This is a genomic window from Bradyrhizobium tropiciagri (genome assembly GCF_018130505.1).
GTDB lineage: Bacteria > Pseudomonadota > Alphaproteobacteria > Rhizobiales > Xanthobacteraceae > Bradyrhizobium > Bradyrhizobium tropiciagri_B.
Genome location: NZ_JAFCKH010000001.1, coordinates 854,177 through 948,180, shown reverse-complemented (window position 1 = coordinate 948,180; position 94,004 = coordinate 854,177). Strand labels below are relative to the sequence as shown.

Sequence of the window (94,004 nt, the reverse complement as noted above, 5' to 3'; positions counted from 1 at the left end):
GGCTCCGGCACCAACACGCTCTACGGACAGGACGGCAACGATACCCTGACCGCAGGCAGCGGGTCGAATACCCTGGTCGGCGGCATCGGCAATGACATCTACTACAGCAACAACACCTCCAACACGCTGGTCGAGCAGCCGAACGAAGGTTACGACACGCTGTACACCAGCGCGACCTACGTCCTGCTCGCAGCCAATATCGAAAAACTGGTGTTCACGGGGACCGCGGATTTCATCGGCATGGGCAATGCCGGCGACAACTGGATCCAGGGCGGCATCGGCAACGACTACCTGATCGGCTTTGGCGGCAACGACATCCTCTATGGCGCCGGCGGCCTGGGCAATGCGCTTCAAGGCGGCACCGGAGACGACACCTACATCGTCGAGAATCCTGGCGACACGCTGATCGAATTCGCCAACGAGGGTCACGACACGGTCCTGACCACGCTCACGCAGATGACGCTGCGCGACAATATCGAGGATCTGCGATATTCGGGGACCGGCAATTTCAGCGGGACCGGCAACGACCTCGACAATTTCATTCAGGGAAATGTCGGCAACGATCACCTCGTCGGCCTCGGCGGCAACGACAGGCTCGACGACGGCGGCGACGGGACGAACCTCCTGGAAGGCGGCACCGGCGACGATGTGTACATCGTCAAGAGCTCGGCCACCACCGTCATCGAACAGGCCAATGAAGGCCACGACACGGTGCAGACCACGCTGGACGTATTCGTGCTGCCCGCCAATGTCGAAGACCTCGACATCCAGCGCGGCTACGGATCGTTCACCGGCAACGATCTCGCCAACGTCATCCGTGTCCTCGGCACCGGGTCGACGGTGTACGCCGCCGGCGGCAACGACACGGTGATCGGCGGCGCCGGCAACGACATCCTCGCAGGCGGTGCCGGCAACGATACGCTGACCGGCGGGCTCGGCGGCGATGAGCTGGCCGGCGGTACCGGCGCCGATCGTTTCGTCTTCACGACCGCGAACGATGGCCAGGATCTCATCCACGACTTCAGCCACGCCGAGGGCGACAAGATCGACGTCTCGCAATTGCTAGCCGGGCTCGGGCCGATCGGCGCCGATCCCTTCACCAACGGCGTGCTGACGTTTCAGCCGATCGCGGCCTTCGGCAGCACCGGCGTGCCGGCGACGCGTGTCACGTTCGATGCCGACGGATCGGCCGGCGCGGCGGCACCGACCTCACTCTTCATCGCAGCCGGCAGCACCGCGATGTTCGACCACAGCGATTTCATCCTCGTTTAATTGCAGGCTCCGCCCCCTCCGCTGATTTGGAGAAGTGAATGTATATTGAAGGCACCGACGGTCCCGACAATCTCAACGGGACCGATTCGGATGATCAGGTCGTCGGCAAGAAGGGCGACGACTATCTGTTCGGCTTCGGCGGCAACGACCTCTTCACCTTCTACGGCGGACACGGAACAACCAGCCCCGGCGGCCCCATTGACGGTGGCATGGGAGTTGGCGATGGCGCCGACGTCGTCGATGGAGGAGCGGGCAACGATACGTTCCAGGTCAACGCCGACTATCTCGCGACCTTGAACGGACGAAATAGCGACACCTACGTCATGGCCTATGAGCTGCATGCCGGCAGCGACGGGTCCGCGTTGTTCACACGCTCGCAAGGTTGGGACAACTATGGCGCGCCAGTTATCAGCGGCACCGAGTATTCGACGGTCACGCTGAAGTCGGTTGAAAATTTCAACTTCATTGCCACCCGTGCGGAAGCGCCTCAATCCTTCTACCCCATCTCCTATTTCACAGTAGATCTGGTGACGATCGGGGATCTGTCATCGACCGGCCTGACCGGCCAGGTCTATGTCGATACCGGATCCGGGAACGATGTCGTGGACGCACATGCGGCGACAACCCCGATCCTCGTGTTGGGCGGCACGGGCAATGACACGCTGACCGGCGGCTCCGGCACCAACACGCTCTACGGACAGGACGGCAACGATACCCTGACCGCAGGCAGCGGGTCGAATACCCTGGTCGGCGGCATCGGCAATGACATCTACTACAGCAACAACACCTCCAACACGCTGGTCGAGCAGCCGAACGAAGGTTACGACACGCTGTACACCAGCGCGACCTACGTCCTGCTCGCAGCCAATATCGAAAAACTGGTGTTCACGGGGACCGCGGATTTCATCGGCATGGGCAATGCCGGCGACAACTGGATCCAGGGCGGCATCGGCAACGACTACCTGATCGGCTTTGGCGGCAACGACATCCTCTATGGCGCCGGCGGCCTGGGCAATGCGCTTCAAGGCGGCACCGGAGACGACACCTACATCGTCGAGAATCCTGGCGACACGCTGATCGAATTCGCCAACGAGGGTCACGACACGGTCCTGACCACGCTCACGCAGATGACGCTGCGCGACAACATCGAGGATCTGCGATATTCCGGCAGCGGCAATTTCAACGGGACCGGCAACGACCTCGACAATTTCATTCAGGGAAATGTCGGCAACGATCACCTCGTCGGCCTCGGCGGCAACGACAGGCTCGATGACGGCGGCGACGGGACGAACCTCCTGGAAGGCGGCACGGGAGACGATGTGTACATCGTCAAGAGTTCAGCCACCACCATCATCGAACAACCCAACGAAGGCCACGACACGGTGCAGACCACGCTGGACGTGTTCTTGCTGCCCGCCAATGTCGAAGACCTCGACATCCAGCGCGGCTACGGATCGTTCACCGGCAACGATCTCGCCAACGTCATCCGTGTCCTCGGCACCGGGTCGACGGTGTACGCCGCCGGCGGCAACGACACGGTGATCGGCGGCGCCGGCAACGACATCCTCGCAGGCGGTGCCGGCAACGATACGCTGACCGGCGGGCTCGGCGGCGATGAGCTGGCCGGCGGTACCGGCGCCGATCGTTTCGTCTTCACGACCGCGAACGATGGCCAGGATCTCATCCACGACTTCAGCCACGCCGAGGGCGACAAGATCGACGTCTCGCAATTGCTTGCCGGGCTCGGGCCAATCGGCGCCGATCCCTTCACCAACGGCGTGCTGACGTTTCAGCCGATCGCGGCCTTCGGCAGCACCGGCGTGCCGGCGACGCGTGTCATGTTCGATGCCGACGGATCGGCCGGCGCGGCGGCACCGACCTCACTCTTCATCGCCGCCGGCAGCACCACGATGTTCGACCACAGCGATTTCATCCTCGTGTAGTCTGGAACGCGGCGCGCGACATCACGCGTGATGGCCACGGCCGTCAAACGCGGAAGATGCGCGTGTAGCGTGCCTTGATCTGCTCGCCTTCCCGCTCCACCGCGGCGGCGTCGTCCTTCATCGTCTTGATCTCCTTCAGCGGCCTGCGTCCCGCTTTTTCCTGGGCCTGCGCGTGCACCGAACGCAGGCCGCCGAAATCGATGTTGAGCTGCTGTCCCTCGCGCCCGAGCGCGAACGACTGAAACAGCCGCGCGGCATTCGGGTGCGGGCAATCCTTGAAGATGCCGTTCGGGCCGACGATGATCGGAGAGCCTTCGCTGGCATAGACCGGCTCGACCGGGCGGCCCGCCTCCTTCATCTGGAAGATGTTGTATTCGTTGCCGTCCGCCATCACCGCGCGCTCGCCGAGATCGAGCTTCTTCGGCGGATCGGTCGAGGACTGCACCTGCATGATGTTCTGCTTCGCCAGCTTCTCGAAATAGCCCCAGCCGAGATCGCGCTGCATCTGATAGGTCGCGGTCATGATGGTGCCGCTGTAGCCGGGATGCGCCTTGACGATCTTGCCCTTCCATTTGGGATCGAGCAGATCGGCAAAGCTCTTCGGCGCCTCCTCGGCCTTCACCAGGCTGGTGTTGTAGGCGATGATCGACAGCCAGACGCGGAAGCTCGCGAACTGGCCGTCGGCGTCGCGATGCTCGTCCGGATAGAATTTGGCGACATCCTCTGGAACGTAGGGCGCCAGGATGCCGTCGCGTTTCCACACGATGAAATGCGCCGCGTCCGACGAGTTGACGACATCGACCGCGTGAATGTTGCTGGAATACTCCTGGCCGATCCGCTGGAACACGCGCTCCGCGCCGGTGCGCTCGACGCGCACGGCAATTCCCGGATATTTCGCCTCGAACGCCCTCGCCAGCTTCTCGGCGACCGGCAGGTCGGTCGAGGTATAATAAACGACCTGCCCTTCTTTCTTCGCGGCGTCGATCAGCGCCGGCGTGACCGGTTCGGCCGCGGGCGCAGCGGCCATGACGCGGGTCGACAGCGCGGCGCCTGCCAGCACCGCGCCGGTGCCCTTCAGCAGATCGCGGCGCGACAGCCCTGAAGGTTTCGCTGGATGTTTCCTCATCTTGTTCCCCGCACGTGGTGGCGAAGTTGGATACACCGCCCACCCGACCTTATTCCGATGCGGGAAACGGAGTTCTGTCGTCGACAGCGGCTTGAGGTTGCCGCTAGACTTCGCGGCAAGAAACAAGACTTAAGTCGGGGGAGACGATCCATGACGAGCTTGCAATGACGGGCTTGAGGCATGCCTTGGCGCTCGTCGCAGCGCTGCTGATCGGCACGATCACGGATTTGCGTGCCGAGGATTATCCTGCGCGCCCGGTCAGGATCGTCGTTCCGTTCGGCCCCGGCGGCCCGGCCGATGTCGTCGCGCGACAGATCGGCAGCATCCTGCAGGAGAACCTCGGCCAGCCCTTCGTGGTCGAGAACCGCACCGGCGCCGGCGGCGTGATCGGCACGCTCGAGGTCGCGAAGGCGCCGCCCGACGGCTACACCCTTCTCATGATGTCGAATACCCAGACCGCGAATGAATCGCTGGTGCCGCAGCGCAAATATGAGCTGATGCGGGACCTGACACCGATCGCGCCGCTGAACTCGTCCGATCTGGTGATCGTGATTCACCCGGCGGTGCCGGCGAAGACCCTGCAGGAATTCATCGCGCTGGCGAAATCCCAGCCCGGCAAGCTGAACTATGCCTCGTCCGGCCAGGGCACGCCGTATCACATGGCCGGCGAGCTGTTCAAAGCCATGGCCGGGATAGATCTCGTCCACGTGCCCTACCGCAACAGCGGCGAAGCCCGCAGCGGTGTCATCGGCGGACAGGTCCAGATGATGATCGATGCCGTTCCGGCCATGGCGCCGAACATCGCCGAGAATCAAGTCCGCGCGCTCGCCACCACCGGCACGACCCGCTCGAACGTGCTGTCCGCCGTTCCGACGGTCATCGAGGCCGGCGTTGGCGGCTACGAGGCCACGATCTGGCTCGGCCTGATGGCGCCGGCGGGAACGCCGAAGCCGATCATCGACAAGCTCAACAAGGCGGTGAACGCGGCGATCAAACGCCCGGACGTCGAAAAGCTCTGGGCGATGCAGGGCGCAGTGCCGATGGCGATGACGCCGGAACAGTTCGACAAATACCTGCGCGACGACATCGTGAAGTGGGCCGACGTCGTCAAGCGGCTCGACAAGACCCAATAGATAAGCCGGCGACAAGACCGTGACGATGGAACAATGTGCATGACGAGCCTGAAGATCCTCAGCGGCGGCGCGGCGCAAGGCCTGGTGGGCAGCCTCGCCGCCGACTTCAAGGCCGAAATCGGCTTTGACATTTCCGGCGAGTTCGGCGCGGTCGGCGCCATGGCGGACAAACTGCGCGCCGGCCTTGCGACCGACATCGTCATCCTCACCGCCGCCCTGATCACCAGGCTCGCCGACGAAGGACTGGTGCTGCGCGGTTCGACCTCCGATATCGGCCGCGTCGAAACCGCCCTCGCGGTTCGCGCGGGCGATCCGCCGGCGAGCGCCGGCGATGCCGCCGGCTTGCGCGCGGTGCTGCTCGCCGCGGATGCGATCTTCGTGCCCGACATCAAGGCATCGACCGCCGGCATTCACGTCGCCAAAGTGCTCGCACAGCTTGGCATTGCCGACGACGTCGCCGACCGGCTGCGCGTGTTTCCGAACGGCGCCACAGCCATGCGGCATCTGGCCGAGTCCGATGCCCGTCGGCCGATCGGCTGCACGCAATCGACCGAGATCATCAGCACCAAGGGCGTGGTGCTGTCGGGGGCCCTGCCGCCGGGATGCGAGCTCGCGACCATGTACTCCGCCGCCGTTGCGACCCATGCATCAGCCGCCGCGCAGGCGGAGCGGCTGATCGCATTGCTGACGTCGCCCGAGACATCGGAGCTCCGCAAGCGGGCTGGCTTCGTGTCGGAACGGGCGTAGGGACGCGCCAACTGCGTGAGGCCGGTCGACGGTCCATCGACCTCATCGGCGCTGCGCCAACGGTTGAACACCGACAGCTTGCGATCATCGGTCACGCGAAATCTCCATTCGGCAGCAGATGCGATCCAACTCTTCGCGATTGCCGTCGGGGCTTGCTTCATATACTAATATATCAATCACGGGAGCAGAGATGCCCGCGCGCGTGCCGAAGACATCCGAGTTTCGCGCCCCGGCCGGCCACAGGCGCGGCGGCCGGCCCCGCACGGCGACGGCCGCCGGGCGGATTTACGCCGAGCTGCGCGCCGAACTGGTGTCGCTGCAGCGCCGGCCCGGTGATCCGATCCTCGAAGCCGAGATCGCCATCTCCTACGGCGTCAGCCGCACGCCGGTGCGCGAGGCCATTCTGCGATTGGCAGATGAAGGCCTGATCGAGATCTTCCCGCAATCGGGCATCTTCGTCTCGCGCATCCCGCTCGCCTCGCTTCCGGAGGCGATCATCATCCGCCGCTCGCTCGAGGAAACCACGACGCGCATGGCGTCCGGACGCGCCAGCGCCAGCCAGATCCTCGGGCTGCATGCCATCATCGAGCGCCAGCGCGAGGCCGATAGGGCCGGAGATCGCGAGGCATTCCATCAGGCCGACGAGGCCTTCCACGCCGCCATCGCTGACATCGCCGGACATCCAGGCATCTGGAAGCTGATCCTGCAGGTGAAGATTCACGTCGACCGCTTCCGGCAGCTCACCCTGCCGCAGCGCGGGCGGATGGCGGAGGTGATCGCCGAGCACGAGGCCATCATGTCCGCGATCGAGGCCCGCGATCCGGCCGCGGCTGGAGCCGCGATGGCGCGGCACCTCGAGCGACTGCTGGCTGACATCTGCGCCACCCGGCACAACAATCCGGAGTTCTTCGACCAGCCGAACTAGCCGACATAACGGTCGACAAAAACGTCGACCAGGCAATCAGGGAAGGAAACGACATGAACGCACGCCGATCGCAGCGCCCTGCGGGGATCAGCCGTCGCGACCTCATCGGCATCGGCGCCGGCCTCTGCGCGGCAGCCGCGACCTCGACGCCGGCGAACGCGCAGTCGAAAGCGGTGTTCAAGGCATCCGACGTCCAGCCTCCCGGCTATCCGACCGTGGTCGCCACCGAAAACCTCGGCAAGAAGCTTTCGGCTGCTACCAATGGCCGTCTGTCGGTGCAGATGTTCCCGTCGATGCAGCTCGGCGGCGAGAAGGAGACCATCGAGCAGACCCAGATCGGCGCGATCCAGATGCTGCGTGTCAGCGCGGGATCGATCGGCCCGATCGTCGACGACATCAACGTCGTCAACATGCCCTTCCTGTTCAAGAACATGGCGCACGCCGAACGGATGATGGACGGCCCGATCGGGCAGGAACTGCTGGACAAGATCACGGCCAATGCCAATGCCGGCCTGGTCGCGCTGTGCTGGATGAATTCCGGCGCGCGCAGCCTCTACAACACCAAGCGGACGATCAAGGCGATCGCCGACATCAAGGGCCTCAAGTTCCGGGTGATCGGCAATCCGATCTTCGTCGACATGATGAACGCGCTTGGCGGCAACGGTGTCGCGATGGGCTACGACCAGGTGTTCAGCGCGCTGCAGACCGGCGTGATCGATGGCGCGGAGAACAATCCGCCGAGCTACGTCTTCAGCAATCACTATACGGCGGCCAAGCACTTCACCCTCACCGAGCACCTGATCGTTCCCGAGGTGCTGGTGTTCTCGAAGCGCACGTGGTCCGCGCTTTCGCCCGACGATCAGGCGCTGATCAAGACGTCTGCGCGGGAAGCGCAGATGGAGGAGCGCGTGCTCTGGAACAAGTATGAGCAGGAGGCGATGGAGAAGGCCAGGGCCGCCGGTTGCGAGATCGTCGAGATCGCCGACAAGGCGCCGTTCCAGGCCGCGGTGAAACCGGTCTGGGACAAATACGGGCCGAAATACCAGAGCATGATCGCGCGTATCCAGTCGGTCTGATCCGACCCAGCACGGGACATCGACATGGCCGGACCCTATCGCCGCGCGATGGATTATCTGTACCTTGCCTGCGTCGTCACGGGATGCGTGGCGCTGATCCTGATTTCGGCCGTGATCCCCTGGGCGGTGTTCACGCGCTATGTGCTGAACAGTGCCGCGTCCTGGCCCGAACCGCTCGCGGTGCTCCTCACCATCGTCGTGACGTTCATCGGCGCGGCGGCGGGGTATCGGCTCAACCTGCACATGAATGTCGGCTATTTCGTCGGCAAGCTGCCGGACCGGCTGCAGTCCCTCGCCGACCTGATCGTCCAGCTGATGATGGGTGCGATCGCGCTGTTCATGATCATCTGGGGCTGGCGGCTCGTCGAAGTGACCTGGCACAACACGATCGCCGACTTTCCCTTTCTCTCCGTCGGCGTCACCTATCTTCCGATCCCGGTCGGCGGCCTCTGCCTGCTGCTGTTCATCATCGAGCGGATTTTCCTCGGCGCGCCACCCGACCCGATCGCGCAGCATCGCGATGTGCCGATCGACTGATTGGGAGGGCCACGATGGATATCTTCATTCTTCTCGCGACGATGCTGATCTGCTTTCTGATCGGAATGCCGATCGCCTATTCGCTGGCGATGGCGGCGATCGTCGGCGCGCTGTCGATCGGCATCCCGCTCGAGGCGGTGATGCTGAAGATTTCCGACGGCGTCAGCAAGGTCGCGATGCTGACGATCCCGTTCTTCGTGCTGGCCGGCGCGATCATGGCGGAAGGCGGCATGGCGCGGCGGCTGGTGGCGTTCGCCGACGTGCTGGTCGGCCTCACCCGCCTGCGCGGCGGGCTCTCGATCGTCAACGTGCTTGCGACGACGTTCCTGAGCGGCATATCGGGCTCGGCCGTCGCCGATACCTCCGCTATCGGCTCGGTGATGATCCCGCAGATGGAGAAGAACGGCTATCCGCGGGTGTTCGCGACCAACCTGACCATCACCTCGTCCGTGCAGGCGCTGCTGGTTCCACCGAGCCATAACGCCGTGCTCTATTCGCTCGCCACCGGCGGGACGATCTCGATCAGCGCGTTGTTCATGGCCGGCGTGTTTCCCGGGCTGCTGCTCGGCTTCGCGCTGATCGTGCTGTGCCTTGCCATCGCCTATCGCGAGAAGCACCCGCACGGCCAGGCCGTGCCGGCCAAGGACGCGGTGCGGATCGCAATCGATGCGGCGTGGGGATTGATCACACTCGTCATCATCCTCGGCGGCATCCTGGGCGGCATCTTCACCGCCATCGAGGCCGGCGCCGTCGCCTGCATCTGGGCCTTCTTCGTGACCATGTTCATCTATCGCGACTATCGCTGGCGCGACCTGCCGGTGCTCTTGCACCGCACGTTGCGGACGGTCGCGATGGTGATGACGCTGATCGCCTGCGCCTCCAGCGTCGGCTACATCATGGCGCTGACGCAGATGCCGGCCAAGATGACCGCCTTCTTCCTGTCGATCTCCGACAACAAATACGTCATCCTGTTCCTGATCAACGTCCTGCTGCTGGTGCTCGGCACGCTCGTCGACATGGCGCCGTCGATCCTGATCGCAACGCCGATCCTGTTGCCGGTGATGAAGAATTTCGGTGTCGACCCGGTGCATTTCGGCATGATCATGCTGCTCAATCTCGGCATCGGCCTGTGCCATCCGCCGGTCGGCGCGATCCTGTTCGTCGGCTGCGCGGTCGGCAAGGTCACGATCGAGCAGGTCATGCGCAAGATCTGGCCATTCTACGCCGTGATGTTCTTTGTCCTGATGTGCGTGACCTATTTGCCGGAAATCTCGCTGTGGCTGCCGCGGCAGCTTCAACTCTTGCACTAAATGCTCCGGCATCTTGCGGAAGCGCGGTAAACACGTCAGCATTGCCGCCAGAAGCGCGCCTGCGCCAGCTCCGTCAAGAAAGGGCACCCATCGTGAGGATCGTCGACCTGAGCCGAGAGCTCTATCACCGCACCCCGAGCTATCCCGGCCATCCCCCCATCATGCATGGGATGTGGAAGAACCACGAAGAGGCCCTCGCGGAGTCCAGAAACGTCTACGGTCTGTCCTCGATGTTCATCTCGATGCCCGATCACGGCGGCACCCACATTGATGCCCCCCGGCATTTCGGCCCGAGCGGCATACCGATCAATGAATATCCGCTGGAGAAATGCATCGTGCCGGGGATCTGTCTCGATCTCAGGCATATCGCGCCGCGTGCCGAGATCACGGCCGGCGATCTCGAAGCCGCGGTGAAGACAACCGGGCTGCCGGTACCGAAGGGCGGCACGGTGCTGCTCTGCACCGGCCATCATGCGCGGACGTTTCCCCGCAAGGAATATTCCACCGACAATTCAGGCGTGAACGTCGCGGCGACCGAATGGCTCGCCGCGCAGGGCATCGTTCATTTCGGCATCGACTCGATGCGGCCCGGTCCCGATAGCGACGTGAACCTGCTGGTGCACAAGGCCTGTCTCGATCTCGACATCACCCACATCGAAAGCCTGTGCAATCTCGAGGCGCTGCTCGGCCAGGGACAATTCACCTTCATCGGCCTGCCGATGAAGTGGCGCGAGGGAACGGCGTCGCCGATCCGCGCGGTCGCGGTGTTCGACCTGTAAGGTCACGATATGGTGGGGGAAATCGGAATGACGGGCAGCAGAACAAAGCCATCGCGCCGCGCAATCCTGGCTGCCGCCGGCGCATTTGCGATCAGCGGATTCGCCGGGCGGGCCAGGGCGGCCGGCTATCCGGAGCGTCCGATCAAGGTCATCGTGCCGTTCGCACCGGGCGGGCCGACCGACAGCATGGCCCGCATTCTCGGCACTCACCTCGGCGAGGCGCTCGGCGGCACGATCGTGGTCGAGAACCGGGCCGGCGGCGGCGGCAACATCGGGATCGGCATAGCCGCCCATGCCGAGCCTGACGGCTATACGCTTCTGATCACGTCGAGCGCCTATGTCGTCAATCCCGGCCTCTACAGCAAGATTCCGTACGATCCCGACAAGGATTTTGTGCCGATTGCGGAGCTCGGCACCTCGCCCAATGTGATCCTGGTCAATCCGAAGCTCGGCATCAATTCGGTTGCCGACCTGATCGCGCGCGCCAAGGCCAATCCGGACGAGTTGAACTACGCCAGTCCCGGCTTAGGGACGACGCCGCATCTGGCGGGCGAATTGTTCAAGATCGTCGGCAACATCCAGATGACACATGTGCCGTTCCCCGGCGCCGGGCCCGCCATCCAGGCGATCCTGGCCGGAACGACCCAGGTCGCCTTTGCGGCGCTTCCTCCCGCGCACCCGCACATCGAGTCCGGCGCGCTGAAGGCGCTCGCGGTCACCGGAGCCCATCGATGGTTCGACCTGGCCGATGTCCCGACCATGGTCGAACTCGGCTACAAGGACTTCATCTCCGACACCTTCCAGGGCTTTCTCGCCCCGGCGCGCACCGCGCCCGCCGTCATCGAGCTACTGGCGGCGAAATCGATCGAGATCCTGAAGGCGCCGAAGATCGCCGAGCAACTGCGCAACAACGGCTTCGAGGTGCTCGCCAACGGTCCCGACGGCATGCGCAAGCGCATCGCCGATGAAGTGCCGAAGTGGCGCGAGATCATCGCGAAGGCGGGGATCAAGCCGGTCTGATCAGAGGTCAGGATTGCGCGACACGCACAGCGTGTCGCTTGCGACAAGTTCGCCGCCTCCTTACGCTGCCCCCACAACAAGACAAAGAACAGGGAGGCGATCGTCATGACGACAAGGCGGGATTTCCTGAAAACGGGAGCGACGGCAGCGGCGGGCATCGTGTTCTGCGGCTGCGGATTGGTCCACAACGCACATGCGCAGCAGCCGCGCCAGAAACTGCCGGTCTCGATCAACGGCAAGCGCGTCAAGACCATCGACATCCATTCGCATTGCCACTTTCGTGAAGCGGGGGCCCTGCTCGGCACTGACGCCGCCAAGGTCCAGCTGCCGCCGGTCAACGGCGCGGCCGAAGCCTTCGTCGAGATCGACAAGCGTCTCGCCGCGATGGATGCGCAAGCCGTCGATATGGAGGTGCTGTCGATCAATCCGTTCTGGTACGACCGGGATCGCGATCTCGCCGGGCAGATCGTGAAGATCCAGAACGAGAAGCTGGCCGAGCTCTGCGCGTCCAAGCCCGACCGCTTTGCGGCCTTCGCATCGCTGACGCTGCAGGCGCCGGACCTTGCGGTCCAGGAGCTGGAAACCGCAGTCAAGAAGCAAGGCCTCAAAGGCGCCGCGATCGGCGGCGTCGTCAACGGTGTCGAATTCTCTGATCCGAAATTCCATCCCGTCTGGGCCAAGGCCGAGGAGCTCGGCGTTCCCCTCTTCATCCATCCGCAGGGCGTGGCTGAGCTGAACAAGCGGCTCTCGGGCAATGGCTGGCTCGGCAATACGATCGGCAATCCGCTCGAGACCACGATCGCCCTCTCCCATCTGATCTTCGAGGGCACCTTCGACCGCTTCCCGGGGCTCAAGGTCATCGCCGCGCATGGCGGCGGCTATCTCGGCTCCTATGCCGACCGCTCGGACCATGCCTGCCTGGTCGGACCAAAGGGATGCAATCCCGAGACCAAGCTCAAGAAGGCGCCGACGGAATATCTCAAGCAGATCTATTTCGACTCGCTGATCTTCACGCCCGAGGCGATCCGGCATCTCGCGGCCCAGGTCGGCGCCAGCCAGATCGTGCTGGGGAGCGACTATCCCTATCCCTGGCAACTGGCGCCGGTCGATCACATCTTCGCATGTTCATCGCTGAGCGACGACGACAAGGCCAACATCCTCGGCCGGACGGCGGCACGGCTGCTCGGCGTTGCCGCCTAGCGCGGTCGCCGACAGGTGAGCGACATGAAACTCCGTCGTCGCGCGAGAGAGCGCGACGACCTCAAGCGGTCGATCGGCTTTCACCGTCCGGATTTCGTTGCGTGCTCGGCCATTTGAGCCTGCGGCGCAACGTCAGGCACGAGATCGGTACCAATGAACTCCGCCTCTGCGGCATCCGAAATCCATTGGACCGCGGCCGGACGACTGACCAGCACCGCAATCATCGCAACAATGACGAGGACAGGCAGGGCGATCAGCTTGATGCTGAAGCTCTGATAATTGTGCTGCTGGTCCTGATGTCGCTTGTCGAAAGAGCCATGCATGGATTCCTCCACATTGCAGGTCCCCCGAAGCGCTGCTTACCGCAGCGCACGCGCGGCCGTTGTGAATGGCTTCACAAACCCGTCCAGCTCACCCTTTCGTGAGGTAGCCGACTGGCACCGTGGGCAATGCGGCTATTCGCCGACATTCGCCCCGGCTTCGACCAATGCCTGGAGCGTTTCCGGCTTCAGCACGACGATCGCGCCGTGTTCCAGCCTGACCCAGCCGCGTGCGGCCCAGGCGCGAAGCTGCTTGTTGATGCTCTCGCGCGTCATCCCGACCATCTCGCTGATCTCCTGCTGGGTGATCGAGATGGTGCGCCCCTGCGGCTCCTGCTTGTGCTTGTCGCTCAAACGCAGCAGAGCGCTGGCCAGGCGGCCCGGCAGGTCCTGCAGGATGACCTGCTCGACCTGGTCGCTGGTCCGGCGCAGCCGCGTGCAAAGCAGTTCGATGAATTTCATCGCGAGCGCCGGTTGGCTGCGCACGAACGGGATGAATTCGCGCCGGTCGATGACGAACAGCTCGCAATTGTTGTTGGCGATGGCGTCGGCGGTCCGCGACAGGCCGTCAAGCAGCGCGATCTCGCCGAAGATCTCTCCCGCCTCGATCAGGTTCAGGATCGCATTGCGGCCTTCCGGGGAGGAGATGCTGATCTTCACCGTGCCGGAGATCACCGCGATCAGACTGTTGCCGGGATCGCCCTTGGAGAAGATCGTCGTTCCGCGCTTCAGCGTGACGTGCTTGGCGTAGCGGCAGAGCTGATCGAAAGCGTCAGGTTCGAGGTCGGCGAAATAGGGATGCTTGCGCAGCACCGCGAGCTTGCTGCTCGAAAACGGCGGCGCACCGGCAGTTCTTTCTATGGACGGCGCACCGGTCATCGTGATCCAAACAGATTGTGTTGCGCACCAGCGACCCACCATCTTGGGCGGACGCCGACAACGCCAACGATCAATGAAAACACAGGTAAGTATAGCCCTGCCGGTGGCCCACAGCAACAAAGGCAGCCGTCTTCGCCACCATCGGGAACCGCTCAAAATGCATTTCTTTAATAAAAATAGCTGAGTAGCAAAACCATCGATTGCAGCCGCCTTCATCCCGATCCGGAAACGCGAGACGAGTCGCCGGTAATTTCGTCAGATGAAATGGTCTTTCACGCTCAAGAGCCTGTGAGATTTGCTTTCTCCGTGTGAGGTTGCCTACACGATCAGCAAGCGGACGGCCGAACGGCCCACTCTCGCAGTTTTATCCGATCGAATTGGCAATTCGCTTACCGAGAACGCGGCTGTGCGTGCCGTCAGCACCGGGAATCAGGCGCGGCAACCCGCCGTTCATCAACGGCACCCTATTCCCTCTTCAAAAGAGGGAGAGCAAAAAACAATGCCGCAGATCTGGATGACCTATCACGAGATCGCCGACATGCTCGGCTGCGAGCCGGAGATGGCGCGCGTAACGAGCATCCAACGCGCACTCGACAGGAAAAAGAGCCGGGATGGATTGACCCGCGTCAAGCTCGACTCCGAGTTGACGGCGCGATTCATTACAGAGCTCCGCAGTGCGGATGCGGCGCTGGACCAGGCGGTTCGCGCCCTGCTCGAGACGCATCAGGCGATGGCGCGCGCGGATCGCACGGGGTTTGCACGACCTTCGATCGAGCGTGATGCTGGAATCGCCGCCGCGGGGTGAAGCGGCCTTGCGATCTCACAGCAGTTTGCCGTCGGCTCCGAAGAACGGATGGGGCCCGTCGAACTGACCGATCGGCACCTGGTGTGTGACCAGCTGACCGAATTCCTGCCCCGGAAACCAGGCGTGGAGATGAAACGCCGGCGGTTCCACCCTGAACGACGGCTCCCGAAGCTGGGCAAGGTCCAGATCGACGGCATGGTTCGGCGCTGGACATATCGTCACAGGAATCCCGGCAAACGTTGTCAGCATGGCACGATGGACGTGCCCGCACGCGATCAGCCGGGTGCGAGGATGGCTGCGGACGATCCTCGCCAACTCGTCGGCATTGAAAAGGTCCTGCCGATCCATGTGCCAGATGCCGCCCTTGAACGGCGGGTGATGCAGGAAGATCAGCGCCGGCCGATCGCTCGCCGCCGCCAACGTCGCGTCCAGCCATTGCAACGTCGACGTTTCGAGCATGCCGTGCGGCTTGCCTGGCACGCTTGAATCGAGCAGCAGCAGATCGAGACCGCCGACCTCGATCTTTTGATCGAGCGGACCCGTCGCGTGAGCAAATGACGCGGCCGGCAGAGCGGCGCGCATCAATTCACGCGAGTCGTGATTGCCGGGAACGCCGGCAAACGGCAGGCGGAGCGGCGCCAGCAATTGCTTGAGATGATCGTATTCCTCGGCAGTCGGCGTATCCACCAGATCACCCGAGATGACGACGAAATCGGGTGCCGGCTCGAATGCGTTCAGCGCCGCCACGCAGCGTTCCAGCGCCATCGCCGTGTCGACACGGCCGTAGGCGAGCGCCCCCGGCAGCTTGATGTGCAGATCGGATATCTGGGCGATCAGGATCGGTTTCGACGACATCGATTTTGCTCAATCTTCGGATGGCAGGATGCGTAGCGCTTCGGGCGGGATCGAAAGTCCAATCCGGTCGCCGGCCTTGGCCTGGATCGTATTGGGCGCATCGACATTGAGAGGCTTGGTCGACGCACCGCTGACGACCAGCCGCTGCCGGTCGCCGACGAAGCTGACGGCGTCGATGATCCCGGCGAGCGATCCGGCTCCGGTATCGACTACGCGAATGCTTTCAGGGCGAATCATGAGCGTCGCACGAGCAGTGGTGGTCTCGCCTCCGACCGGCAGTCGTCCACCCGGCAGGATCAACTCACCTTTCTCCATCGGAGCTTCGACGATGTTGGCCGCGCCGACGAACTCCGCCACGAAGCGATCCTTTGGCGCAAAGTAGATCTCGCGAGGGCTGCCGATCTGCGCAATCCCGCCCTTGCGCATCACCACGATGCGGTCGCCCAACTCCATCGCCTCGGCCTGGTCGTGCGTGACATAGATCGTGGTGATCCCGAGCGCGCGCAGCAGCCGGTTGAGCTCGCCTCGCAACCGGTCGCGCAAGGCGGCGTCGAGCGCCGTCAAAGGCTCGTCCAGCAGCAGGATGCCCGGCCGGATCGCGACCGCACGCGCCAGTGCGACGCGCTGACGCTGGCCGCCGGAGAGCTGATCGATGCGCCGGTTCTCCAGCCCCGTGATGTTGGTCAGCGCCACCAATTCCGCGACGCGCGCGGCGCGCTCGTCCCGGGCGACACCGCGGATCTTCAGGCCGTAGCCGATATTGTCCGCGACCGTCATGTTGGGAAACAGGGCGTAGGATTGAAACACCATCCCGACATTGCGCCGCTCAATCGGCAGAGACGTGACATCCTTGCCGTCGAACAGGACACTGCCGCCGGGATCCGGCGCTTCGAGGCCGGCGATGATGCGCAGCATCGTGGTCTTGCCGCAACCGGACGGACCGAGCAGCACCAGCGTTTCGCCGCGCGCGATGTCGAGGGTGGCGGGGTCGAGCGCCCGCGTGCCGTCGGCAAAGGTCTTGCCGCAGCCGTCAATCCGCACCGATACGCCGTGGCTCGCCGGGCTCATCGCTTGTGTCCCCTGTCGGCCAGCAATTGCATCGCGACCAGGAGGGGAATGATCATCACGAAGAAGATCAATGTGTAGGCAGAAGCCACTTCGAGCCGCATCGAGGCGTAGCTGTCCGCAAGCCCGACCGGCAAGGTCTTGGTCAGCGGCGTATGCAGCATCCAGGTCAGGTTGAACTCGCCGAGCGACAACGTGACCACCATCAGCGCGCCCGCCAGAATGCCCGGCACGGCATTGGGCACGATCACGTCGCGGAAGCGCCGCCACGGCGACGCGCCCAGCGAGGCCGCACCTTCGTCAAGCGTCCTGATGTCGACAGTGGCAAACACCGCCATGACCGAGCGCACCATGAACGGCATCGTGAAGACGACATGCCCGACCAGGATGAAGAGCCAGGAGCGGCGGAAGCTGCCGAAGCCGCCATAGGCGAGCAGCAGCGCCAGCGCGATCGCAAGCCCGGGGATCGCCAGCGGCAGCGTGATGATCTCCTCGACGATCCGCGCCAGCCGCCCGCCGCGGACATGCAGCGCGTAAGCCGCGGGAACGCCGACGACGAGTGTGACCGCAAGCGTCACGAACGCGATCACGAAGGAGAGCAGGATCGTGCCGGCATAGAGCTCCCAGACCTGCGCGACCCATTGCAGGGTCACGCCGGATTGGATGCCGCGGAAATAGTTGACGGTCACACCCGCCGAAATGGAGAGCCCCGCGGGCACCACCAGAAATGCCGCGACGAGCAGCGTGAAGATGAACTGGCCGGTGAAGATCAGGCGATCGCGCATGCTTCACCCGGCCGCGGCGACCGCGCTGCCGCTGAACGAGCGGGCAAGCGCGAGGATGAGCCAGGTGATCAGGCCGAGCCCCACCGAGAGCGCCGCCGAGGTCGCGAAGTTGGCGGCCAGCGTGAACTCGGTATAGATCAGCATCGGCAGCACATCGATGTTGGTCGCCAGCGTGAACGCGGTGCCGAAGGCGCCCATCGCCGTCGCAAAGGCGATCGCACCCGACGCCACGAAAGCCGGCGCCAGCGCTGGCAGCACGACGTCGCGCTGCACGGCCCACGGGCCGGCACCGAGCGAACGTGCGGCTTCCTCAAGGCTGACATCGAGCTTCTGCACCGCCGCCATGATGGTGAGGATCACGCGCGGGATCGAGAAATAGAGATAGCCGAGGAACAGCCCGTAGATCGAATAAGCGAACACGATCTTTTCGCCGAACAGGCGGTTCGACAGATCGCCGATCAGGCCTTGCCGTCCGGCCAGCAGAATGATCATGAAGCCGACGACCACGCCGGGAAAGGCCAGCGGAAAGGTCAGCATCGCGATCAACACGGCGCGCCCGGGAAAGCGGTGGCGTTGCAGAAACATTCCGGCAATCGTCGCCACGAGCAGTGTGACGATCGTCGTCGCCGCCGCCAGCAGCACCGTGTTGATCAACGTCGCGCGATAGCGGGATTCGGTAAGGATGGCGAGGTATCCGGCGAACCCGTGCGGGCCTTCGGCGCCGGCGATGACCAGCCGGCCCATCGGCAGCAGGAAGAACGCCGTCGTCACGACCGCAAGCGGCAGCAGGCAGAGCCAGACGAAGGATTTTTGCGACATCGAGAGAATGGTGCCCCGGCGAGGGGCACCATATTGCCTCAGCGGACCTCGGCGAGATAGCGGTCGACGAAGGCTTTTTGCACGTTTTCCATCTCGCCCCAGTCGACGCTCTTGGCGCGGGCGTAGTCGCTGTCGGGCAGGAATTTGCTCTTGACCGCAGCCGGCAGCTCGATCGGGCGTGCCGGACGCAGATAGGCATTGGTCCAGATCGCCTGCCCCTTGTCGGACAACAGATAGTCCATGACCTTCTTGGCCTTCTCCTTGTCCGGCGCGTTCTTCACGAGGCCGACGACATAGGGAAACACCACCGATCCCTCACAGGGAATGACGAATTCGAAGTTGCCCTTCTCGGAATATTTCGCGCGGTAGGCGTTGAAATCGTAATCGAACAGGATCGGCATCTCGCCCGAGACGACGCGGGCATACGACGTCTGCTTCGGCACGATCGGATCGTTCTTGCGCAATTCCTTGAAGAAGCTGATGGCCGGATCGAAATTGGTCGGCGAGCCGCCCAGCGCCAGGTTGACCGCCACGGCGCCGACATAGCCGACCGCCGCCGACGACGGGTCGAGATAGCCGACCATGCCCTTGTAGTCGGGCTTCAAGAGGTCCTTCCAGCAGGCCGGCACCGGCTTGCCGCCAAGCGCGTCCTTGTTCACGAACAGGCCGAGCGTGCCGGAATGGATCGTGGTCCAGTAGCCGTCCGGATCCTTCAGCCCGGCGGGCACCTGATCCCAATGGGCAGGCTTGTAGGGCTCGAGCGCATCCTGCGCCTTGGCCTTCATGCCGAAGGTGACGCCGAAATAGCCGATATCGCCGACCGGATTGCTCTTCTCGGCGAGGATCTGCGCCAGCGCCTGACCGGAATTCTTGTTGTCGTGCGGGATGTCGTAGTTGAGATCCGCCTTGATCGCCTTCAGCATCGAGGCCCAGTCGGCCCATTCCGGCGGGCAATTGTAGCAGATCACGTCGGCCGCCTTGGCGGATTGCCAGGGCGCAATCAGCGTCAGCGCCAGCAAGGCAAGGACAAGGCGGACGGTCTTCATGGGAGGCTCCCGGTCTGGCAAGGGGGATGCAATACGGATTTCAACATCAACCGGGCGACCAAGTATAGGCCGCGTATGAAGCTTTTGCGACGCGAATGCTGCCGTGCAGCAATGGGAAAACGCCGACAGCGGCGATGCGAATGCTCGCGATGAGCGACTGGTTTGCGTTAGGCTGCCGATCAAACAGGAAGTGCTCATGTATCAGCCCGCCGGCGTCACGACCTCGCCCGATCTGCCCATTCCCGATCTGATGAAGGCCTGGGTGCTTGGCGACCCCGAGCAGCTTTCGCTGCGCGAGAAGCCGACGCCGGTCCCCTCGCGCGCCGAAGTGCTGGTCCGCATCGACGCGGTCGCAATCTGTGCGACTGACCTGGAGATCATCCATGCTGGCTCGCCGGCGAGCATCCAGGGCGGCCTGCCCTTCAACAAGAATTTTACGCCGGGCCACGAATACATGGGCACGGTGGCCGCGCTCGGACCCGATGTCGACGAGTTCAGGATCGGCGAACGGGTCAGCGTCGAGATCCACGCCGGCTGCGGCCAGTGCAAGCGCTGCCGTCAGGGCATGTACACGTCCTGCTTGAACTACGGAAAGCCCGAGAAGGGTCACCGGGCCAACGGCTTCACGACCGACGGCGGGTTCGCCGAATACGCGGTCAATCACATCAACACGCTGGCGCGCGTGCCCGACACCATGAGCGACGCCGAAGCGACGCTGGTGGTGACGGCGGGGACGTCGATGTATGGCTTGACGGAATTGGGGGGATTGGTTGCCGGGGAGAGCGTCGTTGTGATCGGGCCTGGCCCGATCGGACTGCTCGCGGTCGCCGTGGCAAAGGCGTTGGGGGCAAGCCCGGTGATCCTGACCGGCACGCGCAACAAGCGGCTGGCGATCGGTCAGGAATTGGGCGCCGATCGCGTCATCAATATCAATGATGAAGACGCGGTTGCAGTCGTAAAGCAGCTGACAGGCGGGATCGGCGCGGACTATGTCGTCGAATGCGCCGGCACCGAGGCGACGCTCAACCAGGCCATTCACATGACCAACCGCGGCGGCAAGATCTGCCTTGCCGCCTTCCCTCACGAGGCCGCGACGCTGGACATTGCGCATCTCGTACGGAACAACATCTACGCCTACGGCATCCGTGGCGAAGGCCGCAGCGCGACGCGCCGCGCCATGGAATTGATGGCCGCAAAGCGGTTCGACGCGACCAGGATCCACACCCACACATTTCCGCTCGCCGATCTGCCGACCGCGCTCAGATATGCGCGGGACCGCGTGGATGATGCGATCAAGGTCGTCGTCACCAACAGGAGCGCCGAGGCGATCGCGAGCGCAGCGGAATAGAGGACGCTCCCCGTTGCGCAGCGCGAACGGCGGCAATGTCACACCGAGCAGTAGCGCTCCTTGATTTCGCTGTCGGCGAGTAGCGCCTGCGCCGATGCCTGGTGCACCACGGACCCTTGATCCAACACATAGGCCCGATCGGCGATATCGAGCGCGAGCTCGACATTCTGCTCGACCAGCAGCACCGTCGTCCCCTGGGCTTTCATGCTGCGGAACAGTTCAAACATCTCGTCGACCAGCACCGGCATGATGCCCTCGGACGGCTCGTCGAGCATGATCAGGTCGGGTTTTGCGATCATCGCACGCGCGATCGCCAGCATTTGCTGCTCGCCGCCGGACATCGTGACGGCTTCCTGGTCCATGCGCTCCGCCAGCCGCGGAAAGATGCCAGCGATCTCGCCGATCAACTCGGTCTCGCGCTTCTTCTCGGGCGACGCGACGAGACCGAGCCGCAGGTTCTCCCGCACCGACAACCCCTGCACGATCCGCCGCTCCTCCGGCACATAGGCCAGTCCTAGCGCGAAACGAGCGTGCGCCGGCTGCTGCAGCAGCTCCTGGCCCTTGAAGATCACCGAGCCGCGCGCTCGATCCATCAGACCCATGATCGATTTCAGCGTGGTGGTCTTGCCGGCGCCGTTGCGCCCGATCAGGCAGACGATCTCGCCCCTGCCGACCTCCAGACTGATGTCCTGCAGCGCGTGGCTTGCTCCGTACCAGGCATTGAGCTGGCTGATCTGCAGCATCCGTTCAATGCTCCCGCTGGCCGAGATAGACGCGCTTCACCGCCTCGTTCTGCCGGACCTCTTGCGGCGTTCCCTCGGCGAGAAGCTCGCCGTGATGCAGCACGAGGATGCGGTCGCTGATCCCCAGCACCAGCTTCATCTTGTGCTCGACGAGGATCACCGTGCGCTCCTGCGCGAGCTTGACGATCAGATCCATCATGGTCCGGGTTTCTTCCGGGCTCATGCCCGCCGTCGGCTCATCCAGCAATAGCAAGCGAGGGTGGCTGGCAAGCGCCATGCCGATCTCCAGCGCCCGCTGTTCGCCGTGCGCCAGCGTCTTGGCTGCACGCTCCCGGGACTCCCATAGTCCGACCAGAGCCAACAATTGATCCGCTCGATCGACCAGTTCGCCGAGACGGGCGCGCGGCCGCCAGATGTCATATCTCGACACCAACGCCTGCAGGCCGACCCTGATGTTCTCGCGCGTGGTGAGTTGCGGAAACACACTGGTGATCTGAAACGACTTTGCGATCCCCATATGCGCAAAGCGATGCTGCGGCAAACCCGTGACATCCCTGCCCTCGAACTCGACACGGCCATTCGAGGGCGGGAAAGCGCCGCAGAGCAGATTGAAATAGGTGCTCTTTCCAGCCCCGTTCGGGCCGATGATCGATGTGATCTTGCCCTTGGAGAACTCGGCCGAGATATTGTTCAGCGCGACGAATTTGCCGAACGTCTTGCCGACGCCTCTGGTGCGCAGGATGACGTCGCTTGAATGTTCTGCTCCGGTCGTCATCGGCGGCCTCGCGCAATCAGCGTGCCCCAGATGCCGGCCGGGAAGAACAGCACGCACGCGATGAAGATGGCGCCGACGATGAGCTGCCAATGTACGGTCCACACCGAGACCACGTTCTCCAGAATCAGGAACACCGCCGCGCCGATCATCGGCCCGAAGAACGTCCCCATGCCACCGAGCAGCGCAATCATCACCACGAGGCCCGATGTCTCGTAGTGCAATATCTCGATCGGCACGATCGAGAGATGAAGCGCCTGCAACGCGCCCGCGAGGCCGCAGAAGCCGCCCGACAGAACGAACGTCAGCAGACGGGTCAGGGTGACGTCATAGCCCGAAGCGCGTGCGCGCATCTCGTTTTCCCGCACCGCCTCAATGACCGCCCCGAATGGCGAGGCGAGGATGCGGGACATCACGAAGAATGCCGCGATCACGAACGCTGCGATGACGTAGTATCGGATCATCGGATTGATGAAATCGAGCCGCAAGCCGAACAGATCGATGGTACGGACATTGATGCCGCGCAGGCCGTTCTCGCCTCCGGTCCAGTCCACGGCCTGGTAGAACAGGTAGTAGGCGCATTGCGAGAGCGCCATCGTGACCATGGCGAAGTAGATGCCGCGGGTCCTGATCGCGAGCACGCCGATCACCAGCGCCATCACCAGGCCGCCGACGACGCCCGCCGCGATTGCTGCGTACCACGGCCAGCCGAAATGCACGATCGCGATGCCACAGAAATAGGCCCCGGTCCCCAGCAGCGCTGCATGACCGAACGACAGCAGGCCGAGATAGCCGAACACCAGGTTGAAGCCGAGGGCATAGAGCCCATAGATCAGGATGTTCACCGCCAAGGCGGTGAACGGCATCACCAGCGGAAAAATCAGGATCACCGCGGCTGCGAGACTGGCGCGATGTCGCGTCGCGAAATCGTACCAGCTGAAGGTCGCGGTGCGGGACTTATCCAAGGAGTCGGTGGCTTCGGTCATAGCCAGCTCAACTCAGCAGTCCGGCACGGCCGAAGAAGCCCTGAGGACGGACGATCAGGACAATCGCCATCAAGGCAAAGATCGACACCTTGGCCATCTCAGGCGCGAACAGCGACGTCATGCTGACGACCACGCCGACCAGAAGACCTGCCAGCACCGCACCGCCGATCGACCCCATGCCGCCGATCACCGTCACCACGAAGGCTTCGGCAAGGATGGTTCCGCCCATCTCGGGAATGACGCCTTGCAGCGGCGCGGCCAGAAGTCCGGCGAAGCCCGCAATCGCAGTTCCGATCCCGAACACGATGAGCCAGACCCGGGAGACATCGACCCCGAGGACGCGGACGATCTGCGGATCGCGCGCACCCGCACGGATGATGAGCCCGAAGCTGGTCTTCTCCAGGAACAGCCAGAGCGCCAGCAGCACCGCGGCGGTCGCGCCGATGACGAACAGGCGGTAGAGCGGGAAGTATCCAACGCCGATATTCACGGCGCCCTGCAGAACCTCGGGGGTGTCGAAGGGATAACCGGTCTTGCCGAAAGCGATGCGCACGCATTCGACCATCACATAGCTGAGCCCGAAGGTCAGCAGCAGCGGATAGTCGATACCGCGGCCATAGAGCGGCCGGATCAGCACGCGCTCGACGGCGAGGCCAAACAGCCCGATCAGGAGCGGCACCGCCACCAGACAGAGCCAGAAATTGCCACCGAGCGAGATCAAATAGAGACCGACATAGGCGCCAACCATGTAGAATGCCCCATGGGCGAAGTTGACGACGGTCAGCATCCCGAAGATCAGAGAAAGTCCGATTGCAAACAGCACATAGATCGCGCCGAGCGCCAGCCCGGCGAACAATTGCAGCGCGATCAGGTCAAAGCTCAGGCCCGCCATTCATCCTCCCAGCGTGGCGCGCGCCGCCCGCAGCGCGCGCCATCTCACGTGCTCAGCTCTTGTGGCCCAGCGCTTCGCAGGTGCGCAGGTTCTTCTCGTCGGGGTCCTCGGTTGCAAGAACCTCGAACACGTCGGATTCGTTCTTCATGTCCTTGGACTTCGACTTGATCACAAGGACGGATTGCACCGACTGATGATCGCATTTGCGATAGTATTGCGGGCCCTTGTAGTAGTCGTACTTCAAGGCTTCCATTGCGGCGACCACCTTGTCGGTCTCGACGCTGCCCGCGGCCTTGACCGCTTCGAGCACGGTCCGAACGCCGCCATAGCCGAGCGCGCCGTAGTCGGTCGGCAGCTTGCCGTCATACATCTTGCGGAAGGCATCGTTGAACGCCTTGGTGGAGGCGAACTTGTCCTCGATCCCCCAATAGAATGAGCAGCCGCCGACGACGCCCTCGAACGCCTGCGCGCCCGCCGCGACGCGGCTGGCGTGCGAGAGCAGCGGCGCAATGATCTGGATCGATTTCTTGACGCCGAAGTCGGTTGCCTGTTTCAGCACGATTTGCTGATCCCGGCCGAAATTGCTGATGCACAGGATATCGGGCTTCAACGCCTGAAGCCGCGGCAGCAGGGTCGAGAAGTCGCTCGTTCCGAGCGGATGGCGGATATCGCCGAGGTTCTCGATATTGAACTGCTTGCCGACCTCGAGGAAGCCGCGAACCATCTCGTGGCCGTAGGCGTAGTCCGCAGTCAGGAACGCGACTTTCTTGCCAAATTTTGAGAAGGCGTAGCGGCCGACCGCGCCCGACGTCATGTGCGGATTGAGCGCCTCGTGGAACGTATACTTGCTGAAATCAGCGGCTTCGTTGATGGCGTCGGACTGGCTGATCGAATTGAAGATGATGCCGCGCTCTTTGGTGACATTGTTGATCGCGAGTTGGACCGCCGCGGAAAGGCTGCCGACGACGAAATTGACCTTCTCCTTCTCGACGAGCTCCAGGGTCCGCGTCGCAGCCTCTCCGGGATTCAGCTTGTCATCGCGCACGACCAACTCGGCCTTGCGACCGTTGAGACCGCCGGCATCGTTGAACTGGGCAACAGCGAGTTGACCCGCACGCACCTGGTCCTGCGCCTCCGCACCGTAGGGCCCCGTCAGCGGAACCGGGAAGCCGATCTTGATCGGCGCTTCCTGCGCCTGCAGCAGATTGATGCGAAAGGGCGAGGCGGCGAGAACGGCGCCGGCACTTGCTGTCGTCAGGAGCCGGCGGCGCGATATCCACCCGGCCTTGGTCACCTTCGTCATTGACTATTCCTCCCCAAGAATTGTCTGTCTGGCTTATCGAGTTTGTCGTTGTCCGGAACGTCCCTGCTTCAGATCCGTCCCAGAGCCGTCAGGATAACCTGAGGCGTGAGCGGAATCTCGGTAATTATGGTACCAAATGGTCTAAGCGCATCGTTGACTGCATTGGCGACCGCGGCCGACGCGCCGGCTGTGCCGGCCTCTCCTGCTCCCTTGGCCCCCAGTTCCGATTCCAGCGTCGGCGACACCACGTGCCCGATGTCGATGTCGGGCATCTCCCCGGACATCGGCACAAGGTAATCAGCCATGTTTGCGTTGGTCAGCTGACCGCGCTCGTCATAGATGCATTTCTCGAACAGCGCGGCGCCCAGCCCCTGCACGACGCCGCCCCGGATCTGCTCGTCAACCAATTGCGGATTGATGATGGTGCCGCAGTCCTCGACGACCCAATGTTTCAGCAGCTTGACGAAACCGGTCTCGGTGTCGACCTCGAGCCAGGACGCCTGAATGCCGTTGGTGAAGGCGAACGGATACTGGCGCGGGACAAAGTGTCGGGTCGCCATCAATTCCGGCTGGATGCCCGGCGGCAGTGTGTCCGGCCGGAAATAAACGATCCGCGCCAGCTCGCTCAGCTCGATCCGCGGCGTGCCGTCGGTGGCGTCGACGACATTGTCGCCGGCGATGTCGAGTTCCGCCGGCGTCGCTTGCAGAATGGCCGCCGCCACATCCAGGATATTCTTGCGCAGAACCTTGGCGGCCTGCAGTGCGGCCTCGCCGCCAATGCCGGCCCCGCGAGAAGCCCAGGTGCCTCCGCCGTAGGGCGTGTTGTCCGTGTCGCCAAGGATCACGCGAACCCGATCCATCGAAACGCCGAGCACGCTGCCTACGATCTGGGCGGTCAGCGATTCCGATCCCTGTCCCTGCTCCGTGATGCTGGTCTGGCAGATCACCGAGCCTTGCGCGTCGAGCCGCACCGCGACGCCGTCCTGTGACGAAATCTTGGCGCCGCCAACGCCGTAAAAGGCCGCGCTCGGATTGGTCACCTCGATGAAGCTGGCGATGCCGATGCCCCGGTGGATGTTCCGGCCTCGCAAGGCCGCCTGATCCGCGCGCAGTGCGTCGTAGTCCATCATCTGAAGCAGCTTCGCCAATGAGGCATGATGCGAAAGCTGCTCGAACTTCATGCCCGAGGGCGACGCGCAGGGGTAGGCATCGTCGGCGATCAGATTGCGCCGGCGGATGTCGGCCGGATCCATGCCGATCTTCGCGGCGGCCAGATCGACCAGGCCCTCGGTCACCGAGCAGGCGATTGGATGCCCGACCGCGCGGTACTGACACATCACATTCTTGTTCTGGAACACGACCCGGGCGCGAGCCCGGTAGTTCTGCGTGAGATATGGGCCGCCGACCAGATTGACCACCTGATTGGCCTCGACGGCGCTGGTCCGCGGATACATCGAATAGGGACCGATCCCCGTCAGATCGTCGATCTCGAAGGCGGTGATTGTCCCATCCTGCTTGACACCGATCCGGCCCCTGCAGTGATGATCGCGGGCATGAATGTCGGTGTTGAAGCTCTCGACGCGGTCCGCAACAAACTTGATCGGCCGGCGCAGCAGTTTCGACAGCGCGTAAGTCGCCATCTCATCCGCATAAATATGGACCTTGATGCCGAAGGATCCGCCTACATCCTTGCAGACCACGCGCACCTGGGTTTCCTTGAGCCCCAGATGCAGCGCCGCAATATTCTGCACCATGTGAGGCGCCTGCGTTCCCTGATAGATCGTCAGTCGCGCCTCTGCCGCATTCCAGTCGGCAACCACCGCGCGCGGTTCAAGCGTCACTCCGGTGTGGCGGCCGAAGACAAACTCGGCTTCGACGACGGCATCGGACTCGGACAGCGCGCGATCGACGTCGCCGGCATGGAGAGCCCGCTCAAAGGCAAGATTATCGCCGAGCGACGCATGAATAACCGCTGTCGACGGATCGAGCGCGGTCTGCATATCGGTGACCGCATCGAGTTCTTCGTAGTCGACGGCGATCTGCTCCAGCGCATCCTCGGCGGCCGCCCTGCTGGTCGCCACGATCGCCGCAACTGCCTCCCCCTGCCAGCAGACCCGGTCGACCGCGATCGCCCGCTGCGGCGCCGACTTCAGTCCCTTCATGTGTGAAAGCACGCCGACCCAAGGCGTTATGACGGCCTCGAGTTCGCGACCGGAGACCACCGAGATCACGCCCGGCATCCGCCTCGCCGCGTCGGCATCGATCGAGACGATCCCGGCATGCGCATGTGGTGATCGCAGAAAAACCACATGCGCCATCCGCGGCAATTCCAGGTCGCTGACATATTGTCCGCGGCCCTGCAGCAACCTGTCGAGGTTCGGCCGCGGCACTGTCTTGCCGATATAGGAATTCGGGCGATCAAGCACCGAAAGCGCGTCCTTCGCCGAGCCGGTCATGCGGATCGCTCCGCGCGTTCCTTGGCCGTTGCCTCGACGGCGTCGACGATCGCCTGATAGCCGGTGCAACGGCAGTAATTGCCGGAGAGATGTTCGCGGATCGCCGTGCGGTCTGGGCTCGGCGATTGCTTCAGCAAGTCCTGCGCTGTGATCAGCATTCCCGGCGTGCAGTAGCCGCACTGCAACGCGTTGCGCTGCCGGAATGCCGCCTGCAGATCAGCAACCTCCCCGCTGTCGGACAGCCCTTCGATCGTCTCGACTGATGCGCCCAGCGCCTGCACCGCCAGCATCAGGCATGAGCGAACGATCTCGCCGTCGACACGGACCGTGCAGGCTCCACAGACCCCGTGCTCGCAACCGACATGCGTTCCCGTCAGCTTCAGGCTTTCACGAAGGAAATCGGCCAGGTTGAGCCGCGGCGACACGACCGCATCCACGGGCTCACCGTTGACCAGAAGCGAGACCGGGATCTGCGCAATCACTGGACCGCCCCCGGCTCGAGGTCGGGATGCGCAAGCAGCGACGCTACACAACGCCGCAACAGGACCGTTGCCAGGTGTCGGCGCATCGCCGGGGAGGCCTGCTGATCCTCGTGTGGATCGAGCTCATTAGCCAGCGCCGCCGCGGCATCTGCGAGCACGGTTGTCGTCACGGGAACATTGATCAGCTTGCCCGCGGCCGCAGCAAGCAGTGGCCGGTCGCCGACGGCAAAAAAGCCGAGCCGCAGATCCGAGAAGCTGTCACCTTCGACAGTGGCGCGAGCGGCAAGACCGGCGATGGCGTAGTCGCCGTGACGCCGGGCATACTCCTGAAAGAAGAACGCCGAGCATTTGCCCGCGGCCGGCAGTTCGACCGCAATGAGCAACTCCTGCGGCAGCAACGCGGTCTCGTAGATTCCCTTGAAAAACTCGGTTGCTGCGATTCGCCGCTCGCCGCTTGGAGCACGAACGACAATGGTCGCATCCAGCGCGACCATGCAGGCCGGCAGTTCCGAGGCGGGATCGGCATGCGCGAGGCTTCCGCCGAGTGTTCCACGATTGCGAATGGCCGGGTGGGCAATGTGAGCGGCGGCCTCCTGCAACAGCGGCGCATGCAGCGCAAGCTCCGGAGACCTGAGCAGGTCGACGTGGCGGGTGAGCGCACCGATGACCAGCGCGTCGCCCTTCACCGCGATGCCGTGCAATTCGGCAAGGCCGCCGATATCGATCACAAGGTCCGGGGAAACAAGCCGCAGGTTCATGGCCGGCATCAGGCTCTGTCCGCCGGACAGCACCTTTGCCTTGTCACCATGCGCAGCCAACAGCTCCAGCGCGTTCACGACGCTGGTCGCACGGGCGTACGCGAAAGCCGCGGCTTTCATGTGGGCGTGGCCTCCCGGGCCGAATTTTTCGCTTTCCGGGATTAGAGGGGCCCGCCGGCCAAAGGTCAAGCTTATTTATCGACCGATTATTTATTCGATTGGGCTTGTCTTCGCAGCGCGAAGGCCGCAGGTTTCCATACAAAGCAAGAAGACCCGCCGCAGGGAGCAGCAGATCATGAAGCTCGGGTTCTTTACGATGCCGATCCATCCTCTCGACAAGGATTGGCGGCAGTCGCTCCGGGAGGATCGTGAGGCCTTTCTGCTCGCCGACGAACTCGGCTTCACCGAGGCCTATGTCGGCGAGCATGTCACCGACCGCGCCGAGAACATCACCTCGAGCATAGCCTTCATTGCCTGGCTCGCTGCCGCCACCAAGCAGATCAAGCTTGGAACCGGCACGATCAACATGCCGAACACGCATCCGGCAGCGGTCGCGGCATCTGTCGCGATGCTTGATCACATGCTCGACGGCCGCTTCATTCTCGGCATCAGCCCGGGCGGATTGCTTTCCGACGCGGAGGTCTTCGGCAATCTCGACGCCGATCGCAACGCGATGTTTCTCGAGGCCATCAACCAGGTTCTTGATATCTGGGCCGGCAAGCCGCCTTATGATCTACAGGGCAAATACTGGAATGTCTCGGTGAGCAAAACGCTGATCGAGGACATCGGCCAGGGGTTCATTGCCCGGCCGCTGCAGACCCCTCATCCACCGATCGTCGTGACTGCGGTTGCTCCGTTCTCGAAGGGCGTCACAGAGGCGGCAGCGCGTGGATGGGATCCGATCTCGGCGAACTTCCTGATGCCGGCCTGGGTGAAGAGCCACTGGCCGAAATATGTCGAAGGCTGCAACCGCGTGAACCGGGCGGCTGACGCCGCGAACTGGCGTGTCGCCAAGAGCGTGTTCGTTGCAAAGGACGCAGCGACCGCGAAGGCCTATGCCATGGCCCCCGACGGCCCCTATGTCTACTACTACCATCAGCTGTTCACGAAGCTGAAGCGCAGCGGCCGGCTCGAACTGTTCAAGACGCGGCGGGACCAACCGGACTCCGAGGTTACGCTGCAATCGATCTGCGACAGTCTCATCATCCACGGTACGCCCGAAAGCGTCGCGGATCAGTTGCTTGCGTTCCAGGAAGAGGTCGGCACCTTCGGAACCCTGCTTTATGCCGGCAAGGACTGGAAGGACCGCGAACTCGGCCGTCAATCAATGATCCTGACGGCCGAGAAGGTCTTGCCGCGGATCAATTCCGCGGCAGCCCGATGAACGGTGTAATCAAGGAGTTCGAAGTGGCATTCACCGATCGCATTCCCTACCAGGCACAGGTCGATCGACCGAAGCTCACGCTGCCGGCCGGCAAGAAACTTGCCGTGTGGGTCATCCTCAACGTGGAAGAATGGCGCATCGAGAACGCGATGCCGCGGAGCGTGCTGAGCCCGCCGATGGGTCAACCCCTGTTGCCCGACGTGCCGAACTGGTCATGGCACGAGTACGGCATGCGCGCCGGGTTCTGGCGGCAGTTCAAGGCGCTCACGGACCGAAACATACCCGTGACGCTCGCCCTGAACGCCAATGTCTGCAACAGCTATCCGCGCGTAGCATCAGCAGCGCTCGAGGCCGGTTTCGAATTCATGGGACATGGCTTCGTCCAGGGACCCATGCACAAGCTCACAGACCAGGCGGATGCGATCAAGCGTTCCGTCGAAACCATCGCGAGGTTCACCGGGAAGCCGCCGCGATCGTGGGAAAGCCCAGGGCTGACCGAGACTGAAGATACGCTCGATCTGCTCCGCCTCAACGGGATCGAGTATGTGGCCGACTGGGTGATCGACGATCTTCCCCAGGACATCGCCACGCCGCACGGGACCGTGACGACGATCCCGTATTCCGTCGAAACCAACGACATCGTGATTCATGCACTGCAGCATCTTCCGTCCGATCAATTCCTACAGCGCTGCACTGACCAGTTCGATCGGCTCTACCTGGAAGGCGCCGAGAATGCGCGGGTCATGGCCATCTCCGTGCACCCCTACATCACCGGGGTGCCGCATCGAATCAAGTATCTGGAGGCTCTGCTCGACTACGTGATCAGCCACGACGGCGTGGCGCTGATGACCGCGAGCGAGATTGGAGATTGGTATCGGGCCGAGATGGCGAAATAATTCGGCTCAACCAGCGACCTTGACCGGCGCCCGCCGGCGATCAGCCGCGTTCTCCGCGATCCTCTCAAATCCCGCGAGAAAGATATCAAGTGCGTCACTGATCATCTGCGCCTTATCTTCAAGAACAGGCGCGTCATAGATGTATTTCCGTACGCCGTAGTAGAAGATGCCGCCGTGAAACACCCAAGCCAGCTCCAGCTCGGCGGCACTCGGTTTGCTCACCGCAAGTCCGGCCTCGTGCCGGCATTCCCTGATGATGCGGGTCAGGATCTTGTCCTTGACCATGCCGACGTACCAGCGATTGATATCGAGGCCCTTCAGACCCGAATAGAGATAGATCCGCAGCCATTTTCGGGTGAAGATCGCATCCGTATAGGTTTGGTAGAAGTCCTGCAATCGCGGGCGAAGCGGACGGGAACGGTCGGAGAGCAGCTTGTCCCAACCGGGCTCGAGGGGACCGAGATATACCCTGCGGTAGACCTCCTTGATGAGATCGTCCTTGCTCGGAAAGTAGCGGTAAAGCAGCGGCTGCGTGACGCCGAGTTTGCGCGCCAACGCGCGGGTGCCGCCACCGAATCCTTCCTCGGCGAAAAGCTCTGTCGCCCTGGTGACAAATTCGCTGCGGCGATCGTCAGCCGACAAACGTTTCTGCTTGGCGCGCGCCGGCTTCACTGGCGTCTTTCGGCTCATGGCGTCTTGCCGCCCGTGTCAGGCAGAAACCGGCCAAAACCGCCCCGTGCGAACAGGAGTGGCTCGTTTCCAGTATAGGCGTACGCTTCAACCGCCCCCAGAAATATGACGTGATCTCCACCGTAATAACGATTGGCAGCGCGGCACTGAAAATTGGCAATCGCATCGGCGAGCACGGGCGCATTCCCAAAACCTGGTGTCCAGCTCACGCCCGCGAACTTGTCGGCAGACGATCTCGCGAATTGCGAGGCCAGCGCCTGCTGAGCCGCGCTGAGAACATTGACCGCAAAATGGCTGGCGTTCTGGAAGATGGGAAGCCCCTGCGAAAACATTCCGAGACTCCACAACACCAGCGGCGGATTGAGCGACACGGACGCGAAGGAATTGCATGTGATCCCGTACGGCCTTCCATCGGCCGACATCGCAGTGACAATCGTCACGCCGGTGGCGAATGTGCCAAGTGCATTGCGGAAATCACGAGGATCAATCGCCGAATTGTCGCTTGCCAACTCGTTGGCTGGATCAGCCGGATGTTTGGGTGAGTCGGACATCCAGCCAGCCTCAAAGCGTCAGATTGTCGGACGGCAACCCGAGCGCGACCCGCCCGTAGTTGGTTCCCGCGGCATCGGTATTGAATGCAAAATGTGAGTTCACCGCGTGGGCATCGCGGAATTGACGCTGCAGGGTTCCGGAGGTGAACAGGCTGCGGGCTCCGCTCGCCGCAAACAGAAGGGACACCGCCTCGGTGCACAGATTGACGGAGAACGCGCCATCGCGGCGCAATTTCGTCTTCGCTGCGATATCGGGAATTCGGCCACGTCGGACGTCTGCGAGCACATCAATGCAGCTGGTGCGCATGACGAGGCGCGCGGCATCGACCTTCGCCGACGCCTCCGCGATTTTGATCTGCGTGCTCTGCAAGTCGCCGATCTTGGCCCTGTTGTACGTCGAGGCGCGATCTCGTGCGATCTCGACGTAATCATCAAGGCAAGCCTGGGCATTCCCCAGCCCGACGCCCGACAGTACATATGGGAACAGCGAGAACACCGGGAGCGCGTAGAGCGCATTCGGATTGACCACGCTGCCCGGCGTTGGGCCGCCGGCGACGTCCCGGACCGCAACGGTCATATGCTCAGGGACAAACGCATTCGTCACCTGAACATCGTTAGAGCCCGTCCCACGCAACCCGGCCGCGTTCCAGGTATCCTTGATGCGGTAGTCCTGCTTGTTCAGCAGGAACAGCCGGTATTCGACGCCATCTGCCTCATCATCGGATTCCACGACGCTGGCAAGCATGTTCCACTCGCTTGCCTCGACGCCGGACGAGAACGGCCAATGTCCGTTCAGGACATATCCGCCATCAGCCTTGGTCGCGCGACCGGCGGGAAACACGAAGGAGGATGCGATCAGCGCGCCCGGATCCTTGTCCCACACCGCATTCTGCGCCTCGGGAGCGAACATTGCCAGCATCCAGTGATGGCTCGCCAGATTGGCAAAATTCCACGAGACCGATGCATCGGCTTGCGCCAGGACGTCGGCGCAATCGACCAGCGCCACGTAATCGAGCTCGCTCCCGCCGACCCGTGCCGGCTGCAGGATCCGAAACAGCCCGCTGTCATGGAGATCCCGCTCGGTCTCCGGCGGCAATCGCCGCAGTTCCTCGGTCCGGGCAGCGCGTTCGCGCAATGCGGGAACGAGGGCTTTGGCCCGCGCGACCATGACCGAATAGCCGTCCGAACCGGGACCCCTCGGCATAGCTGCCTCACGCCTGCGGCCAATATCAACCATCGAAAAACCTTCGGTTCGATCCCATGGCATCGGGATGCGATCAAACCCATGAGCCAGTTTATCGAGTGATCACCAGAGATCAAGACATGTGAGGCCGGTGGCACTGCACAAAGGGTGGTTCGGCCAGCAGGACGGATAGGCTAGAAAACACCACAGCGCCCGGCAGCCGTTCAGCCACCGGGGCGCTACGCGCAAAATCGATCCGGCAGGGCCTATAGCTTCCTTCGCCAATACAGCGAATGCGGCCATGCCCAAGGCGAAGGTGGCTCAAAGAGCCTGTACCCCAGCCGGATAAAGTTGTTCGCAGAGATCCGATTATCCGTCGTATCCGACACGATCGCGGTCCAGCCGACTCGCCGAGCTCGCAGCTCCAGCGCGCGAGTGAGCCGCATCTGCAAGCCGTGGCCGCAATGCTGCATCAAAACACCAACACGGCAGAGATATCCCGCGTCGGCGACGTGGGTTGACGGAACGACGCCGGCGAACGCAACCGGCTCTGCTCGATGGAACGCAATCCACCAGTGTCCCTGTTCGAAATCAGGAGGCCGGGTGCCGTCGCGGAAAGTCAATTGATGCAACTCGCCGAGCGTATCCGCATACTCATCGTCTCCTGCGTCAACCTCGCGTATCCGATACATGGTCGAGCCTCAAAACTCCAATTGTTCAGCATCCGTGTATGCGCGATACTAGTCACCTCCCGAGCGTCGCTTTGATGCCGAGCCAAATGGCTCCGATCAATCCTGTCGCTATGACGGTAATCGCGGCCTTGAAAGTGTAATTTTGCGCCTGCTCGACGCTTTTTCGCCACCTGCGCAAGTGTTGGAAATCCGCTCGCAACTCGTTGCGATCGCCTTCCTCGATGCCAAACGAAGTCAGGATCGTCGCAACGGTCTTGACCACAACGGCATCGATGTCACTTCGGCGGACGCGCTCCTGTTCAATCAGCGTCTCCATGACGATTGCTCTAACGTCCGCTTCGTTCATTGCATCACCGCCTGATCACGCATCCCGCGAAAGATGACAACCCCGTCCCCCGGCGTCGCGATCCTGTCGGAGTAGAGCTTGAAACCGGCGCCGATGCCGAGCGAAGCGATCTTGCTCTCGACCAGCCGCTTCGAGGATTGCGCCAGCGTCCGCTGCGCCTCGCGGATGCAAACCGCCAGCGTGCCGCGCTCGGCCTGGCACATCTCGACCAGCAACTCGCCGAAGAAATGGGATTTTCCTGACCCCCTCCCCCCGAATGCTCCCTTGTACCGCGCCGGCTGCAGCAACGGCTCGAACACTTTCGCGGTTGGAATTTTCAGAATCGACAAGGCTGCTCTCGATACAACATTCGGCCCCGCACGTCCGCTTGCCGTCGAGGGAGGTGTCGGGCTAAAGCGGTCGTCGACGGGCGCGCGGCGCTTGGCGCCGCCGATGGAAGAAATGTGCGGCAGACCGCGCAATCGGCTGCGATCTTTGGGGCGCGAACCTTATCCCTGACGACGGGGCCGCGGGCGGCGCCGGCTTTCGCCGCGCCGCAGGACCGGTGCGTTCGCGCGCGCCGGCCAATTGGTGGTTGTTGTGAAGAGTTCGGACGGCGGCACGCTGACGACGCTCGGACGACGGGGGAGGATGTGGCGTCGTGACGTTGCGGCCGCCGTCCGATCGGTGAAGCGGCAAACAAAAAGCCCGCTGCGGATGTCTCCGCGCGGGCCTTTGACAATTTCGGAATGATGGAATTATGCCGGTGAGTTGCCCGACGTGTCAACCGTTTTTCCGAAACTTGACGAAAACGGTAAAATTGGAAGGTTCGGCTTCGACAGCGGGAAACCGCCTTCGACGAAAATTCGTGTCAAATCCGTAGTCGCCAACAAGAAATTTCCGCCGGCGACCGTATGCTTGTTGCGATGATGTCATTGTGCCGGTGAGTTGCCCGACGCGTCAAGCTCATCAATTGAAATCGACATCGGGACAGTTTGGTTGGCGCCGGTCGCAGGATCCGCGCCTCACTCGCATCGCAAGGAGGCGTCGATGTATTTCGTTGCTGCCGCGCTCGCGGTCCTGTCAGGCCTGTTCTATGCCGCCGGTCATCATCAGATCGGCTCGGTCGGCAATACGATGTGCCAGTACGGCGGCATGTTCTGCGAAAATCCGGCCCTGGTGCTGGTCGGCGCTGGCCTTGCCGCGGCCTGGGGCACGTTCGTCAGCATTCGCTGAACGCCATTTCGATATCCGCGATAACTCCGAAGGATATCGACGGACACTATTGCGCTGGGTTCGGGTTCGCCGGATGAACCGGCTTTGGTCCCGCAGGATCCGGCTCGAGCGGCGCCTTGGGTTCGGTCGGCGTGACCGTTGCGCCGACGGCTCGCGCGGCCTCCCCGGTCGTCGAATAGTTGGCCGAGGCCGCCGGTTGCAGCCTTGGCTTATTCCAGGGGCCGTGATCGACGATCAGCATGCCCAGCACGCTGAAGGTCGCGACGACCGCAGCCACCACGAGTGGCGTGCCGCCGTGCCGTTTTCTCTCACTGACCGTGTGAGCATTCGTCATGCCGTGATCTTCCTCCGCAGATGTCGTTGCCGAAACAAGCCCCGGCGCGCGCGGAAGTTTCCGGTTCCTTGACCGCGAAAGTGCGCCATGACTTCGGAACCAATTCGCGGCTACGGCATTTGCCCGCATGGCCGTTATCCGCCGCGACGGCCCATCTGTCGCGGACGGGGTGCGGGCAGTTGTCCTTCAGCAAATTGCGGCACGGCACATGAGCTTCGAAACGCCCGAATCCCCGCTGCAACCCACGCTCGGCGAGCGCGCGATCGACGCCGCGACGGACGTCTCGCGCACGATCACGGACGTCTCGGACGGTCTGCGCGCTGCCGTGGACCGGCTCAGCAGCGCCATCGCAGCTTCGCGCCGACCCGGTGGCACGCTCGCGACCGTGAGCGCGGTGACGCGCGAGGCGCCGCTTGCCAGCCTGTTCGTCGCCTTCCTGCTCGGCGTAGCGGTTGCTCGCCGGCGCTGAGGAGGCCGCCGCCCGGGCAGCCTAGAACTTGCCTTTCGCCGCATCCTTGGTGGCGGACATCACGTTCCCCGTGATCTGCCGCATATGCTCGCCGGCATTGGTGAACTGGCTGCGCAGGAATTCCGACTGGATCTGCATCGCCTCCTGCAGATCGGTCGCGTGCACCAGCTTGCGCGCGTGCTCGAACGCGGCCTTCATATTCTGCTCGGTGAACGACAGGGCCTGCTTGGAGATGTCCGTTCCGGCGCCCGGCATCGTTGTCATGGACTTGCTGGCGGCATCGAAGAACAGGCTGAAGGCCTTCTCGGCCTGGTCGATGGTCTTTTCCGCGAGGTCGCGGAGTTCGGCAGGAACTTCAAGCTTCGGCTCGATCATGATCGCCCCCTGAATTAAGACGTGCGGCAAGGTTAGCATAGATCGCGACCGCGTCAGCGTCACCTGATCGATCATCATTGCGAGAGCGGTTCCGGGGCAGCCGAGGAGGTCGCCAAGGAATATTGACCTAGCTGCCCGATGCCCCCTCGCCGGCCCGCAGTTCGGACGGCGAAACACCGTAGCGGCCGCGGAAGCTACGGTTGAAGTACGGTTGGCTGCTGAAGCCGGCCTCGGAGGCGATCGCACTGATCGGCAGGTCCGCAAAGCGCCGATCCGTCAGCATCCGATGCACCCAGGCGAGCCGCCTGGCGAGCACGAATTCGGTGAACGTCACTCCGTCGACCTCGAACAGGCGCTGGATATAGCGGACCGGCAACCGATGTCGTGCCGAAAGCCGGTCGATCGAAATCTCGTCGCGGCCGATCGCCTGCTCGATATCGGCCTTGATCTCGCGCAGGCGTGCCGCGCGGCCACCACCCAGCCTGGCCACGACGGCCGCATCGCGCGAGGCGCCAAGCGCCAGCACGACCAGGTCGTGAACGTGCTTCACCACGGTGGGCTGCAACTGGGGAATCGCCAATTCACCGGACTCCTCGAGGAATCCGACATAGCGCGCCAGCATGCGAAGCGGCGGGCTGGCGGCCGGAATGGACCGGCCGAACATGGCATCGAGCCCAGGGACCATCGGGGCAATGGTGCGCGCGGGCATCGACAATGTCAGCGAGCGGCACCCTGCCGAAACCTGGCTGACCAGCGGCTCGGCCCCGGTGCCGACGAACCCGTCCCCGACCCGCACAAGTGCATCGCGGCCGAGCTGCTCGACCTCGAAACTGCCGGCCAATCCGATCGTGAGAAACAGCCGGTCGCTCTCGACCTGACAGGGCTTGCGTCGATACAGGGCCTGGAAGAGATCGCCGCGCATCGTGGCAAGGCCCGGCAGCCGGCGAAACATCACATTGGCGTCGAGCCGGTCTCGGCTCATCGGCTCGATATCCTGCTTGCACAGGGTCTTTCCATAGACCTCGCGCCACGCCTCGAGCCGATCGGCCGGCGCGTAGTCTGCCGTTGTAAATCGGAAGATCGACGGGTCCGGTCCAGCAGCTTCAGCTCGCCGGCTCTCCGCCATCGTCCCATCCCCTCAGCCGCCTGCGAATATTGGTCGCAGGCCGGATCATTGGGTTCAACTCCCGCGGGAAATCAGCCCGAAGCGAGACCAGTCAGGACGCCAAACGCCGTCTCGCCTTTTCGCTGGCGCGGACCTCCGAGGGAGACGCGCCGTAGCGGCGGCGGAAGCAACGGTTGAAATAGGGGTGGTCGGTGAAGCCGACCTCGAAGGCCACGCTGCTGATCGGCAGCCCATCATTTCGCCCGTCGGCAAGCATGGCATGGGCTTTCGCCAGCCGCCGGCCGGTGACGTATTCGGTCAGGGTGGTGCCCTCGGCCTCGAACAGGCGCTGGATGTAGCGGACCTGCAGGCGGTGACGCGCAGAGAGCGCCCCCACCGATACGTCCTCCGTACCGATCGCCCGCTCGATATCGGCCTTGATCTCGCGCAGTCGTGCGGCCCGTCCACCGCCGAGCCCGGCCGCCACGGCCCCATCCGGCGACGCGCCAAGAGTGAGCGCAAGCAGATCGTAGACGTGTCTCACGACGCTCGGCTGCAGCTCGGGCTCGGCGAGTTCGTCGGCGGTTTCCAGCAGGTTCAGATAGCGGGTCAGGAGCCGTAGTTGCGGAGTCTCGGCCCGGATCGACAGGCCGAACTTCCGGTCGAGCCTGGGCACCATGGTGGCGATCATGGACAACGGCACCGACAAGGTCAGCGACCCGCATCCCCTGGAGAGGCGCTTGAAGACAGGCTCCGCAGCGGTGCCGATGAACGCCTCGCCCGGCCGTATCTCGCACTCGCGACCCAGTTGAACGGCCGAGAACCCACCGGCCAATCCCACCGTGAACAAGAGATTGTCGCCCTCTATCTGCGACGGCCTGCGCTCATAGGAAGCTTCGAACCGGTCGGCCTGCATGATGGTGAGGCCGGGCAGCTTGCGGAAGGTGACGTCTGCAAGCATGTCGTCCGGGTCGATCGGCTCGATCACCTGCTTGCACAGCGTCCTTTCGTAAATGTCGCACCAGGCATCGAACCGGTCCTTCAACGGAAACTGTGCCGTCGAGAACCGAACAACGAACGGGTCCGGCCGCGTCCCGGCCGAGTATCCCGGCATTGCGCCATTAGCCACGTCTGAGCCCCTCACCTGCCTGAACGGTTAGTCCGGTCTGGCTAGCTTTGGTTCAAGGCGAACCGGCCTCGATTGTCGTTTCCCGACAGGAGATCGGTCGCGCAAATCCAAGGCCGGCATCCCGCCGGCGAGACAGACCCCTCGAAGGCGCATCGGAACATCCCGGGGATGACCCCCAAGCCGCATGCACAGCATCGATGGAGCGCGCTATGGCGACCTATACCCATTACGAGGCGACACCCCCGGCAGCCGACATCTACGGCACACCCAAGAAGTGGGTCGAAACGATGGGTTCGGCCTACACCGCGACCCTCAATACCATCAACATCTTCAACGGCGACGGCACCCGGACCGTGGCACACGGTTCATTCGTCGTGATCGGTGGCGATCTTTTCGGCGGCGTCGTCACCTCGCTCGATCGCATCAGCGGCGACGGCAGTATCTTGTACGAGAAGATCAACGGCACCGCGATCGACGCGCTTCAATTCGTCGGCGCGACGGCGGACGGCAAGCTCGGCCTCGCTCTGGCCAACGCCGACACGATGACGGGCTACTCGGGAGCCGACTGGCTCAACGGCTATGGCGGTCCCGACCAGATGGCGGGCGGCAAAGGTGACGACGTCTATGTTGTCGAATCCGCCAACGAGACAATCACAGAGCTCGCGAACCAGGGTTATGACACGGTCCAGACGACCCTGGCGAACTACACGCTGGCCGCGAATGTCGAGGGTCTCTGGTTCTCCGACACCGGATCGCATAATGGATTCGGCAATGAGCTCGGTAATTCCATCAGCGGCAACACCGGCAACGACATCCTGTACGGAATGGGCGGCGACGACACCCTCGACGGCCATGGCGGCATCGATACGCTGATCGGCGGCACCGGCAATGACCACTACATCCTGCGCGCAGCCACCGATACCCTGATCGAGCAGGCGAATGAAGGCATCGACAGCATCTCTACCTCCTTCGCGAACTATACACTTCCTGACAACTTCGAAAATCTCTTCGTAGATATCCCTGCCGCCGGCTTCGCGAAGGGCAACTCCGCCGACAACCGCATCTCCATCAATGGCGGGTCCGGTGTGACCGTCTACGGGTATGACGGCGCCGACATGCTGATGAGCAGCGGCGGCAGCGATACGCTGATCGGGGGATCGGGCAATGACAAGCTCGTTGCATCAGGCGGCCATGACATCCTGACCGGTGGAGCTGATAGCGATACCTTCATCATCCATGGCGGCAATCACGTCATCACCGACTTTGCAACTGGTCTCGGCACACGCGATCGCATCGATCTCGATTCGTTCAAGCCGGGCGCACTCGACTTTGGTCAGAACATGTTTCGCACCTTTGCCGACGTGCTGGCGCACGCCACGCAGGACGGTACGGATGTCGTCATCGATCTCGGGAAAGGCAACACGCTCACCTTGCAGGATGTCCAGAAGTCGACTCTCACTGCCGGCGATTTCGTTTGGTCACAAACATCGAGCGACCTGAACGGCGATTACAGAAGTGACGTGGTCTGGGTCAACGACGACGGCAAAGTGTCGATCTGGGACAGCGGCGATATGGCGCAAGCACACATCATCGCTCCAGCCGGCACGATTTCGAACGGATGGCATTTCGCCGGCACCGCCGACTTCGGCGGCGGCGGCGTCAGCGACATTCTGTGGGTCAACGACGACGGCAAGGCTTCGATCTGGGAAAGCGGCCAGATCGGCGGCGCGCACATCATCGCACCGGCCGGCACCATTTCGAACGGATGGCATTTCGCCGGCACCGGCGACTTCGACTACAACGGCCGCAGCGACATTCTGTGGGTCAACGACGACGGCAAGGTCTCGATCTGGGATAATGGATCCATCGGCAACGCCCATATCGTCGCGTCCGCCGGCACCATCTCGAACGGGTGGCACTTCGCCGGCAACGGCGACTTCGACGGCAACGGCTACAGCGATATCCTGTGGGTCAACGATAACGGCAAGGCCTCGATCTGGGACAACGGCCAGCTCGGCAACGCCCATATCATCGCCCCGGCCGGCACGCTTTCGAGCGGATGGAAATTCGCCGATACCGGCGACTTCGACGGCAACGGCCAGAGCGACATCCTGTGGGTCAACCAGGACGGCAAGGCCTCGATCTGGGACAACGGTCAGATCGGCGGCGCCCATATCATCGCCCCGGCCGGCACGATCTCCAACGGATGGAGCTTCGCCGATAGCGGCGACTATGACGGCAACGGCACCGCCGATATCCTCTGGCGCAACGACAATGGTGCAATGTCGGTCTGGAACGACGGCAACATCGACAATGCGCACATCATTGTCAGCGCAGGCGCCGCCCCGCAGGACAGCTGGCACATCGTCTGAACATTGATCTGGCCGCCGCCGCGCGCATCGCGGCCGGCGGCGGCACCGATCAATGCAGGATCAGACCAAGTTGCGTAGACGGAACTCCCAGACTCCGCGAGCGCCCGGATTCCAATCGTGTCAGCACTGTGGCATAAGTGATTCGGGCTTTCGTTCGGTGGCGTTTGCGTCTCTTTGGGGACATGGGGACATTCGATGCTGCGCACCTTTCGGCCGACGCCGACCTGTACGCGATTCAAGACCAGCATAGAGATGCCGTGCATGAAATGCGGCGCGCAGATGCGGCTCGCCCTGATCGAGCCGCGCGACCAAGTTTACGACGTGCTGACCTATCAGTGCACGCCCTGCAATTCCGGCGAAAGCTTTTTGAAGGCACGCTAGACCGATCCGGCGCAATCCGGCTTAGCCGTTCAGCACAGCCGTTCCCAACGGCGTCAACGCCGGCCCGTCATCGTGCAGCTCGATCAGATCGAGTTCGGCGAGGATGTGGAGATCCTCATCGCTGACCGGCGATAGCTTGAGCCGGCCGGCCTGGATATCCCGCAGCGCCCAGCGCAAACCGATCGCTCGCTCCAGAGGAAATTCCGCGAATGGATGATCTGCCATTCGCTTCGACTAGTACGCCATTTCGCTGAGACTTTGTCATCGCCGCGGCGTCATTATGGACGCACGGCATGACCCCAGCCAGGCCGCGATCAAAGCCCGCACGGGCCTCGATCGCGCCTCGCCCTGCAGCGGCTCAGTAGCGATAGGGCTCGATATCCAGTAGCGGGTATGCGCTGAATACGCTCGGCAGATTGGTCGGCATGGCCGGATGCAGATAGGACTTGTCCAATTCCGCAAAGCTGGTGGCGCCGAGCAGCCCGAGGCAGCGGACCACCTCGTCCTCGAGCAATTCGAGCATGCGCACGATTCCGGCCTCGCCCGCGGCGGCGAGCGCCCAGCATTGCAGGCGTCCGATACCGACGAGATCGGCGCCCGAGACGATCGCCTTCACGATGTCGGTGCCGCGGCAGACCGCGCCATCGACCATGATCTTGGCGCGGCCGGCGACCGCATCAACGATCTCGGGCAGCACGTGCATCGAACCGCGGCCGTGGTCGAGCTGCCGTCCGCCATGATTCGACACATAAATCCAGTCGACGCCGTGATCGATCGCGATCCTGGCGTCTTCCGCGGTCGCGATCCCCTTGAGGATGAGCGGAATCTTGAACTTGTCCTTGATCAATTTCACCGTCCGCCATTCCAGGCCCTTCTGGAAATCGCCGCCGGTGGCACGGATGCGGCTTTCGCGGACGTAGCGCTTGGCGATGTCGCGCTCGCGCCTGCTGTAATGGGCGGTATCCACGGTGAGACAGAACGCGGCGTAGCCGTTGTCGATGGTGCGGCTGACGACGTCCTCGACGAACGCGTCGTCACCGCGCACATAGAGCTGATAGATGCGCAGCGCATCCGGCGCCGCCTTGGCGGTTTTCTCTAGCCCCGGCTCCGACACCGAGCTCAGCATATGAGCTGCACCGAAGGTGCCCACTCCGCGCGCGACGGCCGCGCCGGCATCGGGATCGAAGATTTCGAGCGCGCCGACCGGGGCGATCATCACGGGAAGCCGGAGTTTGCGTCCGAACAACTCGGTTGAGGGATCGACGTTGATGACGTTGCGCAGGACACGCGGCCGGAACGCGATCTCGTCGAGCGCCATCCTGTTACGGCGCATCGTGGTCTCGCTTTCCGAGGCGCCGACGATGTAGTCCCAGGCATTCTGGTTCAGTCTGGCGCGGGCCTTCCGCACGAATTCGTGCAGGTTCTGGTATTCCTCGCCGCTGGCGCCGAGCTCGACATTGCGCGCAGGTCGCATGGGGGTCCCGTCATTCATGGTGTTTCTTCTCCCGATTTGGCCGGCACATTAGCCGCAGACAAACCGGAAAAGCTACCGCCTTGAACCATGAATCCGTCCAGCGAAGGCCTGCTATTCGCGTGCGAGATGGATCGACCTCGACAAGAGGATGTCCGTACCTGAATCGCCCCTCAGCTATCCGCCCGAAAAGCGGTTTCGGTACTCGGTCGGCGACACGCCGAGGTGGCGCAGGAAAGCCCGGCGCATCCGTTCGTCATCGCCGAACCCTGCGCGCTTGGCCACCTCGACCACACCGCCGATCTGCTGGCTCTCGAGCAGCAGGCGCGCCGTCTCCACGCGCAAGGCCTCGACGCCGCTCGCGGGCGTCATGCCGGTGCGGCTGACATAGGTCCGGGCGAATGTGCGCGGCGTCATCCCGGCCTTCTCGGCCAGCGTCTCGACCTTCAGATCGCTCGTGATGTTCTCGATGATCCAGGCATGCAGCGCGCTGAAGCGTCCCTCGACGTCAGATGCCTGCGCCGCAAGAACGGTCGAAAACTGGCTCTGACCGCCCGGGCGCTTAAGGAACACGACGAGCCGGCGCGCGACGTCGAGCGCGGTGGTATGGCCGAAATCCTCCTCGATCATGGCAAGCGCCAGATCGATGCCGGCGCTGACGCCGGCCGATGACCAGACCCGTCCATCCTTGACGAAGATCGCATTGGGCTCGACGCGGATGCTGGGGAAGCTGTCCTGCAGGCGCGGGCAATAGCGCCAGTGCGTCGCAGCACGTTTGCCGTCCAGTATCCCGGTCCAGGCCAGCGCGAATGCGCCGAGGCATACGGATGCAATCCGGCGGGCATTCGGCAGCGCCGCCCCGATCCAATTCATCAGATTGGCGTCGTCGCGGATCTTCCAGATGCCCGGCCCTCCGGGGACCACCAGCGTGTCGACCTCGTCGGGCCGCACACTGTCGATCGAAGCGGTGTCGACCTGCATGCCGACGTCGGTCGGCACCAACCCACCGGAAGCCGAGAGATACGACAGCGCATAGCCCGGTCCAGGCAGCTCGATCGCCTCCAGTTCGGCGAACACCTGCGCGGGCCCCGAGATGTCGAGCAAGGTCACGCCCGGAAAGGCGACCATCGCGATCCGCCGCGTGGCTGTCTTGTTCGCCGGCTCAAATCGGGACGGTTTGGCAGTTTTCGAGGGCATATTGTCCTTTAAGCCATTCGAGGCTCCCCTGTATAGCTCGCGATGGAATACTGGAGTTCTGCCATGTCGCGAAATCTGGGCAGCCGATACGGAGCGATCAAATCGCCCTGGACGGATTACGCGATTTATAGCTTTCCCGACGCGTCCCGAATTGAACCATGCGACCGTCAGCCGCTGATGGACGCGATGAACGGTATCATTGCCGTCAATTGGCAGGCCAGCGAGCCGCACTGGACGCAGGCGTCCTCGCCGTTCGACCGCAAGTACAGCCTTATCCTGGTCTATGACGACGCCGGCCTGGTCGCCTTTTCGGTGTACCGCGTCCTGCAGATGTCGGCCGGGCTCGGAATCTACCGCAGCGGCACCGAAGTGCTGCCGGCGCACCAGGGCCGCGGCCTTTACGGTTTCTTCACATCCGAGGTCCTGAAATCCTCAGGCGCCGCCGAGCGGGCCGAAGGCGAGGTGCTCTACGGCTGGCGAACCCGCAATCCGATCGTGTGGGCCGCCAACGCCAAGATCTGCGAGAAGGTAACGCCTTCGCTGCTCGACGACACGCAGGATCCCGCGTTGCAGGCCGCGTGCGTCGAGATGTGCACGTCGCTGTATCCGGGCAAGGCGCTTGAGGTGCCCGATATGATCATGCGCGGTGCCTACGGTCACATCAAACACCATCGGCAGGCCTATCATGGCGTGGCGTCGCTGGTCGACGCCGCGATGCTGCGCAAGATCCCCGATACAGCGGACGCCCTGTTCTCCGTCGGTTACGCGAGGCTCTGATGGCGATGCTCGACCAACAGGCCGTCTACGCCCCGACGTCGCGGCTGACGGATCGTGCCTATCTGGCCTGGGCTGCGGTCGCGATCGCCTATGCCATCGCGTTCCTGCAGCGCGTGTCGCCGCAGTCGATCACCGGAAGTTTCATGCACGACTTCAACACCGACGCGGCCGGTGTTGCGATGCTCGCCTCCAGCTATTTCTGGGGCTACACGCTGATGCAGATCCCGGCGGGTCTGTTGGTCGACCGCTACGGCGTCAAGCACGTCGTGCTGACCAGCATGGTCGCCTCCTCGCTCGGCAGCGCCGCGTTCGCGCTGGCGCCGAACCTCGTGGACGTCTTTGCCGCGCGCCTGATCGTCGCCTGCGGCGATGCGCTGGTCTTCACCGCGCTCCTGAAGCTGGTCGCGCAGAGCTTTGCCGACGAACGGTTCGGCATGATGTCGGGAATCTCGCAGGTCTCCGGCTATGTCGGCGGCGTGATCGCGACGACGCCGCTCGCCGCCGCGGTTTCGGGCTTTGGCTGGCGATCCTGCTTCCTCTTTATCGCCTGCATCGGTCTTGCGAACCTCGCTTTCGCGAAGGTCGCGCTCAAGCCTGATCCGGTCTCACACAGCAACAAGACCCTGAAGGGCGTCGTCGTCGCGGCACGGCAGGCGCTCGGTCATCTCGCCAACTGGGGCTGCGCAATGACCTTTGCGTCGCACTTCGCCGTCGTGACCACGCTGTCGGGCGTGTGGGGTATTCCGATGGTCGCGCATTTCTTCAATATCTCGCCGACGGCCGCCGGCACGCCGCTGCTCGCCTTCATGATCGGCAACGCCCTTGGTTCGATCTTCCTGGGTCACGCCGCCGACCGTGCCGCGGGGGCGCTCGACCGTGCGCTGATCGGCATTTGCGTGTTGCGCATGCTTCTGATCGCGATGCTGGTGCCGGCAATCGCGCATGCGTTCGGCTTGGTCTACGTCACCGTCATCTTCACCGCATTGGGCCTCGTCGCCGGCGGCACCGTCCCGCTGGTGCTGAAATGCGTCAAGAAACTCTACACCGCCGACCTGATCGGCGTCGGTGCGTCCGTGAACACCACGGCTGCCGGCATCTTCGCCGGCGCCGCGCAACCGGTCATTGGCTTCGCGATGCTTGCCGCCAGCCAACTCTCTGGAACCGACGCCGTACACAGCGCTGCCGCGATCGATGACGCCGGTTACGTCGCCTTGATCGTCATTCTGCTCCTGATGTCGCTGCCCGGCATTGCCGGTCCGCTGCTGATGCGGAGCAAGTTGATAGCTCGTTAGTCTCATTGTGAGTGAAGGGGATGTTATGGAGCGCTTGTTTTTGAGAAGAGGCGACGTCGCCGCAAAATTTCCGGTGAGCAGCTGGCAAAGCGTGATGTTTTCCGAGTTCGAAGCGCAGATGAGCAGCGAAGCAAGGCCGTTCCCCTGCGTGTTCGGCGTGACCGGGCATCGCCAGGATCAACTGCGCTACCTTTTTCTCGATCCCTACGACGTCGACGTGCTCGGCGAACAACTCGCACAGTATGTGGCGCAGTCCCGCTCGTTCGGCCCTAACACGTCGCTGATCGTATTCACCCGGCCCCGCCCGGTTCAGACGCTCGACGCCTATTACCGCAAGATGTGGCTGACGCTCGATCAGCTGGCGCGCCTCGACAAGACGCCGTGGCCTACCGAGATCCCGGAACAGGTCGACCATCCGATGTGGGAGTTCTCGTTCGCGGGCGAGCCGATTTTCGTGGTGTGCACGACGCCCGCGCATGTGATGCGCCAGAGCCGCCGGTCCAGCGCCTTCATGCTCACCTTCCAGCCGCGCTGGGTGTTCGAGAAGATCCTCGGGACGGACAAGGCGGCGAACGCCGCGTTCGGCGAGGTGCGCAAGCGCCTGCTCCCCTACGACAGCGCAAGCCCGTCGCCGATGCTCGGCCGCTACGGCGCAGCCGACGGGCGCGAGTACCAGCAGTATTTCCTCTACGACGACAACAACGCGAGCACGGGCTGTCCCTTCGCCAAGCTCGCACAGAACAAGACGCCCCCCATCGAGGACAAGGAGCAGGCCGCATGACCCAGATCATCGCCGGCGCGAAAACCGAATTTGCCATCGATCAGGAGATCCTGAACCTGTTGCCCGCGCAAGGCTCTGTGGAGCTGCAGCACGACGCCGCCGGCAAGGTGCATCACTTCCACACCCACCCCGTCGATGAGATCCTGATGATCATCAGCGGACGGCTGAACTTCACCTGGGATAACGGCGAGCGCGTCGTCGGTGCCGGCGACACCATCCTGTTGCCTGCCGGCACCCGCCATCAATCCGAGGCGCTCGAAGGCGGCGCGATCTATGTGATCGCAACGCAGCCGCCGGCCGGGCCGATCGGCAACTGACGTTCAATGAAGACACGAAGCCCTCAGGACAATGAGGGATCGACCGGCGGCAAAACCGCCAAACGTTCGACCAGCTCGATGCCCTCGGAACGCTGGTCGGGCGCAAGCCGAAGGAGGGTCTCGACACTCGCAGGCCTTCCAATGTTTCGCTCGATGGAGCTCCGAGCCTGTTCTGCAGCTCTGCAACATGAACGGGATTTTTCGTCCCGCATCTGAAGTGAGGATTACGAATGGCATATCCAGGCAAACGTGAAGGCTTGGCCCAGAAAGTCGAGAACGCGGCTCAGGAAGCCGAGCGCCTCGGTCTGACGACGGCAACGCTGATACTCCGAATGGCACGCCTCGAAATTGATCGGGCGGAGCCTGAAGAAATTGAAACGATGCCAAGGACCAATTTGCGCAGCAAGCCGAACTGAGCTCCGGCAACGGACCGGTATCGGCGGCGGCGGCGCCGATAGGCGCCGCGGCATCGCGCGGGGCGTAGCACGAGATGGCAGCGAGCGGTTCGGCTCGCTGGTTATCGAGTCGTACTACGGCGCCTCGGTTGAAGGCGCCTCGTTTTCGGGCTGACCGGCCTTGGTTTCCTTGCCGAACGCGCCAGCCTCGGCCAACGCCGCGATGCGCCGGTCGTCATAGCCCAGCGTCTTGTGCAACACGTCCTTGGTGTGCTGCGCGAGCAATGGGGCGGCGACCGGATCGATCACCGGCGTGAACCCCATATGGATCGGCGGCTCGATGTTGGGGACCGAGCCGGCGGTCGGATGCGGGATTTGGCTGAGGCGGTCCCGGTCGCGCACCTCGGGTGCATTGAACCCCTCTTCGACCGTGCGCAGATAGCCTACCGGAATGTTGGCCTTCTTCATCTTCGCCATCCAGTGCTCGAGCGTGTCGGTGGCGAACACGCTGGCAATGATGGCGCGCAGCTTCTCCCGGTTCGCCGTCCGATTCTTGCGGTGAGCGAATTCGGGATCGGTGATGAGGTCGGGACGCTCCAGCACCTCGGTGACAAGCCGGCGGTACAGGCGATCGTTGGCGCAAGCCATGTAGAGCGGCCCGTCCGACGCGCGATAGACGCCGACGGTCGGCGACCCGTTCGGCGAGTTGCCGAAACGGCCGGGATTATTGCCGCTGATCAGATAGGCCATCCCGTAGAAGCCGGTCATCGCCACCGCGGTGTCGATCAAGGCGACCTCGACCTGCTGGCCGCGGCCAAGCCGGTCGCGCGCAATCAGCGCCATCAGAATGGCATTGCACGCCGACATGCCGGTTGCCATGTCGACGATCGGAGAACCGGTACGCACCGGCTCGCCATCCGGAAAACCGTTGAGCGACATGAAGCCGCTCTCGGCCTGGGTGATCGGGTCGAAGCCGGGGCGCAGTGCGAACTCGCCCTTGCGGCCGTAGGCCGAGATCGAGCAATAGATCAGCCGCGGGTTGGTCGGCGCCACCGACGCGTAGTCGAGGCCGAACTTCCTCATCACGCCGCCGGAAAAGTTCTCGACGACGACGTCGGCCTTGGCAATCAACTCGCGCGCCACTTCGAGCGCCGCCGGATTGTTGAAATCGAGCGCAATGCCGCGCTTGTTGCGGTTGAGGCTGAGAAACGCCGCGCTCTCACCGCCGATCTCGGCATGTTCGTAGTGGCGTGTATCGTCGCCGCCGTCCGGGTTCTCGATCTTGATGACCTCGGCCCCGAAGTCCGCCAGCGTCTGCGTGCAGGCGGGGCCGGCCACGACACGGGTGAAATCGACAACCAGCAGGCCATCGAGCGCCGTCGGGATCCCGTCTCCACGCGATGCGCGCGCCGGCAATTCTGGTCTGCTCATGATCGGAGGTTTCCTCGACTTGTTTTATCAGGCGGAATTCGGCAGCCGTCGCTGGAGGCGGCGCAACCGCCTTTTAGCGGAAGCCCCCCGCCGAAACCAATTCCCAGATTTTGCAGGGCGGGACCTTCGCCTGACATGGCTGGTGCGAACCGTCAGGTAGGCGGGTGATGAGACCATCACCCGATCGCCGAAGAAAACCCGCCAATCAACCGACCGAGCGCAGCTCAGCCGCGCGACGAGCTACAACAGGAACACGAGATGACGGCGTGGCGATGCCGTCGCCACGCCGTTTGCATTGAACTTCCGTCGGCTATTCGGCGACCATTTCGCCGGAGCCACCGAACTCAGCCGGGAAATCCTTCAGCTTGGGCAGACCGTCGCGGATCGGCAGGACAGCCTCGGCGTAATTGACATGAACGCCGGGCGCGAACGCGAGCGTCGGGAGCGTTGCCGAGAACACGTCGACGAGCCCGAGCGTCGGATGGTTGGTCATCAGATGACCGCCGCACTTGGCGCAGTATTTGCGCTGGCTCATCGCCGTCTTCTCGAACGTCGCGATATGCTCGGCGCCCTTGGTGATCTCAACCGCCTCAGGCTTCCAGAGGCTGAACGCATTCACCGGACCGCCCGACCAGGAACGGCATGAGCGGCAATGACAATATCCCATGGCCTCCGGCTCGCCGGTGGCCTGCAGCTCGACGGCGCCGCAAAAGCAGTTTCCGGTGTGCTTCATTGGTCGGTTCTCCCTCTGTGATTTGATTAGGCTTCTTCTTGCGCGGCACCGGCATCGGCGCCCGCTGGCGGAGCGAACGATGGTCGGCACCGGGGAAGGTTACATGAGAGGCTGCGCCGCTGTCGACCGCCTCGGTGCTGCCGTGCCCGGCCCGGCCGCCGCGCCGGATCATGGCGCGGCAAGGGCGCACACAAACGCGTGACCTCAGCTTGAGCAGCGATGGTGCTTCACGGGAACCTGTTGCGGCGTAGCCAATCCGTAGATCAGCGCCAGACGATCGAGGCATTCCTTGAGACGGCGCGCAAAATAGTCCTGCCAGCGCTGCGTGCGCAGTCCGCGTCGCTCCCCGACCTGCTGCATGGTCATGCCGAGGATCAGGACCTCGTGCACGAGAAGCGAACCGTCGGCACCGAGCTCATGCTCGGCCCGGTTCAACCGAAGGCTCGCCTGCCGTTGTCCCTCCGTGATCGGCTCACGCCGCTGGCCTCCATCGACGTATTCGCGCGTGGTGTCCACGGCCCGCGGACCGCGCTCCGCCTTTTCCCAGTCGCCCTGGAAGGCGCGGCCGCTGCGGTACTGTGTATCGTCGATCTGGCGGTGGGCATGCAGCCGGCCGAGCGGATCGTTGCGAATCGAGCGCAGCGCGACGATCTTGTCACCCCACTGCAGCGCGAGGGGGTCGTCGACCTCGACGGCTGCCACCTCCGCATTGCAGGGCAGATCCTGGGCACGACGGTCGTGCAGTCTGGCCGGATCGTACGGCTTCCGGCGTTTGGCTCGCGACATTGATGTTCTCCGTGAATGTCCGGGACGGACGCGCGGGCGCACCCGCGCGCTTGCGGTTCGGGACCAGGGTCCGGTGGGAGCTGAACCGGGTCAGCCTGCCCCGACTGCGCGGAGCCAATCGGCGCTCAGCACCGGCTTCGCCGACGCCACAGCATCGCGGCTCAGGTGGAAATGCGGCGCGCAATAGCTCGAGCCCGGCCGGCACGGATGGCCGCAAAACGTCATCATCTCGCCCTCGCTGTCGCCGCCATAGGGATATCGACAGTCCCCGGACTGGAGTTCGAGCAGCGACAGATGACGCGGCATGACCTCAGCGCAGCGGAGCTCCGGCAAGTCCAGCCTCGCCGAGAAGACCTGCGGCCAGCGGACCAGGTCGGCTCTCGGCTCGGTGCGGACCTCACGGGGGTGGTCGATCCGGGGGTGCGCCTTCGGGGGCGGCTCGGGCCCATTGTCGGGCCAATCGGGCAGGTCCGGCAAAGACGGCTCGAGACGATCGAGGTAGCCCAGCCCCATGCGCTGGCCCCGGCTGAGGGCCGCATAGCGGGTATAGGCGGTGTTGAACCTTGCGTTGATCGTGTCAGCAATCTGCGAATAGGACATGCCGCGGATCCGCAGATCGCGCAGCGCCGCCGAATGCTCGGGCAGCCAGCTCGTCGCTTCCATTCCAAATTTCCCATTTCTGTCATTCCACTGGCGCCACAATCATCTTCGGATATTCGGAAGGAAAAGTCAAGCTTGAATTCCGATTATCGGAACGGCTATAATGCCGCCAGATTCGGGAGAGGATGAATCATGCTGGATGCGACACTGATCGAGCGGGCATTGGAGAGAACCGGGAAGTCCAAGGGCGGACTTGCCGAGGCGATGGGTGTTCGGGCCGGGGCGGTGTCGGAGATCCTCGCGGGAATCCGGCTGATCAAGGCATCCGAGATCGACGCCATCGTCGAGTATCTCGAGCTGAACCTGATACCGGTCATGGGCCGGGTCGGCGCCGGCGCCTCGATCGAGCCGGAATACGAGCAGGTGCCGCCCGAGGGCCTCGGCGAGGTCGAGCTTCCATTCCCGATCTGGGAGGAGACCATTGCGTTCGAGGTCTCGGGCGATTCGATGCTGCCGAAATACGAGAATGGCGACGTCATCGTGGTGTACCGCGAGCAGCGTCACCCGCTGTCGAGCTTTTACGGCGAGGAAGCTGCCGTTCGGCTGAAGAGCGGCGAGCGCTATCTGAAGACAATCGAGCGCGGCAGTTCCACCGGCGTCGTCAATCTCAAGAGCTTCAACGCCAAGCCGATCAACGGCGTGAAGCTCGAATGGATCGGCGAGATCGCCCTCACCCTGCCGCGCGGTCAAATCTCACGGCTGCGCGGCAAGGCGTCGAAGAACCGCAAAGCCGGGCGGAGCGGGCGCAATTCCGAGAAGTAGCGCTCGCAAGATCGGCCCGGGCAGCAGGTGGCCGGGTCCGCGGCATTCAAATACTGATTATCAGAATTTTCCTTGACATCGATACTGTCGCCGGAGATAATCACCGGCGACAGTCAAGGCATAGATTTCCAATCATGCAGTATTTCGTCGTGATGATCGACTACGGCCGCCGTGGCCGAGAGGCCATCGTCGACCCCGAACTGACACGGCGCGAGGTCATCGCGCGGGTCGCATCGGGGGAATACGCAAACATCAGCTTCATCCATGAGATCGAACAGTCGACTGTGCACGACGTCACGGACGACATCCTGGCCGAGGCTGCCCTGCCAGATCTCGGCGTGACCGCCGCGGACTTGCAGGCCAACACGTTCGACCACGCCCGCGACCTGCGCAAACACGAGCCGGTGTGAGCGCGACTCCACTTCACGCGGCGATTTCGAAAACGTGATCTTTTGCAGCCCGGCACCCTTGGCGCGAACCGAAAGCTGACTAAATAAGGTTCACGCAAAGTCTATTCGGACTGAGCGGGGGTTACCGTTAAGCTGGCGACTGGTATCCCGGGCCGGAAAGATTTTTGCTTTCAATGAATCCAACAACGACGGCCGAGGTCGCCACGCGCGAAGGCGATCTCAGGATTGCGCTGCTGCTCGGCCTCGCGAACTGGTTCCTGTTCCTCGACCACATTCCCCACAATGCGGTGAGCGAGCTGACGTTGCGCAACTTCGGATTCAGCGGCGCGACCGACCTGTTCGTGTTCGTCGGCGGCTATGCGGCAACCTTGATCTGCGCAAGACTGACATTGGAGCGCGGCTTCCTGGTCGCGGCAACCCGCATCTTCAAGCGGGTGTGGCAGCTTTATGCCGCCTATATCGTCCTGTTCGTGATCTATATCGAGCTGATCAGCTATGTCGCGGCGCGGACTGCCGCGCCCGAAATCATCAGCGAATTCAACATCACCGGCTTCATCGATCATCCGATCCGGACGCTGATCTACGGCCTGTTCCTGCAGGCCAAGCCGCTCAACCTCGACGTCCTGCAACTCTTCATCGTCCTGATGGCGGTCCAGCCGATTGTCGTGCTCGGACTGCTGCGTCTGCCGAACCTGACGCTTGCGGCGTCGGTGGCGGTTTATGCGGCCGCACACATATTTGACTGGAACCTGTCGGCCTATCCGGACGGCCGATGGTATTTCAATCCGTTCTGCTGGCAGCTGCTGTTCGTGATGGGCGGCTGGTGCGGCCTCGTCGGCAAGCGATATGAGCGCCTGATCGGCGCGATGCAGCGCATGCCGGCGCTGCGCGCCGCGGCCCTGCTCTATCTGCTGTTCGCCCTGACGATCGTCTCCAGCGGCAATATTCCGGCCCTTGCCCGGATCATGCCGGAATCCCTCGTCGATACATTCCTCGCTGACGACAGAGAGCACATCGCGCCACACCGCATCCTGCATTTCCTGGCGCTGGCGTTTCTGTTCACGCTGCTGGTGCCGCGTGACTGGCCGCGCCTGCGGTCTTACGCATTGCAGCCGATCATCAAGTGCGGCGAGGAATGGCTGGCGGTGTTCTGCGCAGGCGTGTTCCTCTCCTTTGCCGCCCATCTCGTGCTGATCACCGGCCCCAACTCGCTGGCCATGCAGGTCGTCGTCAGCGTCGCCGGCATCCTGGCGATGACGGCAGTGGCCTACTACGTGTCGTGGTCGAAGCAGCAGGACTACAAGTCGGCGGTCGGCGCCCAATCCTAATCGATCATGAGGCTGCGCTTGAGCCGCGCCTCGCTGTCACCCAGTATCGCGGCATCCAGCGCGCCCCGGCTCGACGCGGCGGACGCGCAGGCGAACATGCGGTAGAACTGTGCGCCGTCATAGGCGACCAGCAGCAGATCGACCCCTGCGTTCAGCGCCTCCACGACCGCGGTGCAGACATCGTGCTGATAGATCGCCCCCATCACCAGATCGTCGGTCATGACGATCCCCTGGTAGTTCCAGGTCTTGCGGATCAGCCCGTCGATGACGGCCTTCGAGTGCGAGGCGGGCCGGCCGGGATCGATGGCGCTGACCGCCACGTGTCCAACCATCAGCCGCGCATTGGTCGTCGACAGCACGTCGCGGAACGGACGCCAGTCGGTCGCCTCCAGTTCCGCAACCGGCGTGTCGAGGTCGGCGTTGAAATGATGCGTGTCGGCGCGTACCCGGCCCAGTCCCGGAAAATGCTTGACGGTGGCGCTAACGCCAGCCGACTCCAGCCCGCGGACATAGGCGCCGGCGATCGCGCTGACCTTGGCCGGATCGTCCGAAATCGCGCGCCGGCTGATCAGCGTGTTGAAATCGAACCGGTTGCGCTTGGCTTCCGGCCGCAGGTCCAGCACCGGAGCGAAATTGAGGTTGATACCGAGCGACGCCAACTCTTGGCCGTGAATGCGCCCGAACTCCTCCGCCTTCGCCTTCTGCTCGGCGGGCGCAAGCTGCTCGAGCGAAGCAAGCGACGGCAGTCGCGTCAGCGGCGGCCCGAGGTGGGAGACGATGCCGCCCTCCTGATCCGTCGCGACGACGAGCGGCGGCAGCCCGGCCATCCGGCGCCGGTCCTGCAGCGCTGCGATCTCCGCCTTCAATGCCTCGGCCGTCCTGCCGCCAACATTGTGCCGCGTGACATAGATGCCCGCGATCAATCCCTTCTCGGCGAGGCGCGCCACTTCGTCGAATGACGAGTAGCCGACGATGAAGTGCTGCCCGAGGAAACGCGCAAGCGCGGGTGGGGTCTGCAGGACCCAATGCTTTCGCAGCTCAAACGCAGCGGACGAGATCAGCATCCCGAGCAGCGGCAGGCACCATGTTGCGACGAGCAGCTTGCCGCTCCAGCCACGTGCACGCCAGAAACTGCAGCGGATCAGCACGACCGGGACGACGATGCTTGTTATCACGAGCAGCAGATTGCCCGTGCCGCGCAGCGGGACCAGATAGGGATCGTTGTTGTTGATCGCCGCAAAGGCGAAGATGAGCCCCGCGATCCAGAGAAGGGCGATGCCGATGCGCTTGCCGATTTGCATGGGATGATGCTGCACCAAACGGGAACGGCACCGTCCGTATCAGACGGGATTCAGCGGCGCGAGCGGATAAGACGCATCTGCACACAATCTGCATAAGAATCCTGAGCTCCTGCTGATCGCGCTCCCACCATCTGCACGCGCGCTCTTCAAAGCTTGTCCCACTGCACGCCGGACCGCGTCCGCATGCGCGGACGGGCGAACGCACCATGGCAGATCAAGCGTCCTTCACAGAGGTCATGATGACAATCCTTGCACGACCGGAGACCCCCGCCCCATCGATCGATAGCAGCCTGCCGCCGGCCAAGGGCGCGGCCGCGCTTGCGCTCGCGGTGCTCGCCGACTGGTTGTTCTATGATCAGCGGCTCGGAATATCCGTCACGATCTTTGCTGCCACGCTGGCCTGCGCGTCACTCGCCGCCAACCTGCAATCTCTCGATCGGCGTCGGTTACTGCTTGCCGGATCAATCCTGCTGGCGGGACTGCTGCCCGCTATGGAGGACGTCAACGCCATCTCGCTGACCTTGCTTGTCCTTGCGCTCGGCGTCGCGCTCACCTTGACCACTAATCCCTATATTACCGGTCTCGCCCGGGGCGCCGCCTCGCTACTCGATCTGTTTCTGGTCGGCCCATTCAGATTGGGCCGGGACTTCGTCAGCGCCTTCAATCTGCCAGCCGTCACCAGGGGCTTTGCCCTCTGGCTGGTCCCATTGGTGCTCGGCAGCCTCTTTGTCGTTCTCTTCGTCGCAGCCAATCCGCTGCTCGAGAAATGGATCAGCCAGCTCAATCCGGGCAATCCCGCGTCCTATCTCAGCATCGGCCGTACGCTGTTCTGGATTGTTTCGCTCGCGCTGGTCTGGCCCTTCATCCATGCGCGGTGGCGGCGCAGCCCGATCGCCATGGCCGGCGAGAGCCTCTCCCCAGCGAACCATCAGGCCGAACCCGCAAGCGCGATGGACTTTTTCGGCACCGGAACCATCCTTCGCTCGCTGATCCTGTTCAACCTGCTGTTCGCAGTCCAGACGATCCTCGATGCCGTCTATCTCTGGGGCAATGTGGCGCTACCGGCCGACATCACTTATGCCGCCTATGCCCATCGTGGCGCCTACCCGCTGATCGTGACCGCGCTGCTGGCCGCCGGCTTCGTCCTTGTCGCCATGCGGCCGGGCGGCCCCGCGGAGCAATCGCGGGTGATACGCCCGCTCGTCTACGTCTGGGTCGGACAGAACCTGTTGCTGGTGATCTCCTCGATGCTCCGGCTCGATCTCTACGTCCAGTTCTACCTCCTCACCTACTGGCGAATAGCGGCCTTCGTCTGGATGCTGCTCGTCGCGGTCGGGCTGGTCCTGATCCTGGCACGCATCGCCTTGCGGCGCCCGAACCAATGGCTGATCCATGCCAACCTGCTCGCATTGACGATGGTGCTCTACGTCTGCTCGCTGATCAATTTCGCCGCCATCATCGCCGATTATAATGTCAGCCACAGCCGCGAAGCCGCGGGCAGCGGGGTCAACCTGGACATCAACTACCTGTTTCGGCTCGGCCCCCAAGCCCTCCCGGCCATCGACCGGGCGATCCGGCTTCGCTACGTCAATCCCGTCCTTGTCTCCCGGCGCGATTGCCTAGTAGAACAGCAGCGCCAGCAGATGGCGTCATGGCGCGGCTGGGGCTTTCGCGCCTGGCGCCTTCAGCGCTTCCTGGATGGACGCGAGACGCGCGCCGCCGCGAGCTAGCCGGGAGGCCGGATTCGGAGAGCCGATTGACCCACCGTATCCTCATTGTCGACGACGACCTGCACATCCGCGAGGTCATCCGCGTCGCCCTCAAGAAGGCCGGCATGAGCGTGACCGAGGCGCGCGACGGCAAGGAGGCATTGGCCCGGTTCGCCGCCGACCGGCCGGACCTGATCGTGCTCGATATCGGCATGCCGGAATTCGACGGCCTCGACGTCTGTCGTGAGATCCGCAAATCATCCGACGTGCCGATCCTGTTCCTGTCGGCGCGGGACGACGAGATCGACCGCGTGCTCGGGCTCGAGATCGGCGGCGACGACTACGTGACCAAGCCATTCAGCCCGCGCGAGCTCGTCGCGCGGGTCAACGTCATCCTGCGGCGCCTGATGCCGCGCGCGAACGGTGCGAAACCAGAGACGAGCGTGCTCGCGCGAGGACAGCTCTCGGTCGATCCGGAACAGCACGTCGCGACGTTCTCGGGCGCGCCGCTTCGCCTGACCGCGATCGAGTTCGGCATCCTGCGCGCGTTCCTGACGCGGCCGACCGCGGTGTTCAACCGCGAGCAGATCATGAGTGCGGCCTACCAGCTCAACATCCAGGTTTCCGATCGCACCATCGACAGTCATATCCGCAATATCCGCGCCAAGCTCGCCGCCGCGAACTGCGACAATGTCATCGAAACCGTCCATGGCGTCGGCTTCAAGCTCGGCCGGTGCGAGCCGCAGGCATGACATCGTTCCGCGCCCGCCAGAAGTGGCGCCCCTCGCTCAGCCTCGTGATTTTCACCGTGCTCGCTTTGGTCGCGGTGCTGCCGCTGATGGGATTGTTCTTCTTTCGTCTCTACGACAACCAGCTCATCCACCAGACCCAGGCCGAGCTGATCGCGCAAAGCCGGGTGCTGGCGGCGATCTATGCCCAGGAGGTGCAGGCGCGGCTCGGCAATGGCATCCCGCTCGGCGCCGCCGTGCCGCCGGAGGCGCTGCCCGATCCTGGCGATCAGGTGACACCGATCCGGCCCGCGCTCGATCTCGCCGGCAATGACCTGCTGCGGCGCCGGCCCGACGCTCTGCCGGCCGCAAAGCCGGCGGATCCGGCCTATGTCGAGATCGGCACCCGGCTGACGCCGATCATCCGCGAGACCCAGAAGGTGACGCTTGCGGGCTTCCGGATCCTCGATCCGCAGGGCGTGGTGATCGCCGGTCGCCAGGAGGTCGGGCAGTCGCTCGCCCATATCGAGGAGGTGGCGACCGCGCTGCGCGGCCAGTACAGCGCCGCATTGCGCATCCGCATGCCCGACAAGCCGCCGCCGCCGATCTATTCGATCAGCCGCGGCGTCGGGGTCCACGTCTTCTCGGCGATGCCCATCCTCGTCAACGATCACGTCGCCGGGGTGATCTACACCTCGCGGACGCCAAGCAACATCTTCGATCATCTCTATCAGGAGCGCGGCAAGTTCCTGCTCGCGGGACTGGCCGTGCTGCTGGCGACGATCGCGATCGGGCTGGTGTTCTCCCGCACGGTCACGCGCCCGATGCGCGAGCTGGTCGATCGCGCCGTGCGGATCGGCCGCGGTGACCGCCAGGCGTTTCAGCCGCTGGAGCACTATGGCACGCGCGAGCTCGCCCAACTCTCGGACAGCTTTCTCGACATGGCCCATCAACTGTCGCGCCGCTCCGATTACATCGCGACCTTCTCGGCGCACCTGACACACGAGTTGAAATCACCGCTGACATCGATCAGGGGCGCGGCCGAGCTGCTGCACGACTCGCTGCAGAGCAAGTCGGACGCGCTGACCCGGGAGGAGCAGAAGACCTTCATCTCGAACATCCTCGGCGACGTCGAGCGGCTGGACGCGATGAGCCATCGTTTGCGCGAGCTGGCCCGCGCGGAAAGCGCGCCGCAGAACGAGCAGACCCAACTCGCTCCCGTCATTGACGCTCTGAAGAGCCGCTTTCCGAAACAGACGATCACCGCCGGCGGCGATCTCGATCGTTCGATCGGCATGTCCGGCGAGAAGGCACTGATCGTGCTGGCGCACCTCGCCGACAACGCCTTCCGTCACAACGCGACGTCAATGCAGATTGACGTAGCCGGCGAAGCATCGACCGTCAGGATGACGGTGAGCAATGACGGCGACCCGATCTCGGACGCCAATCGCGACAAGGTCTTCGACGCCTTCTTCACCACCCGCCGCGACAGCGGCGGCACCGGCATGGGGCTCGCGATCGCGCAGGCCGTGATGATCAGCCATGGCGGCTCGATCGGTCTCGCGCCGTCCGGCCGCGGTGTCGCCTTCGAGCTGCGGTTTCCTGCGGTCTAGACCCGCTCGATGATGATCGCCGGCGCCATGCCGCCGGCCGCGCACATCGTGACCAGACCGCGCTTGAGGTCGCGCCGCTCGAGCTCATCCAGTACCGTCCCGATCAGGATCGAACCGGTGGCCCCGATCGGATGGCCGAGCGCGATCGAACCGCCGTTGACGTTGACCTTGTCGCGATCGAGCTTGAGGTCGCGGATGTATTTCTCCGCGACCACCGCGAACGCCTCGTTGATCTCGAACAGATCGATGTCGTCGAGCGTGAGTCCGGCCTTGGCCAGCACCTTGCGCGTCGCCGGCACCGGCGCGTTGAGCATCAGCGTCGGCGAGTCCCCCATATTGGCGGTCGCAACCACCCGGGCGCGCGGCTTCAGTCCGTGCTTGCGGGCATAGTCCGGCGACGCCAGCAGGATCGCCGCGGCACCGTCGACCACGCCCGAGGAATTTCCTGCGTGATGGACGAAGTTGATATCGAGATCGGGGTACTTATCCAGGATCAATTTCCGGTAGGTCGTTCCCTTGTCGTCGAGCGCATAGTCGGCAATCGCGGGGAATGCCGGCTTCAGCGCGGCGAGACCTTCCAGCGTCGTCTGCGGCCGCGGATACTCCTCGCGGTCGAGCGCCAGCGTGCCGTCCTCGCGATGGACCGCAACCAGGCTCTTGTCGAAGTGTCCGCCCTTGATCGCAGCCGCCGCGCGCTTCTGGCTCTCGAGGCCGAGCGCGTCGACGTCCTCGCGGGTAATCCCCTCCATCGTCGCGATGGCATCGGCGCAGACGCCCTGATGCGATTGCGGATGGCGGGCGCGCAGACGGAGATTGCCATTGTCCATCATGAACGGCCCCTCGCCGCGGCGGCCTTCCATCGACATCATCTCCGTGCCGCCGGCGATCATCAGATCCTCGGCGCCGGCCATGATGGCATTCGCGGCCATGTTGACGCTGGTGATGCCGGAGCCGCAGAAGCGATCGAGCGTCACGCCTGAGGCGCGCACATCATAGCCGGCGTCGAGCGCCGACATCCGGCCGAGATCGCCGCTCTGCGGACCGCGCTGCGAGCTGGTGCCCCAGATGATGTCGTCGACATCGGCGGTGTTGATGCCGGTACGATCGGCCAGCGCCCGCAGCACGGTGGCGCCGATCTGCTGCGGATGAATCCCCGACAGCGCGCCCTTGCCGGCCTTGCCGATGCCCCGCGGCGTCCTGCATGCATCGATGATCAGCGCGTCGGCCATGATGGTTTCCTCTCGACAGTATTGGTTTGCGCCATTTGCCGCCGATCCCGCACCAATGTCAATTCGCGGCGCCGACTGCGCAGGGCTACTGCGGACGCCCGTCCGCTCGCCATATTCCGTGCGGCGGCCACGCCGTTCTATCGCCCCTTGTAGTTGGGCGTCCGCTTCTCGACGAACGCATTCAGCCCTTCCTGGCAATCCTCGGTCGATGCGACCACCACGAAACTTTCCGCCGTATTCTCCACCGAGCGGCGGAAATCCGCGTCGACCGCGCGCATGAAGGCATCGCGGCCGATCTTCATCACGATCGGCGACTTCGCGGCGAGCTTGCGTGCGATCTCGCGCGCCCGGTCGAGAGCGGTGCCCTTCGGCACCACTTCGCTGAGCAGGCCCATGCGGAAAGCGGTCGCCGCATCGAACGGCTCGCCGAGGAACAGCGGGCCGAACGCCTGGTGCTTGCCCACCAGCCGCGGCAATTGCACGAAGTGGATCGCCGGGATCAGGCCGACATCGATCTCGGGATAGCCGAACGTCGAGCCGTCACCCGCGACGATCATGTCGCAGGAAATCGCGATCGTCATGCCGCCGGCCCGCACCGCGCCGTCGATCGCCGCGATGGTCGGCTTGCCCATACGGTACTGCGTGTCGTTCAGGGCGAAGTAGAGCTTCTCGAGGAACGCCTTGACCTCGATCGCGGGCTTGCCCCTGACAATGTCGAGATCGAGGCCGGCGCAAAACACCTTGTGGGCGCTGCGGATGATCACGGCGCGCACCGCCGCATCATCTCGCGCCTTCGCCAGCGCCGCCAGCAGCGCGTCGATCAAGGGGATGCTGAGCGCATTGACCGGTGCGCGATCCAGCACGATCTCGGCGATCTGGTCGGCAACCTCGTAACGAACGAGCTCCGTCATGATGTCCTCCCGCTATCTCCTGGCTTGCCGCACGGCGCCGGACTGCAGCAGGCCGTCGATCTCCGCGTCCGCAAATCCGGCCTCTGCAAGCACCGCGCGGCTGTCCTGCCCGACATCAGGCGCGGGACACAGCCGGTCCTCGGACAGGCTTGCGATGCCCGGCGTCCGCGGTGTGTAGACCGCACCAACGCCGGGCGTGTCCTGGCGCACCGACGCCCTGGTCGCCTCGACATGGGCGTTGTGCAGCCATTCGCCGGGATTGAGGATCCGCTCGGCGATGATATCGGCAGCGTGCAGCCGCGCCAGCCAGGCCTCGGTCGGCTGGGTCAAAAACACCTCGCGCAGCTGCGGGATCAGTGCATCGGCAGCGTCGGCGCGCCGGGCGAAGTCGGCGAAGCGCGGATCGTTGGCGAGATCCTCACGGTCGATCGCACCGCACAGCCGTTTGTACTGCGGCTCGTTCACCAGCGTCACCATCATCCAGCCGTCCTGGGTCTGATAGGTGCCAGCGGGCACGTTGAGCGCACGAGGTGCGCCACCTTCGAGGACGAACTCCGCCACCTTGTGGCCGAGCAGCGCCGCCGTCGACTGGCAGAGATTGACGTCGATCCAGCGCCCGGTGCCGACGGTCGCGCGCGCGAACAGTGTCGTCGCAATGGCCTGGAACGCATAGACGCCGGTGACAACGTCGGAGATCGTGGTACCGACCCGGTGCGGCACGCCGTCAGTGCCGAGATTGACGGAAACCAGTCCGGAGAAGGCCTGCGCCACCGAATCCGAACCGGGCCGCTTTGCATATGGCCCAGTCTGCCCGAAGCCGCTGACCGAGAGATACACCAGGCCGGGATTGTCGCGCGACAGGCTTTCATAGCCGAGCCCGAGCCGCTCGGCGACGCCGGGACGGAAGCCCTCGATCAGCACATCGGCTTCCTTCGCGAGACGCTGCGCGATCGCGATCCCGTCCTTGTGCTTCATGTCGAGACACAGGCTGCGCTTGCCGCGGTTATAGACCGCCGACAGCGTCGTATGACTGCCGTAGGTGGTCCCGAGATAGCGCGACCAGTCACCTTCCGGCGGCTCGATCTTGATGACGTCGGCGCCGTAGACCCCGAGCAGCATCGCGCAATAGGGCGACGCGATGCCCTGCCCGAGATCCAGCACCTTGAGGCCGCGATACGGCGCCTCGTGCGTCGGCGTCAGTCTGCCCGCCATATGTCCTCCCGTGTGAAGAGCCTACAACGCCAGATAACGCTGGCGGATGTTGTCGTTGGCCTTCAGCTCTTCGATGGAGGATGTGTAGACGATCTGGCCCTTGTCGATAACCGTCGCGTGGCTCGCAAGGCCAAGGCAAAAATGCATGTTCTGCTCGGCGATCAGTACCGTGGCGCCAGTGCCGCGAAGCTGCCGCAGCAGTTCGCCGATGCGTTGCACGATGATCGGCGCCAGCCCTTCGCTCGGCTCGTCCAGCAGCAGCAGCACCGGATTGCCCATCAGTGTGCGGGCGATCGCCAGCATCTGCTGCTCGCCGCCGGAGAGCCGCCCGGCGATCCGCTGCCGCAGCGGCTCCAGCAATGGAAACACGTCATAGACGCGGCGGATCGACCATTCGTCCTCGCCGTTCGGTCCCTTCTTCTGGCCGATCACGAGATTGTCCTCGACGGTATGCTCGGGGAAGATCTGCCGGTCCTCCGGCACGAAGCCGAGCCCGGCCCGCGCGATGCGATGCGGCTTCATCCCCGACACGACGTTGCCCCGCAACGTCACCTTGCCGCGGCGCGCCGGCGCCAGCCCCATGATCGCCTTCATCGTCGTCGACTTGCCGGCGCCGTTGCGGCCGAGCAGTGCCATGGTTTCACCCTGGCGCACCGACAGGCCGACGCCGAACAATATCTGGCTGGTGCCGTAGTAGACGTCGAGGTCCTCGACCTGCACCACCGGCTGCGCGCTCATGCCACGGCTCCCGCATGATCTTCGCTGCCGAGATAGGCCTCGATCACGGCATCGTTCCTGCGGATCGCGTCGGGCGTGCCGGTCGCGAGGATGCGGCCATAGCACAGCACGACGATCTGCGGCGCGATCTTGAACACGATGTCCATGTCGTGCTCGATGAACACCACCGTGATCTTCTGCTTCTCCCAGAGCTCGCGCACCTTGTCGATCATGCGCCAACGCTCCTCGGTACCCATGCCGGCGGTCGGCTCGTCGAGCAGCAGGACTCTCGGATCGAGCACCAGCGCGAGCGCAATATCGAGCAGTTTCTGGTCGCCATGCGATAGTGTCGCCGCAGTCCGGTTGCGCTTGTTGGCGAGGCCGAGCAGTTCCATGGCATGCTCGGCGCGGTCGCGCGTCTCGGCCAGTGGAAAGCGGCGATGCATCACGCCGGCGCGGCGCTGATCGGCGCAGACCGTGGCGAGCATCGTCTCCTCCACCGTCAGCGAGGGGAAGATGCTCGCGACCTGAAAGGCGCGGCCGATGCCGTGACCCACGATCTCAGGGGGCGTCTTGCCCGCCATGTCGACGCCGTTGAGCAGGATCTGGCCGGCATCCGGTCGCAGCGCCCCCGTGATCAGGTTGAAGAACGTGCTTTTGCCGGCGCCGTTGGGGCCGATCACCGCCGTGAGCGAACCGTCGGCGAAGTCGAGCGAGACATTGTCCGTCGCCTTGACGCCGCCAAAGGATTTCGAGAGTCCGCGGATCTCCAGCATGGCTAGCCGTTCGCCTTCTCGCGACGCTGCGCGACCCACTCGACGACGAAATCCATCAGGCCCTTGCGCAGGCCGATGGCGAAGAACAGGATCACGATGCCGAGTACGATGCCGTGATACTCGGTCAGGCGCGTCACGGTGTCGTTGAGGATCAGCAGCAGCACCGTGCCGACCATCGGCCCGAGGAAAGTGGTGACGCCGCCGAGCATGTTGATGAAGATGCCCTCGCCCGAGATCGTCCAGTAGGCGAATTCCGGATAGGCGCCGGAGACGAACAGCGCCATGATCATGCCGCCGGTGGAGGCGAACAGTGCCGCCAGCACGAAGATGGTCAGCTTGGCGCGCCAGACGTCGATGCCGATGAAGCTCGCCCGGGTGGCGTTGTCACGGATCATGCGCAGCGTGTAGCCGAACGGCGACTGCGCGATCTGGCGCATCAAGAGCAGCCCGATCACCAGCAGCGCGCAGCTCATGATGTAGAGATGCAGATGGTTCGACAGGTCGATGCCGAGGAGCGGCGGCCGCGGAATGCCGCCGCGCAGCCCCTGGTCGCCGCCGGTCAGCGACTGCCACGACAGGATGGTCGAGTGGATCAGCATCTGGAACGCCAGCGTAACGAACGCGAAGTAGATTTCCTTCAGCCGCACGCAGATCGCGCCGATCACGGCGGCCACCACCGTGGTGATCACCAGCGTGGCGACGAAGGCAACCGGGATCGGCACGCCGGTCTTCTGCATCATCAGGCCGAAGCCGTAGGCGCCGAGGCCGAAGAACATGCCGTGACCGAACGAGATCAACCCGGTGTAGCCGACCAGGAGATTGAGCGAGGTGGCGAACAGCCCATAAGCCGAGCAACGGATCACGAAGTCGAGCAGCGACTTGCTGCCGAAGATCATCGGCAGCAGCGCCAGCACGGCGAACGCCACCAGCGCGATCAGGACATCGCGGTAGCGCTGCGGGCGCGCGTCGATCCGCGGAACCTCGAGGGGTTGCGTTCCCTGCCCGGCCTGCAATTCGGTCATGCGACCTCCTTGCCGAACAGGCCGGTCGGGCGCGACACCAGCACGATCACCATGAAGAGGTACATCAACCCTTCGGTGAACAGCGGGAAGCCGAGCGAGCCGAACGAGCGGATCAGACCGATCAGGAGCGCGCCGATCAGCGCACCGAGGATCGAGCCCATGCCGCCGATCACGGTGACGATGAAGGATTCGATCAGCACCGAGAACCCCATGCCCGGCGTCAGCGAGCGCACTGGCGCGGCCAGCGCACCCGCGAGGCCGGCCAGCATGCCGCCGAGCGCGAACACACCGCCATAGATCAGCCCGGTGTTGATGCCGAGCGCGGAGACCATCCCGGGGTTATGCGCGGCGGCGCGGATCACCTTGCCGATCCTGGAGCGTGCCAGCCCGAGCCCGAGGATCACGGCGGCGGCCAGCGCCACGCCGATCAGCAGCAGATAATACGGCGGCACCACGCCGCCGGCGATGAACAGCGGCGGCACCTGAAACGCCGACGGCATACCCATCGACTTGAATTCCGGTCCCCAGATCATGCGGACGACATCGTCGAAGATCAGCACGAAGGCGTAGCAGACCAAAAGCTGCATCAGCACGTCGGCACCGTAGACCCGACTCATGAAGGCCCGCTCGAAGATCAGGCCGAGCAGCGCGGTGCCCGCCGCGCCGCACAGCATCGCCAGCGCGAAGCTGCCGGTGAGCTGGTAGGCAGTCATCGCGAAATAGGCGCCGAACATATAGAAGGCGCCGTGGCTGAAATTGACGACCTTCAGCACGCCGAAGATCAAGGTCAGCCCCACGGCGACCAGGAAGAGCAGCATGCCGATGATCAGGCCGCTGGTGGTTTGCGTCACCAGGCAGGCTGGACTGGCGAGACAGCTGGCAAGCGCGTCGAGGTCCACGGGAAGCCATCCATTACGGCGCGCAACTGCAGCGCGCCCGATGAGAATGTCGACGGCGTGAGGCAGCCGTTTGCCGCCTCGCGCCGCGTGTGCAGGTCAGGTGTAACCCTTGCTCTTCTTCCACTCGGCCTCGAGCTCGAAGATCGTCTTCCAGTCGCCGGCCTTCACGTCGGGCACATAAGGCTCCTGCGGGATCGTGGTGCCCCAGCCAATCGCGTAGCCGACCAGCGTGCGGTCCTCGGCGCGCATCGTCACGGTGCCATCGGCGCCGAACGGGCACTTGATGGTCAGCCCGGTGAGCGCTTCCGCGACCTTCTTGCCGTCGGTCGAGTTTGCCTTCTTGACGGCCGCGTCGAGGAACATCACCGCGGTCGCGTTCTGCCACGACCAGTTGGTCGGATACTCGTTGTACTTCGCCTTGTAGGCATCGCCCCACGCCGCATTCTCCGGCGTCGGCGGGAAGGTCTTGATGTAGCGGTCGCCGGAATGGATGCCCTTGGGCAGGTTCTTCACCACGGTGAGCGCGGTGTAGTCGGCCATGTTGACCGCGAACACCTCCATCTGGCTGAACATCGCGTAGATGTTGGCCTGGTCGATGTAGGAGGTGAGATCGCCGCCCCACAGACACGAATACAGCGCCTGCGGCTTTGCCTGCAGGATCTTGGTGACAACCTCGGTGTAGTCGGGCTGGAACAGCTTCGGCCAGGACTCGCTGATGATCTCGACGTCGGGCGCGAACTTCTTCAGGTACAGCACGAACTCGCCGGTGGTGTCGCGGCCATAGGCATAGTCGGGCGAGCAGGTCGCCCACGTCTTCAGGCCCTTCGCCTTCGAGATCTGCGCCGCGTAGCTGGCGCCGACGATCGAGTCGTGAATGCCCTGCCGCACGCAGCGGAATGCGTTCGGGATGTGCTGCTTGGGATCGGCCGTCAGCGACGAGGCTTCCGAGCAGGTGTGGATGCAGAGCACGCCGAGATCGCGCGCCACCTCGTGAACCGCGAACGATCCCGACGACGCCTCGCCATCGAACAGCATCTCGCAGCCGTCGGTGTTGACCAGTTCGCGGGCGATGCGCGCGGCTTCCTGCGGCTGTCCCTTGGAGTCGCGGATCACCATCTCGATCTGCCGGCCGGCAAGGCCACCGGCGGCATTGACCTTCTCGACTTCCAGCATCACCGCGTTGCGCGAGGATGTGCCGAGCTGCGCGACGCGGCCGGACAGGATGGTCGGCATGCCAATCTTGATGGTCTTGGCCTGTGCGCGCGCCACCCATGGCGCTGCGACGCTCGCCGCACCGGCGCCCATCAGCGCAAGAGTCGCACGTCGGCTGATGCCCGGTTTACGGGTTCTCGTCATCTTCCCCTCCCTGTCGGGTTGGCGTTTCCCAAATCCCTCTCGGAGATCGTTTCGTCTCCGTGGCCACAATGTTTTCAGAGCAAGGGGGGTGACGTCAAGCCAAAGATGAATTACGAGTCATAATTCATCCAGGGAGAAACGGCGCCGGAAATCGGCCCATGGACGGCGAATGATCAATCTTTCCAGCTTCATCGCGTTTCATGCCAGGCGGACGCCGGATCGCTGTGCGCTGAAATATCGCGGCGAGGACATCGCCTACGCGGATTTCGACCTGCGGATCCGTCAGGCCGGCGGCTGGCTTGCCGCGCGCGGCATCGGCCCCGGTGATGTCGTCGCCGTCCTGATGAAGAACAGCACGGCCTTCCTCGAACTGGTGTTCGCGGCCAGCCACATCGGCGCGGTGTTCCTGCCGATCAACTACCGCCTGTCGGCCGACGAGGTCGGCTACATCGTCGGCAACTCCGGCGCGCGCCTTCTGATCGCCGACGAGGAATTCGCGGCGATCGCAGCCGGCGGCGCGCCGGTGGTGCTGCTCGACGAGGTCGCGCAATCCGGCGTCACCAATCTCGCGCCGGATATCGCGCGCGCCCCGATGCATGTGCGCCAGCCCCGCGACCTGATGCGGCTGATGTACACGTCCGGCACCACCGACCGCCCCAAGGGCGTGATGCTCAGCTACGAGAACATCTACTGGAAGTCGGCCGACCAGACGCTGGTGCTCGGGCTCAATGCCGACACGCGGCTGCTCGTCGTCGGTCCGCTCTATCACGTCGGCGCGCTCGACCTGCCCGGCATCGCGGTGCTCTGGCACGGCGGCATGCTGTGCATCCATCGCAGCTTCGAACCGGAGCCGGCGCTGGCCGCGATCGAACGTGAGAAGCTGAACGCCGCGTGGTTCGCGCCCGTCATGACGACGGCGCTGCTCACTTGCCCGAACCGCGAGCGCTACGACGTCTCCAGCCTGCAATGGGCGATCGGCGGCGGCGAGAAGACGCCCGAGGTGCGCATCCGCGCCTTCTCCGACTACTTCAAGGGCGCGCGCTACATCGATGCCTATGGGCTCACCGAAAGCTGCGGCGGCGACACCTTCATGGAGCCGGGCCGCGAGATCGAGAAGATCGGCTCGACCGGCCGCGCCATCGCCCATGTCGAGATCGAGATCCGCGACGATGCCGGCAAGCGCCTGCCCGCCGGGCAGAACGGCGAGATCTGCCTGCGCGGCCCGAAGGTCACTCAAGGCTACTGGAAGGATCCGGAGAAGACCGCGTCCGCCTTCTTCGGCGACTGGTTCCGCACCGGCGACATCGGCTATCTCGACGCCGACGGCTTCCTGTACCTCACCGACCGCAAGAAGGACATGATCATCTCCGGCGGCGAGAACATCGCCTCCTCTGAGGTCGAGCGCGTCATCTATGAGATGTCCGAAGTGCGCGAGGTCGCGATGATCGGCCTGCCCGACCCGCGCTGGGGCGAGAAGCCCGTCGCCGTCGTGGTGCTCGCGGATCATGCACAACTCGATTTGTCCGATCTCGCCGATCACTGCCGCACCCGCCTCGCCGGCTTCAAGGTGCCGAAACAGCTCATCATCCGCGACAGCCTGCCGCGCAATCCATCCGGCAAGGTGCTCAAGCGCGTGCTCCGCGCCGAACTCGAGGCCAAAGCATGAGGCAAGCTGAAACCACCAAGGTGACGAAGCTCAATCGTGTCGAGCGCAACGCCTGGACCAAGCAGAAGATCTTCGACGCCGCGACCAAGATCGTCGGCAAATACGGCTACGCCGAAGCCTCGGTCGCCCGCATCACCGAGGCCGCCGGCGTCGCCCAGGGCACCTTCTACAATCACTTCGAGAACCGCCAGGAGTTGCTCGACCAGCTGCTGCCGAAGATCGGCCTCGATATGGTCCGTTTCATCCGCGCCCGGACCGGCACCGCCAGTGAGGCCCGGCAGGAAATCGAGCGCTTCGGCGCGTTCTTCGATTTCATCCGCGAGGTGCCGGAGTTCCTGCGCATCCTCAACGAGGCCGAGTTCTTTGCGCCGATCGGCTACCAGAAGCACTTCGACAACATCTCGAGCGCCTATGTGCGGATCCTGCAGCGCGCGCGATCGGCGGGAGCCACCAACACGTTCAGCGACGAAGAGTTCGAGGCCATCGTCCAGGTGTTGATGGGTGCGCGCGGCTATCTCAGCCGCCGCTACTCCTATTCGGAGCACGGCGTCACGGCAGTGCCCGACTACGTCATCTCGGCTTACCGGAAGCTGGTCACGCAGGGCCTGTTCTCCGCTAGCGGCAAGGAACGAAAGTCATGAGCGCAGGCGGCACCATCCTCGTCACCGGCGGCAGCCGCGGCATCGGCGCCGCGACCGCTACCCTGCTCGCCGATCAAGGGCATCGCGTCGTGATCGTCGACATCGCGCCGGAGCCGCTGGCCGGAACCTCCGCCATCCTCTGGCCGGCGCCGTTCGACGTCGCGAGCGAAAGCGCCGTCGTGGCCGGCATCGCCGAGATCGAGAAGGCGCACGGCCCGATCACCGGCCTCGTCAATGCCGCCGGCGTGTTCGGCAAGATGCACTCGATCGAGCGGGTTCGGATGGAGCAATGGGACCGCGAGGTCAATATCGACCTGCGCGGTACCTTCCTGGTCGCGCGCAGCGTCGGTGTCGCGATGGCGAAGCGACGACATGGCGCGATCGTCAACGTTGCCTCGGTGGCCGGCATGACCTCCGGGCCGATCCACGCCTACACGGCGGCGAAGGCCGGCGTCATCCAGATCACGCAAACGCTCGCCGCCGAATGGGGCCGCGCCGGCGTTCGCGTCAACGCGGTGTCGCCCGGCTTCACCCGCACCGCGATGCTCGAGGCCGGCATCGCCTCGGGCGCGCTCGACAAGGAGTTGCTCGCGCGCCCGACCGCGATGAACCGGTTGGTCGAGCCCATCGAGGTGGCGCAGGCAATCGCCTGGCTGCTATCGCCGCAGAGCAGCGGCGTCACCGGCATCAACCTGCCGGTCGATGCCGGCTACATCGCGGGCACCACCTGGGCCGCCTATGGCGGGCTGCCGGACGCGCCGACCAACTGAGGACGAACGCCCCATGAACATCGAGCTCTCGCGCAAGCCCCTCGATCTGTCCTCCGCGATCGCGGAAGGCGACATCCGCGTGCTGCTGATGGTGCTGGTGCACATGACCGGCGACGAGAAGTGGCTGGAGCCGCCCTACAAGCCGAAGCGCGACGTCCGCCTGATCCCCGATCCGGATGCCGGCGTGCCGCAGCAGATCCAGGATGAGATCCGCGCAGCGGTGCTGAACCTGTTCGCGAACGGCACGCCGAACCCCGTCATCACCGATCCCGGCGATGAGCTGATGCTGCGGATGATGCGCGCGACGCTCGGTGAGAATGTCACGCCGGAATATGCGCCGCTGATGCGCGAGGAGATGGGTTTCATCCCGCGCGAGGCGCGCTGGCACAATCGCCCCTCCAGCGCGGCGCTGGCGCAGCAGCACGTGCTGATCATCGGCGCCGGCGTTTGCGCGATCGCGCTCGGCGTCGCGCTCGGGCGGCTCGGCATCCCCTACACGATCGTCGAGAAGAACGACGAGATCGGTGGCACCTGGTACGTCAACCGCTATCCCGGCTGCGGCGTCGATACGCCGAACCACTCCTATTCGTTCTCGTTCGGCGAGCGCAATCCATGGACGCGCTATTTCGCGCAGCGTCAGGAGCTGCTGGATTATCTGCTCAAGGTTGTCCGCGAGCACGACATTCGCCGGAACGTCCGGCTCAACACCGAGCTGGTCGCATCGCACTGGGACGAGGCAAAGCGGCGATGGGTCTCGACGCTCAGGACCGGCGATGGTGAAGAGACCTTCGAGTCGACCGCGCTGGTCAGCGCGATCGGCCAGCTCAACGATCCCTCGCCTGCCCGCTTCAGCGACGATGAGGATTTCAGAGGCTTGAAGGTGCATTCGGCGCTGTGGTCCGACGACATCAAGCTCGACGGCAAGCATGTCGCGGTGATCGGCACCGGCGCGACCGCGATGCAGCTGGTGCCGTCGATCGCCGATCGCGTCGCCTCGGTCACGGTCTACCAGCGCACCGCGCAATGGGCGCGGCCGGTGAAGGGCTACTCCGACCCGATCACCGAAGGCGCGCAATGGCTGCTCGCGCATCTGCCGTTCTATGTGCAGTGGTATCGCTTCAACATGTTCTGGCGTTACGGCGACGGCCTGCTGCCGTTCCTGCGCAAGGACCCAGCGTGGCCGCATCCGGACCGCGCCGTCAACAAGGGCAATGACCGGCATCGCCAGGAGCTGACCGAGTTCATTCTGTCCGAATTGAAGGACCGCCCCGACCTGATCGAGAAATGCGTGCCGACCTATCCGCCCTACGGCAAGCGCATCCTGCTCGACAACAACTGGTTCAGGACGCTGACCAAGCCGAATGTCGAGCTCGTAACCGAGCCAATCGACCGTTTCGCGCCGGAAGGAATCGTAACGGCTGATGGCAAGCTACGGCCGCACGACATCGTCGTGATCTCGACCGGCTTCAAGGTCTCGGAGATGGCGGCGCGGCTCAACATCACCGGGCGTGACGGCAACAACCTCAAGCAGGCTTGGCGCGATGACAATCCGACCGCCTATCTCGGCCTCACCGTGCCGAACTTTCCAAATCTCTTCCTGATGCTCGGACCGAACTCCGGACCCGCGCATGGCGGCAGCGTAATCTTCCAGTCGGAATGCCAGAGCCGTTACATCTCGGCTTGCCTCGTCGCGATGATCGAGAACGGCATCGCCGCGATCGACGTGCATCCCGATGCGCATGATCGATACATCAAGAGCGTCGATGCCGAGCATGAGCAACTGATCTGGACGCATCCGGGAATGACGACGTATTACCGCAACAAACTCGGGCGCGTGTTCTCGGCGATGCCGTGGCGCTTCGTCGACTACTGGCAGATGACCCACGATCCGGATTTCAGCCACTACCGACAGACCAGGTCCGGACAGCAAGCCTGACCTGAATAGCCTTCTCGTTAACTTGACAGACCGCGATATCTGCCGCAGCATTTCGCTGACTGCACCTGTAGGGGTGAAGGGAGCGCGGCTCCCCGCATCGCAGGAATTGACGGACGATTACAGGATCGGCCGCCAGGCAGAAGAAGCGGACAGATGTCCGTCGGCCCACCCTTGGAGAGGAGCATGACGCCACCGGCGCAAGCCAGCGACCTTGCTCAGCGGCAAGGTCTCGGTGCACGTTGAGGCGAACAGCAGCTGCTAGCCGCGTACACCGCCGACAATCTGAACATATCCGCAGGACAGGAGCGCAAAGGCCAAGCGCTTTTAGGTCCCGAAACACCACTGGTGTCTACCAGATATCCTTCGCTAAAACGAAGTAGCAGGGCCCCGCTGATGCTTGAATGCACCGGGGCCCATTCGTTTGCCTGCGATCTCCCCCTCGCCACGCCGCATTGCACCGACGCGCCCGATCAGAAACAATCCTCCGAGCCGGGTGAGGAACAATGATGGAAAAGCCACGGGTACGAGTCTACACCGACTACAAGAGTCCCTACGCCTATGTCGCCAACGCGCGCCTGTTCGCGCTCGAGGAGACGTACGGCGTGGAGCTGGAATGGCTGCCCTACACGCTGCGCATTCCCGAATTCATGGGCACGGTGGAGGCGCGTACGCCGCACTTCTGGCGCAAGGTGCGTTACTCCTATATGGACGCGCGGCGTTTTGCGAATGCGCAGGGCCTCGTCATGAAGGGCCCGCGCCGAATCTACGACGCGTTTCATTCCAGCGCTGGCATGCTGTTCGCGCAGCGTCACGGGCTGTTTCGTCGCTATCACGATGCGGTGTTTCGCCGCTTCTGGAACCATGAGCTGGAGATTGACGAACTGTCGGAAATCTCCGGCGTGATCGCCGCGATCGGCGGCGACGCCGCCGGGTTCGAAGCCTATGTCCGCGGGCCCGCCCGCGCCGAGCACGACCGCATCATCGATGAAGCCGAGGCGCTCGGCGTATTCGGCGTTCCCACCATGGTGTTCAACGGCGAACTGTTCTGGGGTGGCGACCGCATCGACATGCTGATCGAGCGGATCAACCATCCCGAAACCATCGCAACCGCGCTCGGCAGCCGGCACCGCAAATAGGGCGCCGGCCACGCGGCTCATTGCTGGGTTATCGTTGTGATGTCATCGAGCACCAACTGGTTGATGGCGCAGATGAACGACGAGAGCAGATAACCGTTGTGCTCGGCAAGCGCCGTGTCGAACGCCCTGAGATTCCAGAATGGATCGTTGGGACGCGTCGGCGGCGCGATTCCGCCCTTGTCGAATCCGTGCACGAATCTCAGCGCCGGGAACCCCTCACCCACGATCGTGCTTGCCGGCAGATCGCGGGTGTCCCAGTTCGTCGCGTAGGGCTGCCTGTCCTGCGTGATCTTCACCGTCTTGACGCGGGACAGCCAGTTGTTGGCCGCCGGACACGCCGCTTCCGCGCGTATCACTTCGCCGTAGCGAAGCGGTACCTCCTTGTCGTTGCCCTTGTCCTCCTCACGGTCAGATATCTTGCGCAGGCCATACTGGCTCTTCTTGTCCGAACGGCTCAACTCATGCGTCGTGCCGAACGGCCGCATCGTGGCTCCGTAGCGCGCCAGGCTTGCCGAAAGCGATCGCGGCGGATCGAGATTGCCGACGGTTCGGGTCTGCTCGGGATCGGTAACCATGAACGGCAGAACGCGAAGCACGCCGCTGACGCCGATCGCGGCAGCACGAAGCGGATGCAGAAGGTGCTGCGTCCAGGGAATGCCTCGCTGCGCGCATTCATCGTTCGGGTCCGTTCCGGTGCCCCACTGCTCGATCCGGTCGGCCAGCGGTCTTAGATCGCCCTTGAACGCCGGAAACATGTCATGCGTCGCCCAGTCATATTTGACGACGCGCTGGACGTAGGCATTCTCAGCTGCGCGCGCCGCTGCGCGATCAACACTGGTTTTCACGGGACCAGCAGTGTAGGTGCAGTCGATCTGTTGACGGCCTCCAGGCGGCCAATTGCGGGCCGCGGTCGCCGCGATGATGATCGGGCGCTGGTCGTTTCGAAAGTACTTCTGCGAGTTCGCATACTCTTCGGGGCTGCGGCGCTCACCGTTGATCAGGGCCAGCTTGTACCAGAGCGCGCGCTGGATGCTCGTCCACTTCCATGCTTCGGCGGCCGGGTTGATCAGGACGACGAGATCGCCGAGCACCGGCGAAACGTAGTGCTCAGGCACATGCGCCTCGATCTTCTTGATCAAGGGATCCTGCAGCGCCGTGATCAGCATGTTGCCGCCCAGCGAATGGCCCACCACCAGCATCTTGTTCGGATTGGGCCCGGGGACATCGCCCGTGTAGGCATCGATCGCCAGCGTGCTCTCGATCAGGCGCAGCGCCGAAAGCGCCGCCGGAGCGACCGATTCGCTGACCGGCTTGCGGTCGAACAATGTCAGCACGGCCGAGAAGGTGCCGATCATTCCTCCGACCCAAGGGACGTTGCGCTGCAGCCAGTTCTCGTCGGTGCGCGCCCCTCTCCAGCCGAGATAGACCGCGGTGACGCGAGGATTCTTGAGCTGCGGGTTGCTGGCGGCGCGATCGGCGAGGAAGCGTGCCGCGTGAGCCGCATAGAGCTGCAGGTCACCGACGTTGCCGTCGCCGATCGATGCGTCGTGGCGCCAGCCATGCACGAAGGCAATGACGTAGTTGGCTTCGCCCTGCTTGGCACTCTCCTTGAGCTTCGCAAGCAGGGGCTCGATCTGTGCCCGGCCCTGGCGGCGCACAGCAATCCCGCGCTCCTTGATGCAGTCCGCGTCAGCCGCACATTCCTCTCTCAGAACGTACGGCTTTCCGTCCTCCTGAAACTCGATGAACGCCAGGTCGTACGAGAGCGAGTCGACCTTGGTTCCATCCCCCGACGTATAGCTGTAGCCGGGGATGAGATGACGCTGCAGCGAGCAGGAGAATTTCCTCTTCCAGACCGGATCGCGATCGACCGCAGACCACTCGACGCTTTGCTCGCTATCTGCCGCGTCCGAGCCCGACTGGGCGAGGATCGTCCATCCCGGCGATAGTGCATCGACGCAAGACGCGGATTCCGGCGCCAATGCGCGTGAGGGAAGATGACGGTAGGTTGGGAACAACAGCAAATTGCAGGCGAAGACCAGGGCGATCAGGATGAGCAACGTCACAACAAGCGATTTCAGCGAGGCGAAGAGGCCTCGTCCCAGACGGTAAATTGCCTTCATTAATCTGCTCCAGGGGAACCAGGCTCGCCGAGCATTTCTTGCCTGGCGTTCCGCTTGAAATCAGCTCAGCACGATTCAATGCCGGCAACGGTAATACAACCTGTAATTTCAAACAACCAGCTCATCTCCCTGATGACTATTTTGCCGCAAGCACGGCCCAGCACCCGGTGCGCTCCAGCACGGGTTTCAGCGCGGTGCGATCGTCGGCACCGAGCGCGGCGAACTTGTCACGCAGCTGCTGCAGGCATTTGACCTGATATTTGAACGGCGCCAGCGCGTAGGAGAGGCCCCACACGCTGATCTCGAGCCGCTCCAGCCCCTTTGCGAATGCATCCGCGTTCGCGGCCAGGAACGGCAGATAGAGCTCGCCGGCGATCCGCAGCAGGGCCTCGGCAAATCCGCCGAGCGCCTGTTGGCGCGGATACCACGTGCCATCGACCCCGGACGCGTCGTCGAGCCGCCGCACCCAGTGATCCGTGAACGGCGCCCGCTCGCGCATGATCCGCATCGGCGTCGGGTCGGTCGCCATCTCGCTGAGCTGCCCGAACCAGGCGAAATCCGCCAGCGACGGCCGGCTGCCGAACAGATACTTCGCCATGCCGACATGCGGCTCGAACGCCGCGAGGATGCGGCGATAGCTCTCGTCGAGAAACGGCTTGTTCTCGGCGGTCGCGCCGAGGATCGGCATCCGCGAAATCTGCCGCTCGCGGAACTGCTCGACTTCCTCGAGGCTGCCGGCGCCGGCCTCCGAGGTCGACCATTCCTCCGCGGCCCAGCGCGAGACGTAGGCCTGGTCCTCTGCGTCCCACCAGCGATAGAGGAACAGCGGCTTCACCGCCCATTCGTCGGCGAGGTCCTCGAGCAGGTCGCAGACGAAGCCGACCGCCTTGTCCTCGGGGATCACCGAACGCTCGCTGTGCCGTGCCTCCAGATCATAGGCCAGCGTCGTGGTCTCGCCGCGATAGCTGCCGTCGGGATATTGCAGCACCGGGATCAGCATCGGCTTCACGTGCGCGGTCGCCTCGCGCAGCGCCTTGGTCATGATGACCCAGTCGTGCGGGATCCGCCGGTAGCGCAGCAGCGCGCGCAGCTTGATCGCATAGGGCGATGCGGTCGATCCGATCAGGCGATAGCGGCCGATGGTCATCCTGATACTCCACGCCACAGCATGGCATCGAAGCCGCCGCACGCCAATGCCGCATTCGGATTTTGCCCGCCAGACCTGCAAATAAGCAGACGCGGCGTCCGTTGTCCGGTTGCGGTTTCTGCTATCTTGCGCGGCAACAGCCGGGCTTCGCCGGTCGAGATCGTCAAGGAGAGGAATGCCATGAATCCGCCCGTCAGCGCACCCGCGGTCAAGGTCGTCAAATCGGTTCGCGAGCAGGTGAGCGCCGAGGAGTGGCAGGTCCGCGTCGATCTTGCGGCCTGCTACCGCCTGACGGCGGTGTACGGCATGACCGAGATGATCGCCAACCACATCTCCTGCCGCGTGCCCGGCACCACCGACCAGTTCCTGATCAATCCCTACGGCATGCTCTATGAGGAGATCGACGCCTCCAGCCTGATCAAGGTCGACGTTCACGGCAACACGCTGTTCAACGCCTCCGACTACGACGTCAACGTCGCCGGCTTTGTGATTCACAGCGCCATCCACATGGCCAAGCACGACATGGATTGCGTCGCGCACACCCACACGCCGGCCGGCATGGCGGTCTCGGCGATGGAATGCGGCCTGCTGCCGATCGCGCAGACCTCGATGCGTTTCCTGCACATCGCCTATCACGACTTCGAAGGCATCGCCGACAATGTCGACGAGCGCGAACGCCTGGTGCGCGACCTCGGCGACAACGAGGCGATGATCCTGCGCAATCACGGCCTGCTGGTGGTCGGCCGAACCGTGCCGGCCGCCTTCAACGTGCTGTTCCGCCTCGAGCGTGCCTGCCAGACCCAGGTGATGGCGCTGTCGTGCAACACCAAGCTGGTCTATCCGCCGAAGCAAATCCTCGAAGACACCTATGAGCGGATGCTGCCGAAGCCCGGCCGCGCCGCACGCAACGGCGAACTCGCCTGGCCCGCGCTGCTGCGCAAGCTCGATCGCACCGATCCGTCGTATCGGAATTGAGCGGGACGCGACGTTCCGATCCCGGTGTCGTCGCAGTAGGTAAGGACGACACTGGGTATGTGGCGCATCGCGCGCCACACAACACGGTGTCATCACCCGGCTTGACCGGGTGATCCAGTATTCCAGAGGCAGTGGTTGTTGAACGGATGGGCCGCGGCGTACTGGATCGCCCGGTCGAGCCGGGCGATGACAGCGGTGGGTGGAGACGCAGCGCTCGACGCTGACGCGCCGCCCGCGAATGACGACAGGACGTCGTGAAAGACGCTAGCGCAGCGTACCGAAGAATTTGCGCAGGTCGGCGACAAACAGCTCGGGCTGCTCGAACGCCGAGAAGTGACCGCCCTTCTGCATCTCGCTCCAGTGCCTGATGTTGGTGAAGCTCGCCTCCATCCATTTGCGCACCGGCGTGACGATCTCCTTGGGAAACACCGCAACGCCGGTCGGCACCGTCACCTTGTGCACGGTGCGCTTTTTCGCGCCAAAGCTTTCCCAGTAGAGCCGCGCCGACGAGGCCGCCGTCTCGGTGACCCAATACAGCATGACGTTGTCGAGCAGCTCGTCGCGACTCAGGATGTTCTCGGGATGGCCGTCGCAATCGGTCCAGGCCCAGAACTTCTCCAGGATCCAGGCCGCCTGCCCGCTCGGCGAATCCGTCAGCGCATAGCCGAGCGTCTGCGGCCGGGTGGATTGCTGCTTGGAATAGCCGGAATCCCAATCGGCGTAGTATTTGATGCCGTTCAGCGCCCGCGTCTCTTCCGGCGTCGGCTGTCCCTCGACATTGGGCCGGGTCGACATCGCAAGCGTGACATGGATGCCGGCGCAGTGCGCGGCGTCGAGGCCGCCGATCGCAGTCGTGACCGCGGAACCCCAATCGCCGCCTTGCGCGAAGTAGCCGCCGTAGCCGAGCCGCTGCATCAGCACGGACCAGGCCCTGGCGATGCGATCAACACCCCAGCCGGTCGCCGTCGGCTTGGCCGAGAAGCCGAAGCCGGGCAGCGACGGGCACACCACGTGGAAAGCGTCGCTCGCGCTGCCGCCATGCGCGGTCGGATCGGTCAGCGGCTCGATCACCTTGTGGAATTCGACCACCGATCCCGGCCAGCCATGGGTAATGATCAGCGGCCTCGCCTCCGGATGCCTGGAGCGGACATGGATGAAATGGATGTCGAGCCCGTCGATTTCGGTCGTGAATTGGCTGAAACGGTTGAGCTGCGCCTCGCGCGCCCGCCAGTCGTAATCCTCGGCCCAATAGCGGCAGACTTCCTGGATCCATTTCAGCGGCGCGCCCTGGCTCCAGTCGTCGACCAGTTCAGCCTCCGGCCAGCGCGTCCGGCGCAGCCGGTTGCGGAGATCGTCGAGCACGTCATCGCCGACGGCGATGCGGAACGGGTTGATGGCGGCGGTCATGGCGTCTCCATTGGCGCGGAACCTGGCCAAGATAGAGGTTGTCCCTCGACGGATCAAACCTTCCGCCTGCACGAACCCTGCACGACAAAACGCAAACTTTGCACGGTCATTGCTGCGCCGCTGCAAAGCAGAGTGGCACAACGCTCCCGACATGAATCGCGAAAGACGGATGCTGATCAACATCAATGGAGCGCGTTGTGATCTTCTCCTTGACGAACGACCCACATGACCTTCTGTTCAAGCTGGCGTTGCCGCCGGTCGTCGCCTTCCTGGCCGGATGGATGATGATCAGGGCATGGGCGAATAGACCCGAAACCGACACAACAGGATTCTCGCCGGCCGTCACGTCCGCCTGTTTCACCCCCGCCATTTTCATCACCTATCTGCTGTTTCCGCCTCAGTTCTTCACGATGAGCAGTTCAGTCGCCTTCTTGATTGTTGTGCTCATGCCAATCTTTTGCAGCGTGGTGTTCGCGCCGACGTTTTTTCTGTTGCTGCCGTTCGGCGTAAAGTCGCTTGCCAGGGTGCAAGAGCAGATGCAGCCATTCTCAGGCCGACTGCTCCTGACCGTATTTGTAAGCTGGCTGATCACGCAGGCGGGTTGGCCTGTCTTCCTCGCCTGCGCCCTTCGGGATTTGTAAGCCCTGTGACCCGCGAACGGTGGGCTATTTGCCGATGGCCGTCTGCAGCAGCGCCTGAGCCTGTCTGGCCGCCTCGGCAAAGGCCGGCTGTTGCGGCGCGCGTTCGGTGAAGCAGCGCTTGAAGGCGTCCTCGCCCTGCTGGCGCAGGTCGCCGAGCTTGTCGTAGGCCTTGCGGGTGATCTGCTTGCGATCGAGCTTCTCGGCCGCATCATCCGCCTTCTTGTTGAATTCTGCGCGGATTGCGGTGCAGGCCGGCACCTCGACGGTAGGCGCGATCTCGCCATAGGCAATGTAGAACTTGCCGTTGGCGAGCGCCGTCACGAACACCTCGTCCGCGGCGTCCGGGAACGAATCCTGGGTACGGGCGGCCAGGAAGCCGTAGCTCGACGTCGCCGACGCCGGCTTGGTGATCGGCAGGTCGTTGAAATTGATCACCGCCGCATCGGTCGAGATCGCCTGGGTGTAGAGCCCCTCGAACTTCAGCGCCGCCCCGATCTGCTGCGGCACGTTCTTGACGCCCTTGTCCCACCAGGTCTTGTGCTCGCGCAGCCAGCGCGCGAACAGGGATTCGGTGGTGACGATGATATGGGCCTTCGGCTCGACAAAGCTGCCGTCAGGGCGCTTGTCGCCGATCTTGGCACCGTCGCGGCCGGTCTCGGCATCGAAGCGCAGGCCGTCGAGCAGGCCGAAGCCCATGTCGCCCTTATATAGAGTGTCGAGATTGATCTCGGCGGGCCCGAAGCCCGGCCGCGGCGGCTCGGGCAGGATCGCCGCCAGCTGGGTCTTGAGGTCGCCGCGCGCGGCCGCCTCCGCCTTGTCGGCGGCATCATCGATCTTGCCGTCCTTCGACGGCTTGGCGAATTTGGCGATCGCCGCGTCACGCGCGGCGATGTAGCGGTCCTCCGGCGAGGCCGCATCGGCATGCGACAAGACCAGGACCGACGAAAGAGCGAGGGCTGTTCGGAAAATAAAATGCATGCCCTGTGGTCGCCCACGGGGCATGCAAGGTTCAAGGTCACGGGGGTAATATCGGCAACATCCTGCGCCGACAGACCCCTCTGCCGGCGCGGGATTTATGCAGGGCCCAGCCGGTTCGAGCAGCCTCGATCAGGCCGCTTTCGATTTCGCGACGTGAGTGGCGATCGCATCCATCAGCGGTGGTGACAGGCAGTCATAGGGCTCGAGCCCGAGCTCCTTCAGGCGCGACCTGATTCCGGCCATGTCGGTCGGCTTGACGCCGGATTCGATCACCGACGAGACGAACGCGGCGAAGCCGGGCGCGGCCGAGCCGGTTTCCTGGAACAGCTCGGGATGGATGAAATCGAGGCCGTAGAACGGATGGCCCTTGTTCTCGATCCGGCCGTACATGTGGGTGCCGCAGCCGGTGCAGGCGTGGCGTTGGATCACCGCGGCGCTGTCGACGATCTTCAGCTTGTCACCGTTCTCCAGCACGGTGACGTTCTCGCGCGGCACCACCGCGACGACCGAGAAGGTCGCGCCGGACGGCTTCCAGCATTTGGTGCAGCCGCAGGCGTGATTATGGGCGACGTCGCCCTTGATCCCGACCTTGACCGGCTTGTCCGCGCATTTGCAGACGAGGGTCCCGCCGGCGAAGCTGCCCGACCCCTGTTTGACGCCGCTGTCGACCGATGGGTGGATATGAACAGTCATTGGCCTATCCTCCTTAGTGCTTGGTGTTTGAGCTCAGAATACGACGACCGAGCGGATCGATTTGCCCTCGTGCATCAGGTCGAAGCCCTTGTTGATCTCTTCGAGCTTGAGCACGTGGGTGATCATCGGATCGATCTGGATCTTTCCGTTCATGTACCAGTCGACGATCTTCGGCACGTCGGTGCGGCCGCGCGCGCCGCCGAACGCGGTGCCCTTCCAGACCCGGCCGGTGACCAGTTGGAACGGCCGCGTCGCGATCTCCTTGCCGGATTCCGCAACGCCGATCACGACCGAGACGCCCCAGCCGCGATGGCAGGCTTCCAGCGCCTGGCGCATCACATTGGTGTTGCCGGTGCAGTCGAAGGTGTAGTCGGCGCCGCCGTCGGTGAGGCCGACCAGATGCTGCACGATGTCGCCGCCGACCTTGGTCGGGTTGACGAAGTGCGTCATGCCGAACTGCTTGCCCCAGGCTTCCTTGGAGTCGTTGATGTCGACGCCGATGATCTTGTCGGCGCCGACCATCTTGGCGCCCTGGATCACGTTCAGCCCGATGCCGCCGAGACCGAACACCACTACGTTGGAGCCCGGTGTCACCTTGGCGGTGTTGACCACGGCGCCGACGCCGGTGGTGACGCCGCAGCCGATGTAGCAGCTCTTGTCGAACGGCGCGTCCTCGCGGATCTTCGCCACTGCGATCTCAGGCAGCACAGTGAAGTTCGAGAAGGTCGAGCAGCCCATGTAGTGGTAGACGGGCTTGCCGTTGTAGCTGAAGCGCGAGGTGCCGTCAGGCATCAGGCCCTTGCCCTGCGTGGCGCGGATCGCGGTGCAGAGATTGGTCTTCTGGCTGAGGCAGCTTTTGCACTGGCGGCATTCGGGCGTGTAGAGCGGGATCACGTGATCGCCCGGCTTCACCGAGGTCACGCCGGCGCCGACCTCGCGCACGATGCCGGCTCCCTCATGGCCGAGGATCGACGGGAAGATGCCTTCGCTGTCGAAGCCGTCGAGCGTGTAGGCGTCGGTGTGGCAGATGCCGGTCGCCTTGATCTCGACCAGAACCTCGCCGGCCTTGGGTCCTTCCAGATCCAGCTCGACGATCTCAAGAGGCTTCTTTGCCTCGAATGCCACTGCGGCGCGCGTCTTCATCTTGGTCTCCACAAAACATTGAACAGGTTGTCATCCGCGCCGGACATGCTCACTTCTTGGTGCCGTTGCCCATGCAGGCGTCTTCAGCCTTGGTATAGGCTTCCGTCTTGTTCTCGTGCTTGGCCGGCCGGACGCGCCCGACCGCGTCATTGGCGCGGGCGCGCAGGTAGACATAGAGGTCGTCCATGTAGCAGGCAACATTCGGATTATCGCCGAACGCCGGCATCACGTTTTCCTGCGACGTGCTGACGTTCTTGCGTCCGCTCGCGACGACACCGAGGAAATCCGCGTAGCTCATCGTCTTCAGCGAGTTCGCCAGCGCCGGAGCGTAGGTCGATCCCATTCCGTCGGGACCGTGACAGACGTGGCACTCCGAATGATAGCGGCGGTATCCAGAGTAAGTGTACCAGTCCGTCGTGCCGTCGGACGTCACCTTGAACGTCGGATTGCCATCCTTGTCGAGATACTTGCCGTCCTCGTTCTTCACGGCGGTTGGATCACCTGCATCCTCCGCGGAAGCAACTCCTCCCATTGCCACGACAAGGATCGCGGCAGTCACAAGCCAGATCTTACGCAAGAGCCTTATCCTCGCAGTACGATTTTGAGACGGACCGGCGCATGGAGCACACCCCATGCGCCGGAACGAGGTTGGTCAGCTCACTGCTGCGGCAGCGAGAACACGGTGAGCGTTCCACCGAGCGCGGTGTAGTTGCTCAGCGCGGCATAACCACCGACTGCGCCGAGGCCGGCCGTCGGATCAGTCAGACCGGCCGCAAGGCCGATACCTGCCCAGCCACCGACACCCGAGAGCACGGCGACGTACTGCTTGCCATTGTTCTCATAGGTCGTGACGTTGCCGATGATGCCGGACGGAGTCTTGAACTTGTAGAGCTCCTTGCCCGTCTTGGCATCGACAGCCTTCAGGTAGCCTTCCAGCGTGCCGTAGAACACCACGCCGCCGGCGGTCGCGAGAGCACCCGACCAGACCGAGAACTGCTCCTTGTTGGACCACACGATCTTGCCGGTCTTGCCATCCCAGGCAATGAAGTTGCCCATGTTGGTTTCGCCGGGAGGCGGATACATCGACAGCGTCGCGCCGACATAGGGCTGACCTGCGGTGTAGCTCACCTTGAACGGCTCATAGTCCATGCAGACGTGGTTGGTCGGTACGTAGAACAGCTGGGTGTCCGGCGAGTACGCTGCCGGCTGCTGGTCCTTGGTGCCAAGCGCCGCAGGGCAGATGCCCTTGACGTTGACGTCCTCGCCGGCCTTGTCGGTCGACGCGGCATCGAGCACCTTCGGCCGGCCATAGGTCGGGGAGCTCTTGTTCATGTCGACGCCGGAGGTCCAGTTCACCTTCGGATCGTACTTCTCGGCAACCAGGAGCTCGCCGGTGGCGCGATCGAGGGTGTAGCCGAGGCCGTTGCGGTCGAAGTGGGTGAGCAGCTTGCGCTCGGCGCCGCCGACCTGTTGGTCGGTCAGGATCATCTCGTTGACGCCGTCATAGTCCCACTCGTCGTGCGGGGTCATCTGGTAGACCCACTTCGCCATGCCGGTGTCGGCATTGCGCGCGAAGATGGTCATCGACCACTTGTTGTCGCCCGGACGCTGCTTCGGATTCCAGGTCGAGGGGTTGCCCGAGCCGTAGTAGACGAGGTCGAGCGCGGGGTCATAGGCGAGCCAGCCCCACGTGCAACCGCCGCCGATCTTCCATTGGTCGCCCTGCCAGGTCTTGAGGCTGGAGTCCTTGCCGATCGGCTTGCCGAGCGCGGTGGTCTTCTCGGGGTCGACCAGCAGCTGGTCATCCGGACCTTCGGAGAAGGCGCGCCATGCCTGCTTGCCCGTCTTGGTATCGTAGGCGGTGACGTGGCACTGCACGCCAAACTCGCCGCCGGAGATGCCGATCAGGACCTTGTCCTTGACCACCATCGGCGCCGAGGTACCGGTCGAGCCCTTGCTGGGATCGCCGTTCTTCACGGTCCAGTCCACCTTGCCGGTCTTGGCGTCGAGCGCGACCAGCGTGGTATCGGCCTGGTGCAGGAAGATCTTGCCGTCGCCATAGGCGAGACCGCGGTTCACCGTGTCGCAGCACATCACCGGAATGACGTTCGGATCCTGCTTCGGCTCGTACTTCCAGACGATCTGGTTGTCCTTGGAAAGGTCAAGAGCATAGACCTTGTTCGGGAACGGGGTGTGGACGTACATCATGTTGCCGATGATCAGCGGGCCACCTTCGTGGCCGCGCAGCACGCCGGTCGAAAACGTCCAGGCGACCTGCAACTTTCCGACGTTCGAGGCGTTGATCTGATTCAGCTTGGAGTAGCGGGTATTGGCGTAATCGCCGGTGGGCATCACCCAGTCTTTCGGGTTCTGCGCCATTTTGTGCAGGTCGTCATTGGCATTGGCAGCCCCGGCGGCGAACACCGCCATTGCCCCAAGACCAGTCGCGTAGAGCAGCTTGCGCATCGTGGATTCCTCCCAGTTTAAGAGCTCAGGGTTTCCGTCGAGAACGGCCCACTTCTTCCATTTTGGTTCCCTAGGCGTAGCCCTGTTGATTCCGGGCCGCTTGCCCAAAAGGGAAGAGCCGTTTGCTCGAAAGTGAACCTTGCGTAAAAATTTTTCGTTCCGTTCGGCAGGCCCGTTCATGCTGCATAGCATCAGCGATTGCGCGCAGCTCGTCGCAGGGGCCGGAGCCCTCCAAGGTTGCGCTTGACGGCGCAAGAACTTAGTCGGAGGATTGCCCGAAATTGACCGGGAGGAATCCAGCCCCACCCCCTCGAGACGAGGGCAAGGCATTATTCCCGGCCGGACTTTACGGATTGGCAGTCACGTGTGGGGATCGAATCGGTGGCTGGAAAAATGTCGGATATCGTCCATTCACTCAGCACGACCGGACTGACGCCGCGGCGCCAGATCCAGCGCTGGTCAGATGCGCTGACTGACCTTTGCGGTCAGTTCGACATCGATCCGCTGGAAGGTTCGTCGCTCGAGGGCCGGATCAACTACACCACGGTCTCGCGGCTGAAGCTGTGTCAGATCGAGGCGAGCCAGCATCGCGTCGCGCACACCGTCTCGAACATCAAGCTGTCCGAGCACCCCTACATCAAGATCGTATTCCAAACCCACGGCGTCTCGCATTTCGAGCAGAACGGCCGCCACTTCGACATCATGCCCGGCGACTGCTTCGCCTATGACGTGTCGTGTCCGCACACCATCATCAGCCCGTCGCTGACGCGGCATGAGGTGGTGATCGTGCCGAAGGACCTGTTGAAGGAGCGCGGCTTCCAGCTCTCCAAGATGGCGCCGTGCAAATTGTCGGCGCGCAACGGCACCGGCCGCATCGCCTATGATTTCGTCCACGCCGCGTTCGGCGAGGCCTCGAAGCTGTCGCCGGTGAACGCGGTGGGCGTCGCCGATTCGCTGATCGATCTGCTGCTGCTGCCGCTGCGCGAGACCGGCGCGATGTTCGATCGCGGCAGCGCCGAGGCGACCTATGTGCGCGCGCAGGGCTTCATCCGCGAGCATTTGCGCGATCCGGATTTGTGCATCGACCGGATTTCCGCTGCGCTCGGCTGTTCGAAGCGCTATCTGCACATGCTGTTCAGCGACCGCGGCATGACGGTCAGCGACTACATCTGGAAGGCGCGGCTGCAGCATTGCCGGGCCGAGCTGGAAAGCCAGAACGGCAAGACCATCACCGACGTCGCCTTCTCCTGGGGCTTCTCGAGCTCCTCGCATTTCAGCCGCGTGTTCCGGAAGTATTTCGGCATCGCCCCCTCCTCCGTCCACAAGGGCCAGCACGGCGCGCTGGCCGCCGACGTGGTGCTGGAATAGCGCCTGCGCCCGGCGTGCGCGCACGCCAACGGGCAGCGTCGTGCCATGCTCTCCAACATCAAAACCTGGGCGCGTAACCTCAAACGGGACAGCTACGCGCTCTATCTCGCCTCGCGCGATCCGCGCGTGCCTTGGTACGTCAAGGCGCTCGCCATCGCGATCGCGGCCTATGCGCTCTCGCCGATCGACCTGATCCCGGATTTCATTCCCGTGCTCGGCTATCTCGACGACCTGATTCTGCTGCCGCTGGGCATCTGGCTCGCCGTCTCGCTGATTCCCGATGAGGTGATGGCCGAATGCCGCGCCAATGCCGCCGCAGCCCTGCAGCGTCCGGTGAGCCGGGCCGGCATGATTGCGATTATCCTGCTCTGGATCTGTGGCGCACTCGCGCTGGCTTGGGCCGTCTACGCCCATTGGCCGCGAACGGCGGCTTAAGACGGCGCAGCTTTGGGAACAAGCGCCTCGACGGTCACGCCGTCATCGCCGGAATCGATGTCGAGCGTGCCGCCGAGCGCCAGGATTCGCTCGCGCATGCCGGTCAGGCCATGCCCGAGCCGGTGATCCGGGCGCAGGCCGCCGCCATTGTCGCTGATCCGCACCAGGGCGCAGCCGCGGCTGCCATGCACGCCGGTCTGCCGCTCCGCAGGCTCGATCGTGATATCGACTGCGGTTGCGCCGGCGTGGCGGAACACATTGGTGAGGGCCTCCTGGACGATGCGGTAGATCGTGAGATCGGCGGTCTCGCCGACCTCGCCGAGGCTGCCCGAGATGCGGCTTTCGATCGCGACCTCCGGGTGAGTCTCGCTCCACAGCCGCACCAAGGCACCGAGGGCTTCACGAAGTCCTAGCTCGGCCAGCCCGACCGGACGCAGCCGTTCGAGGATCCGGCGGGTAAATTGCTGCAGCGCATTGACCTGCTCGAGGATGGCATTGCCGTGCTTGCGCAGCGCCGCGGGATCCGGCTTGTCGACCTCGGACAAGCGCGTCAGCGCGCCGGCATGCGCGCGCAATGCAAACAGATACGGCCCGAACTCGTCGTGCAGCTCGCGCGCGATCTCCTTGCGCTCGGAATCCTGCAGCGAGACCGCGCGCTCGGCGAGCTGCCGCTTGCCCTCCACCGCCTCGCCCAATGTCGCCGCCAGATGGTTCAGTTTGGCACAGATCGCGGCCAGTTCGGGCGATCCGCCGGGCTCGACACGCGCGTCGTAAAAGCCTGCCTCGATATTGGTCATGGCCTCCGACAGCGCCTGCAGCGGCGCCAGCGCGCGGCCGACCACCAGCATCGTCACCAGCAGCAGCGCGACCGCGATCGCCGTGCCGACCTCGAGCTGGGTGACGATGCCGTCCCAGATCTCGGCCATTTCGTCGTCGGGATGCGAGGTGATCAGCAGCGATTGCGGCTTGCCGTGAATCGACACCGGCACCCGCACCGAGGTCTGCTCGGGATGGACCAGCGCGACGAACCACGCCGGCGCCCGCGGATCGCCGGTCTCCACGGAACGTTCGGGCACCTTCACCGTCGCGTCATCCTGCCGTGTGATGCTGACATGACGCAGCCGGCTCAGGTCGCGGACGATCTGATCGAGCCGTGCGTCGGGATCCGGCGCCTCGTTGAGATCGGCAACGATGGTTGCGACAAACTCGCGCGCCAGCCGGATCACGCTCTGGTCCTCGGCCTGGACGCGCGGCCCCGCTTCAATCACCAGCCGCGCGATATTGATGCCGAGCCCAAGCAGCAAGATCAGCGCCAGCAGCAGGTTGATGCGCGCGCGCAAGGATAGATTTCGCCACATTGCGTTGCCCCCGACTGCGAACCATCCTCCCAGAGGATCGTTGACAGCCAAATTTGCCCGGCTATCTAATCGCACCCTAATGCAATCTTGCACGCGGCGCACAAGTCGGGAACTGACCGCCGCTTCTTGTGCGAACAACGGATTGATGGGTGGAGCGAGTGGGTCGACGGACAACGCCATGCGCATTCTGATCGTGGATGACCATCCGATCGTCGCCTCGGGCTGCCGCACGGTGTTCGCCGACGATCCCGCGGTCGCGCTGCTCGAAGCCGCCGACGCCGAGAGCGGCGAGCAGGCCTTCGTCGCCGAAAAGCCCGACATCTGCGTGATCGACATCAACCTGCCGACGGTCTCCGGCTTCGAGCTCGCGCGCCGTATCCTGGCGCGCGATGCCACGGCGCGCATCATTATGTTCAGCATGAACGACGACCCCGCGTTCGCCGCGCGCGCCATCGACATCGGCGCCAAGGGCTACGTCTCCAAGACCGGCGATCCCAACGATCTGGTCGAAGCGGTGCGCGAGGTCGGAGGTGGCGGCGTCTATCTGCCGCCCGCGATCGCGCGCAGCGTCGCCTTCGCGCGGCCGGCCTTCGCACAGAATCCGCTGTCGAAGCTGACCTCACGCGAGATGGAGATCCTGCGCCTGCTCAGCTCGGGCAAGAGCCTGTCGGAGATTGCCTGGCTGGTGCATTCCTCCTACAAGACGGTCGCCAACACGTCTTCGCTCATGCGCCAGAAGCTCGGCGTGCGCACCTCGGCCGAGCTGGTGCGATTGGCCATCGAGAGCGGCGTCGCCTGACGCTGCGCTCCCACACAAGTCAGGATCAGGAACGATGCAGACAGTTTCCCAGAACAAATCGCATGGCGGCACGCAGGGTGTGTATCGGCATCCGAGCCGCGAGACGAAGACCGACATGACCTTCTCGGTGTTCGTCCCGGAGCATGCGGCCGGCACCAAACTGCCCGTCGTCACCTATCTGTCGGGCCTGACCTGCACCCACGCCAACGTGACCGAAAAAGGCGAATTCCGCGCGGCCTGTGCCGAGCTCGGCCTGATCTTCGTCGCGCCGGACACCTCGCCGCGCGGCGAAGGCGTGCCCGGCGATCCCGCCAATTCCTACGATTTCGGGCTCGGCGCCGGCTTCTATGTCGATGCGACCGAAGCGCCGTTCGCGCAGAACTACCGGATGTGGAGCTATGTCACCGAGGAATTGCCGCAGCTGATCGCCGCGAACTTCCCGGTCGACACCAACAGGCAATCGATCTTCGGCCACTCTATGGGCGGCCACGGCGCGCTGACGGTGGCGCTGCGCCACCCCGATCGCTACCGCGCGGCAAGCGCGTTCGCGCCGATCGTGGCGCCCTCGCAGGTGCCGTGGGGCAACAAGGCGCTCGGCGGCTATCTCGGCAGCAACAAGGCGGCGTGGCGCAAGCACGACACGGTGGCCCTGATCGAGGACGGCGCATGCTTCTCCGAGCTGCTGGTCGATGTCGGCGATGCCGACCAGTTCCTCAGCGAGCAGCTGAAGCCCGACCTGCTGAAAGCCGCATGCGAGAAGGCGAACATCCCCCTCACCCTGCGGCGCCAGCCGGGCTACGACCACAGCTACTACTTCATCTCGACCTTCATGGCCGATCATTTGCGCTGGCACGCCGCGCGGCTGAAGAAGTGATTTTCGGCACACTGCCAAAAAAGTCGAAAAACAACCCCATGCAAAGTAGCCGGCGGCTGCCGACGTTCGACATGGCAGCTTGACACGTCGGGCAACTCAGGGATATTCTTCCAATATTCCGAAATCGTGCAGCCATGTGAATGCTTGTCGTCCCGGCGAAGGCCGGGACCCATAACCACAGGGTTGGGTTGTTGAAGAACGCTGTGGCCCCAGCATCGCGTAACCATGACCGTCGGTGGTTATGGGTCCGGGCCTTCGCCGGGACGACGCGTGGAGAAAACAGCGCTGCCATCACCGTCACCCCCACGCACATCGTTCAACGCGGCTGCCGCGCGCCGTAGTTGGGCGCGAGCAGGCGGTTGCGGACGAGGTAGCCGGTGGCGCGGGACCAGGATTCGTCGGTGTTGCCGCGCATGTCGGCGCTGCCGGCGGCGATCAATTGGCCGGTGTGCACGTCGCGCAGATAGAGATTGATGTTGAGGATCAGGTTGGAGACCTTCTGCACCACGCCGGTGATCGCGATGTCGGCGCCGATCTCCGCGGCCAGCTTGACGTCGCAGCCGCCGCAGGCCTGAAGATTGCTGCCGTGCGCCGCAGCATTGACCGGCGCGATGTCGAGCACGCGGAACTTGCCTGACTCCGCGAGCGCCTTGCGTACCTGATCGCCGGCCCGCGAGAGCCGCGCCTGCTCGTCGGCCTGCGTACCATTCACCTCGCCCTGCAGGCTGGTGTCGATCATCTCGAGATCGAACACCGCGACCTTGGGCGGCTCGGCATGCGCGAACGCCGATGTCGCGAGCATCAGCATGACGACGATGAACGACGATCTCATGATTGTGAACCGAACAATTTGTAACGTGCCAAGGACAAAAAGCGGGGTTGCAAGCCGAGCCAATTCGGTCATCTTGCAAGTCGCGGCACGATCCGTAAAGGATCATGCTCAAGTAACACGATCCGCAAAGGATCGTGCTCAAGTGAAGAGAAGACGTAACGGGAGGACTTATGTTCCGATGGCCGATCGGCATCATCGCGCTCAGTCTGATTGCGACGCGGGCGCTGGCGGCCGATCCGGTCGAAATCCGCATCGGCTATCTCGGCCAGGCCGCGGTCAAGTCGTCGCTGTCGCTGGTCGATCAGCCTGCCGAGAACAACGGCATCGCCGGCGCACGCCTTGCGATCGAGGACAACAATACGACCGGCAAATTCCTCAACCAGCGCTTCGTGCTCGATGAGGTGAAGGTCAAGAATGGCGATGACGTCGCCAAGGCCGCCACCGACCTCGCCGCGCGCGACAGTTTCATCATCACCGATCTGCCCGCCGACGCGCTGCTCAAGGTGTCCGACGCGCTGCGCGATCGCGGCACCGTGTTGCTCAATGCGGGGGCGATCGACGACCGGCTGCGCGAGCAGGATTGCCGCGCAAATGTCATTCACGTCGCGCCGACCCGCACCATGCTCGCGGATGCTCTCGCGCAATATCTGGTGTGGAAGCAGTGGAAGCGCTGGGTGCTGGTATCAGGCTCGCACGATGCGGACAAGCTCTACGCCGACGCGTTGCGCCGCGCCGCCACGCGGTTCGGCGCCAAGATCGTCCAGGAAAAGACCTTCGAGGACACCGGCGGCGCACGCCGCACCGACTCCGGCGTGACGCTGATCCAGCGCCAGATGCCGGTGTTCACGCAGCAGCTGCCGGCGTATGACGTGCTGGTCGCGGCCGACGAGAGCGAGGTGTTTGCCGACTACCTGCCCTACCGGACCTGGGATGCCCGGCCGGTGGCGGGCTCGGCCGGGCTGGTGCCGACGAGCTGGGACGCGGCGCACGACCAATGGGGCGCAATCCAGATCCAGAACCGCTTCGTCAAGTTGAACCAGCGCCGCATGACGGCGCTCGACATGCAGGCCTGGACCGCGGCGCGAATGATCGGCGAGGCAACGTCCCGCACCAATTCCGGCGACGCCGCAAAGGTCATCGGCTTCCTCAAGGGACCGGACTTCTCGATCGCCGCCTTCAAGGGCACGCGGCTGACCTTGCGGGACTGGAATTTGCAACTGCGCCAGCCGATCCTTTTGGCCGACGGCCGGATGGTCGTCTCGGTGTCACCGCAGGAAGGTTTCCTGCATCAGGTGTCCGAGCTCGACACGCTCGGTGTTGACCGGCCCGAGACGAAGTGCAAGCTGCAGTGAGGGAGATGAAACATATGTGGCGCCAGAGTCTGCTCACCGGGATGGTCGCGTGGCTAGCCGCCGCGGCACCGGCGTCCGCCTATGTCGCCTACGTCTCGAACGAAAAAGGCAACACGGTCTCGGTGATCGACACCAACAGCTGGACGGTGACCAAGACCATCAAGGTCGGGCAGCGGCCGCGCGGCATCGAGTTCTCGCGTGACGGCAAGTTCGTGATGGTCGCGGTCGGCGATGACGACACCATCCAGGTGATCGATACCAAGACCAACGAGATCGTCGACAGCCTGCCCTCCGGCCCCGACCCCGAATTGTTCACCCAGGATGCCGCCGGCAAGACCATGTATGTCGCCAACGAGAACGACAACACGGTCACCGTGATCGACCTCGAGAAGCGCGCCCGGATCGGCGACATCCAGGTCGGCGTCGAGCCCGAGGGCATGACCATCAGCCCGGACGGCAAGATCCTGATCAACACCTCCGAAACCACCAACATGGCGCATTTCATCGACACCGCGACGCGCCAGATCGTGGCCAATGTGCTGGTCGACTCGCGGCCGCGCTTCGCCCAGTTCAAGCATGACAGTTCGGAACTGTGGGTGTCGTCCGAGATCGGAGGCACGGTGTCGATCGTCGATCCGGTCAAGCACGAGGTCACCGGCAAGATCACCTTCGACATTCCCGGCCTGCGCAAGGAGGCGATCCAGCCCGTCGGCATCGGCATGACCAAGGACGGCAAGACCGCGTTCATCGCGCTCGGCCCCGCCAACCGCGTCGCAGTGGTCGATGCCGTCAGCCACAAGGTGATCAAGTATCTGCTGGTCGGCCAGCGGGTCTGGCACATGGACTTCACGCCGGATGAAAAATTTCTACTGGTCACCAACGGCGTCTCGAACGATGTCTCGGTGATCGACGTCGCCTCCCAGAAGGTGATCAAGACCATCCAGGTC

At 63.8% G+C, this 94,004-nt stretch carries 95 protein-coding genes (1 of these 95 cut by a window edge); 43 read left to right on the top strand and 52 right to left on the bottom strand.

The window, feature by feature from the left end; translation table 11 throughout:
* Positions 1 to 1,272 (top strand): calcium-binding protein (locus tag JQ633_RS35385; RefSeq protein WP_211982680.1); only part of this gene is annotated, 1,272 nt, incomplete at its 5' end.
* A gap of 38 nt (positions 1,273 to 1,310) precedes the next feature.
* Positions 1,311 to 3,215, top strand: coding sequence for a calcium-binding protein (locus tag JQ633_RS35380; RefSeq protein WP_211982672.1), 1,905 nt, complete (start codon positions 1,311 to 1,313; stop codon positions 3,213 to 3,215).
* Positions 3,216 to 3,258: 43 nt separating this feature from the next.
* Here JQ633_RS35380 and JQ633_RS04375 read toward each other — a convergent pair whose 3' ends face one another.
* Positions 3,259 to 4,341 carry an ABC transporter substrate-binding protein gene (locus tag JQ633_RS04375; protein WP_249158750.1) on the bottom strand — a complete coding sequence of 361 codons (1,083 nt, stop codon included), beginning with the start codon at positions 4,339 to 4,341 and terminating at the stop codon, positions 3,259 to 3,261.
* 164 nt (positions 4,342 to 4,505) lie between these two features.
* Between JQ633_RS04375 and JQ633_RS04370 the strand changes: the two genes are divergently transcribed.
* The 9 genes from JQ633_RS04370 to JQ633_RS04330 all read left to right on the top strand — a co-directional run bounded on the left by JQ633_RS04370 (position 4,506) and on the right by JQ633_RS04330 (position 13,068).
* Positions 4,506 to 5,474, top strand: coding sequence for a tripartite tricarboxylate transporter substrate binding protein (locus JQ633_RS04370; RefSeq protein WP_211982670.1), 969 nt, complete (start codon positions 4,506 to 4,508; stop codon positions 5,472 to 5,474).
* A 39-nt stretch (positions 5,475 to 5,513) separates the two neighbouring features.
* Complete coding sequence (locus JQ633_RS04365) at positions 5,514 to 6,221, top strand: molybdate ABC transporter substrate-binding protein (protein WP_211982668.1); 708 nt, start codon at positions 5,514 to 5,516, stop codon at positions 6,219 to 6,221.
* A 190-nt stretch (positions 6,222 to 6,411) separates the two neighbouring features.
* On the top strand, positions 6,412 to 7,146 hold the full coding sequence (locus tag JQ633_RS04360; RefSeq protein WP_211982666.1) for a GntR family transcriptional regulator: 735 nt from the start codon (positions 6,412 to 6,414) through the stop codon (positions 7,144 to 7,146).
* Positions 7,147 to 7,199: 53 nt separating this feature from the next.
* Positions 7,200 to 8,222 (top strand): TRAP transporter substrate-binding protein, encoded by a 1,023-nt coding sequence (locus JQ633_RS04355; RefSeq protein WP_249158748.1) that lies wholly within the window; start codon positions 7,200 to 7,202, stop codon positions 8,220 to 8,222.
* Positions 8,223 to 8,246: 24 nt separating this feature from the next.
* Entirely contained in the window at positions 8,247 to 8,759 is a 513-nt protein-coding gene (locus JQ633_RS04350; RefSeq protein WP_211982664.1) for a TRAP transporter small permease, read from the top strand.
* A gap of 14 nt (positions 8,760 to 8,773) precedes the next feature.
* The gene (locus tag JQ633_RS04345) at positions 8,774 to 10,069 is read left to right on the top strand and encodes a TRAP transporter large permease (RefSeq protein ID WP_211982662.1); all 1,296 of its coding nucleotides are present in this window, start codon (positions 8,774 to 8,776) and stop codon (positions 10,067 to 10,069) included.
* Positions 10,070 to 10,161: 92 nt separating this feature from the next.
* On the top strand, positions 10,162 to 10,848 hold the full coding sequence (locus tag JQ633_RS04340; RefSeq protein ID WP_211982660.1) for a cyclase family protein: 687 nt from the start codon (positions 10,162 to 10,164) through the stop codon (positions 10,846 to 10,848).
* 27 nt (positions 10,849 to 10,875) lie between these two features.
* On the top strand, positions 10,876 to 11,868 hold the full coding sequence (locus tag JQ633_RS04335) for a Bug family tripartite tricarboxylate transporter substrate binding protein (RefSeq protein WP_211982659.1): 993 nt from the start codon (positions 10,876 to 10,878) through the stop codon (positions 11,866 to 11,868).
* Positions 11,869 to 11,973: 105 nt separating this feature from the next.
* Positions 11,974 to 13,068 (top strand): amidohydrolase family protein, encoded by a 1,095-nt coding sequence (locus JQ633_RS04330; RefSeq protein WP_211982657.1) that lies wholly within the window; start codon positions 11,974 to 11,976, stop codon positions 13,066 to 13,068.
* An 80-nt stretch (positions 13,069 to 13,148) separates the two neighbouring features.
* Here JQ633_RS04330 and JQ633_RS04325 read toward each other — a convergent pair whose 3' ends face one another.
* Together JQ633_RS04325 and JQ633_RS04320 are read right to left on the bottom strand one after the other, a co-directional pair.
* Positions 13,149 to 13,391: a hypothetical protein gene (locus JQ633_RS04325; RefSeq protein ID WP_211982655.1), complete on the bottom strand. Its 243-nt coding sequence runs from the start codon at positions 13,389 to 13,391 to the stop codon at positions 13,149 to 13,151.
* A 132-nt stretch (positions 13,392 to 13,523) separates the two neighbouring features.
* Entirely contained in the window at positions 13,524 to 14,267 is a 744-nt protein-coding gene (locus JQ633_RS04320; RefSeq protein WP_211982831.1) for a Crp/Fnr family transcriptional regulator, read from the bottom strand.
* A 499-nt stretch (positions 14,268 to 14,766) separates the two neighbouring features.
* On the opposite strand from JQ633_RS04320, the gene JQ633_RS04315 reads away from it, so the two are divergent.
* Complete coding sequence (locus JQ633_RS04315) at positions 14,767 to 15,072, top strand: hypothetical protein (protein ID WP_249158746.1); 306 nt, start codon at positions 14,767 to 14,769, stop codon at positions 15,070 to 15,072.
* A gap of 15 nt (positions 15,073 to 15,087) precedes the next feature.
* Here the strand turns inward: JQ633_RS04315 and JQ633_RS04310 are convergent, their stop codons facing one another.
* From JQ633_RS04310 to JQ633_RS04290, 5 genes are read right to left on the bottom strand one after another with little or no spacing between them, the layout of a single operon-like run.
* On the bottom strand, positions 15,088 to 15,927 hold the full coding sequence (locus JQ633_RS04310) for a phosphodiesterase (protein ID WP_211982653.1): 840 nt from the start codon (positions 15,925 to 15,927) through the stop codon (positions 15,088 to 15,090).
* A gap of 9 nt (positions 15,928 to 15,936) precedes the next feature.
* Positions 15,937 to 16,995, bottom strand: a complete 1,059-nt coding sequence (locus JQ633_RS04305; protein ID WP_211982651.1) for an ABC transporter ATP-binding protein — start codon at positions 16,993 to 16,995, stop codon at positions 15,937 to 15,939.
* The gene (locus tag JQ633_RS04300) at positions 16,992 to 17,777 is read right to left on the bottom strand and encodes an ABC transporter permease (protein WP_211982649.1); all 786 of its coding nucleotides are present in this window, start codon (positions 17,775 to 17,777) and stop codon (positions 16,992 to 16,994) included. The genes JQ633_RS04305 and JQ633_RS04300 overlap by 4 nt, the downstream gene beginning before the upstream one ends.
* Positions 17,778 to 17,780: 3 nt before the next feature.
* The gene (locus tag JQ633_RS04295; protein WP_211982648.1) at positions 17,781 to 18,596 is read right to left on the bottom strand and encodes an ABC transporter permease; all 816 of its coding nucleotides are present in this window, start codon (positions 18,594 to 18,596) and stop codon (positions 17,781 to 17,783) included.
* A 38-nt stretch (positions 18,597 to 18,634) separates the two neighbouring features.
* A complete protein-coding gene (locus JQ633_RS04290) occupies positions 18,635 to 19,642 on the bottom strand; it encodes an ABC transporter substrate-binding protein (protein WP_211982646.1) in 1,008 nt (335 codons plus the stop codon).
* Positions 19,643 to 19,838: 196 nt separating this feature from the next.
* Here JQ633_RS04290 and JQ633_RS04285 point away from each other — a divergent pair, with 196 nt between their 5' ends.
* Positions 19,839 to 20,990: a zinc-dependent alcohol dehydrogenase gene (locus tag JQ633_RS04285; protein WP_211982644.1), complete on the top strand. Its 1,152-nt coding sequence runs from the start codon at positions 19,839 to 19,841 to the stop codon at positions 20,988 to 20,990.
* Between the two features lie 38 nt (positions 20,991 to 21,028).
* On the opposite strand, the gene JQ633_RS04280 is transcribed toward JQ633_RS04285, so the two are convergent.
* The 8 genes from JQ633_RS04280 to JQ633_RS04245 form a co-directional block, all read right to left on the bottom strand.
* Positions 21,029 to 21,733, bottom strand: a complete 705-nt coding sequence (locus tag JQ633_RS04280) for an ABC transporter ATP-binding protein (RefSeq protein WP_211982642.1) — start codon at positions 21,731 to 21,733, stop codon at positions 21,029 to 21,031.
* A gap of 4 nt (positions 21,734 to 21,737) precedes the next feature.
* On the bottom strand, positions 21,738 to 22,508 hold the full coding sequence (locus JQ633_RS04275; RefSeq protein ID WP_211982641.1) for an ABC transporter ATP-binding protein: 771 nt from the start codon (positions 22,506 to 22,508) through the stop codon (positions 21,738 to 21,740).
* Positions 22,505 to 23,491, bottom strand: coding sequence for a branched-chain amino acid ABC transporter permease (locus JQ633_RS04270; RefSeq protein ID WP_211982639.1), 987 nt, complete (start codon positions 23,489 to 23,491; stop codon positions 22,505 to 22,507). The genes JQ633_RS04275 and JQ633_RS04270 overlap by 4 nt, the downstream gene beginning before the upstream one ends.
* A 7-nt stretch (positions 23,492 to 23,498) precedes the next feature.
* Positions 23,499 to 24,383 carry a branched-chain amino acid ABC transporter permease gene (locus JQ633_RS04265; protein ID WP_211982637.1) on the bottom strand — a complete coding sequence of 295 codons (885 nt, stop codon included), beginning with the start codon at positions 24,381 to 24,383 and terminating at the stop codon, positions 23,499 to 23,501.
* A gap of 52 nt (positions 24,384 to 24,435) precedes the next feature.
* Positions 24,436 to 25,686: an ABC transporter substrate-binding protein gene (locus tag JQ633_RS04260; RefSeq protein ID WP_211982636.1), complete on the bottom strand. Its 1,251-nt coding sequence runs from the start codon at positions 25,684 to 25,686 to the stop codon at positions 24,436 to 24,438.
* Between the two features lie 68 nt (positions 25,687 to 25,754).
* The gene (locus tag JQ633_RS04255; RefSeq protein WP_211982829.1) at positions 25,755 to 28,142 is read right to left on the bottom strand and encodes a xanthine dehydrogenase family protein molybdopterin-binding subunit; all 2,388 of its coding nucleotides are present in this window, start codon (positions 28,140 to 28,142) and stop codon (positions 25,755 to 25,757) included.
* The gene (locus JQ633_RS04250) at positions 28,139 to 28,624 is read right to left on the bottom strand and encodes a (2Fe-2S)-binding protein (RefSeq protein WP_349631513.1); all 486 of its coding nucleotides are present in this window, start codon (positions 28,622 to 28,624) and stop codon (positions 28,139 to 28,141) included. The genes JQ633_RS04255 and JQ633_RS04250 overlap by 4 nt, the downstream gene beginning before the upstream one ends.
* Entirely contained in the window at positions 28,621 to 29,502 is an 882-nt protein-coding gene (locus JQ633_RS04245) for an FAD binding domain-containing protein (protein ID WP_211982634.1), read from the bottom strand. Before JQ633_RS04245 ends, JQ633_RS04250 begins: the two co-directional genes overlap by 4 nt.
* Positions 29,503 to 29,677: 175 nt before the next feature.
* On the opposite strand from JQ633_RS04245, the gene JQ633_RS04240 reads away from it, so the two are divergent.
* Both JQ633_RS04240 and JQ633_RS04235 read left to right on the top strand, forming a co-directional pair.
* The gene (locus JQ633_RS04240; protein WP_211982633.1) at positions 29,678 to 30,766 is read left to right on the top strand and encodes an LLM class flavin-dependent oxidoreductase; all 1,089 of its coding nucleotides are present in this window, start codon (positions 29,678 to 29,680) and stop codon (positions 30,764 to 30,766) included.
* A 23-nt stretch (positions 30,767 to 30,789) separates the two neighbouring features.
* Positions 30,790 to 31,662 carry a polysaccharide deacetylase family protein gene (locus tag JQ633_RS04235; RefSeq protein ID WP_211982631.1) on the top strand — a complete coding sequence of 291 codons (873 nt, stop codon included), beginning with the start codon at positions 30,790 to 30,792 and terminating at the stop codon, positions 31,660 to 31,662.
* Positions 31,663 to 31,668: 6 nt separating this feature from the next.
* Here JQ633_RS04235 and JQ633_RS04230 read toward each other — a convergent pair whose 3' ends face one another.
* From JQ633_RS04230 to JQ633_RS04205, 6 genes are all read right to left on the bottom strand, one after another.
* On the bottom strand, positions 31,669 to 32,352 hold the full coding sequence (locus JQ633_RS04230; protein WP_211982630.1) for a TetR/AcrR family transcriptional regulator: 684 nt from the start codon (positions 32,350 to 32,352) through the stop codon (positions 31,669 to 31,671).
* Positions 32,349 to 32,903, bottom strand: a complete 555-nt coding sequence (locus JQ633_RS04225; protein ID WP_211982628.1) for a flavin reductase family protein — start codon at positions 32,901 to 32,903, stop codon at positions 32,349 to 32,351. Before JQ633_RS04225 ends, JQ633_RS04230 begins: the two co-directional genes overlap by 4 nt.
* Positions 32,904 to 32,913: 10 nt before the next feature.
* Positions 32,914 to 34,107 (bottom strand): acyl-CoA dehydrogenase family protein, encoded by a 1,194-nt coding sequence (locus JQ633_RS04220; RefSeq protein WP_211982825.1) that lies wholly within the window; start codon positions 34,105 to 34,107, stop codon positions 32,914 to 32,916.
* Positions 34,108 to 34,352: 245 nt separating this feature from the next.
* Entirely contained in the window at positions 34,353 to 34,778 is a 426-nt protein-coding gene (locus JQ633_RS04215) for a GNAT family N-acetyltransferase (protein WP_211982626.1), read from the bottom strand.
* A 52-nt stretch (positions 34,779 to 34,830) separates the two neighbouring features.
* Entirely contained in the window at positions 34,831 to 35,124 is a 294-nt protein-coding gene (locus tag JQ633_RS04210; protein WP_211982624.1) for a hypothetical protein, read from the bottom strand.
* Entirely contained in the window at positions 35,121 to 35,585 is a 465-nt protein-coding gene (locus tag JQ633_RS04205) for a phage terminase large subunit (RefSeq protein WP_249158738.1), read from the bottom strand. Before JQ633_RS04205 ends, JQ633_RS04210 begins: the two co-directional genes overlap by 4 nt.
* A 568-nt stretch (positions 35,586 to 36,153) precedes the next feature.
* Here JQ633_RS04205 and JQ633_RS04200 point away from each other — a divergent pair.
* On the top strand, positions 36,154 to 36,339 hold the full coding sequence (locus tag JQ633_RS04200; protein WP_211982622.1) for a hypothetical protein: 186 nt from the start codon (positions 36,154 to 36,156) through the stop codon (positions 36,337 to 36,339).
* Between the two features lie 46 nt (positions 36,340 to 36,385).
* On the opposite strand, the gene JQ633_RS04195 is transcribed toward JQ633_RS04200, so the two are convergent.
* The gene (locus tag JQ633_RS04195) at positions 36,386 to 36,673 is read right to left on the bottom strand and encodes a hypothetical protein (RefSeq protein WP_211982620.1); all 288 of its coding nucleotides are present in this window, start codon (positions 36,671 to 36,673) and stop codon (positions 36,386 to 36,388) included.
* A 208-nt stretch (positions 36,674 to 36,881) separates the two neighbouring features.
* On the opposite strand from JQ633_RS04195, the gene JQ633_RS04190 reads away from it, so the two are divergent.
* Complete coding sequence (locus tag JQ633_RS04190) at positions 36,882 to 37,142, top strand: hypothetical protein (RefSeq protein ID WP_211982619.1); 261 nt, start codon at positions 36,882 to 36,884, stop codon at positions 37,140 to 37,142.
* A gap of 21 nt (positions 37,143 to 37,163) precedes the next feature.
* On the opposite strand, the gene JQ633_RS04185 is transcribed toward JQ633_RS04190, so the two are convergent.
* The 3 genes from JQ633_RS04185 to JQ633_RS04175 form a co-directional block, all read right to left on the bottom strand.
* Positions 37,164 to 37,517: a phasin gene (locus JQ633_RS04185; protein ID WP_211982821.1), complete on the bottom strand. Its 354-nt coding sequence runs from the start codon at positions 37,515 to 37,517 to the stop codon at positions 37,164 to 37,166.
* Between the two features lie 127 nt (positions 37,518 to 37,644).
* Positions 37,645 to 38,643: an AraC family transcriptional regulator gene (locus JQ633_RS04180; protein ID WP_211982617.1), complete on the bottom strand. Its 999-nt coding sequence runs from the start codon at positions 38,641 to 38,643 to the stop codon at positions 37,645 to 37,647.
* Positions 38,644 to 38,734: 91 nt separating this feature from the next.
* Positions 38,735 to 39,667: an AraC family transcriptional regulator gene (locus tag JQ633_RS04175; RefSeq protein ID WP_211982615.1), complete on the bottom strand. Its 933-nt coding sequence runs from the start codon at positions 39,665 to 39,667 to the stop codon at positions 38,735 to 38,737.
* A gap of 293 nt (positions 39,668 to 39,960) precedes the next feature.
* Here JQ633_RS04175 and JQ633_RS04170 point away from each other — a divergent pair, with 293 nt between their 5' ends.
* Both JQ633_RS04170 and JQ633_RS04165 read left to right on the top strand, forming a co-directional pair.
* Positions 39,961 to 42,123 (top strand): calcium-binding protein, encoded by a 2,163-nt coding sequence (locus JQ633_RS04170; protein WP_211982613.1) that lies wholly within the window; start codon positions 39,961 to 39,963, stop codon positions 42,121 to 42,123.
* Positions 42,124 to 42,318: 195 nt separating this feature from the next.
* Entirely contained in the window at positions 42,319 to 42,504 is a 186-nt protein-coding gene (locus JQ633_RS04165) for a hypothetical protein (protein WP_211982611.1), read from the top strand.
* 21 nt (positions 42,505 to 42,525) lie between these two features.
* Here the strand turns inward: JQ633_RS04165 and JQ633_RS04160 are convergent, their stop codons facing one another.
* The 3 genes from JQ633_RS04160 to JQ633_RS04150 all read right to left on the bottom strand — a co-directional run bounded on the left by JQ633_RS04160 (position 42,526) and on the right by JQ633_RS04150 (position 45,172).
* Positions 42,526 to 42,729 carry a hypothetical protein gene (locus JQ633_RS04160; protein WP_211982609.1) on the bottom strand — a complete coding sequence of 68 codons (204 nt, stop codon included), beginning with the start codon at positions 42,727 to 42,729 and terminating at the stop codon, positions 42,526 to 42,528.
* 133 nt (positions 42,730 to 42,862) lie between these two features.
* On the bottom strand, positions 42,863 to 43,996 hold the full coding sequence (locus tag JQ633_RS04155) for an alpha-hydroxy acid oxidase (protein ID WP_211982607.1): 1,134 nt from the start codon (positions 43,994 to 43,996) through the stop codon (positions 42,863 to 42,865).
* 156 nt (positions 43,997 to 44,152) lie between these two features.
* Positions 44,153 to 45,172: a GlxA family transcriptional regulator gene (locus tag JQ633_RS04150; RefSeq protein ID WP_211982606.1), complete on the bottom strand. Its 1,020-nt coding sequence runs from the start codon at positions 45,170 to 45,172 to the stop codon at positions 44,153 to 44,155.
* A gap of 42 nt (positions 45,173 to 45,214) precedes the next feature.
* Here JQ633_RS04150 and JQ633_RS04145 point away from each other — a divergent pair, with 42 nt between their 5' ends.
* The 5 genes from JQ633_RS04145 (at position 45,215) to JQ633_RS04125 (ending at position 48,755) form a co-directional block, all read left to right on the top strand.
* Positions 45,215 to 45,949: a hypothetical protein gene (locus JQ633_RS04145; RefSeq protein WP_249158731.1), complete on the top strand. Its 735-nt coding sequence runs from the start codon at positions 45,215 to 45,217 to the stop codon at positions 45,947 to 45,949.
* Positions 45,949 to 47,241: an MFS transporter gene (locus JQ633_RS04140; RefSeq protein WP_211982604.1), complete on the top strand. Its 1,293-nt coding sequence runs from the start codon at positions 45,949 to 45,951 to the stop codon at positions 47,239 to 47,241. Before JQ633_RS04145 ends, JQ633_RS04140 begins: the two co-directional genes overlap by 1 nt.
* A 118-nt stretch (positions 47,242 to 47,359) precedes the next feature.
* Positions 47,360 to 48,022: a YqcI/YcgG family protein gene (locus JQ633_RS04135; RefSeq protein ID WP_249158730.1), complete on the top strand. Its 663-nt coding sequence runs from the start codon at positions 47,360 to 47,362 to the stop codon at positions 48,020 to 48,022.
* A complete protein-coding gene (locus JQ633_RS04130) occupies positions 48,019 to 48,339 on the top strand; it encodes a cupin domain-containing protein (protein WP_211982601.1) in 321 nt (106 codons plus the stop codon). Before JQ633_RS04135 ends, JQ633_RS04130 begins: the two co-directional genes overlap by 4 nt.
* Positions 48,340 to 48,569: 230 nt before the next feature.
* Positions 48,570 to 48,755 carry a hypothetical protein gene (locus JQ633_RS04125; protein WP_211982599.1) on the top strand — a complete coding sequence of 62 codons (186 nt, stop codon included), beginning with the start codon at positions 48,570 to 48,572 and terminating at the stop codon, positions 48,753 to 48,755.
* Positions 48,756 to 48,869: 114 nt separating this feature from the next.
* Here the strand turns inward: JQ633_RS04125 and JQ633_RS04120 are convergent, their stop codons facing one another.
* The 4 genes from JQ633_RS04120 to JQ633_RS04105 all read right to left on the bottom strand — a co-directional run bounded on the left by JQ633_RS04120 (position 48,870) and on the right by JQ633_RS04105 (position 52,347).
* Positions 48,870 to 50,165: a CaiB/BaiF CoA transferase family protein gene (locus tag JQ633_RS04120; protein ID WP_249158728.1), complete on the bottom strand. Its 1,296-nt coding sequence runs from the start codon at positions 50,163 to 50,165 to the stop codon at positions 48,870 to 48,872.
* 310 nt (positions 50,166 to 50,475) lie between these two features.
* On the bottom strand, positions 50,476 to 50,898 hold the full coding sequence (locus JQ633_RS04115; protein ID WP_211982597.1) for a GFA family protein: 423 nt from the start codon (positions 50,896 to 50,898) through the stop codon (positions 50,476 to 50,478).
* A 204-nt stretch (positions 50,899 to 51,102) separates the two neighbouring features.
* The gene (locus JQ633_RS04110; RefSeq protein ID WP_211982595.1) at positions 51,103 to 51,684 is read right to left on the bottom strand and encodes a DUF6456 domain-containing protein; all 582 of its coding nucleotides are present in this window, start codon (positions 51,682 to 51,684) and stop codon (positions 51,103 to 51,105) included.
* Between the two features lie 90 nt (positions 51,685 to 51,774).
* Positions 51,775 to 52,347, bottom strand: a complete 573-nt coding sequence (locus JQ633_RS04105; protein WP_211982593.1) for a GcrA family cell cycle regulator — start codon at positions 52,345 to 52,347, stop codon at positions 51,775 to 51,777.
* Between the two features lie 129 nt (positions 52,348 to 52,476).
* Here JQ633_RS04105 and JQ633_RS04100 point away from each other — a divergent pair, with 129 nt between their 5' ends.
* From JQ633_RS04100 to JQ633_RS04090, 3 genes are all read left to right on the top strand, one after another.
* Positions 52,477 to 53,106, top strand: a complete 630-nt coding sequence (locus JQ633_RS04100) for a LexA family transcriptional regulator (protein ID WP_211982591.1) — start codon at positions 52,477 to 52,479, stop codon at positions 53,104 to 53,106.
* Positions 53,107 to 53,240: 134 nt separating this feature from the next.
* Positions 53,241 to 53,516 (top strand): hypothetical protein, encoded by a 276-nt coding sequence (locus JQ633_RS04095; RefSeq protein WP_211982589.1) that lies wholly within the window; start codon positions 53,241 to 53,243, stop codon positions 53,514 to 53,516.
* A 173-nt stretch (positions 53,517 to 53,689) separates the two neighbouring features.
* Entirely contained in the window at positions 53,690 to 54,844 is a 1,155-nt protein-coding gene (locus JQ633_RS04090) for an OpgC domain-containing protein (RefSeq protein WP_211982587.1), read from the top strand.
* Here JQ633_RS04090 and JQ633_RS04085 read toward each other — a convergent pair.
* Positions 54,841 to 56,145, bottom strand: a complete 1,305-nt coding sequence (locus JQ633_RS04085) for a glycoside hydrolase family 3 protein (protein ID WP_211982585.1) — start codon at positions 56,143 to 56,145, stop codon at positions 54,841 to 54,843. The two genes, JQ633_RS04090 and JQ633_RS04085, sit on opposite strands and share 4 nt — an antisense overlap.
* A 206-nt stretch (positions 56,146 to 56,351) precedes the next feature.
* On the opposite strand from JQ633_RS04085, the gene JQ633_RS04080 reads away from it, so the two are divergent.
* Genes JQ633_RS04080 through JQ633_RS04070 form a run of 3 tightly spaced genes read left to right on the top strand, consistent with a single transcriptional unit; the run spans position 56,352 to position 60,195 of the window.
* The gene (locus JQ633_RS04080) at positions 56,352 to 57,875 is read left to right on the top strand and encodes a DUF4153 domain-containing protein (protein ID WP_249158727.1); all 1,524 of its coding nucleotides are present in this window, start codon (positions 56,352 to 56,354) and stop codon (positions 57,873 to 57,875) included.
* 26 nt (positions 57,876 to 57,901) lie between these two features.
* Positions 57,902 to 58,606, top strand: a complete 705-nt coding sequence (locus JQ633_RS04075; RefSeq protein WP_211982584.1) for a response regulator transcription factor — start codon at positions 57,902 to 57,904, stop codon at positions 58,604 to 58,606.
* Positions 58,603 to 60,195, top strand: a complete 1,593-nt coding sequence (locus JQ633_RS04070; RefSeq protein WP_211982582.1) for an ATP-binding protein — start codon at positions 58,603 to 58,605, stop codon at positions 60,193 to 60,195. Before JQ633_RS04075 ends, JQ633_RS04070 begins: the two co-directional genes overlap by 4 nt.
* Here the strand turns inward: JQ633_RS04070 and JQ633_RS04065 are convergent.
* The 8 genes from JQ633_RS04065 to JQ633_RS04030 all read right to left on the bottom strand — a co-directional run bounded on the left by JQ633_RS04065 (position 60,192) and on the right by JQ633_RS04030 (position 68,317).
* Positions 60,192 to 61,424, bottom strand: a complete 1,233-nt coding sequence (locus tag JQ633_RS04065) for an acetyl-CoA C-acetyltransferase (protein WP_211982580.1) — start codon at positions 61,422 to 61,424, stop codon at positions 60,192 to 60,194. The genes JQ633_RS04070 and JQ633_RS04065 overlap by 4 nt on opposite strands.
* 137 nt (positions 61,425 to 61,561) lie before the next feature.
* Positions 61,562 to 62,335, bottom strand: a complete 774-nt coding sequence (locus JQ633_RS04060; protein ID WP_249158726.1) for an enoyl-CoA hydratase/isomerase family protein — start codon at positions 62,333 to 62,335, stop codon at positions 61,562 to 61,564.
* Positions 62,336 to 62,347: 12 nt separating this feature from the next.
* A complete protein-coding gene (locus JQ633_RS04055; RefSeq protein WP_211982579.1) occupies positions 62,348 to 63,547 on the bottom strand; it encodes a CaiB/BaiF CoA transferase family protein in 1,200 nt (399 codons plus the stop codon).
* Positions 63,548 to 63,568: 21 nt separating this feature from the next.
* Positions 63,569 to 64,285, bottom strand: coding sequence for an ABC transporter ATP-binding protein (locus tag JQ633_RS04050; RefSeq protein WP_211982577.1), 717 nt, complete (start codon positions 64,283 to 64,285; stop codon positions 63,569 to 63,571).
* A complete protein-coding gene (locus JQ633_RS04045) occupies positions 64,282 to 65,040 on the bottom strand; it encodes an ABC transporter ATP-binding protein (protein WP_211982575.1) in 759 nt (252 codons plus the stop codon). The genes JQ633_RS04050 and JQ633_RS04045 overlap by 4 nt, the downstream gene beginning before the upstream one ends.
* 2 nt (positions 65,041 to 65,042) lie before the next feature.
* Entirely contained in the window at positions 65,043 to 66,062 is a 1,020-nt protein-coding gene (locus JQ633_RS04040; protein ID WP_211982573.1) for a branched-chain amino acid ABC transporter permease, read from the bottom strand.
* Entirely contained in the window at positions 66,059 to 66,961 is a 903-nt protein-coding gene (locus tag JQ633_RS04035; protein WP_211982571.1) for a branched-chain amino acid ABC transporter permease, read from the bottom strand. Before JQ633_RS04035 ends, JQ633_RS04040 begins: the two co-directional genes overlap by 4 nt.
* A 96-nt stretch (positions 66,962 to 67,057) precedes the next feature.
* Positions 67,058 to 68,317, bottom strand: a complete 1,260-nt coding sequence (locus JQ633_RS04030) for an ABC transporter substrate-binding protein (protein ID WP_211982569.1) — start codon at positions 68,315 to 68,317, stop codon at positions 67,058 to 67,060.
* Between the two features lie 169 nt (positions 68,318 to 68,486).
* On the opposite strand from JQ633_RS04030, the gene JQ633_RS04025 reads away from it, so the two are divergent.
* The 5 genes from JQ633_RS04025 to JQ633_RS04005 all read left to right on the top strand — a co-directional run bounded on the left by JQ633_RS04025 (position 68,487) and on the right by JQ633_RS04005 (position 74,466).
* Positions 68,487 to 69,983 carry an AMP-binding protein gene (locus JQ633_RS04025; protein ID WP_211982567.1) on the top strand — a complete coding sequence of 499 codons (1,497 nt, stop codon included), beginning with the start codon at positions 68,487 to 68,489 and terminating at the stop codon, positions 69,981 to 69,983.
* A complete protein-coding gene (locus JQ633_RS04020; RefSeq protein ID WP_211982565.1) occupies positions 69,980 to 70,624 on the top strand; it encodes a TetR/AcrR family transcriptional regulator in 645 nt (214 codons plus the stop codon). Before JQ633_RS04025 ends, JQ633_RS04020 begins: the two co-directional genes overlap by 4 nt.
* Positions 70,621 to 71,394: an SDR family NAD(P)-dependent oxidoreductase gene (locus tag JQ633_RS04015; RefSeq protein WP_211982563.1), complete on the top strand. Its 774-nt coding sequence runs from the start codon at positions 70,621 to 70,623 to the stop codon at positions 71,392 to 71,394. The genes JQ633_RS04020 and JQ633_RS04015 overlap by 4 nt, the downstream gene beginning before the upstream one ends.
* 13 nt (positions 71,395 to 71,407) lie before the next feature.
* Positions 71,408 to 73,330: a flavin-containing monooxygenase gene (locus JQ633_RS04010; RefSeq protein ID WP_211982561.1), complete on the top strand. Its 1,923-nt coding sequence runs from the start codon at positions 71,408 to 71,410 to the stop codon at positions 73,328 to 73,330.
* 506 nt (positions 73,331 to 73,836) lie between these two features.
* Positions 73,837 to 74,466, top strand: coding sequence for a 2-hydroxychromene-2-carboxylate isomerase (locus JQ633_RS04005; RefSeq protein WP_211982811.1), 630 nt, complete (start codon positions 73,837 to 73,839; stop codon positions 74,464 to 74,466).
* Positions 74,467 to 74,483: 17 nt separating this feature from the next.
* On the opposite strand, the gene JQ633_RS04000 is transcribed toward JQ633_RS04005, so the two are convergent.
* Both JQ633_RS04000 and JQ633_RS03995 read right to left on the bottom strand, forming a co-directional pair.
* The gene (locus JQ633_RS04000; protein WP_211982558.1) at positions 74,484 to 76,589 is read right to left on the bottom strand and encodes a hypothetical protein; all 2,106 of its coding nucleotides are present in this window, start codon (positions 76,587 to 76,589) and stop codon (positions 74,484 to 74,486) included.
* Positions 76,590 to 76,725: 136 nt separating this feature from the next.
* The gene (locus tag JQ633_RS03995) at positions 76,726 to 77,736 is read right to left on the bottom strand and encodes a glutathione S-transferase N-terminal domain-containing protein (protein ID WP_211982557.1); all 1,011 of its coding nucleotides are present in this window, start codon (positions 77,734 to 77,736) and stop codon (positions 76,726 to 76,728) included.
* A 180-nt stretch (positions 77,737 to 77,916) separates the two neighbouring features.
* Here JQ633_RS03995 and JQ633_RS03990 point away from each other — a divergent pair, with 180 nt between their 5' ends.
* Complete coding sequence (locus JQ633_RS03990) at positions 77,917 to 78,711, top strand: class II aldolase/adducin family protein (RefSeq protein ID WP_211982555.1); 795 nt, start codon at positions 77,917 to 77,919, stop codon at positions 78,709 to 78,711.
* Between the two features lie 264 nt (positions 78,712 to 78,975).
* Here the strand turns inward: JQ633_RS03990 and JQ633_RS03985 are convergent, their stop codons facing one another.
* Positions 78,976 to 80,118: an epoxide hydrolase family protein gene (locus JQ633_RS03985; RefSeq protein WP_211982553.1), complete on the bottom strand. Its 1,143-nt coding sequence runs from the start codon at positions 80,116 to 80,118 to the stop codon at positions 78,976 to 78,978.
* A gap of 185 nt (positions 80,119 to 80,303) precedes the next feature.
* On the opposite strand from JQ633_RS03985, the gene JQ633_RS03980 reads away from it, so the two are divergent.
* The gene (locus JQ633_RS03980) at positions 80,304 to 80,759 is read left to right on the top strand and encodes a hypothetical protein (RefSeq protein ID WP_211982551.1); all 456 of its coding nucleotides are present in this window, start codon (positions 80,304 to 80,306) and stop codon (positions 80,757 to 80,759) included.
* Positions 80,760 to 80,783: 24 nt separating this feature from the next.
* Here JQ633_RS03980 and JQ633_RS03975 read toward each other — a convergent pair whose 3' ends face one another.
* The 5 genes from JQ633_RS03975 to xoxF5 all read right to left on the bottom strand — a co-directional run bounded on the left by JQ633_RS03975 (position 80,784) and on the right by xoxF5 (position 86,039).
* On the bottom strand, positions 80,784 to 81,689 hold the full coding sequence (locus JQ633_RS03975) for a hypothetical protein (protein WP_211982549.1): 906 nt from the start codon (positions 81,687 to 81,689) through the stop codon (positions 80,784 to 80,786).
* A 177-nt stretch (positions 81,690 to 81,866) separates the two neighbouring features.
* On the bottom strand, positions 81,867 to 82,430 hold the full coding sequence (gfa, locus tag JQ633_RS03970; RefSeq protein WP_211982547.1) for an S-(hydroxymethyl)glutathione synthase: 564 nt from the start codon (positions 82,428 to 82,430) through the stop codon (positions 81,867 to 81,869).
* A 33-nt stretch (positions 82,431 to 82,463) separates the two neighbouring features.
* Positions 82,464 to 83,573: an S-(hydroxymethyl)glutathione dehydrogenase/class III alcohol dehydrogenase gene (locus JQ633_RS03965; protein WP_211982534.1), complete on the bottom strand. Its 1,110-nt coding sequence runs from the start codon at positions 83,571 to 83,573 to the stop codon at positions 82,464 to 82,466.
* A gap of 49 nt (positions 83,574 to 83,622) precedes the next feature.
* Positions 83,623 to 84,105, bottom strand: coding sequence for a c-type cytochrome, methanol metabolism-related (locus JQ633_RS03960; RefSeq protein ID WP_211982809.1), 483 nt, complete (start codon positions 84,103 to 84,105; stop codon positions 83,623 to 83,625).
* A 125-nt stretch (positions 84,106 to 84,230) separates the two neighbouring features.
* Entirely contained in the window at positions 84,231 to 86,039 is a 1,809-nt protein-coding gene (gene xoxF5 / locus JQ633_RS03955) for a lanthanide-dependent methanol dehydrogenase XoxF5 (RefSeq protein WP_211982532.1), read from the bottom strand.
* Positions 86,040 to 86,432: 393 nt separating this feature from the next.
* Between xoxF5 and JQ633_RS03950 the strand changes: the two genes are divergently transcribed.
* Both JQ633_RS03950 and JQ633_RS03945 read left to right on the top strand, forming a co-directional pair.
* The gene (locus JQ633_RS03950) at positions 86,433 to 87,407 is read left to right on the top strand and encodes a helix-turn-helix domain-containing protein (protein WP_211982530.1); all 975 of its coding nucleotides are present in this window, start codon (positions 86,433 to 86,435) and stop codon (positions 87,405 to 87,407) included.
* A 45-nt stretch (positions 87,408 to 87,452) separates the two neighbouring features.
* Positions 87,453 to 87,842, top strand: a complete 390-nt coding sequence (locus tag JQ633_RS03945; RefSeq protein WP_211982528.1) for a YkvA family protein — start codon at positions 87,453 to 87,455, stop codon at positions 87,840 to 87,842.
* Here JQ633_RS03945 and JQ633_RS03940 read toward each other — a convergent pair.
* Positions 87,839 to 89,200: a histidine kinase gene (locus JQ633_RS03940; protein ID WP_211982526.1), complete on the bottom strand. Its 1,362-nt coding sequence runs from the start codon at positions 89,198 to 89,200 to the stop codon at positions 87,839 to 87,841. The two genes, JQ633_RS03945 and JQ633_RS03940, sit on opposite strands and share 4 nt — an antisense overlap.
* 178 nt (positions 89,201 to 89,378) lie before the next feature.
* On the opposite strand from JQ633_RS03940, the gene JQ633_RS03935 reads away from it, so the two are divergent.
* Both JQ633_RS03935 and fghA read left to right on the top strand, forming a co-directional pair.
* On the top strand, positions 89,379 to 89,999 hold the full coding sequence (locus JQ633_RS03935; protein ID WP_211982524.1) for a response regulator transcription factor: 621 nt from the start codon (positions 89,379 to 89,381) through the stop codon (positions 89,997 to 89,999).
* Positions 90,000 to 90,033: 34 nt separating this feature from the next.
* Positions 90,034 to 90,873 carry an S-formylglutathione hydrolase gene (gene fghA / locus JQ633_RS03930; RefSeq protein ID WP_211982522.1) on the top strand — a complete coding sequence of 280 codons (840 nt, stop codon included), beginning with the start codon at positions 90,034 to 90,036 and terminating at the stop codon, positions 90,871 to 90,873.
* A 316-nt stretch (positions 90,874 to 91,189) separates the two neighbouring features.
* On the opposite strand, the gene JQ633_RS03925 is transcribed toward fghA, so the two are convergent.
* On the bottom strand, positions 91,190 to 91,705 hold the full coding sequence (locus JQ633_RS03925) for a DUF3280 domain-containing protein (protein ID WP_249158725.1): 516 nt from the start codon (positions 91,703 to 91,705) through the stop codon (positions 91,190 to 91,192).
* 170 nt (positions 91,706 to 91,875) lie between these two features.
* Here JQ633_RS03925 and JQ633_RS03920 point away from each other — a divergent pair, with 170 nt between their 5' ends.
* On the top strand, positions 91,876 to 93,057 hold the full coding sequence (locus JQ633_RS03920) for an ABC transporter substrate-binding protein (protein ID WP_211982518.1): 1,182 nt from the start codon (positions 91,876 to 91,878) through the stop codon (positions 93,055 to 93,057).
* A gap of 5 nt (positions 93,058 to 93,062) precedes the next feature.
* Positions 93,063 to 94,004: the 5' portion of a YVTN family beta-propeller repeat protein gene (locus JQ633_RS03915; RefSeq protein WP_211982516.1), read on the top strand. Its footprint extends 39 nt past the window's final position; 942 of the gene's 981 nt are visible here — the first part of the coding sequence; it begins with the start codon at positions 93,063 to 93,065; the stop codon falls past the right edge of the window.

What these genes read in the sequence shown, in the direction of transcription:
- JQ633_RS35380 (WP_211982672.1), top strand. Translation starts at nt 1,311, where the DNA reads ATGTATATTGAAGGCACCGACGGTCCCGACAATCTCAACGGGACCGAT.
- JQ633_RS04375 (WP_249158750.1), bottom strand. Translation starts at nt 4,341, where the DNA reads ATGAGGAAACATCCAGCGAAACCTTCAGGGCTGTCGCGCCGCGATCTG.
- JQ633_RS04370 (WP_211982670.1), top strand. Translation starts at nt 4,506, where the DNA reads ATGACGGGCTTGAGGCATGCCTTGGCGCTCGTCGCAGCGCTGCTGATC.
- JQ633_RS04365 (WP_211982668.1), top strand. Translation starts at nt 5,514, where the DNA reads ATGACGAGCCTGAAGATCCTCAGCGGCGGCGCGGCGCAAGGCCTGGTG.
- JQ633_RS04360 (WP_211982666.1), top strand. Translation starts at nt 6,412, where the DNA reads ATGCCCGCGCGCGTGCCGAAGACATCCGAGTTTCGCGCCCCGGCCGGC.
- JQ633_RS04355 (WP_249158748.1), top strand. Translation starts at nt 7,200, where the DNA reads ATGAACGCACGCCGATCGCAGCGCCCTGCGGGGATCAGCCGTCGCGAC.
- JQ633_RS04350 (WP_211982664.1), top strand. Translation starts at nt 8,247, where the DNA reads ATGGCCGGACCCTATCGCCGCGCGATGGATTATCTGTACCTTGCCTGC.
- JQ633_RS04345 (WP_211982662.1), top strand. Translation starts at nt 8,774, where the DNA reads ATGGATATCTTCATTCTTCTCGCGACGATGCTGATCTGCTTTCTGATC.
- JQ633_RS04335 (WP_211982659.1), top strand. Translation starts at nt 10,876, where the DNA reads ATGACGGGCAGCAGAACAAAGCCATCGCGCCGCGCAATCCTGGCTGCC.
- JQ633_RS04330 (WP_211982657.1), top strand. Translation starts at nt 11,974, where the DNA reads ATGACGACAAGGCGGGATTTCCTGAAAACGGGAGCGACGGCAGCGGCG.
- JQ633_RS04325 (WP_211982655.1), bottom strand. Translation starts at nt 13,391, where the DNA reads ATGCATGGCTCTTTCGACAAGCGACATCAGGACCAGCAGCACAATTAT.
- JQ633_RS04320 (WP_211982831.1), bottom strand. Translation starts at nt 14,267, where the DNA reads ATGACCGGTGCGCCGTCCATAGAAAGAACTGCCGGTGCGCCGCCGTTT.
- JQ633_RS04315 (WP_249158746.1), top strand. Translation starts at nt 14,767, where the DNA reads ATGCCGCAGATCTGGATGACCTATCACGAGATCGCCGACATGCTCGGC.
- JQ633_RS04310 (WP_211982653.1), bottom strand. Translation starts at nt 15,927, where the DNA reads ATGTCGTCGAAACCGATCCTGATCGCCCAGATATCCGATCTGCACATC.
- JQ633_RS04305 (WP_211982651.1), bottom strand. Translation starts at nt 16,995, where the DNA reads ATGAGCCCGGCGAGCCACGGCGTATCGGTGCGGATTGACGGCTGCGGC.
- JQ633_RS04300 (WP_211982649.1), bottom strand. Translation starts at nt 17,777, where the DNA reads ATGCGCGATCGCCTGATCTTCACCGGCCAGTTCATCTTCACGCTGCTC.
- JQ633_RS04295 (WP_211982648.1), bottom strand. Translation starts at nt 18,596, where the DNA reads ATGTCGCAAAAATCCTTCGTCTGGCTCTGCCTGCTGCCGCTTGCGGTC.
- JQ633_RS04290 (WP_211982646.1), bottom strand. Translation starts at nt 19,642, where the DNA reads ATGAAGACCGTCCGCCTTGTCCTTGCCTTGCTGGCGCTGACGCTGATT.
- JQ633_RS04285 (WP_211982644.1), top strand. Translation starts at nt 19,839, where the DNA reads ATGTATCAGCCCGCCGGCGTCACGACCTCGCCCGATCTGCCCATTCCC.
- JQ633_RS04280 (WP_211982642.1), bottom strand. Translation starts at nt 21,733, where the DNA reads ATGCTGCAGATCAGCCAGCTCAATGCCTGGTACGGAGCAAGCCACGCG.
- JQ633_RS04275 (WP_211982641.1), bottom strand. Translation starts at nt 22,508, where the DNA reads ATGACGACCGGAGCAGAACATTCAAGCGACGTCATCCTGCGCACCAGA.
- JQ633_RS04270 (WP_211982639.1), bottom strand. Translation starts at nt 23,491, where the DNA reads ATGACCGAAGCCACCGACTCCTTGGATAAGTCCCGCACCGCGACCTTC.
- JQ633_RS04265 (WP_211982637.1), bottom strand. Translation starts at nt 24,383, where the DNA reads ATGGCGGGCCTGAGCTTTGACCTGATCGCGCTGCAATTGTTCGCCGGG.
- JQ633_RS04260 (WP_211982636.1), bottom strand. Translation starts at nt 25,686, where the DNA reads ATGACGAAGGTGACCAAGGCCGGGTGGATATCGCGCCGCCGGCTCCTG.
- JQ633_RS04255 (WP_211982829.1), bottom strand. Translation starts at nt 28,142, where the DNA reads ATGACCGGCTCGGCGAAGGACGCGCTTTCGGTGCTTGATCGCCCGAAT.
- JQ633_RS04245 (WP_211982634.1), bottom strand. Translation starts at nt 29,502, where the DNA reads ATGAAAGCCGCGGCTTTCGCGTACGCCCGTGCGACCAGCGTCGTGAAC.
- JQ633_RS04240 (WP_211982633.1), top strand. Translation starts at nt 29,678, where the DNA reads ATGAAGCTCGGGTTCTTTACGATGCCGATCCATCCTCTCGACAAGGAT.
- JQ633_RS04230 (WP_211982630.1), bottom strand. Translation starts at nt 32,352, where the DNA reads ATGAGCCGAAAGACGCCAGTGAAGCCGGCGCGCGCCAAGCAGAAACGT.
- JQ633_RS04225 (WP_211982628.1), bottom strand. Translation starts at nt 32,903, where the DNA reads ATGTCCGACTCACCCAAACATCCGGCTGATCCAGCCAACGAGTTGGCA.
- JQ633_RS04220 (WP_211982825.1), bottom strand. Translation starts at nt 34,107, where the DNA reads ATGCCGAGGGGTCCCGGTTCGGACGGCTATTCGGTCATGGTCGCGCGG.
- JQ633_RS04215 (WP_211982626.1), bottom strand. Translation starts at nt 34,778, where the DNA reads ATGTATCGGATACGCGAGGTTGACGCAGGAGACGATGAGTATGCGGAT.
- JQ633_RS04210 (WP_211982624.1), bottom strand. Translation starts at nt 35,124, where the DNA reads ATGAACGAAGCGGACGTTAGAGCAATCGTCATGGAGACGCTGATTGAA.
- JQ633_RS04200 (WP_211982622.1), top strand. Translation starts at nt 36,154, where the DNA reads ATGTATTTCGTTGCTGCCGCGCTCGCGGTCCTGTCAGGCCTGTTCTAT.
- JQ633_RS04195 (WP_211982620.1), bottom strand. Translation starts at nt 36,673, where the DNA reads ATGACGAATGCTCACACGGTCAGTGAGAGAAAACGGCACGGCGGCACG.
- JQ633_RS04190 (WP_211982619.1), top strand. Translation starts at nt 36,882, where the DNA reads ATGAGCTTCGAAACGCCCGAATCCCCGCTGCAACCCACGCTCGGCGAG.
- JQ633_RS04185 (WP_211982821.1), bottom strand. Translation starts at nt 37,517, where the DNA reads ATGATCGAGCCGAAGCTTGAAGTTCCTGCCGAACTCCGCGACCTCGCG.
- JQ633_RS04180 (WP_211982617.1), bottom strand. Translation starts at nt 38,643, where the DNA reads ATGGCGGAGAGCCGGCGAGCTGAAGCTGCTGGACCGGACCCGTCGATC.
- JQ633_RS04170 (WP_211982613.1), top strand. Translation starts at nt 39,961, where the DNA reads ATGGCGACCTATACCCATTACGAGGCGACACCCCCGGCAGCCGACATC.
- JQ633_RS04165 (WP_211982611.1), top strand. Translation starts at nt 42,319, where the DNA reads ATGCTGCGCACCTTTCGGCCGACGCCGACCTGTACGCGATTCAAGACC.
- JQ633_RS04160 (WP_211982609.1), bottom strand. Translation starts at nt 42,729, where the DNA reads ATGGCAGATCATCCATTCGCGGAATTTCCTCTGGAGCGAGCGATCGGT.
- JQ633_RS04155 (WP_211982607.1), bottom strand. Translation starts at nt 43,996, where the DNA reads ATGAATGACGGGACCCCCATGCGACCTGCGCGCAATGTCGAGCTCGGC.
- JQ633_RS04150 (WP_211982606.1), bottom strand. Translation starts at nt 45,172, where the DNA reads ATGCCCTCGAAAACTGCCAAACCGTCCCGATTTGAGCCGGCGAACAAG.
- JQ633_RS04145 (WP_249158731.1), top strand. Translation starts at nt 45,215, where the DNA reads ATGGAATACTGGAGTTCTGCCATGTCGCGAAATCTGGGCAGCCGATAC.
- JQ633_RS04140 (WP_211982604.1), top strand. Translation starts at nt 45,949, where the DNA reads ATGGCGATGCTCGACCAACAGGCCGTCTACGCCCCGACGTCGCGGCTG.
- JQ633_RS04135 (WP_249158730.1), top strand. Translation starts at nt 47,360, where the DNA reads ATGAGCAGCGAAGCAAGGCCGTTCCCCTGCGTGTTCGGCGTGACCGGG.
- JQ633_RS04130 (WP_211982601.1), top strand. Translation starts at nt 48,019, where the DNA reads ATGACCCAGATCATCGCCGGCGCGAAAACCGAATTTGCCATCGATCAG.
- JQ633_RS04125 (WP_211982599.1), top strand. Translation starts at nt 48,570, where the DNA reads ATGGCATATCCAGGCAAACGTGAAGGCTTGGCCCAGAAAGTCGAGAAC.
- JQ633_RS04120 (WP_249158728.1), bottom strand. Translation starts at nt 50,165, where the DNA reads ATGAGCAGACCAGAATTGCCGGCGCGCGCATCGCGTGGAGACGGGATC.
- JQ633_RS04115 (WP_211982597.1), bottom strand. Translation starts at nt 50,898, where the DNA reads ATGAAGCACACCGGAAACTGCTTTTGCGGCGCCGTCGAGCTGCAGGCC.
- JQ633_RS04110 (WP_211982595.1), bottom strand. Translation starts at nt 51,684, where the DNA reads ATGTCGCGAGCCAAACGCCGGAAGCCGTACGATCCGGCCAGACTGCAC.
- JQ633_RS04105 (WP_211982593.1), bottom strand. Translation starts at nt 52,347, where the DNA reads ATGGAAGCGACGAGCTGGCTGCCCGAGCATTCGGCGGCGCTGCGCGAT.
- JQ633_RS04100 (WP_211982591.1), top strand. Translation starts at nt 52,477, where the DNA reads ATGCTGGATGCGACACTGATCGAGCGGGCATTGGAGAGAACCGGGAAG.
- JQ633_RS04095 (WP_211982589.1), top strand. Translation starts at nt 53,241, where the DNA reads ATGCAGTATTTCGTCGTGATGATCGACTACGGCCGCCGTGGCCGAGAG.
- JQ633_RS04090 (WP_211982587.1), top strand. Translation starts at nt 53,690, where the DNA reads ATGAATCCAACAACGACGGCCGAGGTCGCCACGCGCGAAGGCGATCTC.
- JQ633_RS04085 (WP_211982585.1), bottom strand. Translation starts at nt 56,145, where the DNA reads ATGCAAATCGGCAAGCGCATCGGCATCGCCCTTCTCTGGATCGCGGGG.
- JQ633_RS04080 (WP_249158727.1), top strand. Translation starts at nt 56,352, where the DNA reads ATGGCAGATCAAGCGTCCTTCACAGAGGTCATGATGACAATCCTTGCA.
- JQ633_RS04070 (WP_211982582.1), top strand. Translation starts at nt 58,603, where the DNA reads ATGACATCGTTCCGCGCCCGCCAGAAGTGGCGCCCCTCGCTCAGCCTC.
- JQ633_RS04065 (WP_211982580.1), bottom strand. Translation starts at nt 61,424, where the DNA reads ATGGCCGACGCGCTGATCATCGATGCATGCAGGACGCCGCGGGGCATC.
- JQ633_RS04060 (WP_249158726.1), bottom strand. Translation starts at nt 62,335, where the DNA reads ATGACGGAGCTCGTTCGTTACGAGGTTGCCGACCAGATCGCCGAGATC.
- JQ633_RS04055 (WP_211982579.1), bottom strand. Translation starts at nt 63,547, where the DNA reads ATGGCGGGCAGACTGACGCCGACGCACGAGGCGCCGTATCGCGGCCTC.
- JQ633_RS04050 (WP_211982577.1), bottom strand. Translation starts at nt 64,285, where the DNA reads ATGAGCGCGCAGCCGGTGGTGCAGGTCGAGGACCTCGACGTCTACTAC.
- JQ633_RS04045 (WP_211982575.1), bottom strand. Translation starts at nt 65,040, where the DNA reads ATGCTGGAGATCCGCGGACTCTCGAAATCCTTTGGCGGCGTCAAGGCG.
- JQ633_RS04040 (WP_211982573.1), bottom strand. Translation starts at nt 66,062, where the DNA reads ATGACCGAATTGCAGGCCGGGCAGGGAACGCAACCCCTCGAGGTTCCG.
- JQ633_RS04030 (WP_211982569.1), bottom strand. Translation starts at nt 68,317, where the DNA reads ATGACGAGAACCCGTAAACCGGGCATCAGCCGACGTGCGACTCTTGCG.
- JQ633_RS04025 (WP_211982567.1), top strand. Translation starts at nt 68,487, where the DNA reads ATGATCAATCTTTCCAGCTTCATCGCGTTTCATGCCAGGCGGACGCCG.
- JQ633_RS04020 (WP_211982565.1), top strand. Translation starts at nt 69,980, where the DNA reads ATGAGGCAAGCTGAAACCACCAAGGTGACGAAGCTCAATCGTGTCGAG.
- JQ633_RS04015 (WP_211982563.1), top strand. Translation starts at nt 70,621, where the DNA reads ATGAGCGCAGGCGGCACCATCCTCGTCACCGGCGGCAGCCGCGGCATC.
- JQ633_RS04010 (WP_211982561.1), top strand. Translation starts at nt 71,408, where the DNA reads ATGAACATCGAGCTCTCGCGCAAGCCCCTCGATCTGTCCTCCGCGATC.
- JQ633_RS04005 (WP_211982811.1), top strand. Translation starts at nt 73,837, where the DNA reads ATGGAAAAGCCACGGGTACGAGTCTACACCGACTACAAGAGTCCCTAC.
- JQ633_RS04000 (WP_211982558.1), bottom strand. Translation starts at nt 76,589, where the DNA reads ATGAAGGCAATTTACCGTCTGGGACGAGGCCTCTTCGCCTCGCTGAAA.
- JQ633_RS03995 (WP_211982557.1), bottom strand. Translation starts at nt 77,736, where the DNA reads ATGACCATCGGCCGCTATCGCCTGATCGGATCGACCGCATCGCCCTAT.
- JQ633_RS03990 (WP_211982555.1), top strand. Translation starts at nt 77,917, where the DNA reads ATGAATCCGCCCGTCAGCGCACCCGCGGTCAAGGTCGTCAAATCGGTT.
- JQ633_RS03985 (WP_211982553.1), bottom strand. Translation starts at nt 80,118, where the DNA reads ATGACCGCCGCCATCAACCCGTTCCGCATCGCCGTCGGCGATGACGTG.
- JQ633_RS03980 (WP_211982551.1), top strand. Translation starts at nt 80,304, where the DNA reads ATGGAGCGCGTTGTGATCTTCTCCTTGACGAACGACCCACATGACCTT.
- gfa (WP_211982547.1), bottom strand. Translation starts at nt 82,430, where the DNA reads ATGACTGTTCATATCCACCCATCGGTCGACAGCGGCGTCAAACAGGGG.
- JQ633_RS03965 (WP_211982534.1), bottom strand. Translation starts at nt 83,573, where the DNA reads ATGAAGACGCGCGCCGCAGTGGCATTCGAGGCAAAGAAGCCTCTTGAG.
- JQ633_RS03960 (WP_211982809.1), bottom strand. Translation starts at nt 84,105, where the DNA reads ATGGGAGGAGTTGCTTCCGCGGAGGATGCAGGTGATCCAACCGCCGTG.
- xoxF5 (WP_211982532.1), bottom strand. Translation starts at nt 86,039, where the DNA reads ATGCGCAAGCTGCTCTACGCGACTGGTCTTGGGGCAATGGCGGTGTTC.
- JQ633_RS03950 (WP_211982530.1), top strand. Translation starts at nt 86,433, where the DNA reads ATGTCGGATATCGTCCATTCACTCAGCACGACCGGACTGACGCCGCGG.
- JQ633_RS03945 (WP_211982528.1), top strand. Translation starts at nt 87,453, where the DNA reads ATGCTCTCCAACATCAAAACCTGGGCGCGTAACCTCAAACGGGACAGC.
- JQ633_RS03940 (WP_211982526.1), bottom strand. Translation starts at nt 89,200, where the DNA reads ATGTGGCGAAATCTATCCTTGCGCGCGCGCATCAACCTGCTGCTGGCG.
- JQ633_RS03935 (WP_211982524.1), top strand. Translation starts at nt 89,379, where the DNA reads ATGCGCATTCTGATCGTGGATGACCATCCGATCGTCGCCTCGGGCTGC.
- fghA (WP_211982522.1), top strand. Translation starts at nt 90,034, where the DNA reads ATGCAGACAGTTTCCCAGAACAAATCGCATGGCGGCACGCAGGGTGTG.
- JQ633_RS03925 (WP_249158725.1), bottom strand. Translation starts at nt 91,705, where the DNA reads ATGAGATCGTCGTTCATCGTCGTCATGCTGATGCTCGCGACATCGGCG.
- JQ633_RS03920 (WP_211982518.1), top strand. Translation starts at nt 91,876, where the DNA reads ATGTTCCGATGGCCGATCGGCATCATCGCGCTCAGTCTGATTGCGACG.